Origin of the sequence: Actinomyces lilanjuaniae (assembly GCF_003606385.1) — a bacterium.
Lineage (GTDB): Bacteria > Actinomycetota > Actinomycetes > Actinomycetales > Actinomycetaceae > Actinomyces > Actinomyces lilanjuaniae.
In genome coordinates, this window is the sequence record NZ_CP032514.1 from 2645902 (window position 1) to 2761244 (window position 115343).

General features: G+C 70.0%; 96 protein-coding genes, 3 tRNA genes, 3 rRNA genes, 6 pseudogenes and 1 riboswitch (2 of these 109 only partly in view). Of the genes and pseudogenes, 43 read left to right on the forward strand and 65 right to left on the reverse strand.

Annotation, left to right across the window (positions count from 1 at the left end; translation table 11 throughout):
• From rrf to D5R93_RS11320, 5 genes are all read right to left on the reverse strand, one after another.
• Position 1 (reverse strand): 5S ribosomal RNA (gene rrf / locus D5R93_RS11300); it reaches 116 nt to the left of the window's first position.
• Between the two features lie 101 nt (positions 2-102).
• Positions 103-3283: ribosomal RNA gene (locus D5R93_RS11305) — 23S ribosomal RNA — on the reverse strand.
• A 147-nt stretch (positions 3284-3430) separates the two neighbouring features.
• Positions 3431-3718 (reverse strand): hypothetical protein, encoded by a 288-nt coding sequence (locus D5R93_RS11310; protein ID WP_120205318.1) that lies wholly within the window; start codon positions 3716-3718, stop codon positions 3431-3433.
• Between the two features lie 22 nt (positions 3719-3740).
• Positions 3741-5324 (reverse strand): 16S ribosomal RNA (locus D5R93_RS11315).
• The 16S, 23S and 5S rRNA genes sit together here, the layout of an rRNA operon.
• Positions 5325-5883: 559 nt before the next feature.
• A complete protein-coding gene (locus D5R93_RS11320; RefSeq protein WP_120205320.1) occupies positions 5884-6375 on the reverse strand; it encodes a DUF4342 domain-containing protein in 492 nt (163 codons plus the stop codon).
• Between the two features lie 371 nt (positions 6376-6746).
• Here D5R93_RS11320 and D5R93_RS11325 point away from each other — a divergent pair, with 371 nt between their 5' ends.
• From D5R93_RS11325 to D5R93_RS13645, 3 genes are all read left to right on the forward strand, one after another.
• Positions 6747-7475 carry an SDR family oxidoreductase gene (locus tag D5R93_RS11325; RefSeq protein ID WP_120205322.1) on the forward strand — a complete coding sequence of 243 codons (729 nt, stop codon included), beginning with the start codon at positions 6747-6749 and terminating at the stop codon, positions 7473-7475.
• Positions 7476-7660: 185 nt separating this feature from the next.
• Positions 7661-8749 carry an RbtT/DalT/CsbX family MFS transporter gene (locus D5R93_RS11330; RefSeq protein WP_205570051.1) on the forward strand — a complete coding sequence of 363 codons (1089 nt, stop codon included), beginning with the start codon at positions 7661-7663 and terminating at the stop codon, positions 8747-8749.
• Positions 8647-8949, forward strand: coding sequence for an MFS transporter (locus tag D5R93_RS13645; protein ID WP_243106755.1), 303 nt, complete (start codon positions 8647-8649; stop codon positions 8947-8949). The genes D5R93_RS11330 and D5R93_RS13645 overlap by 103 nt, the downstream gene beginning before the upstream one ends.
• A gap of 324 nt (positions 8950-9273) precedes the next feature.
• Here the strand turns inward: D5R93_RS13645 and D5R93_RS11335 are convergent.
• The 4 genes and pseudogenes from D5R93_RS11335 to D5R93_RS11350 all read right to left on the reverse strand — a co-directional run bounded on the left by D5R93_RS11335 (position 9274) and on the right by D5R93_RS11350 (position 13008).
• A tRNA-Ala gene (locus D5R93_RS11335) sits at positions 9274-9346 on the reverse strand.
• 119 nt (positions 9347-9465) lie between these two features.
• Positions 9466-10818: a hypothetical protein gene (locus D5R93_RS11340; protein WP_120205324.1), complete on the reverse strand. Its 1353-nt coding sequence runs from the start codon at positions 10816-10818 to the stop codon at positions 9466-9468.
• Between the two features lie 172 nt (positions 10819-10990).
• On the reverse strand, positions 10991-11659 hold the full coding sequence (locus D5R93_RS11345; protein WP_243106757.1) for a GNAT family N-acetyltransferase: 669 nt from the start codon (positions 11657-11659) through the stop codon (positions 10991-10993).
• A 138-nt stretch (positions 11660-11797) separates the two neighbouring features.
• Positions 11798-13008, reverse strand: a pseudogene (locus D5R93_RS11350) (molybdopterin molybdotransferase MoeA).
• 235 nt (positions 13009-13243) lie between these two features.
• On the opposite strand from D5R93_RS11350, the gene D5R93_RS11355 reads away from it, so the two are divergent.
• The 3 genes from D5R93_RS11355 to mscL all read left to right on the forward strand — a co-directional run bounded on the left by D5R93_RS11355 (position 13244) and on the right by mscL (position 15307).
• Positions 13244-13906, forward strand: a complete 663-nt coding sequence (locus tag D5R93_RS11355) for a 5-formyltetrahydrofolate cyclo-ligase (RefSeq protein WP_119837145.1) — start codon at positions 13244-13246, stop codon at positions 13904-13906.
• 171 nt (positions 13907-14077) lie between these two features.
• Positions 14078-14833, forward strand: a complete 756-nt coding sequence (locus D5R93_RS11360) for an SAF domain-containing protein (protein WP_119837144.1) — start codon at positions 14078-14080, stop codon at positions 14831-14833.
• 90 nt (positions 14834-14923) lie between these two features.
• Complete coding sequence (mscL, locus tag D5R93_RS11365; protein ID WP_119837143.1) at positions 14924-15307, forward strand: large conductance mechanosensitive channel protein MscL; 384 nt, start codon at positions 14924-14926, stop codon at positions 15305-15307.
• A gap of 239 nt (positions 15308-15546) precedes the next feature.
• Here the strand turns inward: mscL and D5R93_RS11370 are convergent, their stop codons facing one another.
• The 10 genes from D5R93_RS11370 to D5R93_RS11415 all read right to left on the reverse strand — a co-directional run bounded on the left by D5R93_RS11370 (position 15547) and on the right by D5R93_RS11415 (position 29281).
• Positions 15547-15780, reverse strand: coding sequence for a transcriptional regulator (locus D5R93_RS11370; protein WP_243106759.1), 234 nt, complete (start codon positions 15778-15780; stop codon positions 15547-15549).
• Positions 15781-15818: 38 nt separating this feature from the next.
• Entirely contained in the window at positions 15819-20291 is a 4473-nt protein-coding gene (locus tag D5R93_RS11375; protein ID WP_120205329.1) for a DEAD/DEAH box helicase family protein, read from the reverse strand.
• Positions 20292-20518: 227 nt separating this feature from the next.
• A tRNA-Arg gene (locus tag D5R93_RS11380) sits at positions 20519-20591 on the reverse strand.
• 144 nt (positions 20592-20735) lie between these two features.
• Positions 20736-21668: a universal stress protein gene (locus tag D5R93_RS11385; protein WP_119837140.1), complete on the reverse strand. Its 933-nt coding sequence runs from the start codon at positions 21666-21668 to the stop codon at positions 20736-20738.
• Between the two features lie 206 nt (positions 21669-21874).
• The gene (locus D5R93_RS11390) at positions 21875-22738 is read right to left on the reverse strand and encodes a C40 family peptidase (protein WP_120205332.1); all 864 of its coding nucleotides are present in this window, start codon (positions 22736-22738) and stop codon (positions 21875-21877) included.
• A gap of 4 nt (positions 22739-22742) precedes the next feature.
• Positions 22743-22903, reverse strand: a riboswitch (cyclic di-AMP (ydaO/yuaA leader).
• Between the two features lie 354 nt (positions 22904-23257).
• Entirely contained in the window at positions 23258-23929 is a 672-nt protein-coding gene (locus D5R93_RS11395) for a metal-dependent transcriptional regulator (RefSeq protein ID WP_119837138.1), read from the reverse strand.
• A 223-nt stretch (positions 23930-24152) separates the two neighbouring features.
• Positions 24153-25631 carry an NCS2 family permease gene (locus D5R93_RS11400; RefSeq protein ID WP_243106761.1) on the reverse strand — a complete coding sequence of 493 codons (1479 nt, stop codon included), beginning with the start codon at positions 25629-25631 and terminating at the stop codon, positions 24153-24155.
• Positions 25632-25787: 156 nt separating this feature from the next.
• A complete protein-coding gene (locus D5R93_RS11405) occupies positions 25788-26321 on the reverse strand; it encodes a hypothetical protein (RefSeq protein ID WP_120205336.1) in 534 nt (177 codons plus the stop codon).
• A gap of 35 nt (positions 26322-26356) precedes the next feature.
• Positions 26357-26833: a DUF3027 domain-containing protein gene (locus tag D5R93_RS11410; protein WP_243106763.1), complete on the reverse strand. Its 477-nt coding sequence runs from the start codon at positions 26831-26833 to the stop codon at positions 26357-26359.
• 63 nt (positions 26834-26896) lie between these two features.
• On the reverse strand, positions 26897-29281 hold the full coding sequence (locus tag D5R93_RS11415; RefSeq protein ID WP_243106764.1) for a helicase-associated domain-containing protein: 2385 nt from the start codon (positions 29279-29281) through the stop codon (positions 26897-26899).
• A gap of 123 nt (positions 29282-29404) precedes the next feature.
• Here D5R93_RS11415 and D5R93_RS11420 point away from each other — a divergent pair, with 123 nt between their 5' ends.
• Positions 29405-31081 carry a DNA repair helicase XPB gene (locus tag D5R93_RS11420; RefSeq protein WP_119837137.1) on the forward strand — a complete coding sequence of 559 codons (1677 nt, stop codon included), beginning with the start codon at positions 29405-29407 and terminating at the stop codon, positions 31079-31081.
• 29 nt (positions 31082-31110) lie between these two features.
• Here the strand turns inward: D5R93_RS11420 and D5R93_RS11425 are convergent, their stop codons facing one another.
• On the reverse strand, positions 31111-32193 hold the full coding sequence (locus D5R93_RS11425) for a type 1 glutamine amidotransferase (RefSeq protein WP_120206061.1): 1083 nt from the start codon (positions 32191-32193) through the stop codon (positions 31111-31113).
• A 116-nt stretch (positions 32194-32309) separates the two neighbouring features.
• Between D5R93_RS11425 and D5R93_RS11430 the strand changes: the two genes are divergently transcribed.
• From D5R93_RS11430 to D5R93_RS11460, 7 genes are all read left to right on the forward strand, one after another.
• Entirely contained in the window at positions 32310-34439 is a 2130-nt protein-coding gene (locus D5R93_RS11430) for a TPM domain-containing protein (RefSeq protein WP_120205339.1), read from the forward strand.
• Positions 34440-34609: 170 nt separating this feature from the next.
• Positions 34610-35452, forward strand: coding sequence for a PspA/IM30 family protein (locus D5R93_RS11435; RefSeq protein WP_119837134.1), 843 nt, complete (start codon positions 34610-34612; stop codon positions 35450-35452).
• 192 nt (positions 35453-35644) lie between these two features.
• On the forward strand, positions 35645-36235 hold the full coding sequence (locus D5R93_RS11440) for an NYN domain-containing protein (RefSeq protein ID WP_119837133.1): 591 nt from the start codon (positions 35645-35647) through the stop codon (positions 36233-36235).
• A gap of 134 nt (positions 36236-36369) precedes the next feature.
• On the forward strand, positions 36370-37107 hold the full coding sequence (locus D5R93_RS11445) for a response regulator transcription factor (protein WP_119837132.1): 738 nt from the start codon (positions 36370-36372) through the stop codon (positions 37105-37107).
• The gene (locus D5R93_RS11450; RefSeq protein WP_120205342.1) at positions 37107-38693 is read left to right on the forward strand and encodes a sensor histidine kinase; all 1587 of its coding nucleotides are present in this window, start codon (positions 37107-37109) and stop codon (positions 38691-38693) included. The genes D5R93_RS11445 and D5R93_RS11450 overlap by 1 nt, the downstream gene beginning before the upstream one ends.
• Positions 38694-38911: 218 nt before the next feature.
• The gene (locus D5R93_RS11455) at positions 38912-40363 is read left to right on the forward strand and encodes an HD domain-containing protein (protein ID WP_205570052.1); all 1452 of its coding nucleotides are present in this window, start codon (positions 38912-38914) and stop codon (positions 40361-40363) included.
• Between the two features lie 120 nt (positions 40364-40483).
• Positions 40484-40777, forward strand: coding sequence for a WXG100 family type VII secretion target (locus D5R93_RS11460; RefSeq protein WP_120205344.1), 294 nt, complete (start codon positions 40484-40486; stop codon positions 40775-40777).
• Between the two features lie 147 nt (positions 40778-40924).
• On the opposite strand, the gene groL is transcribed toward D5R93_RS11460, so the two are convergent.
• The 3 genes from groL to D5R93_RS11475 all read right to left on the reverse strand — a co-directional run bounded on the left by groL (position 40925) and on the right by D5R93_RS11475 (position 44857).
• Positions 40925-42550 carry a chaperonin GroEL gene (gene groL, locus D5R93_RS11465; protein ID WP_119837129.1) on the reverse strand — a complete coding sequence of 542 codons (1626 nt, stop codon included), beginning with the start codon at positions 42548-42550 and terminating at the stop codon, positions 40925-40927.
• Between the two features lie 322 nt (positions 42551-42872).
• Positions 42873-44228 carry a glycoside hydrolase family 15 gene (locus D5R93_RS11470; protein ID WP_162933947.1) on the reverse strand — a complete coding sequence of 452 codons (1356 nt, stop codon included), beginning with the start codon at positions 44226-44228 and terminating at the stop codon, positions 42873-42875.
• The gene (locus tag D5R93_RS11475) at positions 44225-44857 is read right to left on the reverse strand and encodes a LytR C-terminal domain-containing protein (RefSeq protein ID WP_120205346.1); all 633 of its coding nucleotides are present in this window, start codon (positions 44855-44857) and stop codon (positions 44225-44227) included. The genes D5R93_RS11470 and D5R93_RS11475 overlap by 4 nt, the downstream gene beginning before the upstream one ends.
• Positions 44858-44961: 104 nt before the next feature.
• On the opposite strand from D5R93_RS11475, the pseudogene D5R93_RS11480 reads away from it, so the two are divergent.
• From D5R93_RS11480 to D5R93_RS11530, 13 genes and pseudogenes are all read left to right on the forward strand, one after another.
• Positions 44962-45638, forward strand: a pseudogene (locus D5R93_RS11480) (uracil-DNA glycosylase).
• 192 nt (positions 45639-45830) lie between these two features.
• The gene (locus D5R93_RS11485; RefSeq protein ID WP_162933948.1) at positions 45831-46115 is read left to right on the forward strand and encodes a hypothetical protein; all 285 of its coding nucleotides are present in this window, start codon (positions 45831-45833) and stop codon (positions 46113-46115) included.
• Complete coding sequence (locus D5R93_RS11490) at positions 46115-47188, forward strand: hypothetical protein (protein WP_243106765.1); 1074 nt, start codon at positions 46115-46117, stop codon at positions 47186-47188. Before D5R93_RS11485 ends, D5R93_RS11490 begins: the two co-directional genes overlap by 1 nt.
• Positions 47189-47201: 13 nt before the next feature.
• On the forward strand, positions 47202-47702 hold the full coding sequence (locus tag D5R93_RS13385; RefSeq protein ID WP_162933949.1) for a hypothetical protein: 501 nt from the start codon (positions 47202-47204) through the stop codon (positions 47700-47702).
• A complete protein-coding gene (locus D5R93_RS13390; protein ID WP_162933950.1) occupies positions 47699-48142 on the forward strand; it encodes a hypothetical protein in 444 nt (147 codons plus the stop codon). The genes D5R93_RS13385 and D5R93_RS13390 overlap by 4 nt, the downstream gene beginning before the upstream one ends.
• Entirely contained in the window at positions 48139-48675 is a 537-nt protein-coding gene (locus D5R93_RS11495) for a hypothetical protein (protein ID WP_162933951.1), read from the forward strand. The genes D5R93_RS13390 and D5R93_RS11495 overlap by 4 nt, the downstream gene beginning before the upstream one ends.
• Positions 48675-49475, forward strand: coding sequence for a hypothetical protein (locus tag D5R93_RS11500; RefSeq protein ID WP_120205357.1), 801 nt, complete (start codon positions 48675-48677; stop codon positions 49473-49475). Before D5R93_RS11495 ends, D5R93_RS11500 begins: the two co-directional genes overlap by 1 nt.
• A gap of 144 nt (positions 49476-49619) precedes the next feature.
• Positions 49620-50648, forward strand: coding sequence for a PTS sugar transporter subunit IIAB (locus D5R93_RS11505; RefSeq protein WP_205570053.1), 1029 nt, complete (start codon positions 49620-49622; stop codon positions 50646-50648).
• Between the two features lie 107 nt (positions 50649-50755).
• Positions 50756-52048 (forward strand): annotated as a pseudogene (locus D5R93_RS14320) (PTS ascorbate transporter subunit IIC); the annotation flags it as partial.
• A gap of 300 nt (positions 52049-52348) precedes the next feature.
• Positions 52349-52963: a 2-C-methyl-D-erythritol 2,4-cyclodiphosphate synthase gene (gene ispF / locus D5R93_RS14325; RefSeq protein ID WP_119837118.1), complete on the forward strand. Its 615-nt coding sequence runs from the start codon at positions 52349-52351 to the stop codon at positions 52961-52963.
• Positions 52964-53033: 70 nt separating this feature from the next.
• Positions 53034-54611 carry a cysteine--tRNA ligase gene (gene cysS, locus D5R93_RS11520; protein ID WP_120205361.1) on the forward strand — a complete coding sequence of 526 codons (1578 nt, stop codon included), beginning with the start codon at positions 53034-53036 and terminating at the stop codon, positions 54609-54611.
• A gap of 38 nt (positions 54612-54649) precedes the next feature.
• Positions 54650-55657 (forward strand): 23S rRNA (guanosine(2251)-2'-O)-methyltransferase RlmB, encoded by a 1008-nt coding sequence (rlmB, locus tag D5R93_RS11525; RefSeq protein WP_120205363.1) that lies wholly within the window; start codon positions 54650-54652, stop codon positions 55655-55657.
• Positions 55658-55737: 80 nt separating this feature from the next.
• A complete protein-coding gene (locus D5R93_RS11530; RefSeq protein ID WP_120205366.1) occupies positions 55738-56979 on the forward strand; it encodes a hypothetical protein in 1242 nt (413 codons plus the stop codon).
• Positions 56980-57030: 51 nt separating this feature from the next.
• Here D5R93_RS11530 and D5R93_RS11535 read toward each other — a convergent pair whose 3' ends face one another.
• A complete protein-coding gene (locus D5R93_RS11535) occupies positions 57031-58398 on the reverse strand; it encodes a DUF4032 domain-containing protein (RefSeq protein WP_119837114.1) in 1368 nt (455 codons plus the stop codon).
• Between the two features lie 232 nt (positions 58399-58630).
• A complete protein-coding gene (locus tag D5R93_RS11540) occupies positions 58631-59758 on the reverse strand; it encodes an ABC transporter ATP-binding protein (RefSeq protein WP_119837113.1) in 1128 nt (375 codons plus the stop codon).
• Positions 59759-59993: 235 nt separating this feature from the next.
• Here D5R93_RS11540 and D5R93_RS11545 point away from each other — a divergent pair, with 235 nt between their 5' ends.
• The 3 genes from D5R93_RS11545 to D5R93_RS11555 all read left to right on the forward strand — a co-directional run bounded on the left by D5R93_RS11545 (position 59994) and on the right by D5R93_RS11555 (position 63482).
• Positions 59994-61106: a serine/threonine-protein kinase gene (locus D5R93_RS11545; protein WP_120205368.1), complete on the forward strand. Its 1113-nt coding sequence runs from the start codon at positions 59994-59996 to the stop codon at positions 61104-61106.
• Between the two features lie 222 nt (positions 61107-61328).
• The gene (locus D5R93_RS13395) at positions 61329-62210 is read left to right on the forward strand and encodes a hypothetical protein (protein ID WP_162933952.1); all 882 of its coding nucleotides are present in this window, start codon (positions 61329-61331) and stop codon (positions 62208-62210) included.
• A gap of 357 nt (positions 62211-62567) precedes the next feature.
• Positions 62568-63482 carry a DsbA family protein gene (locus D5R93_RS11555; protein ID WP_243106766.1) on the forward strand — a complete coding sequence of 305 codons (915 nt, stop codon included), beginning with the start codon at positions 62568-62570 and terminating at the stop codon, positions 63480-63482.
• On the opposite strand, the gene D5R93_RS11560 is transcribed toward D5R93_RS11555, so the two are convergent.
• Positions 63479-64138, reverse strand: coding sequence for an HAD family hydrolase (locus tag D5R93_RS11560; RefSeq protein WP_279221435.1), 660 nt, complete (start codon positions 64136-64138; stop codon positions 63479-63481). The two genes, D5R93_RS11555 and D5R93_RS11560, sit on opposite strands and share 4 nt — an antisense overlap.
• 46 nt (positions 64139-64184) lie before the next feature.
• A complete protein-coding gene (locus D5R93_RS14600) occupies positions 64185-64310 on the reverse strand; it encodes a hypothetical protein (protein WP_259390824.1) in 126 nt (41 codons plus the stop codon).
• Between D5R93_RS14600 and D5R93_RS11565 the strand changes: the two genes are divergently transcribed.
• The 4 genes from D5R93_RS11565 (at position 64309) to D5R93_RS11580 (ending at position 70320) form a co-directional block, all read left to right on the forward strand.
• Positions 64309-64614 (forward strand): PspC domain-containing protein, encoded by a 306-nt coding sequence (locus D5R93_RS11565; protein ID WP_119837110.1) that lies wholly within the window; start codon positions 64309-64311, stop codon positions 64612-64614. The genes D5R93_RS14600 and D5R93_RS11565 overlap by 2 nt on opposite strands.
• Before the next feature lie 146 nt (positions 64615-64760).
• Positions 64761-66878 carry an alpha/beta hydrolase gene (locus D5R93_RS11570; protein ID WP_162933953.1) on the forward strand — a complete coding sequence of 706 codons (2118 nt, stop codon included), beginning with the start codon at positions 64761-64763 and terminating at the stop codon, positions 66876-66878.
• 230 nt (positions 66879-67108) lie between these two features.
• Positions 67109-69367 (forward strand): NAD(+) synthase, encoded by a 2259-nt coding sequence (locus D5R93_RS11575; protein WP_120205375.1) that lies wholly within the window; start codon positions 67109-67111, stop codon positions 69365-69367.
• Positions 69368-69546: 179 nt separating this feature from the next.
• Complete coding sequence (locus D5R93_RS11580; protein ID WP_119837107.1) at positions 69547-70320, forward strand: HAD family hydrolase; 774 nt, start codon at positions 69547-69549, stop codon at positions 70318-70320.
• A gap of 98 nt (positions 70321-70418) precedes the next feature.
• Here D5R93_RS11580 and D5R93_RS11585 read toward each other — a convergent pair whose 3' ends face one another.
• Positions 70419-70865, reverse strand: coding sequence for a GNAT family N-acetyltransferase (locus tag D5R93_RS11585; RefSeq protein WP_119837106.1), 447 nt, complete (start codon positions 70863-70865; stop codon positions 70419-70421).
• A gap of 155 nt (positions 70866-71020) precedes the next feature.
• Between D5R93_RS11585 and D5R93_RS11590 the strand changes: the two genes are divergently transcribed.
• On the forward strand, positions 71021-72475 hold the full coding sequence (locus D5R93_RS11590) for a PAS domain-containing protein (protein ID WP_120205377.1): 1455 nt from the start codon (positions 71021-71023) through the stop codon (positions 72473-72475).
• Here the strand turns inward: D5R93_RS11590 and D5R93_RS11595 are convergent.
• The 4 genes from D5R93_RS11595 to D5R93_RS11610 all read right to left on the reverse strand — a co-directional run bounded on the left by D5R93_RS11595 (position 72406) and on the right by D5R93_RS11610 (position 75254).
• Positions 72406-73794 (reverse strand): methyltransferase domain-containing protein, encoded by a 1389-nt coding sequence (locus D5R93_RS11595; RefSeq protein ID WP_120205380.1) that lies wholly within the window; start codon positions 73792-73794, stop codon positions 72406-72408. The two genes, D5R93_RS11590 and D5R93_RS11595, sit on opposite strands and share 70 nt — an antisense overlap.
• A 7-nt stretch (positions 73795-73801) precedes the next feature.
• On the reverse strand, positions 73802-74080 hold the full coding sequence (locus D5R93_RS11600) for a HigA family addiction module antitoxin (RefSeq protein WP_120205382.1): 279 nt from the start codon (positions 74078-74080) through the stop codon (positions 73802-73804).
• 165 nt (positions 74081-74245) lie between these two features.
• A tRNA-Thr gene (locus D5R93_RS11605) sits at positions 74246-74318 on the reverse strand.
• A 255-nt stretch (positions 74319-74573) separates the two neighbouring features.
• Positions 74574-75254: a TetR/AcrR family transcriptional regulator gene (locus D5R93_RS11610; protein WP_119837102.1), complete on the reverse strand. Its 681-nt coding sequence runs from the start codon at positions 75252-75254 to the stop codon at positions 74574-74576.
• A 157-nt stretch (positions 75255-75411) separates the two neighbouring features.
• Between D5R93_RS11610 and D5R93_RS11615 the strand changes: the two genes are divergently transcribed.
• Positions 75412-76257, forward strand: coding sequence for a hypothetical protein (locus tag D5R93_RS11615; RefSeq protein WP_120205385.1), 846 nt, complete (start codon positions 75412-75414; stop codon positions 76255-76257).
• Entirely contained in the window at positions 76251-77345 is a 1095-nt protein-coding gene (locus tag D5R93_RS14605; protein WP_279221358.1) for a hypothetical protein, read from the forward strand. The genes D5R93_RS11615 and D5R93_RS14605 overlap by 7 nt, the downstream gene beginning before the upstream one ends.
• A gap of 244 nt (positions 77346-77589) precedes the next feature.
• On the opposite strand, the gene D5R93_RS11625 is transcribed toward D5R93_RS14605, so the two are convergent.
• The 25 genes and pseudogenes from D5R93_RS11625 to D5R93_RS11730 form a co-directional block, all read right to left on the reverse strand.
• A complete protein-coding gene (locus tag D5R93_RS11625; RefSeq protein WP_162933954.1) occupies positions 77590-78426 on the reverse strand; it encodes a DUF6571 family protein in 837 nt (278 codons plus the stop codon).
• Positions 78309-79016, reverse strand: a complete 708-nt coding sequence (locus tag D5R93_RS13400) for a DUF6571 family protein (RefSeq protein ID WP_162933955.1) — start codon at positions 79014-79016, stop codon at positions 78309-78311. The genes D5R93_RS11625 and D5R93_RS13400 overlap by 118 nt, the downstream gene beginning before the upstream one ends.
• A 38-nt stretch (positions 79017-79054) precedes the next feature.
• Positions 79055-80767: a DUF6571 family protein gene (locus D5R93_RS11630; RefSeq protein WP_120205390.1), complete on the reverse strand. Its 1713-nt coding sequence runs from the start codon at positions 80765-80767 to the stop codon at positions 79055-79057.
• A gap of 84 nt (positions 80768-80851) precedes the next feature.
• The gene (locus D5R93_RS13405; RefSeq protein WP_162933956.1) at positions 80852-81250 is read right to left on the reverse strand and encodes a hypothetical protein; all 399 of its coding nucleotides are present in this window, start codon (positions 81248-81250) and stop codon (positions 80852-80854) included.
• A 55-nt stretch (positions 81251-81305) separates the two neighbouring features.
• On the reverse strand, positions 81306-81716 hold the full coding sequence (locus tag D5R93_RS11640; protein ID WP_120205395.1) for a hypothetical protein: 411 nt from the start codon (positions 81714-81716) through the stop codon (positions 81306-81308).
• Positions 81717-81851: 135 nt separating this feature from the next.
• Positions 81852-81998 carry a hypothetical protein gene (locus D5R93_RS13410; RefSeq protein WP_162933957.1) on the reverse strand — a complete coding sequence of 49 codons (147 nt, stop codon included), beginning with the start codon at positions 81996-81998 and terminating at the stop codon, positions 81852-81854.
• Between the two features lie 72 nt (positions 81999-82070).
• Complete coding sequence (locus D5R93_RS14610; protein ID WP_120205397.1) at positions 82071-82889, reverse strand: hypothetical protein; 819 nt, start codon at positions 82887-82889, stop codon at positions 82071-82073.
• The gene (locus D5R93_RS11650) at positions 82886-83560 is read right to left on the reverse strand and encodes a hypothetical protein (protein WP_120205400.1); all 675 of its coding nucleotides are present in this window, start codon (positions 83558-83560) and stop codon (positions 82886-82888) included. Before D5R93_RS11650 ends, D5R93_RS14610 begins: the two co-directional genes overlap by 4 nt.
• Positions 83561-84559: a DUF6571 family protein gene (locus D5R93_RS11655; protein ID WP_120205402.1), complete on the reverse strand. Its 999-nt coding sequence runs from the start codon at positions 84557-84559 to the stop codon at positions 83561-83563.
• Positions 84560-84579: 20 nt separating this feature from the next.
• Positions 84580-84717 (reverse strand): annotated as a pseudogene (locus tag D5R93_RS15060) (hypothetical protein); the annotation flags it as partial.
• Between the two features lie 167 nt (positions 84718-84884).
• Positions 84885-85055, reverse strand: a complete 171-nt coding sequence (locus tag D5R93_RS11660) for a hypothetical protein (RefSeq protein WP_162933958.1) — start codon at positions 85053-85055, stop codon at positions 84885-84887.
• A 1-nt stretch (position 85056) separates the two neighbouring features.
• Positions 85057-85704 (reverse strand): DUF6571 family protein, encoded by a 648-nt coding sequence (locus D5R93_RS11665; RefSeq protein ID WP_120205407.1) that lies wholly within the window; start codon positions 85702-85704, stop codon positions 85057-85059.
• A 63-nt stretch (positions 85705-85767) separates the two neighbouring features.
• Entirely contained in the window at positions 85768-86049 is a 282-nt protein-coding gene (locus D5R93_RS11670; RefSeq protein ID WP_120205410.1) for a hypothetical protein, read from the reverse strand.
• A gap of 307 nt (positions 86050-86356) precedes the next feature.
• On the reverse strand, positions 86357-87904 hold the full coding sequence (locus D5R93_RS13650) for an FtsK/SpoIIIE domain-containing protein (protein ID WP_205570055.1): 1548 nt from the start codon (positions 87902-87904) through the stop codon (positions 86357-86359).
• Between the two features lie 101 nt (positions 87905-88005).
• Positions 88006-90969, reverse strand: a complete 2964-nt coding sequence (locus D5R93_RS13655) for an FtsK/SpoIIIE domain-containing protein (protein WP_205570056.1) — start codon at positions 90967-90969, stop codon at positions 88006-88008.
• A 13-nt stretch (positions 90970-90982) separates the two neighbouring features.
• Positions 90983-93079: a hypothetical protein gene (locus D5R93_RS11680; RefSeq protein WP_162933959.1), complete on the reverse strand. Its 2097-nt coding sequence runs from the start codon at positions 93077-93079 to the stop codon at positions 90983-90985.
• A gap of 673 nt (positions 93080-93752) precedes the next feature.
• Complete coding sequence (locus D5R93_RS11685) at positions 93753-94235, reverse strand: pilus assembly protein TadG-related protein (RefSeq protein ID WP_243106767.1); 483 nt, start codon at positions 94233-94235, stop codon at positions 93753-93755.
• A 40-nt stretch (positions 94236-94275) separates the two neighbouring features.
• On the reverse strand, positions 94276-94707 hold the full coding sequence (locus D5R93_RS11690) for a TadE/TadG family type IV pilus assembly protein (RefSeq protein WP_243106768.1): 432 nt from the start codon (positions 94705-94707) through the stop codon (positions 94276-94278).
• Complete coding sequence (locus D5R93_RS11695) at positions 94704-95141, reverse strand: TadE family protein (protein ID WP_243107090.1); 438 nt, start codon at positions 95139-95141, stop codon at positions 94704-94706. The genes D5R93_RS11690 and D5R93_RS11695 overlap by 4 nt, the downstream gene beginning before the upstream one ends.
• Before the next feature lie 58 nt (positions 95142-95199).
• Complete coding sequence (locus tag D5R93_RS11700; RefSeq protein WP_119835569.1) at positions 95200-95418, reverse strand: hypothetical protein; 219 nt, start codon at positions 95416-95418, stop codon at positions 95200-95202.
• Positions 95419-95515: 97 nt separating this feature from the next.
• Complete coding sequence (locus tag D5R93_RS11705; RefSeq protein WP_243106770.1) at positions 95516-96397, reverse strand: type II secretion system F family protein; 882 nt, start codon at positions 96395-96397, stop codon at positions 95516-95518.
• Complete coding sequence (locus D5R93_RS11710; protein ID WP_243106771.1) at positions 96318-97319, reverse strand: type II secretion system F family protein; 1002 nt, start codon at positions 97317-97319, stop codon at positions 96318-96320. Before D5R93_RS11710 ends, D5R93_RS11705 begins: the two co-directional genes overlap by 80 nt.
• Complete coding sequence (locus tag D5R93_RS11715; protein ID WP_243106773.1) at positions 97316-98728, reverse strand: TadA family conjugal transfer-associated ATPase; 1413 nt, start codon at positions 98726-98728, stop codon at positions 97316-97318. The genes D5R93_RS11710 and D5R93_RS11715 overlap by 4 nt, the downstream gene beginning before the upstream one ends.
• Positions 98725-99636, reverse strand: a complete 912-nt coding sequence (locus tag D5R93_RS13415; protein ID WP_147392839.1) for a hypothetical protein — start codon at positions 99634-99636, stop codon at positions 98725-98727. The genes D5R93_RS11715 and D5R93_RS13415 overlap by 4 nt, the downstream gene beginning before the upstream one ends.
• Positions 99636-100346: an SAF domain-containing protein gene (locus D5R93_RS11730; RefSeq protein ID WP_119835564.1), complete on the reverse strand. Its 711-nt coding sequence runs from the start codon at positions 100344-100346 to the stop codon at positions 99636-99638. The genes D5R93_RS13415 and D5R93_RS11730 overlap by 1 nt, the downstream gene beginning before the upstream one ends.
• A 238-nt stretch (positions 100347-100584) precedes the next feature.
• On the opposite strand from D5R93_RS11730, the gene D5R93_RS11735 reads away from it, so the two are divergent.
• From D5R93_RS11735 to D5R93_RS14340, 3 genes are all read left to right on the forward strand, one after another.
• A complete protein-coding gene (locus D5R93_RS11735; RefSeq protein ID WP_243106775.1) occupies positions 100585-101001 on the forward strand; it encodes a hypothetical protein in 417 nt (138 codons plus the stop codon).
• 560 nt (positions 101002-101561) lie between these two features.
• Entirely contained in the window at positions 101562-101849 is a 288-nt protein-coding gene (locus tag D5R93_RS11740) for a helix-turn-helix domain-containing protein (protein WP_119835562.1), read from the forward strand.
• The gene (locus D5R93_RS14340; protein ID WP_243106776.1) at positions 101846-102007 is read left to right on the forward strand and encodes a hypothetical protein; all 162 of its coding nucleotides are present in this window, start codon (positions 101846-101848) and stop codon (positions 102005-102007) included. The genes D5R93_RS11740 and D5R93_RS14340 overlap by 4 nt, the downstream gene beginning before the upstream one ends.
• A 453-nt stretch (positions 102008-102460) precedes the next feature.
• Here D5R93_RS14340 and clpB read toward each other — a convergent pair whose 3' ends face one another.
• Positions 102461-105148 carry an ATP-dependent chaperone ClpB gene (gene clpB, locus D5R93_RS11750; protein WP_119835561.1) on the reverse strand — a complete coding sequence of 896 codons (2688 nt, stop codon included), beginning with the start codon at positions 105146-105148 and terminating at the stop codon, positions 102461-102463.
• Between the two features lie 205 nt (positions 105149-105353).
• Here clpB and D5R93_RS11755 point away from each other — a divergent pair, with 205 nt between their 5' ends.
• Complete coding sequence (locus D5R93_RS11755) at positions 105354-106082, forward strand: hypothetical protein (protein ID WP_119835560.1); 729 nt, start codon at positions 105354-105356, stop codon at positions 106080-106082.
• Between the two features lie 15 nt (positions 106083-106097).
• Here the strand turns inward: D5R93_RS11755 and D5R93_RS11760 are convergent, their stop codons facing one another.
• The 7 genes and pseudogenes from D5R93_RS11760 to dnaK form a co-directional block, all read right to left on the reverse strand.
• On the reverse strand, positions 106098-107648 hold the full coding sequence (locus tag D5R93_RS11760) for a DUF418 domain-containing protein (RefSeq protein ID WP_120206073.1): 1551 nt from the start codon (positions 107646-107648) through the stop codon (positions 106098-106100).
• 74 nt (positions 107649-107722) lie between these two features.
• Positions 107723-108043: a DUF4282 domain-containing protein gene (locus tag D5R93_RS11765; RefSeq protein WP_120205417.1), complete on the reverse strand. Its 321-nt coding sequence runs from the start codon at positions 108041-108043 to the stop codon at positions 107723-107725.
• Position 108044: 1 nt separating this feature from the next.
• Complete coding sequence (locus D5R93_RS13420; protein WP_162933960.1) at positions 108045-108368, reverse strand: hypothetical protein; 324 nt, start codon at positions 108366-108368, stop codon at positions 108045-108047.
• Between the two features lie 134 nt (positions 108369-108502).
• Positions 108503-108963: pseudogene (locus D5R93_RS15065) on the reverse strand (heat shock protein transcriptional repressor HspR).
• Positions 108960-109987, reverse strand: a pseudogene (locus D5R93_RS11775) (DnaJ C-terminal domain-containing protein). The pseudogenes D5R93_RS15065 and D5R93_RS11775 overlap by 4 nt, the downstream one beginning before the upstream one ends.
• Positions 109988-110127: 140 nt before the next feature.
• Complete coding sequence (gene grpE, locus D5R93_RS11780) at positions 110128-110769, reverse strand: nucleotide exchange factor GrpE (RefSeq protein WP_120205420.1); 642 nt, start codon at positions 110767-110769, stop codon at positions 110128-110130.
• Positions 110766-112640, reverse strand: a complete 1875-nt coding sequence (dnaK, locus tag D5R93_RS11785) for a molecular chaperone DnaK (protein ID WP_119835555.1) — start codon at positions 112638-112640, stop codon at positions 110766-110768. Before dnaK ends, grpE begins: the two co-directional genes overlap by 4 nt.
• A gap of 454 nt (positions 112641-113094) precedes the next feature.
• Here dnaK and D5R93_RS11790 point away from each other — a divergent pair, with 454 nt between their 5' ends.
• The gene (locus tag D5R93_RS11790) at positions 113095-114144 is read left to right on the forward strand and encodes a phosphodiester glycosidase family protein (protein WP_120205422.1); all 1050 of its coding nucleotides are present in this window, start codon (positions 113095-113097) and stop codon (positions 114142-114144) included.
• Between the two features lies 1 nt (position 114145).
• Positions 114146-115343, forward strand: the 5' portion of a protein-coding gene (locus D5R93_RS11795; protein ID WP_243106778.1) for a bifunctional glycosyltransferase family 2/GtrA family protein. The gene runs 86 nt beyond the window's last position; the window shows 1198 of its 1284 coding nt (coding positions 1-1198); it begins with the start codon at positions 114146-114148; its stop codon lies beyond the right edge, outside the window.

Here is a 115343-nt window from a genome sequence, read left to right on the forward strand (position 1 = left end):
GACGTGGCCGGGGACCCGCGCACAAAGGTGGCGGTGGTGGTGGGGTGGTCGTGGACCGTACAGCGGGCGCGGCCGGCAGCCGTGGCAGGGCTGGCGGCGGGTGCGTGCTTGTGTCGGCCTGTTAGTACCGGTCGGCTCGCAACAGGTTGCCCTGCTTCCACCTCCGGCCTATCCACCCAGTGGTCTGCTGGGGGCCTTCCCACCCCCTAGGAGGGGTGGCGGAGACCTCGTCTTGAGGCTGGTTTCCCGCTTAGATGCCTTCAGCGGTTACCCGTCCCGAACGTGGCCAACCAGCCGTGCCCCTGGCGGGACAACTGGCACACCAGAGGTTCGTCCGTCCCGGTCCTCTCGTACTAGGGACAGGCCCTCTCAGGTCTCCTGCGCGCGCAGAGGATAGGGACCGAACTGTCTCACGACGTTCTAAACCCAGCTCGCGTACCGCTTTAATGGGCGAACAGCCCAACCCTTGGGACCTGCTCCAGCCCCAGGATGCGACGAGCCGACATCGAGGTGCCAAACCATGCCGTCGATATGGACTCTTGGGCAGGATCAGCCTGTTATCCCCGGGGTACCTTTTATCCGTTGAGCGACGACCCACCCGCACGGGATCGCCGGATCACTAGCTCCTACTTTCGTACCTGCCCGACCCGTCGGTCTCGCAGTCAGGCCCCTTGTGCGCTTGCACTCGACACCTGGTTGCCGACCAGGCTGAGGGGACCCTTGAGCGCCTCCGTTACTCTTTAGGAGGCAACCGCCCCAGTTAAACTACCCACCAGGCACTGTCCCTGGCCCGGGTCACGGACCGAGGTTCAGGCGCACGCCACGGCCAGGGTGGTATCCCAACAGCGACTCGCCACCGCGCTGGCGCGCGGGGTCACGGTCTCCCACCTATCCTGCACAGGCCGGGGCGGGCGCCAATACCAAGCTGCAGTAAAGGTCCCGGGGTCTTTCCGTCCTTCTGCGCGAAACGAGCATCTTTACTCGTAGTGCAATTTCGCCGAGCTCATGGTCGAGACAGCGGAGAAGTCGTTACGCCATTCGTGCAGGTCGGAACTTACCCGACAAGGAATTTCGCTACCTTAGGATGGTTATAGTTACCACCGCCGTTTACTGGGGCTTGGACTCGCCCTTCACCCCCAAAAAAGAGGGGGCTGAGGGCTCCTCTTGACCTTCCAGCACCGGGCAGGCGTCAGTCCGTATACCTCGCCTTGCGGCTTCGCACGGACCTGTGTTTTTAGTAAACAGTCGCTTCTCCCTGGTCTCTGCGGCCCTCACCCCTAGCCCGCGACGGGGCCTCAGGGCCCGGGCCCCCTTCTCCCGAGGTTACGGGGGCACTTTGCCGAGTTCCTTGACCATGAATCACTCGTGCGCCTAGGCATGCTCTGCCCGACCACCTGTGTCGGTATAGGGTACGGGCGGCCGGCACCATCGCGTCGAGGCTTTTCTCGGCACCCCAGGATCACCCTGCTTCCCCCGCCCGCAGGCAGGGTCACCATCACGCCTCACCCCGCCCCCCCACCCACCACGGGCAGGAGGACCGCCCCCCGGATTTGCCTGGGGGACAGGCTGCGCGCTTGGACGGGCCAAGCCATCAGGCCCGCGGAGGCTACCACTGTGCGTCACCCCTGTTAACACGCTTGCCTACCAGCACGGAGGGTCCCCGCCCCCGGGCGCCCCCACGGCCACAGGCCGCCGGGACACCACCAGGAGGGCAGGTCAGCACCCGCGCGTCAGCACGGTCGGTACCAGGCCGGTACGGGAGTATCAACCCGTCGTCCATCGACTACGCCTGTCGGCCTCGCCTTAGGCCCCGACTCACCCAGGGCGGACTAGCCTGGCCCTGGAACCCTTGGTCATTCGGCGCTAGGGCTTCCCACCCTAGTATCGCTACTCATGCCTGCATCCTCGCTCCCGCACCGTCCACCCCTGGGTCACCCCGAGGCTTCACCCCGTGCGGGACGCTCCCCTACCACCCGCCGCCCCTGACCACCCCGCCCACCAGGACAGGACAGTAGGGACCACGCGACGGGCCCGCGGCTTCGGCGGCGCGCTTGAGCCCCGCTACATTGTCGGCGCACGACCACTTGACCAGTGAGCTGTTACGCACTCCTTCGAGGATGGCTGCTTCTAAGCCAACCTCCTGGTTGTCTGCGCGGCCGCACATCCTTTCCCACTTAGCGCGCGCTTAGGGGCCTTAGCCGGCGGTCTGGGCTGTTTCCCTCTCGACCACGGAGCTTATCCCCGCGGTCTCACTGCCGCGCTCCACCCCGACGGCATTCGGAGTTTGGCTGACCTCAGTAACCCTGTGGGGCCCATCAGCCACCCAGTAGCTCTACCTCCGCCGGGAACCACGCGACGCTGCACCAAAATGCATTTCGGGGAGAACCAGCTATCACGGAGTCTGATTGGCCTTTCACCCCTACCCACAGCTCATCCCCCGGTTTTCAACCCAGGTGGGTGCGGTCCTCCACGCGCTCTTACACGCGCCTCAACCTGGCCATGGGTAGATCACCCCGCTTCGGGTCCACGACGCGCCACTCAACCGCCCCTGACAGGACTCGCTCTCGCTACGGCTGCCCCCACGGGTTAACCTCGCGACGCGCCACTGACTCGCAGGCTCATTCTTCAAAAGGCACGCCACCACCCCCCACCCCGCGGGCAGGAGGCTCTGACGGCTTGCAGGCGCCCGGTTTCAGGTACTGTTTCACTCCCCTCCCGGGTACTTTTCACCATTCCCTCACGGTACTGGTCCGCTATCGGTCACCAGGAGGTATTCAGGCAGCCAAGCGGTCTTGGCAGACTCGCACAGGACTCCACGGACCCCGTGCTACCACGGGAACCCGGCCCACGCGCGCCCGGCCGGCTTAGCCTACGGGGGTCTCACCCTCTACGCCTCCCCTTCCCAGAGGACTCGGCTACCAGCACGAGCACAACGCGGCCCTCCGGCAGAAGAGCCACGGCCAGGCCCCACAACCCCGCACGCGCAGCCCCTGCCGGGTCAACGCACGCGCACGGTTTGGCCCTCCTCCGCTTTCGCTCGCCACTACTCACGGAATATCCTCTCCTGCGGGTACTGAGATGTTTCACTTCCCCGCGTCACCCCCCACGCACAGGCACACGCCCACGCACGGGTGGCACGACACAGCTCGTGCCAGGTCACCCCATTCGGAGACCCCCGGATCACAGCCCGCCAGCCGGCTCCCCGAGGATTATCGCAGGCCACCACGTCCTTCATCGGCCCCTGGTGCCAAGGCATCCACCGAGCGCCCACACAAACAAGCACACACAACACACCACACAACACGCACGCCGCAGGCACACGCCCACGCGCGCGCCCACGACGGCTGCACCACGACAGGCCACCACACCCCCACCACCACCACGGCAGCAGGACGGCACGGCAGCCCGACGCTCGCGCCCGCTATACAGTTCACAACCACCCGCCCACGCCCCGGCCACCACGCGCACGCACGCGCACCAGCCAGGACCAGGCCACCAGGACGCACAGGCCCCAGAACCCGACAGCGTGCCCGCCACCGCCCCCCGGACCAGCCCCCCGACCACGAGGAGCCACCCAGGACACGACCCGGCGAACCAGCACCACCCACCACCCCCAGGCAGCAGGCACGGCACCAGCAGTCCCCCCACGCCCCACCACGACCAGGCACCCACCAGCCCCCGGGCCACCACGACCCAGGACCACGGGCACGACAGGCACCCCGCCACAGCAGTCTCCCTAGAAAGGAGGTGATCCAGCCGCACCTTCCGGTACGGCTACCTTGTTACGACTTCGTCCCAATCACCAGCCCCGCCTTCGACCGCTCCCCGTAGGGCCACGGGCTTCGGGCGTCACCGGCTTTCATGACGTGACGGGCGGTGTGTACAAGGCCCGAGAACGTATTCACCGCAGCAGTGCTGATCTGCGATTACTAGCGACTCCGGCTTCACGGTGTCGAGTTGCAGACACCGATCCGAACTGAGACCGGCTTTAAGGGATTCGCTCCGCCTCGCGGCACCGCAGCCCTCTGTACCGGCCATTGTAGCATGCGTGAAGCCCAGGACATAAGGGGCATGATGATTTGACGTCGTCCCCACCCTCCTCCGAGTTGACCCCGGCAGTCTCCCGAGAGTCCCCACCACCACGTGCTGGCAACACGGGACAGGGGTTGCGCTCGTTGCGGGACTTAACCCAACATCTCACGACACGAGCTGACGACAACCATGCACCACCTGTGAGGGCACCCCCACCCCCCCGCAAACACGAGAGGACAGGAGAAGACCACGTCTCCGCGGCCCGCGCCCACATGTCAAGCCCTGGTAAGGTTCTTCGCGTTGCATCGAATTAATCCGCATGCTCCGCCGCTTGTGCGGGCCCCCGTCAATTCCTTTGAGTTTTAGCCTTGCGGCCGTACTCCCCAGGCGGGGCACTTAATGCGTTAGCTGCGGCGCGGGAGCCCCGGAAAAGGCCCCCCACACCTAGTGCCCAACGTTTACGGCGCGGACTACCAGGGTATCTAATCCTGTTCGCTCCCCACGCTTTCGCTCCTCAGCGTCAGTAACGGCCCAGAGACCCGCCTTCGCCACCGGTGTTCCTCCTGATATCTGCGCATTCCACCGCTACACCAGGAGTTCCGGCCTCCCCTACCGCACTCAAGCCGGCCCGTACCCACCGCACTCCCCGGTTGAGCCGGGACATTTCACGGCAGGCGCGACCAGCCGCCTACAAGCCCTTTACGCCCAGTAACTCCGGACAACGCTAGCGCCCTACGTATTACCGCGGCTGCTGGCACGTAGTTAGCCGGCGCTTCTTACCCAGCTACCGTCAGCCCCGCCACCACGGGCAGGACCTTCTCCGCTGGCGAAAGAGGTTCACGACCCGAAGGCCTCCGTCCCTCACGCGGCGTCGCTGCATCAGGCTTCCGCCCATTGTGCAATATCCCCCACTGCTGCCTCCCGCAGGAGTCTGGGCCGTGTCTCAGTCCCAGTGTGGCCGCCCACCCTCTCAGGCCGGCTACCCGTCACCGCCTTGGTAGGCCATCACCCCACCAACAAGCTGATAGGCCGCGAGCCCATCCCCCACCAGACCCACCCAAGGCAGGCCCTATCCCGCACCAGCCATGCGACCAGCACGAGCACACCCCGTATTAGCCCCACTTTCATGAGGTTATCCAGGAGAGGAGGGCAGGTTGCTCACGTGTTACTCACCCGTTCGCCACTCATCCACCCAGCCCACCACAACAGCGGACCAGGCATCACCGTACGACTTGCATGTGTTAGGCACGCCGCCAGCGTTCGTCCTGAGCCAGGATCAAACTCTCCAAAAAAAACAAGAACCACACGACGACCGCCCACAAACCAGCAGGCAGCCCCCGCACAAAAAAACCAGACAGAACCACCCCACCACACGCACACCCGACCAGCCGCACGCACACACGCACGACCACAACCAGGCACACCCACAGCAGGACAGCCCCACCCAGACAGGCATAAAAGAACAAGACACACTATCGAGATCTCAAACCACACACCCACAACCAGCCACACCACCACAACAACAGCAGCAGCACAACCAGCAAGAGCAACCCGACATCTCCACCAGAACTACTACAAGCACTTCAGAAGGAAGCAGCCCGAGTAGTTAACCCGGCTTGTTATCGAGCTTGGTACGCCTCCGTTCCGGGTCTTGCCCTTTCCGGCGACGGACGAGTACTTAACCACCTTCAGAACTTCAGGTCAACTTCGTGACGAGTGACCCTCGACACTCGCTCGCGTGGGCACTGGGGCTACCGGGCTGGCGCCGTCCCAGCACCCACTTCCGGCTAGAGGCACCTGGACTGGTCCGCCCCTCGTCTCAGCCGCCCTCGCTCGCCCGTCTCAGCCAGCTCAGCCAGTCGTGTCCCCCGTCTGGGGCGTCTCCTCGGCACTCGCGCCCCTGGGTGGGAGGGAGAGGCGGGGTGGTGGAGCCGTATCAGCATCGGCTGGTGGCGTGTTCCTTCTCTCCTCCCCAGTCGGCCCGGGATCAGCAGCCCCCGTCGCGGAACCGGGACTAGTACGCTCCACCTCCAGAGTCACCCTGGTGACCATGGCGGCAACGACGCCGACAGCGGCGAGCACCGGCGCGGCCACAACCGTGACGCCTCCGGCTATCACGCCTGCCGTCATCGGGATGCTGAACAGCTCACGCCCCGATGAGTCCCGCAGGACCACGCGGCGGACGCTCCCGTCGGCCATAAGCCGCCTGACGGTGGAGACAAGCTGGTCCCCAGCCACGTCGATCCACTCCAGGACCGTGTGGGAACCACTCGGCTGGCTAGTGGTACCAGACTGCTGGCCGGGCTCACCTGCCCCGGGCTTAGGTGTCTTCTGTGTCGTCATGCGACCCAGTCTGCTGGCTAACCCCCGTCCCCGACTACCGGGGACCACCCTGACTCGTCCCTAGTTGTGGCGCTACCCACCCCGACACACGCGAGGGAACAGGCCAGGCACCAGGTACCGAGATCAACACAGGCCGCACCGCTGCACCCGCCAGCCCCGGGTGCCAGGATATTCCCTGTCACCTTCCAACGCCCCAGCCCCGACACTGCCAGGCTCAGACCGCTTCATGCTCTGGGGACCAGGGCCGTGACACCAGGACCAAGTGGTGCCAGCATAGTGGTGGCGCCCAGGGCACGCCGACAATCGTACAGACCCGGTGGGGCCTAGGGCACCTACCCATCACAGCGACGTGACATCTGGAGGACCACACCATGCACGACTTCGGCGGACGAACAGTTCTGATCACCGGCGCAAGCGGAGGCATCGGGGGCGCAACCGCACGCATGCTGGCGGCCCAGGGCGCTCAGGTGCTGGCCTGTGGACGCGACGAGAACGCCCTGGCTGCTCTCGCCGCCCAGACCGGCGCCACCACCTTACGCTTCGACGTCACCAAGGAGGACGAGGTCCGTGACGCCATTGAGGGACGGGACCTTGACGGCGTAGTCAACTGCGCCGGCTGGGGAGGCGCCATCGAGACGCCCCAGGAGGCTGACGTCGAGGTCTTCGACAAGGTCATGGCGATCAACGCCCGCAGCACGCTGCTGGTTACCAAGCACGCCTCGCGGCAGATGATCCGTCACGGCCGGGGCGGCTCCATCGTTAACGTATCCAGCCAGGCCAGCCTCGTGGGACTCACGGGACACATCGCCTACGGGTCCTCCAAGGCGGCGATGGACAACATGACCCGGGTCAGCGCGCTGGAGCTGGGCCGCTACAACATCCGTGTCAACAGCGTCAACCCTACCGTCGTGATGACCCCTATGTCCGCCTGGTACTGGGGGCGGCCCGAGATCGAGGGCCCTTTCCTCGAGCAGATGCCGCTAGGACGATGGGCCACCGAGGACGACGTCGCCGGCCCCGTCGTCTTCCTCCTCAGCGACCAGGCGGCCATGATCACCGGGGTCTGCCTGCCCGTCGACGGAGGCTACACCAACAGGTGAGCACTCTGCCCTGATGCGGTGGTGTCGACCGACAGACGTCGGCCGGCACCACCCGTCACGCCAACAGCCAGCCGAGGTCAGCAAAGTACCAGCCTGTGCCATGCAGGGCTCTAGGACGTCACCCAGGCCGTGGACATACTCATGCCACCGACGGAGCGGCCGTCGACGACACAACGAGGTGACCCATGGATATCGGAATGCCCCGCAAGCTGGCCTTCGGCTTCCTCGCCATAGCCGTCTTCATGACAGGGGACGGATTTGAGCTGACCTTCCTGTCCCCCTACCTGGTTGACCAGGGGTTCACGTCGCCCCAGGCAAGCCTGGTCTTTACCTGCTACGGCTTCATGGCGGCGCTGGCCGGCTGGTCCTCAGGGGTCCTGGCCGAGATGTTCGGCGCCAAGCGCGTCATGATGATCGGCGGCACGTCGTGGCTGGCGCTGCACCTGGTGTTCGTGGGCATAGCCCTGCCACTGGGGTCCTACCCCCTGATCCTGTCGGTCTACGCGATCCGAGGCCTGTCCTACCCGCTGTTCATCTACTCCTTCGTGGTGCTTATCGCCCAGACCGTGGACACATCCAGACTCGCCTCAGCCATGGGGTGGTTCTGGACCTCTTACTCCATCGGTATCGGCGTGCTCGGGGCCTACCTGCCCAGCTGGATCGTGCCCGTCGTCGGGGAGTACCGCACCCTGTGGATCTCACTGGCCTGGGCGAGCGTAGGCACCGTCATCTGCCTCGCGCTGGTACCCACCTCCCCGCGGAACGCGAGCGCAGACCTGGACCGGGGCGCCAAGATACGCGAACTGGCACGCGGCGCCACGATCCTGGCCGAGAACCGGGAGATTGCCCTGGCGGCAGTGGTAAGGATCATCTGCAACCTCACGCTCTACGGGTTTCCCGTCATCATGCCGCTCTACCTGGCCACCGACGAGGACGGCGGAGGCGAGTGGATCACACAGCAGCAGTGGATGCGTGTCTGGGCGCTGATGTTCCTGGTGACCGTCTTTGGGAACGTGTTCTGGGGGATTATCGGCGACCGCTTTGGGTGGATGAGACAGATGCGCTGGTACGGATGCTGGTTCTGCGCCGCAGGTACCCTGGCCTTCTACTACATCCCCAGCTCTTTGGTGGCAACCTCTGGCTCCTGTACGCCGCCGCCACGCTGTTGGGAATGGGCTTTACCGCTTTCGTTCCCATGGGCGCGATCTTCCCCGCTATCGCCCCGGAGCACCGTGGCGCGGCGATATCGGCACACAATCTGGCCTCAGGCCTGACCACCTTCTTCGGTCCTGCCATCGCCACTGCGCTGCTGCCCTTCGTCGGCTTCGGCGGAGTGTGCTGGGCCTACGCTCTGCTCTACCTGCTGGGCTCGCTCATCACGGTGTTCATCCGCCCGCCCCAGCCGGGCTTCACCCCCGAGGGACGTCGGCTGCCCGTGTCCCGCGAGGCCGCGAGCGCACCAACCGCCGCGTAAGCCCTATCCCGCGCCCTCCTGGACACGCGGCCCCGCGGACCGCCACTGGTGGGTGGGCAGCAGCACGTCGGCTGCTGCCCACCCACCGGGCGCTGGAGGTGCGCCAGCCTAGCCGCCCGTTCCAGGGATGCCTGCTACCAGCCCAGCCGACCTTATCCGTCAACGGCACCGTCGAGGACCCAGGACACTGAGCATGGAGCTCCTCCGTGCCGAGGGCCTCGGGCAGGTACCCAGCAGGACGCCACGGTCTTTCCCAGCCCAGGCGGGGCGACAGGCAACGCCAGGCCTAGCCCCGACGGCACAATCTGATCTCACTAGTCTCTGTGGAGCTAGGGGGACTCGAACCCCCGACCTTCTCATTGCGAACGAGACGCGCTACCAACTGCGCCATAGCCCCAAGTGCCCCATGATGGTAGCACCACTGCCGCACCCGACACCAACGCCACCTGTGGTGAGACCGCCCACCTAGTTGGACCTAGCTGGCTGGCCCTTCCTAAACTACCTGACTCACCGCCGCTACTCGCCTGCGGCACGGCGGCGCTCCAGGACTGCGTCCAGGTCGATCGGCTGGAAGTCCCGCTCCTCAAAGTCCGGCGCGGTAAAAGTCCTGACCCGGTGTGGACGTGCTGGCACTGGGACGGAGACGCCCGGCTCCACCACCGGCTCCTCGTAGGCACGTCGAGGAGCCCGAGCCGCAAGCGTGTAGGTGGGGGCAGGAACATGGACCGGGCGCCAGCCCTGGGGCGGAGTCGCTGTCGGGAGCTCAGCACGCCCTTTCCTCGCGCCTCCCCGGCTCGGCTCGTCCCGGCTCGCAGGCTGATCCGCGCCAGCCGTCGGGGGGTCGCCCGCAGTGACGACCCTACCCACCGAGCCCTCGTCCTTCACCTGACCCACGGCCTCGACGTCGCCACCGCCACCGGCCTCAGGCGGTGCAGCAAGGCTCTCCTGCGGCGTCTGCGGCGGTCTTGCCCGGGGAGTCTCCACGCCGGGTCGACGAGTCGCGTCGTCGGCGTCTGCTGTCGCCGCACCCCACGCAGGTTCCGGGGAGACCGCTGCCGCACCGACCTCCTCGTCAGCCGCCTCGCTCCGGAGCGAGGCAGACGAGCTCTCAGCCTGAGGTGATGTCCTCGACTGCGTCCGCACCTGGAACGACTCCTGGACGAACTTGGGGGCGACATGGACCGAAGGCTGGTCCTGCTCGGACAAAACGGCGTCGTCAAAGTCCGGTGCCGGGACGCGCGGCTGGGACTCAGGCTGCTGCTGTGTGCGCAAGGAGCGCTTGCTGGCCACGACCGGCACTGTGGGACGGCGTCCGGTCAGTCCTGTCAGCTCGCGCTCCAGCTCAGCGATCCGGTGCCGCTCGCGCCGATCGGCCTGCGCAGAGGCCACCGCCGCCCTCCGTCCCGCCACCATGGAGACCCCCATAAGCGCCGTCGGCACCAGGGCAGGCCACCAGGGCAGCACCGTCAGCGCCCCGACGACCCATGCCCCCAGGGAGACCCCCAGCAGGACACAGGCGACGACACCACGGTGGGCCGCCGCCGCCCGACGACGCTCCCGGGCCTGGGCGTGAGCCTTCCGGGCGCGCCCGAGCTCCCGCTCTGTGCGCAGGGCTCTCACGTTCCTTACCGCCGGCCTGTTCATCCCCTTGACCTCCGGTCGCCGTCGAAAGAGTTCCGCGTGCCCGCTACGCCCGCACGCACTGTCCGCAGCCGCCGTGGCTCCCGTGTCCAGGACCCGCAGCTCGGCGGAGTAGCGGTCCTGGATGTTGGACTGGCCGGTCATCTCACGACGCCGCACCAGGAACGGGAAAAGGTACACAGCGAGAACTGCGACGAGGGCAGCGAACGCCCAGACCTCAACTCCCACATCTCAACCGTATGTGCATCAACGCGCCCATCAACGGAGGAACACTCCGTGTCGTCGGTAAGTCGTCGGTAAGTCGTCGGTAAGTCGCCGACCGCTCAGCGACAGGACATCCGGAATGTCCCACACTCACGCATGATCTTTTAACTCATAAACCACCCTTGCATCGAAAACCTCATGAGTCACAGGCGCCTCGCGTCTGCGCCCGCGCCTCCAGCCGAGCCACCATCCCTGCGCCACCAAGCTCCTCGGAAAGAACCGCAAAGGACACGTGGTCGGCCCAGTCCCCGTCTATATGCATAAAGGCACGACGCAGCCCCTCCTCACGCAGTCCCAGCGCACGGCACAGCGCAATACTGCGCCGGTTTCCCGGACGCACGTTGACCTCGACACGGTGCAGGCCTACCTGCGGTCCCAGCAGGTGATCCACGGCCATAGCGACGGCAAGACGCATCACTCCCCGCCCCTCGTAGGCAGAGGCGACCCAGTAGCCCACCTGGGCACTGCGCACAGACCCCCACTGGATCGGGTCGGCGCTTACCTGCCCCGCCAGCATCCCGTCCACCTCCAGGACGAAGGGCATAGCCTGTCCCTGCCGGGCGCGCCGTGCCTGCTGCCGCACATAGTCAGCGAACGTGGGCAGGTCCTGACGCGCCTGGGAAGGACATGTCGCCTCCCAGGGTGCCAGCCGCCCCGCCTCGGACAGGCGCAGCCGGAGCCACTCCTCCTCGTCGCCAGGCCGCAGCTCACGCAGGCACACTACGCCCGCGTCCCGTACCAGGCCCCGGGCAGTGACATCGTCCTGGCACAGGCGTACAGGCCACAGGTAACGAGAAGAGGCCACCGATCTGCGCCAGGGCAGGGCAGCCGCCCACGACCACCACCCCGCCCGGAGGTCCTCCGGACTGTGGCCCGGCTGCCTGCGTGTGAGAACCGGTCTACGCATAACCCTGACCATAGTCGGGCTGTACGTCCGGCCCTGTCAGGCGTCCAGAAGAAGACAGTGCAGGGTGTCCCCGACGACAACGGTGTGCGTGTCCTCCGGGACCACAGCGATCGCGTTCGCCCTGGCCAGCCCGCAGAGCCGCGTGGCCCCAGGCTGTGCCGTCGGCTCAGCACGGTAGCCGCGCGAGGGGGAGCCGACCAGGTGAACCGGGACGAACTCCCGCATCCCCGCCGGGGAGTGCCAGCCCGACGACACTGCGGCGGGAAGGGATCTACGGTACAGGCTGGCGTACCCGGCGACCTGGCGCACGACCGGACGAACAAAGGCCTCGAAGGCGATGAGTGCGCTGACCGGGTCCCGGGCAGGCAGAAGACCGGAGTGCCCTCGACCGTCCCGAACCCCAGCTGCCTTCCCGGCACCATGGCCACCGAGTCGAAGCGGACGGTCCCAAGTGGCGCCAGGACCTCCTTGACGCAGTCACTCTGGCCCGCCGAGAGCCCGCCGGTGGTCACGATGAGGTCGGCCCGCACCAGCTGGTCCTCCAGGGTCTCTCGCACCGCACTCAGGTCATCGGGCACTGCCGCCACCCTGAAGGCCTGCCCGCCGGCCTCGGTCACGGCAGAGGCCAGGGCGGCGCCGTTGGCGTCACAGACCGCCTCGATCTCACGGACACGCGTCGGCTCAACCAGCTCGTCCCCGACCGGGACCACAACGACACGGGGGACGGGACGGACCCGCACCCGGCTCAGTCCCAGGCCGGCAAGAAGAGCAACCTGCCTGGCGCTGACCCTGGTGCCCTGGGTCAGCACCGTCGTCCCAGCCCCGACATCCTCGGCACGGTGGCGCACACCATGCCCCCCAGGCACGGCGCCGTAGACCGCGACACGGTCCGCACCACGGTCAGTCTGTGTCCACGGCACTACGGCATCGGCCCCTACAGGCATGACCGTCCCGGAGTCAACCAGGACCGCGCAGCCCGGCACCAGCCGACCAGAGCGCCCCTCCCCGGCCCGCACGGCGTCCACCACCCTGAGGGTGACGGGCTCCGCGAGGGAAGCGCCTGCCAGGTCGGCAGAGGCAACAGCGTAGCCGTCGGCTCCCGCCAGGTCGGCCGCAGGCAGGTCGGCCCCAGCCACGACGTCCTGGGCCAGCACGCACGTCACGGCGTCAGGAAGGGCGACATCCAGCGGCGCAGCCGCCTGGACGGTCTCAAGGCACGCGGCCAGGTGCTCGGCGACTGTTCTCATGACCCCAGGCTACCGCCCAGCCGCAGGAACCTCCCCGCAGCCCTCACCGGCAGCACCAGCACAAGCGGGGGCGAACCAGCAACCTGGGCGCAGTCAGGAGACGGCAGAGGCGCGCAGAGAAAGAAAAGCTGTGGAGGACCCGTAGAGGCCCACAGACCACGGGCACGCGTGCCTCGCCCGCCCTCCGTACGCACTGGGTATGTACCTCGGTAAGGGAACCTGAGACAATGACGTCATGAGCGATGGCGCCCGCACCCTCCCTGACACCGGAGCCCTTACGACTGACGACGCCAAGGAGCGGCTGCGCGAGGTTCTCCGGGAGCGCCGCTCCTCCTTCCACCGTCATCCCACCCACGGTCACGGCCCCGGGTGCGAGGCACTCACCGTCCACGCCCTCCAGGCCGTGGACGGCGCCCAGTGCGTAGCCGTCTTTGTCTCCGTGGGAGCCGAGCCCTGCACCCGGCTCCTGCTGGAGCGGCTGAGTGAGCAGGGGGTTGAGGTGCTGCTGCCCGTCCTGGGTCCACGCCTGGCCCGCTGCTGGGGCCGCTTCCGCGGCAACCACGACCTGGCCGAGCGCTCACCGGGACGCCCACCCGAACCTGGCGGGCAGACGCTGCCCGCACAGGCAGTAGCACAGGCGGAGGCGCTCATCGTCCCGGCCCTGGCGGTAGACAGCTCAGGGCACCGGCTGGGCCAGGGGGGCGGCTGGTACGACCGCATGCTGCCCCTACGCCGTGACGGCGCCCCTGCCTTCGCCGTCGTCCACCCCGACGAGCTGTTCACTGACCGCCTCCCGGTCGAGCCGCACGACCAGCGTGTTGACGCCGTCATCTGTGAGGAGCAGTGGTTCTTGCTGGAGGGGTCGCAGTTCTCCTCCAGCGGACCGCCCCCGGGCTGACTCCGTCCCGGTGTCCCCGCGCGCGTCGACCATATCGCCCCGGCACCCTGCCCGCCCGGGGCTCCCCGCTCAGGCAGGGCCAGGGCACCACAGACCAGGCTCGGTCCACCTCGTCAACAAGGACTACTGTCCTCAGACAGCTCACGATGAGGGGACAGGCACCATAGCCGCATGATCGCAGGTCGTCGCACACGTCAAGCCAGGTCCTCCTCCCCGCGCTCGCCACGGCCACAGCCCCGTACCCGAGCGCGGCGCCCCTCCCTCCTGCTGTGGCGGCACCGGCACCTGGTCGTAGCCGCCTGCCTGGCGGCCGCGGCGGTGGCGACGCTGAACGTGCTGCGCCCCGACCCGCCCTCGACCCAGGAGGTGCTGGTGGCCGCCAGGCAAGTCAGCGCCGGCACGGTCGTCACCAAGGACGACGTGGTCCGACGCAGCGTCCCCGCACAGGGGCTACCTGAGTCCGGCCTGGCCGGGGAGGAGGTGGTTGGCCAGCGCTCAGCCATCACCCTGGAGCCTGGGACCGTTCTTACGACCTCCATGACGAGCGCGGCCCTGACCCAGGGGCTCGATCCTGACCAGCGAGTCGTTCAGGTACCGGTCGGTGTCGGGGCAGAGCTGGCGGAGCCAGGGGCGCAGGTAGACGTCATCGACGCACGTGGCGATGCCACCAGCAGCACACAGGCTGCTGAGAATCCCTCCGAGGACGCCCCCTCCGTCCTGTCCAGCCCGGTACCCCTCCAGGGGGCAGAGTCAACCGTGCTGACGCGCAGGGCGCGAGTCCTCATGACCCAGCCGGGTGACGACAGCACCCCCTGGGGACCAGGGACGAAAGTCACACTTGTCACCATTGCTGTTTCCTCAGGTGACGCTACCCTGGTTGCCGCTGCGGCCACCACTGGAGCGCTCGGTATTGTCCTGAGTCCGTGAGCCGCTGTGGCCGCTTGTGGAGCGCGCCTGTTCCGTTCCCCCGATGGCGCACGATGGCTGAGATGCCAGCGCCGCTATGAAAGGACCAACATGATCAAGGGCTTCAGGGACTTTATCGCCCAGGGCAACGTCCTCGACCTCGCCGTCGCCGTCATCATCGGCGCTGCCTTCGCCCCTATCGTCGAGGCCGTCACCAACGTCATCATGGGCATTATCGGTGCCCTGGTGGGTCAGCCGAACTTCGACTCCGTCGGTGAGTTCTCCATCAACGGCTCTGACATGATCCAGCCCGGCACGATCGTCACCCAGCTCGTCAACTTCCTCCTGGTCGCCGCAGCCGTCTACTTCTGCATCGTCATGCCCATGAACAGGCTTAACGAGCGCCGCAGGAAGGCGGCCGAGGAGGCTGCCGAGCCGACCGACGTCGAGCTGCTCACCGAGATCCGCGACCTGCTCTCCCAGCAGCGGGGCTGACTCCCAGCCCTGTGGCAACCGGGACAGGTCGCCACAGACTTCTCAGCCGCAGGACCCTGGCCAGGACACTCACCACGTGCTCCGGCCAGGGTCCTGCGCACTGGGATGGACCGTGACAGGAGCAGGACGAGCCAGGAAGACGAGGCTGTGCAGGACGAGGCTGTGCAGTCAGTGCTCTCCTGCCCTGGGCAGCTCTGCACCCGACCCGCCCCAGCACCTGCCCAGCACCTGGTGGGGTGCTACCAGTGGGGTGGGACGTCACGCAGCAGACGGGCGTCGTTAGTGTTGTCACAGTCTGGGCTGACGACGCTATCAGCCCTGTCAGCACCACCACTGCCACAGGTGCTGCCGGGAGCACTCTCGCCGCGGGTAGCCACGCTTCTCAAGGCCTCAGCGGTGGAGTCAGCCTGCGCCAGGTCCTCAGGCACCTCGCCATGGGCCACACGGTCCCGGTCCCCGGGAGACAGGACCACGACCCTCCGGTGCCTCCGAGGGCTGCCTGAGGGGGCACTCACCGCGCCCGCCGCACCGCGTTGGTCAGGACAGCATCGATACCGGAACCGCGCCGACGCAGTGCCAGGGCGGCCCTAAGCTCCTCGATCTCCTCCTCCTCCCCGCGAGTCACGCCGTCGGAGCGGATCCAGGCCACCAGGTCGTCCAGCTGGTCGTCAGAGTAGGCCTGCAGCGGCAGTCCCTGGGCGATAGGCGGACGCTGAACGCGGTTGTCCCACGGCACCGCTGTGGGGTCGCTAGGCTCCGGCGCAGGAGCCGGAGGCGTCGCGCCCGGGGCGCGACCCGCAGCCACGGGCGCCTCCGGGGTCGCCGGGACAGGCGCGCCAGGCAGAGAGCCCCGGGAGGCCGCACCAGCAGAGCCCGAGGCTGCAGGCAGGGTCGGCTCCACGTCGTCAAGATGGTCGGGCAGGGTCTCCCCCGCAGGCACTGCCCGAGCCTCCTGGCGTGCCACCAGCTCGGCCAGTACCAGCTCCTCGACCCGGTCCGCCTCTGCCTCCGGGTCCACAAAGACCCCGACCGAGTAGGCAATGTGGACGCGCCAGCCCCGCTGCTCCAGCCGTTCCACCCGGTGCCGGTCACGGCGGCGCAGGCTCGGCTCGGCCACGTAGTCGGTGTCGTCGGTGAGTACCGCGACCAGGAGCTCGTCGGGGTAGTCCGGGTGACCGATCGCCAGGGGATACGCACGCCCCCTCCACCCCGTAGCGGGGACCACGGACAGCCCCTTGCGCCACAGGTGCTCTGCCAGGTCCACTAGGAGGCGGTCCGGAACCCTGCCGGCAGAACCGCCGGGGACCGCCGCTGCCTCAGCGCGTGCCAGCACCTCACGCAGCAGCTGCGCTCCTGCGGACCGCAGACGCTCAGGATCGATATCGTCGGCCGCTAGACACGAGACGACCTGAGTACGCCCCCGCGAGGCGCACAGAGCCTCTACCAGGCCAACCATCCCGTCGTGGTCGGAGATCGCCCCAAAGCTGTGGATAGTGCGGCCGTGAGGGGTCTTGGCGTAGCCGACGGTCACGATAACGTGGTCACGGCGCAGGGCACGAGCCCCGGAGAGGTCCACCACGACAAAGGGCTCGTCAGCACCGGGGGAGAAGAAGCGCTCCAGGGCCGGGGAACCCGCCACCGCCTGGGCCACCGCTGAGCGCACCGCGTCAGCGTGCAGGGTGTTGAGAGCGACGACGCCCAGGGACTCCTCAGGGCGAGTCAGAGCCCGGTCGATCACCAGGTCGACGACGCGGTCCACCTCCGCCGACACCGTCTCCACCGCGGTCTGCCCGGGAGCGGGCATGCCCCTGCCGTCCACGAGGTCAAGGCTGAGGGTCCCCTCCCCCGGTGGGGAGGGGATCGCGTCCACCGCACCCTGGTAGCCGTGGGAGGACAGGAAGGCGGCGATCCCGGCGTCCAGGGTGTTACGGAATGTGGGTAGGGTCACTGAGGGGAGCAGAGGGCCGAGCTCGCCAGCCATACCGCTGGAGGAGCGGCGCGGGTCCCCGACGACCAGGACCTGCTCAGCACGCACAAAGGTGGGCAGGACCTGGGACACCGGAAGGTGCCCGCTCGCGTCCATGACCACCAGGTCCACCACAGCCATCGGGTCCAGGACCTGCGGCACCAGCGTCGGCGGGATGATCCACACCGGCTTGGCCAACAGGGCTACCGGGTGAGCCGCCAGGATCTCACGCAGGGGCACGCCGTCGTCGCGGGCGAGCGCGATGTAGAGCGCCCGGGCGTCATCTTTGTCCGCCTCTACCGCAGCCCGCACCCGCCGTGCGTAGGCCTGGGCCACCGGCCCGGGCAGGGACTGCGACTGCGCGGCATCCAGGTCACGCAGCCGGGAGGACAGCTCTGCCAGCGCCCGAGCGTCCAGTCCACCTATGTCGGGGTCCTCACGCAGGATATAGGCCAGAACAGAGGCCCACCAGCAGTAGGTCAGCTCGCTGTCCAGCCGGTCCTCCTCGACCCCGCGCTGCGCCAGATCCTCGACGAAGGGTCCCAGGCCCAGCTTCTCCAGCTCAGCCCGGATGCGGTTGACCTCGGGAAGTCTCTGCGCCGTCAGGTCGTCGGCAGCCAGGGCGTTGACGTAGTCGACAAGCTCGTCCAGGGGGTAGTCGACCAGGACCGAGGTGTCCTGGGTACGCGCCAGGATCGGCTGGACCTCCTCCACGGCACGATGAGCCCTGGCTGCTGCGCGGGTCATCTCGTCCAGGCCGTGGGGCAGGCGCGGCCAGCCACCGTCAGGGTCGTAGCGACGCCAGGCCTCCCGACAGCGCTGGACCTTGACCAGCTCACCGTGGAGGTCGTTGACGACCCTCCCCGGCCTGACAAGGTCCTTGGCCTGCCTGGTAAAGCGACGGCGTCGGGCGCCGTCCATGGTGACGTGATGCTCCTCCCGCCACCGGCGTGTCGCCGTCGCCGCCACCATGTCCGCGGCAGAACGCTCAAAGACCTCCGGCACAAAGACGTCGAGAGACTCGCGCACGCCGTCCAGGACTCCGAGCTGGTCCATCCACTCCGACAGGGTCCCCGCCCGGGCCAGACCGGTTGACTGCGCTGTCTGCTCAACATGACGCTGCACGCCCGGCAGCAGCTCTCCCAGGGCGCGCAGGTGGACCAGCGCGTCAGTGGCCTCGTCCATGTCGCTGACGGCAATCCCGTTCCAGGCACTGGTGGCTACCTCGGGGGTGAAGACACCCAACGCGTGACCGCGGTGAAGAAGGCCTCGCGCGCGCTCCAGCCCCTCCTCGTCCAGGCGCTCCAGGAGGTCGGGACTGACACGCACCCGGGTGGTGGCCCGGGAGGAGCGACGGCCTGTCAGCTCTGCCAGCGTCTGCAGTGCCTCGAAGGCGGAGACCCCCCAGGGCTGGCGCGAGCGGTGAAGCGCCCCGACATAGCGGTCCAGCCGGGAGCGCACCTGCTGGAGGTGCTCGCGCATCTCAATGATGCCACCCACATCCAGCGCGGGAGGCTGGACCCCCAGCGCCTCCCGGATCGCCTCGCAGGCGTGCTGGCGCCAGGCCGGGTCCTCCGTGAGGTCGATGACCATAGACCCGGCCCCGGCCTCACGCATCGCAGCCGCTACCGCGTGGCCGTCAGCACCGGTCGCAGGGACGTGGACAACCGTGCGCCCCATCGCAGCGGCATCGGCAAACACGGCTGCCAGGGTGCCCGGGACGTCAGAGCCCGGCGGGGCCTCGACAAGAAGGTTCGCCCCTGTACCCACAGCCTCGACGACCGCCAGCTGCGCCGGGTCAAGGTCTCCCACGCCGCGCTCCGCCTCAGGGGCACGGTCTGTCAGGTCGAGATCAGGAAGGTCAACCTCCAAAGCGGTGCGGGCACCCTCGTCACCCGCGAGTGCCGCGACCAGGGCCGAGGTCCGCGAGCGCTCGACGACAGCGTCGAAGTCCTCTACCAGGGCCTGTCCCGGGTGGACGAAGGCACCCACGACAAGCCGCTCGTGGAACTCGAAGCCAGGAAGGTACTGGCGTCCCACGGCACCGATGCGTGCCAGGGCTGAGCGGGGGGTGAAGCCCTCCTCCGACAGGGCGGCCTGGGCGATCGCCTCCACGTCGGTGGCACAGTGGTAGCGGCGCAGCGCCCTGATAAGGACCGGGTTGACCTCGATACTCGGCTCCAGGGCCAGCGTGGCGTCCGCGGTGGCGCTGGCCAGGCGCACCGGGCGCAGGAGCACCGGGGCGTTGACCGTACGGACCCGGGGACCGTCCGAGTCCTCGGGGAACATGAAGCCAGCGGCCGCCATCGCGGCCTGCGCCGCCTGCTCCGCGGCGATACGCGCTACCTGCGGGATCTGGACGGTACGGTCCTCCTCGATCCCATGGCCAGCCCCGGCCGCCGCTGCCCTCTCGTCAGCATTCAGGCCGCCGCCCTGCGCGAGAGAGCCGCTGGCACCAGCGGGCCCGCCGTCATTGTCCGGGGTGCCCGAGGCCGAGACAGTCTCGTTCCACGTCGCGACGCCGATGGCCAGGTAGACCGGCGCCACCCCGAACCTCCGGGCCAGGAGCTCCGTCCGGGAGGCAACCTCGCGCAGCGACTGGCGGGCGTCTCCTAGGGCAGCACGCTCGCGGATCAGGCTGGACAGCTGGGTGGTGCGTCCGGCGTAGAGCTGGGCCAGCCCCGAGGGGTGCGCTGCCGTGAGGTCAACGACACCGTCGACAACAGCGATGTCATCCAGGCTGGCCACACCCCCAAGATCCACCAGCTCGCTGCGCCAGGCCTCGAGAGCCGCCTCGATACGCTCGCGCCGCTGCCCGTCCTTCTCCGTGAGTGGGGGCTCGGGAACCGGGCGGGCCAGCTCGGGCAGGGCGTCGGGAACGTCCGGCTCCGCCACCGGGGGCGCGGAGGGAGCAGGCGGGGGTGCCCACCGGTGCGGCGCCCCCGCAGCCTCGCGTTCTTTCGCCCAGGAGGCGGCTTTACGCCGCTTGCGGCCGAAGGAGAACAACGAAGGTGTCATAGCGCCCAAGATAACGGGCCACCGCAGCGAGATCGTGGAGACTCGTCGGCGCGGGGGCGGCTGTCTTCCTGCACAGCCGCCCCATCCATGACACCGGCACAGGAGGGCGTGAGACCCCCTGACCCAGCGGAGCCCCTGCCGCCGGGCGGGTCCGAGGCAGCCCGAAACGGTATGGCACCCAACGGTCTTTCCAGACCGACGTGCAGAGCCACTCCGCGCAGTCTCCGTGCCCTCGGCGCGATTCGAACGCGCGACACCCGCTTTAGGAGAGCGGTGCTCTATCCCCTGAGCTACGAGGGCGTGCGCGCTAGCCTACCAGGAGCCAGGCCTAGTACGCAGCCGACAAGTGTGAGCCGCTGCCACGGCGGCGTCCCAGGAACGGCCGGGGCTCCGCCCGGCAGGAGCCCCAGCAGGAGCTCTGGGCAGTCCCGGGACACGACCGGCTCAGGCTCGTCCCCACGGCGTCGAGGTCCGCGACGGGATCTCGTCCCTGCTGCGCGAGGGAACCACCATGACGGGGCAGGAGGCGTGCGACAGCACGGCCTGGCTCGTCGAGCCCAGAAGCAGGCCGGAGAAGCCGCCGCGCCCTCGGGACCCCACCACGACCAGGTCCACAGCAGTGGAGAACTCCGCCATGAGCTCAGCCGGGTTGCCGTCCAGCGCGTGTCGGCGCACAACCACCTCGGAGCTCCCTTCCAGCGCCTCAGCAACCGCTCGGTCCAGCCCGGAACGGACATCGGCGAGGACCTGCTCCCGGTCAACGGCTGCAGGCAGCCAGGCCAGCGCGCCAGCGCCAGACGCCATAGGGACGGCAGCAATCGCCGTCAGCTCCGCTCCCCACGCCTCGGCCTCAGCTACCGCCCAGTGCAAGGCCTTGCGCGCCGAGGACGAGCCGTCAACTCCGACGACGATCCGCCGCACGGGAGTGTAGTCAGCCCCCTGGGTGCGCTGGGGCACGACGACGGTCGGGCAGTGCCCGTGAGCCGGCAGCGCCGAGGAGACGGTCCCCAGGAGCCGGTCCGCGAACCCTCCGCCCCCACGGGTTCCTACCACCGACAGCGTAGCCTCGTCGGAGAGGTCGACCAGGACTCCTGCCGGGTCACCAGTCTCCAGGGAAGAGGTCACCGTCACCCCTGTTCCCTGCGCCCTCGCGATGGCCTCGTCAACTACCGCCTGGGCGCCGGAGCGGATAGCCGAGTCGTCAAGCGCGGCATAACCGCCGTCAAGCGACGCTGTCGTAAAGGACGGCAGGGAGTAGGCACACAGGACGTGAACTCGCCACCCCTGGCGTGATGCCCTCGCCACCGCCCAGTCCACGGCGGTCAACGACTGCGGCGAGCCGTCAACTCCGACAAGAACAACACTGTCTCCAGCCATGGGTCCGTTCCCTTCCTCCGGGCAGGTCTGCGTCCTCAGCCATTTTGCCCTGAAACAACCTGTGGTGGTCAGCACACGCGCCGACACGGATCGTTTCCTGAAGGAGAACGCACCAGTCTCCCGGGGAGATCGGAGACACCGCTCGGGGGCGAGCACCGGTCTTTGCGGTGCCCGCCCCCGAAAGGCAGTGAACAATGTGCTGGGAGTCAGCCCAGGCGAATGTAGGTGGGAGAGCCCCAGATCTGGCGGTAGACCACACCGGTCCCTGGGTTGGCAGCCTCGATCAGCATGCCGTCACCAGCGTAGATAGCGACGTGGCCGGGCCAGTAGAGCAGGTCACCAGGCTGGGCCTCCGCGGCAGAGACCGCGTAACCCGAGGCCCCCTGAGCACCAGAGGTGCGGGGCAGGGAGATCCCCACCTGGGAGTAGACGTAGGAGGTGAAGCCAGAGCAGTCGAAGCCGGAGGGGCTGGAGCCACCCCACACGTAGGGGGTGCCCACGTACTGCATCGCGATAGCGACGACCGAGGAGGTGGAGGCAGCGCTCGGAGCGACGTCCGTGGTCGTGGTGGTGGTCTCAGTCGCGGGAGCGGAGACGCTCTCGGCAGTGGTCTCCTCGACCTGCTCCTGGGTAGCGACCGCCTCCTCGGTAACGACCTCCTCCTGCGGCTCGGTAACGGCCTCGGCCTCAGTGGCGACGGCGTCGGTGGCCTGCGTGGCCTCGCCGACCTCAGGCTCGGGCTCCTCCACGACGGGAGCAACAGCCTGCACCTGGGTCGTGGCGTCCGTGGCCCACTGCACGTTGTCCGCGACAGTGACGGCGGCGTTGGTGGCGACGGCCTCGCGCGCAGAGGCAGCCAGAGCGCCGACACCGGAGGCCTCAAGGGAGCCCGCAGAGGAGCCGACCTCGGTAGCGGTGCCAGCAGCGGTGGCGCCAGAGGCGATCATGGTCAGCGCGAGTCCGGAGGTGGCTGCGACAGCAAGGCCGCGACGAGCAGTGGGAGCAAAGTCGTCCAGCGGGGTCAGGGCGCGGGTGGCCTTGCGATGACGTGCTGTGGTTCGTGAGGACATGTAGTGCTTTCTCCTGGATAGCCGACGAGGTGAGCTGTCGGGTTCGGACTGGAGACGCCCGGCCCGCAGGGCCTCCTGCGGGCTTCACCCCAAGGCCGACCGGGCGCCGCCCGGACAACCATGATTGGTTCCCCCGTTCCTGCCACGTTGTTGCTTCACTGACCTCGGACCGAGCGGCAGGACTAAGCCTCGTTCCGAGGTGTCACCAGGGGACCTTGTCAGGGGGTCGTCCCGGCGACGTCGAGAACGCTACATGACTTAGAGCCACGCCGTCACGGGAGGGTCACACACATTGGTGTGAACCCAAGCACGTGTCGACCACCGAAACTCCTTTCTCTGGGGCTTTTCGGGCAGTAACGCCCTTTTCGCCGCCGTAGCCTCCGCAGAAAGACGGCTCAGACCGAAGCAGGGTGAGAAAGACCGCACCTGCGGCCGGCTCCGGACAGCCGACCGCAGGCGTCGTGCAACAGGTAACGGGACAGCCTGAGTATCAGTACCGTCGGTAGTCCTCGGTGGCGCTCAGCGCTCCAGGAACAGGTGACGGGCGACGTCGTCAGGCAGGACGACAGGATCACCTGTCGGCCCGGTGATACGCACCCCACCTGCCGTGCGGCGCAGCCCCACCCGCGCCCCCACGACGAGGGCCGCGTCCTCCACGAGGGCCATGAGCTCGCCGTCGGCCTGGATAGGCTCTCCGACACGACGTATGACGGCAGACACCGTCTCGCTGCCTGCGGCACGGTGCGCGCCGATCTCGTCCTGCGCGGGGGCGGGGTGGCCGACCCCGCTCGGAGGGACGTGGTTGCCGAAGGGATCAGTTCTCACCTCGCCGAGGATCTGGGCCAGGCGCTCCTCGACCTGCTCGCTCATGACGTGCTCCCACCGGCAGGCCTCCTCGTGGACGAGCCTGCGGTCCAGTCCCACCACGTCCAGAAGCAGTCTTTCAGCAAGGCGGTGCTTTCGCATAACTTCCGTGGCTCGTCGGCGCCCCTCGTCGGTCAGCTCCAGGGACCGGTCCTGGGCAACTTTAATCAGGCCGTCACGCTCCATCCGGGCAACCGTCTGGGACACGGTCGGCCCCGAGTGGCCCAGCCGCTCCACGATGCGCGCCCGCAGCGGAGGAACGCCATCCTCCTCCAGCTCGTAGACGGTCTTGAGGTACATCTCGGTGGTGTCGATGAGATCGCTCATGAGCCTGGTCCTCCTGCCTGGCACGGGGTGAAATACAACAGCACGGCTCCCGGTCGAGGTCCGGGGAGGGGCCTCTGTCGGTCATGCGTCCTCTCACAGAATATGCACTGGCAGTCTCGGTTCCATCAGGCAGGCGCCCGCTCTGCCGGCTCACCTGTCCCACGGGGCCGGGCCGACGGGCAGCGCGCGCAGCCGACGCCGCCCTCAGCCGACCCCAGCCCGGCTAGTCCAGCCCCAGTATCGATCTGATCGGAGCCAAGGTGAAGTAGATCATGAAGAGCGCGCAAGCCACCCACATGAGCGGATGGACCTGCCTGGCCCGCCTTGTGGCGAGCTGGACCACTAGGTAGGTGATGAAGCCCGCACCGATACCGTTGGTGATGGAGTAGGAGAAGGGCATCATGATGATGGTGACAAAGGCGGGAAGCGCAGTCTGGGCGGACCGCCAGTCGATGTCAGTCACCTGCGTCATCATGAGGAACCCCACGATGACTAGTGCCGGGGTCGCCGCCTCGTAGGGAACCATGGAGACCACCGGGGCGAGGAACATGCTCAGCAGGAACATGCAGCCGGTAACGACCGCCGCCAGGCCGGTGCGCGCGCCTTCGCCCACGCCCGCCGCCGACTCCACGTAGGAGGTGTTGGAGGAGACCCCACCCACACCCCCGGCAACAGCAGCCAGGGAGTCCACCACGAGGATCTCGCGAGTCCGGGGCGGGTTGCCCTGCTCGTCCAGGAGCCCGCCCTCGGCCCCGATAGCCACCATCGTGCCCATGGTGTCGAAGAAGTCGGCAAGCATGAGGGAGAAGACCAGCAGGACCACCGAGACGACCCCGACCTTCTCCAGGCTGCCCAGCAGGCTGAACTCGCCCAGCGTGGCCAGGCTGGGCACCTGCACGGGGGACCCTGACAGGGTGGGGACCGACAACGACCAGCCAGTGAGGTTGACCGGGCCGCTGTCCGGGTCGTCGTTGTACGCCCCCAGGTGGAGGACGCCCTCAATGAGGGCGGCCGCGACCGTGGAGGAGATGATGCCGATTAGCAGGGCACCCCTGACCCTGCGCACGTGGAGGGCAGCCATGAGGAAGAGGCCCAGGAGGAAGACCAGGACCGGCCACCCCTGGAGGGAGCCTCCCAGCCCCAGCTCCAAAGGGGTGCCCCCGGGGCGCACCACCTTGGCGTCCACCAGTCCGATCAGAGCGATAAACAGGCCGATCCCCACTGAGATGGCGGTCTTGACATGGGCGGGCACCGCCCTGAACACCGCTTCGCGGAAGCCGGTGAGGACCAGGACAAGGATGATGACGCCCTCGATGACCACCAGGCCCATGGCGTCGGCGTAGGTCATCCCGTCCGTACCGACCAGCGTGTAGGCAATCATCGCGTTGATCCCCAGACCAGCGGCCAGAGCCATCGGGTAGTTGGCAACCACCCCCATGCAGATTGACATGAGCCCGGCCACCAGCGCGGTACCGGCAGCGATCTGCTGGGTGGTGCCCAGGGGCGGGACGCCCTCGTGCTCCGTGGAGAGGATAAGAGGGTTGAGAACCAGGATATAACTCATCGTGAAGAAGGTCACGATACCGCCGCGGACCTCCCGAGCCAGGGTCGACCCGCGATCGGTGACATGGAAGAAGCGGTCCAGGACGGGCAGGGCTGATGACGGTGTCGTCGAAGACTTCAGGGATGGTGTCGTGCTCACGTAGCCGGATTCTCCCACGTCCTCGCACCTAGGACGAACGCCGCGGGGAGTGCGCGAAGTGCTCACCGGAATCACGGTGGACCAGGACACCTGCCCCGTGCCTGCGCCCCTGCCCACCGCGACCTGCCCGGCACGACCCAGCGGCCGGGAGCGGTCTCAGTGCCTGGGCAGGACTGCCTCCAGGTCCTCCAGGGTCCAGGGTGCGGCAGGAGGGGCGTCACTGTCCCGCCCCGGCGCCTCCTGTCCCGCATCGTCCCCGCGAGCCGCAGGAGCCGCTAGGTCGGAAGCCAGGTCCATCACCGCGGCACGGGCTGAGGCCGCGCGGTCCTCCTCGGCGGGCTCCACCGGCTCCTCAGCCTCCCCAGGCTTCTCGGCTACGTCACCAACCGCAGCCGGGCCTGCCGGAGGTGGGGACTGGTCCCCACCAGCATGCTCCGCACGACGGCCCTCACCGCCGTCGCGCACCTCCTCACCGTCCTCACCGTCGGGATCGGCAGCCTTCCGGGACCTCGGCTGCCAGGACGCTGGCACACTGGCAGCCTCCTCCCCGAGCACCGCTCGTAGTGCCCCTGTCAGGGGCGCAAAGAAGCCGTAGGCAGAGCAGGCCGTCATCCCGCCCGCGTCCCGGGAGCCAGAGGCGCCGGGGGCACCCAGGGCACGGCCGTACCATCGCAGGGCGGCACGGGCCACACCCTCGACGCCGCGGACCCGTCGGCTCCTTGGCCTCAGCGCCTCCAGCGCCAGGGCACCTCCCCAGAGCCCGCCCCCTCGGCCGACCAGTCGGTATCACTGTCCGTCGACCCAGGCGCGCGACCTGCAGCCGCGAGGTCCTCGGGACGGAGCCGGTCAGCCCACGGGACCCAGGCCGGGGCGAGAAGCGCCTCCTCCCCGGGCAGCAGCCCCACCTCACAGACCGTCGCTGTACGGCTGCGCGGCGGACGGCTGAGCGTCACCGCCCAGCGCCAGCCCCGGTACCCGGGCATGGCACAGTCAAACAGGTGGGTGACCAGACGCTCGGCGTCGTAGGAGGCAGCGACGTGGTCCCCCACAGCATCGGCCGCAGCCACCTCCGCCAGCGCGCGACGGGCCAGGTCAACCGCCGCAGCAGAGCTCAGGGGCTTGTCCCTGGCCGCCTGCGCCTGCACTGACGCCACAGGAAGCGCCCCCGGGCGCGGAATCGTGTCAGGTACGGTCTCGGTCACGCCGTCCAGTGTAGAGGCAGCGGCACGGCGCGGGCCGCCACTCGCGCTAGGTACCTGTCCCCCTCACTCCTGCCCCACCGACACGATCCGGTGGACGGCCGCCGTCAGCTCGGTCTCCCGGTCGAGGTCACGCAGACGCACCCTCCCCGGCTCCACCGCAACTACACGTGCCCGCCGCTCCTGCACCGAGCCGTCAGCGCCCGCCAGCCTCAGCCGCAGCACCGCCCGCGAGGACCGCGCCTCGCGCAGGAGGCCCAGGACATGGCCCGGGTCAGCGGCCGATGCCGATGCGTCACCGGTACGCGCTCTGCGGCGCTGCTCCTCCTGCCCCGCCCGGAGCCTGCCCACCGCGGCGGCGAGGTCCCTGTCACCCGGCCCCCGACGCCGTACGGCCTGCTGGGAGTAGTCGCGACCCGGTCGAGCCGGGTCCACCGCCGCAGTCGGCCGCTCAGCGTCCAGCGCTGTCAGGACAAGGCGTCCGGAGCCGTCCTCCAGGGCGGGAGCCACGCCTGCCTCGCGCAGGGCTCGAAGGACGCGGGCGGAGGGGGAGGAGGAGGCCAGGACCCCGGGAGCCAGCTCGTCAAGACCGAGGTCTGCCAGCCGGGGGTCGCTCACTAGCCCCGCCGCCACCGCGGGGTCGGCCACCCTCAGGACGCTGGACACGGGGCGCACCCGCACCGCGCCGTGGTGGCGGGCAGCGTCACGGACCATCGCCTCCAGGGCGCTGGGCACCGGGACAGGGCTGAAGTCCTCCAGGGCGGACAGCAGCTGCGGGGCAGTGGCGCCGGCGTCAAGGGCGCCCTGTACCGACTCGGGGGTGAACCGCACGGTCAGCGCCCCGCCGCGCGACTCCGTCCGGCTGGCCAGCTCCAGGAGGTGAGCCAACCGTGGTTCCGGACGCCCCGGGACCACCGCCGTCAGGTCCGACTGGAGCAGAAGGGTGCTCACGGCGTCGGGGAGGTCCTGGGCCAGGGCCTCCTCCAGCACGGTCAGGAGCCCCGCAGCCTTCTGGGCGGACCGGTCCCCCGCCACCAGCCAGCGCCCGAGGGCACGCCCGCTGCGGGACAAGGCGCCGGCCCCTGTCAGTCCCAGCATCTCCATCTCCGCCAGGACCGCGCTCACGGCCTCAGCCGACACCGCCCACCGGGGCCGGCTGAAGTCCAGGACGGCACGCACCAGGTCGGCAGAGGGCGCCGCCCCCTCCGGCAGGTCGAGCAGGACCCCCAGGACCCGCCGACGCAGCCGACGCGCCCAGCCCGCCTCCAAGTCAGTGCCCAGGACCGGCCTGGGCGCCCCGCCCCCGTCCCGGGTGCCCACCAGCCACGGTGTGCGCGCGCTGTCCACCCAGCCCGCGGCCAACGGCGCCCAGCGCGCAGCAGCCGGGTCCTCCTGCCAGCTGGAGGCCACGCGTGAGGGGAGCCACGACGTTCCGGTCTCGTCCAGCCCCAGCAGGTCCGCGCTGGCGGCAACCTCAATAACAGTGGCGGCCTGCGCCGCGTCCAGCTCCAGGGACTGCGCGGTACGGCCTAGGGCACGCACCCCTACCCCACCGCTACGCAGGACCGGCGCCGGATCGCGCTGCCACTGCCGCAGCAGCAGGCCGACGAGGCGGACCATCTCCTCCGCACGAAAAGAGGACTCCGAGGCGACGGCACCCGCCTCGACCACCGTCAGGGCGTCCAGGTCCGGGGAGCGGGGCGCCTCACGGGCCAGCCGCCCCCCGCGCAGGGCCAGCCCCACTTCACGGGGCAGGACCAGCCGGGTCCCCCCTCGGGGATCGTGCCCACGCTCCAGCCACCCCCGTACCAGGAGGGGGTCGGCCGCCGGGATCTCACCCCCGGCGCCCAGGACCCCCGACGCAGGCCCCCAGGCCAGGGCCGCCAGGAGGGAGACACTGTCCCGGGGCAGCACCACGGCCGCCTCACCACCCACCGGCTCCCTGGGCGCCTGCCCCGGCAGCGTCGTACCTACGGGGACCTCACCGCCGTCAGCCGCGTACCTGTCAAGCACCTCCAGGGGCGGCGGCAGGACGTCAGGAAGCGTGGCAGCCGGGGGTCCCAGCCCGAAGGGAGTGGGACCCACTGCCTCAACCAGGCCTGTCACCGGCCTGCCCCCGACGACGAGCCCCAGGCGCTCTAGGCGCCGCAGCGCAGTGCTAGCCTCATCGGGCACCAGGCCCAGGGCCTGGCCAGGGTCGCCGACAACCTCCCGGGCACCCGGATCCGCCAGTACCACGACAGCCTCCGCCAGGGCCAGGGTGGGCGCGTCCAGACCTGTCAGGGCCGCCTCCACGCTAGGGCGGGCGGCGGCGCGGGCCGCCAGCGCGCTGAAGGAGGTCGAGGGCGGGGAGACCAGGTCCGGCCGCGCCCGCAGGAACGAGGCCACCTCGCGGTCAGGCAGGGCAGCCAGGTAGGCAGCGAGGTCCTGGTGGGAGGCGTCGGGGCTCACCTGTCCCAGCTTACGCCACTGCGGACGCCGAGACAGCCAGCGGCACCGGCCCCGCCCCCGTCCCGGTAACGCTGCGCGGGCAGCCAGGTGGACAGCCGGGGCTGTGCTGGGATACTTCCGTACATGCCCGCCTCCGAGGGACCCCTCATCGTCCAGTCCGACAAGACCGTACTGCTGGAGACGTCGCACCCTGACGCCCCGCAGGCCCGTCAAGCCGTCGCTCCCTTTGCCGAGCTCGAACGCGCCCCTGAGCACGTGCACACCTACCGGATCACCCCCCTGGCACTGTGGAACGCCCGCGCGGCCGGGCTGGACGCCGAGACGGTGGTACACGCGCTCGTCACCTACTCACGCTTTCCCGTGCCCCACTCCCTGCTCAGCGAGCTCGCGGAGACCATGGGCCGCTACGGGCGCCTCCAGCTGCTCACGGACCCGGCACACGGCCTGGTCCTGCACGCCCTGGACGTCCCCGTGCTCGAGGAAGTGCTGCGCTCCCGGCGCACAGCGGGCATGCTGGGTCAGCGCCTAGGGAAGGAGGACGTCGTCGTCCACCCCTCGGAACGGGGCCACCTCAAGCAGGTACTCATCCGGCTGGGCTGGCCTGCCGAGGACCTGGCAGGCTACGTAGACGGCGAGGCCCACCCCGTCAGCCTGCGCGAGTCCAGCCAGGAGGAGGTGGACGCCCGGGTACCGGGGGCCTTCCGTCTGCGCCCCTACCAGAAGGAGGCGGTCGAGGCCTTCTGGGCAGGCGGCTCGGGCGTGGTGGTCCTACCCTGCGGAGCGGGCAAGACGCTCGTGGGGGCGGCGACCATGGCCCGCAGCTCGACGACGGCCCTCGTCCTGGTGACCAACGCGGTCTCAGCACGCCAGTGGAAGGAGGAGCTAGTCCGCTTCACCTCCCTGGAGGAGGACGAGATCGGGGAGTACTCGGGGGCACGCAAGCAGGTCCGGCCGGTGACCGTGGCGACCTACCAGGTGCTGACCACCCGCCGTAAGGGCGTCTACCCGCACCTGAACCTGCTGGACTCCCATGACTGGGGCCTGGTCGTCTACGACGAGGTGCATCTGCTCCCCGCACCGGTCTTCCGCATGACAGCGGACCTCCAGGCCCGGCGCAGGCTCGGGCTGACCGCCACCCTGGTCCGCGAGGACGGGCGGGAGGAGGAGGTGTTCAGCCTCATTGGCCCCAAGCGCTACGACGCCCCGTGGAAGGACCTGGAGACCCAGGGCTGGATCGCCCCGGCCGTGTGCACCGAGGTACGTCTGGCCCTCACCGCCGGGGAGCGCATGGCCTACGCCACCGCCGAGCCACGGGACCGTTACCGCCTGGCCTCCTGCGCCCCGGCCAAGATAGAGGTCGTGGAGAGGCTGCTGGACCGCCACCCCGGGGAGCAGGCGCTGGTGATCGGCCAGTACGTGGACCAGCTCCGCGAGCTGGCCGATCACCTAGGGGCGCCCCTCGTCACCGGGGACACCACGGTGCGCCAGCGCCAGCGCCTCTACAACGCCTTCCGCGCCGGGGAGGTGGAGCGGCTCGTGGTGTCCAAGGTGGCCAACTTCTCCATCGACCTGCCCGGCGCCAGCGTGGCCGTCCAGGTCTCGGGAACCTTCGGCTCGCGGCAGGAGGAGGCCCAGAGGCTGGGGCGGATCGTGCGCCCCAAGGAGGACGGGCGCCAGGCGCACTTCTACACCGTGGTCACCCGGGACACGGCGGACCAGGAGACCGCAGCCCACCGGCAGCGCTTCCTGGCTGAGCAGGGCTACGCCTACGAGGTCGTGGACGCCGAGGATCTCCTGTAGTCCCCTGCTGGCCCCTCCGGCCTTTCTGACTACAGGTTCCCCCGCCGGTGCGGACCCGCCCGTGGCGGCGAGCCGCACCGCACGACCCCCGGCACCGCACGACGACCCCGCTCCCACCCCTCGGCTGCCTCCGTGCTCCCCCTGACCTCACCGGCCGGGGCACTCCCCCGGGCCTGCCCCACCAGGGAGACGGCCAGCGCCCGGCCAAAGGCCCGGATGACAGGATCCGCTTCCTGCGCCTGGCGCTGGGCGCGCTCCCCGGCAGCCACCGCCCACCGGGGCATGTCATCCTGGTCCATCGTGCTCGCCCCCGCAACGCCCTGGCTGCGCAGCAGGCTGCGCGCCTGCCAGTAGCCGACCCGCTGGGGCGAGGACTCCGGGTGGTGCTGGAGAGCCAGGAGCCCTCCGACCCGCCACGCCTGGAGGGGGCACTGAGCCGAGGAGGCCAGGAGGACCGCGTCGTCGGGGAGCCTCACGACGGCGTCGTCGTGAGAGACGATGGCGGGCAGGCACCTGTCATGCCACGCGGGCAGGCCCAGGTCGGCAGCCTGGCGCGCGGCAGCCTCGGCAGCCGGGCCGAGCAGCGGGTCCTCCCGTGCCGCCCGGGTCAGGTGGAGGTCCACGACACCGCCCTCCCTGCCGTGCGGGGAGGGCACCGCCGTCTGGCCTCCCAGGGCCTCGGCGGCCACCTGGGCGCCCAGGCAGACGGCCACTGTGGGCAGGCCCTCGTGGACAGCGTGCCGCAGGAGGCGACGCAGGTCCGCAAGCCACGGGCAGGTGTCGTCGTCGTGGGCGCTCATGGCCCCGCCCAGGACGACCAGGACGTCGTCGACCTGCTCCACAGCAGGCACCTCCTGCCCGCGCCACAGCCTGACCGTGCGCAGCCCGACCCCCTCGGCGCGCAGCCACTCCCCCAGCCGCCCCAGCGGGGCACGCTCCTCGGGCTGGATCACGGTGACCGTCAGGCAGGCCGACGAGGGAGGCGGGGTCGTGTGCGGGGAAGCCACGGAGGCTGCGCTGCCACCCGGGACCTGGGAGGAGCCGGAGCCCTCCGGACGCCGGGGCTGGAACCCTCCCGTGTCCAGGAGGTGCGTGCTCGTCGTCTCGTGCATGCCGGTCATGCTAGCCACCACCCTGCCGGTGGCACGGCCCGACCGCGCCTGCCGCCTTGGGCGAAACCGAGTGAGACGGCTTGCCCTGCACCCGCGTGGCAGCAAGCATGGCCCCGATGCCGCACACACTTCCATCCCCCGCCCGAGCCCTCACCCTGCTGACCGCCTGCGGCCTCCTCCTGGCGGGGGGCCTGGCTGTGCCCGCCAGCGCCCTGACCGCCCCCGCAGCCGACCTGGCGGGTACACGAGCCGCGCTGTCTGCACTGCCTGCACTGCCCGGGCTGCCCGCCTACGACACGGGCTACCCACTCTCCTCCGACGCCTCAGGCTCCCCAACGATCCTGACCAGCCACGTCACCGACGAGCTGGGGATCCTGGACCGCTCAGCCGCCGAGGACGTGGTCGCCCGCATGGCCTCCGACTACGGGGTCGGGCTGTGGGTGCTGACCGTCTCCGACTCCGGCAGGAGCGCGGCGGACCTCGCCAGCGCAGTCCTGGAGGAGTCCGGGCTGGGCGAGGATGCAGCCGTCCTGGTCGTCAACATCCCCAGCGACAACCCGTCAGCGCGCACCTACAGCTTCCAGACGACGGCAGCCACCTCCCGGATCTCCGACTCCCAGCTCGACCGTATCGACGATGCACTCCGACAGGCCCTGAGCAAGCAGCGCTACGACGCCGCCGTCGCCTCCATTCCGGAGAGCATGAGTGCATCCGGCTCGGTCAGCCCGGCCGTCGTGTCCCTGGGCGTGGGGGCACTCGCGGTGGGCGGTGGCGCCGCAGCCTGGGCTGCCGTGCGCAGGAGACGCAGGAGCCCGGGCGCGGCGAGCGCCACGAGCGCGGGGACCAGGGGCGAGGGGCAGCCTGACGCCCTGTCGCTTGAGGAGCTGCGGGTCCGGGCCGGCAGCGCCCTGGTAGACGCCGACGACACCGTACGCTCTGCGGCCGAGGAGCTGTCCTACGCCCAGGCGCAGTTCGGGCTGTCCGCGACAGACGCCTTTACCGCTGCCCTGGACCGGGCGCGTGAGCACGTGGCCCGGTCCTTCGAGCTGCGCCAGCGCCTTGACGACGAGATCCCCGAGACCGAGGCGCAGCAGCGCCAGATGAGCACCGAGATCCTCGGGCGCTGTGAGGCCGCGGTGGAGGAGATCCGCGTCCAGGCGGAGGCCTTCAGCCAGCGCCGGGGGATCGAGGCAAGCCTGCCGACCTCTATCGCGGAGACCACGCAGAGGGCCGACGAGACCGAGCAGTCCATCACTGTGGCCGAGAGCCTGCTGGTGACTCTGCACGCCGCCTACCCACAGCCCTCCCTCTCCAGCGTCTCCCAGGCTCCGGAGCAGGCCCGCAGGCTCCTGGCGGCTGGCCGCACCGCCCTGGAGCAGGCCCGTAGCAGCGTCGAGCAGGGGCAGAATGTGGCAGCCGTCGAGCAGGTGCGCATTGCCCAGGGGGCCATCGCCCAGGCGGGCGACCTGGCAGCACAGGTGACTACAGCGCGGGAACGTCTCCAGGGAGCGGGCAAGGCCCTGGAGGCGGCTATCGCCTCAATCTCCTCTGACCTGGTGGACGCGCAGCGGCTTGCCGACGCGGTACCCGAGGCGACCCTGCGCCCCCTGGTGGACGACGCGCAGGCAGCGGTCGAGGAGGGGCGGGCCGCCAGCGGGCCCACCCCGTCAGCAGACCCGCTGGCGGCACTCGACCACCTGGAACGGGCAGAGGCCGCCATCGACGCCGCCCTGGCGTCGGCACGGGAGCAGGAGGAGAACATCTCACGCGCACGGGCCTCGGTCGGCTCCCGCCTGAGTCGGCTGGGCTCCCAGGTGGAGGCAGTGACCGCCTACATCACCACCCACCGGGGCGTGGTGGGTGCCTCGGCGCGCACCGCCCTGAGCGAGGCCTCCAGGCACGCCAGCGCCGCCTCAGCGGTACAGGAGGCAGACCCGGTGGCAGCCCTGGCCGAGGTTGCCGCCGGTGAGCCTCTTGTCGCCCAGGCCCAGGCACTGGCGGAGGCTGACGTGAGGGGTGGCAGCGGTCCCAGCGGCTCGTTCGGCGGGCCTGGCGCTGACGCCCTGGGCGCCCTGGTCCTAGGCGGCATCCTGTTCGGCGGAGGCTCAGGACCCCGCAGGTACGGGGGGTGGGGCGCACCCGGTCCCCGCCCCGGCGCAGGCTTCGGCGGGGGCGGAGGCTTTCGAGGTCGCGGCGGAGGCTTCGGCGGGGGCAGCGGCTCCCGTGGCCGGGGCGGCGGCTTCTGATCCGTCTACCCGCGGCACCCCACACAGCTGGACGCCACCACGCCACCATCATGCCCTGAGCGATCAGGGCGCCGTACCACCCACCTGGTGCACCGACGACCTGGAAGCATCAGCCCCACCACCGTGCTGCGGACCTGTGCCGCCGCGCACCGACAGAAGGACTTGCACCCATGGCTGAGAAGCAGTCGATCCTGGGACGTGTCGCCCAGTTGACCCGTGCCAACATCAATGCGCTCCTGGACCGAGCCGAGGACCCGGAGAAGATGCTCAACCAGCTCGTACGCGACTACTCCACCTCGATCGCCGAGGCACGTGAGGCCGTCGCGCAGACCGTGGGCAACTTGCGCCTGGCGGAGAAGGACCACGAGGCCGACCTGGCCGAGGCCCGGGACTGGGGCGGCAAGGCCCTGGCCGCCTCACGCAAGGCGGACCAGCTGCGCGCCGCAGGGGACGCCGCCGGGGCCGACAAGTGGGACTCCCTGGCCAAGGTCGCCCTGACTAAGCAGATCAACGCCGAGAACGAGGCCAAGGCGGCTGAGCCTCTCATCGCCTCGCAGCGCCAGGTCGTCGACCAGCTCAAGAACGGGCTGCAGCAGATGGAGCTGAGGCTCAGCGAGCTCCAGTCCCGGCGGGACCAGCTGCTCGCCCGGCAGAAGACCGCCGAGGCCCAGGTCAAGGTCCACGGGGCGATCCAGTCGATCAACGTCCTGGACCCCACCAGCGAGCTGGCCCGTTACGAGGACCAGGTGCGCCGGGTCGAGGCCCAGGCGGCAGGGCAGGCGGAGCTGGCCGGGTCCTCTCTGGAGTCCCAGTTCGCCGAGCTGGAGGCCTCGGGTACCAGCATGGAGGCGGAGGCCCGCTTGGCCGCCCTCAAGACCGGCCAGGGCACGGCGCTCCCCTCCGCTACTACATCCCCCGCGCAGATCACAGAGGGTGACGAGGCCCGGCTCGACGCCGCCTTCCAGGAGCTCAAGGCGCAGACCCGCCCGGGCGAGGACGACTCCTCCTACTGACTACCTACTGACTACCTACTGACCACGCTGAGCTCCTGGCGGGGCTGCACCCACCTCAGCTGCAGCGCCGACGACACAAACCGGGACAAAGTAGGAGCGGGCTGGCAGAACCACTGCGGCAGAGGGCGGGCACCGGCTGCGTTGACACCGTGTTGACACCGCATTCCTGGAACGCACCACTACCATGACCCCATGACCGTCTCTACCTATCTTTTCGTTGACGGGGAGAACCTCGACGCCACCTTGGGAATGAGTGTCCTGGGACGTCGACCCGACCCGGACGAGCGCCCTCGGTGGGACCGTGTGCTCGCCTACTGCGACCACCTGTCGAGCACCGAGGGCGAGGAGGGCGCCCGCGCCCTGTTCTTCCTTAACGCCACCTCAGGCCACATGCCTATGGGCTTTATCCAGGCCCTGCTGGCCATGGACTACCGCCCGGTACCGCTGGCAGGATCGGGCCTGCCCGAGGAGAAGGTCGTCGACATCGGTATCCAGCGGACCCTGGACGCCCTGGCCGCACAGGTCGAGGCGGGCCAGGACATCCAGGTCCTCCTCGGCTCCCACGACGGCGACTACATCCCCCAGGTCGAGAGGCTCCTGGACGCCGGAGCCCGCGTCGGGGTCCTGTGCTTCCGGGAGTTCCTCAACGCCCACCTCGCGGCACTGGAGGCCCGGGGCCTGACTATCCACGACCTGGAGAGCGACGTGGACGCCTTCACCATCGCCCTGCCGCGGGTACGTATCATCCCCCTGGCCGACTTCGACCCCGTGAAGTTCCTCTGACCCTGCCGGGCACCGCCGTGCGGCGTCCCCAGCCGCTCGGCGGCCTCCCCGGCCCATTCGCAGCCCCCTCCGGTGCAGCACTCACACTGATAACATTCAGTAGTCACCCAGGACCGAGGGGGAAGGTGTTGCTCATGGAGCGTTCCCAGCAGTCTCGCACCGAAGCTCATCTGCTCGTCGTCGACGACGAGCCGAATATCCGTGACCTACTTGCCTCATCGCTACGTTTCGCCGGCTTTGAGGTCTCCGTGGCCGGCGACGGCAACGGTGCGCTGAAGAATGTGGAGAAGGGCGATCCGGACCTGGTCGTCCTGGACGTCATGCTCCCCGACATGGACGGCTTCACGGTCGCTCGCCGCCTGCGCGAGCGCGACGTCACGACCCCGATCCTGTTCCTCACTGCCCGCGACGACATGGCGGACAAGGTGCAAGGGCTGACCGTCGGCGGGGACGACTACGTGACCAAGCCCTTCGGCCTGGAGGAGGTCATCGCCCGCATACGCGCCATCCTCAGGCGCACGCACGCCACCGAGAACGAGGACGACGGAGTGGTCCACGTCGCGGACCTGGTCCTGGACGAGGACGCGCACGAGGTCCACCGCTCCGGCGTCGAGGTCGACCTCTCCCCCACCGAGTTCAAGCTGCTGCGCTACCTCATGCTCAACGCCGGTCGCGTGGTATCCAAGGCTCAGATCCTCGACCACGTCTGGGAGTACGACTGGAACGGCGACGCGGCCATTGTCGAGTCCTACATCTCCTACCTGCGCCGCAAGGTGGACCAGATCACAGGCCGGGACGGTCAGCCCGTGGTCCCCCTCATCCAGACTCGTCGCGGCGTGGGCTACATGCTGCGTGAGCCCAAGAGCGAGTAATGGGGGCGCGCACACGCGCCTGGACCTCACGGCCGGTCAGCAAGCAGCACCGCCCCGTCAAACGCGGTCGGTGGCACCCGATCACGGCCATCCAGCGGCCGGTCCAGGCGCAGCCCCTGAGGACTCGGCTCGCTGTCATGATCACCGTCCTGCTCGCTCTGGGCCTGGTGATCATCTCCTTCGTGGTCAGCCTCGTGCTGCGCGACCAGATGCTGGGACAGATCGACGACCAGCTCCGCAGTACGGCTGAGGTCTTCGGCAACCAGGCGATCAGGGGCCCCGGCGTCGAGAGCCTGCCCTCCACCTACTACGTCGAGACGAAGCGCGAGAACGGCCAGGACGACGGTCCGTGGATCGACCCCAGGACGGCAGCCGACTACGGCACCCCCCGGCTCGGGGACGCCCTGGACTTTGAGACGACCCTCGCCCACGAGGGTCGTCCGCAGCTGGTCACCGTGGAGTCGGAGCAGCCCGCCCGCCAGTGGCGGGTCATCATCATGCTGCTGAGCGACGACAACACCGGGGAGTACGTCGGCGTAGCCGCCATCGCGCTCCCCCTCAAGGACGTCACCAGTACCCTGGAGCGCACCAACCTGGTGGTGCTCTTCTCCGACATCATCATCATCTTCCTGGGCACTCTGACCGCGACCTACCTGGTACGCCGCTCCTTCCGCTCGCTGCGCCAGATCGAGGGCGTGGCGGGACGGATCGCCCAGGGGGACCTCTCCGCCCGCATCCTGGTGACTGAGCCTCCCACGACGGAGGTGGGCTCCCTGCAGCGGGCGCTCAACACGATGCTCTCCCAGAACGAGCACGCCTTCTCCGTGCAGGTCGTGGCCCAGGAGCGCATGACACGCTTCATCTCCGACGCCTCCCACGAGCTGCGCACCCCGCTGGCCGCCATTCGAGGCTACGGAGAACTCTATCGAATGGGCGGTGTCTCGCCAGAAAAGACGAGCGAGGTCATGGGGCGTATCGAGGACGAGTCCAACCGCATGGGACGGTTGGTGGACGACCTCCTCCAGCTGGCACGCATGGACGAGGGTCGGCAGATGGACATGACCGAGGTGGACCTCACCGGGCTGGCCAGTGCCGCCCTGTCCGACATGGCCGTCCTCGCCCCCAACCGGGACTGTGCTCTCGTCCCGCTTGACCCTGAGGCGGAGGCGGCGGGCAAGGACGCCCCCTCGGTGACGGTGGTGGGAGACAAGGACCGACTGAGCCAGGTGCTGACCAACCTCCTGGGCAACGTGGTACGCCATACTCCCGACGGGACACCGGTGGAGATCGCGGTGGGGACAGGCCCCGCTTCCAGGGTCGGCACCGACACCACAGACCACCAGGTGGCCGTCGTCGAGGTCCGTGACCACGGGGGCGGGGTCCCTCCCGACGAGGCGGAGAAGGTCTTCCAGCGCTTCTACCGCTCCGACTCCTCACGCAACCGTGAGACAGGGGGCTCCGGCCTGGGGCTGTCAATTGTGCTGGGCATCGTGGAGCGCCACCGCGGCACCGTACAGATGCTCCAGACGCCCGGGGGCGGAGCGACGGTCCACATCGAGCTGCCGCTACCTGCTGCCGCCACCTGACAGCGCTCCGGGGCGCACGCAGCCTCCGGCTCCGGCAGGAGGACAGGCTGCCCGGCTAGCCGCTCCGGTCACCTCGGCCGCACAAGAGGCAGCACGAAGCAGGTTCTTGGAGGGTAGGCACAAGGACGTGGCGGGAGAGACACGTTCTTTCTTCGACTTCCTTCAGCGGGTAGTCCTACGATGGCAGCCATCCTTTACCCGATCCTGGAGACAGACCGATGGGCGTCACCGACGCGCCGCAGTGGCTTCTTCCCGCCTTCGTCCGCAGCCTGCGGGCGCTAGGCGCCACGGCTTCCGCCGAGCAGGTCCGCTCCCGAGGCGAGCACCTCATTGAGCAGTGGTCCACCCCGGACCGCCGCTTTCACAACCTCCGCCACCTCATCGACATGCTGGCACGCGTCGACGAGCTGGCCGACGAGTCCCACAGCCCTGATGTCATGCGGGTCGCCACCTGGTACCACGGCTGCGTGTTCTCCACCGGCGCGGGGGAGCCCAGGCAGCACAACGGAGGCGAGAACGAGGAAGCCTCCGCCGAGGTGGCTGTCCGCGACCTGAGCGACCTCGGCGTCCCGGAGGCGACGACAGCCCGCGTCGGGGACCTGATCCGCAACCTCACGGGGCACAGGCTGGACACCGACGACATGGACGCGGCAGCTCTGGCGGACGCGGACCTGGGTGCGCTCGCGGTGGACCCGCAGACCTACAAGGAGTACCTGAGGCTGCTGCGCGAGGAGTACGCCCACGTCCCCCTGGCCAGCTACCTTGAGACCCGCCTGGTGATCGTGGGTAGGCTCCTGGAACGTGAGAAGCTCTTCCACTCACCCCTAGGCGAGCACTGGGAGCGACCCGCCCGGCAGAACCTCAAGGCAGAGAGGCAGCGGCTGACGGAGAAGCTCGCCAGACTCACTCCAGACGAGGCAGGGCAGCACACCGAGTGCTGTCCCTGGCAGGCAGAGCCTGCGTCACGCCGCGTGCCCCGGTCCTCTGACTGCTCCTCCTCCAGCCTGGCCGAGGAGCCCGACGACCCCCGCCCGTCTCATGACCGCAGCGCTGCCCTAGCCGGTGCTAGTACCCCGACAGACGAGAGCGTCGCGGTACAGCCGCCCTCCCCGCCCCTGGGCGCCGGGGACACGAGCACCGTCGCGGAAGCGGAATCAGTCACCCCGCATCCTTCCTTGACTCCCCTGTGGCGACCTCCTCCGCGACAGCGGCGTCTGCCTCCTCCCCCGGACACCTGCCACCGGGGTTCCCCGCCCTGTTCCCCCGGCAGCAGACGGGAGACCGGTCCGGCCGACAGCCAGGAGCGCGGAGGAGGACCCGGCGCTGAGCACCTCCATGGAGTCCTGCGCCGAGGACCTCGACCTTCTCCTGGCAGCCCCGCGCTCCCGCCACTTTGGACAGGCCGGGCCCACCGCGGGCCGGGGCGCCCAGGCAGAGGCGGCCCGTCTCCGCCTCACCGAGAGGCTCAGAGAGAAGGCACAGGAGGCCAGGCAGCTGCGCGAGGCACGCACCGGCGATCCTGCAACCGGCTCGGGCAGAGCGGCGGCGACAGGGAGCAGGAACACAGTCCTGGAGGAGCCCGGCCCCCTCCACGCGGACTAGCGGACACGACCCACGGCGCAGACCAGCCGACCGCTGGCTGCTCCGTTACCTCCCGGCACCACAGGTGAGCAGGACGCAAGGGCTGTCCACAGGGACGGCTAGCCTCTGGAACGGCAGTGCGTCCCGGTCCCTAGGCTGGAGGCCACGCCGCAAGGCACTACCTACCAGACTGACGAAAGGGCCCTGTCATGCCTGCCTTCTCTGTTGACACCAGCGTCATTGCTGATACCGCCGCGCGGGCACGCAGCCGTATCGCCACCATCCAGACCGAGGTTGACGGGATGCAGGCCGACATCGGCGCGCTGGAGAACGTGTGGGCCGGGTCCGCCTCAGCCTCAATGGCCGTGTGCGCGCAGGAGTGGCGACTCACCCAGCTCCAGGTCCAGACCACTCTGGAGAGTATCAGCCTGGCCCTGGACCAGGCCGCGACCTCCTATGACGACGCCGAATCAGCCAACATCGGACGGTTCGGGCACGCCTAAGAGCGCTCTGGCTGGCAGGGGTGCGCCTGCCACCGTACAAGTGGTGGGCCGCCCCTTCCATACGGAGGGGCGGCCCACCACATGCTTGGTGACCAGGCCAAGTCGGCTCAGCGGCTCACTGGCCCGGCCCAGGCTGCTGGCAACAGATCAGTACATGCCGCCCATCTCGTCACCGCCACCGTTGGCCGGAGCAGCCGGGGGCTCCGGCTTGTCCGCCACAACGGCCTCAGTGGTGAGGAACAGGCCGGCGATGGAGGCCGCGTTCTGCAGCGCGGAGCGGGTCACCTTCACCGGGTCAGCAATACCGGCCTCCAGCAGGTTGATGTACTCGCCGGTCGCGGCGTTGAGCCCCTCACCGGTGGGCAGGCCGCGCACGCGGTCCACCACGACGCCGCCCTCAAAGCCGGCGTTGACAGCAATCTGCTTGAGCGGGGCCTCCACAGCCACCTTGACGATCGCCGCACCAGTGGCCTCGTCGTTGCTCAGGTCCAGGGACTCCAGGGCCTGGGCTGCAGACTGGAGAAGGGCCACACCACCACCGGCGACGATTCCCTCCTCGACCGCGGCCTTGGCGTTGCGCACGGCGTCCTCGATGCGGTGCTTGCGCTCCTTGAGCTCTACCTCGGTGGCGGCACCAGACTTCAGCACGGCCACGCCGCCCGCCAGCTTGGCCAGGCGCTCAGAGAGCTTCTCACGGTCGTAGTCGGAGTCGGAGTTCTCGATCTCCATGCGGATCTGGGAGGTACGGGCGTCAATCGCGTCCTTGTCCCCGGCACCGTCCACGATGGTGGTCTCGTCCTTGGTGACGACCACCTTGCGGGCCTGGCCCAGGTCCTCCAGGGTGGCGTTCTCCAGCTTCAGGCCGACCGTCTCGGAGATGACGGTGCCGCCGGTGAGGATCGCCATGTCCTGCAGCATCGCCTTGCGGCGGTCCCCGAAGCCGGGGGCCTTGACCGCTACGGACTTGAAGGTGCCGCGGATGCGGTTGACCACCAGGGTGGCCAGGGCCTCGGCCTCGACGTCCTCAGCGATGATCGCCAGCGGCTTGCCGGCCTGCATGACCTTCTCCAGGAGGGGAAGCAGGTCCTTGACGTTGGAGATCTTGGACTCCACCAGCAGGACGTAGGCGTCCTCCAGGACGGCCTCCTGACGGTCGGCGTCGGTGACGAAGTAGGGCGAGATGTAGCCGCGGTCGAACCGCATGCCCTCGGTGACCTCAAGCTCCAGGCCGAAGGTGTTGGACTCCTCGACGGTCACGACGCCCTCGTGGCCCACCTTCTCCAGGGCCTCGGCGATCAGCTCGCCGATCTGCTCGTCAGCAGCGGAGATGGAGGCGGTAGCGGCGATCTCCTCCTGGGTCTCGACGTCCTTGGCGTCAGCCAGCAGGCGCTCGACAACGACCTCCACGGCCTTGTCGATGCCGCGACGCAGGGCGATCGGGTTGGCGCCGGCGGCCACGTTACGCAGACCCTCGCGCACCAGGGCCTGAGCCAGGACGGTGGCGGTGGTAGTGCCGTCACCGGCGACGTCGTCGGTCTTCTTGGCGACCTCCTTGACCAGCTCGGCACCGATCTTCTCGTAGGCGTCCTCCAGCTCGATCTCCTTGGCGATGGTCACGCCGTCGTTGGTGATCGTGGGAGCGCCCCACTTCTTGTCGAGGACCACGTTGCGGCCCTTGGGGCCGAGAGTGACCTTGACGGTGTCAGCCAGGGTGTTCAGGCCGCGCTCCATGCCGCGGCGGGCCTCCTCGTCGAAGGCGATGATCTTGGACATTAGGTCTCCTCCACTGCGTGGTGGGTGTGGCCGGCCCGCGCCCGCGACGGACGGACCAGTCCCAGGCGTTCACGTCACGCCCGGCACCGACCCTCACGGCCCAGCCATGTGCGTTGTCACTCGAAGGCTCCGAGTGCTAACCGCAATGCTGGCACTCTCGGGTCTTGAGTGCAAGACACTCAGATCTGACGTCTCCAGGAATCCTCCGACGGCGAAGCGGCCCCGCCATCTCATTCTCCCCCGGCCTGGGACTGCCCAGGGGCTGGCCCGCCCAGGCGCACCCAGCCCCTGGGCCACCTGCCCCGTGGGATACCAGCCCCGCTCACGCCCCAGCAGCCAGCACCACCAACGCCGAGGTCCAGGCCAGGGGAGCAGGCCCCGCCGGGGAGCCGTCAGCCAGGACCTTCTCCGGAAGCGCCCCCACCCGGGTGCGGTGGGACTCCAGCCACCCAAGAAGCCGCGGCCCCTCCTCCATGCCCAGCACGACACCTGACCACGCCAGCAGGGCCGTCTGCGGGGTCCAGGACACACCGTCCCTGCGCCACGACGACCCGGGAGCCACGCCCCCGGCAGGCCGCGACATCCGCGCTACGGCATCCTGCCTCACCCCGCGCGCACCGGCCAGCTCCGTGGTGAAGGGCGGCAGGACAAAGACGACTGCCGCGTCGACGTCGTCCTGGCGCACGTGCCTGCCCCATCCAGGGGCAAAGCCGCGTTCCACCGCCTGGCGCACCGTGGCGACCCGCTCCTCCAGCCTCTCCGGGTCGGCCCCCAGGTCCGCTCCCGCCCGGGCGAGCCCCAGCGCAGCCTCCAGGCCCAGCAGTACCGGCGCGGCCGTGCCCAGGGTCAGGACGGACTCGGGCACCTCCCAGTAGTCCGGGCTGGCCGCGGGGAGGTGGGAGGCGGTGTCCGTAAGCCACAGGAGCCGGGATGTCGTACGGGCCAGGCAGTGCCCCAGAGCCGTCTCCAGGTCGGCCACGGAGACGCCGTCAGCCAGCATGCGCCCCACGGCCCACATGAGCCAGCCCACGCCATCGGTCTGGCGGGGACGCTGGTCAGGTGGCCTCCCGCTGAGGGTGTAGCGCGCCTCCAAGGCTCCCGTCTCGTCCTGCCAGGAGGCCAGGCGCCCCAGTACGCCGAGGGCCTCCTGGTACAGGCCGACACTGCTGAGGGCCGCTGCGCAGAAGGAGGCGTCCCGGGGCCACACGTAGCGCCAGCCTCCCACCGGCGCGGCGGCCACGGCACCGACGGGGAAGTCCAGCACGCCGCCTGCCTCGCCGTCGTCCACGAGCGTCGGGCCGGTCAGGGCCAGGAGGTCGTCGAGCGCCTCCCGGGCCAGCGACCCCCACCTCCCGTGCGGCAACCGCGCCCCCTGCTGCCGCAGGGCCGCGCGCTGCGCCAGCTCGTCACGCTGCTGCGGGTCCATACCCCAGGGAGCCGGGTCAGCCGGGAGCCGGGTCCCCGGCAGGTAGTCCACGCTCTCCCCGGGGGCCAGCACCTGGAGGGCGCCGTGCGCCCCGACGACCACACCCTCACTCAAGGCCTCGGGAGCAGGCCTCAGCGCGGCGTGCAGCCGGGGGACGCCCCACACCCCGGCGGCCAGCGACACGGCCCCGGCAGACACGGCCCCAGCAGCAGCAAGGACATCGCGGCGGCGGGGGCGTGCCGCCAGGGTCACTCCTGAAAGTCCTCGCGCAAGATGATGACGATGGGGTTGGACGAGGCGCTGGCGGCGTCCTCGACGACGTTGTCGATACCGAGCTGCTCACCTACGGCCTCTGCCGTGTCACGGTCCTCGGGGCTGGCGTAGTAGACAGTCGTGTCGGCAGGCTCAGACCCCTGGTAGATGCCTTCCGGAACCGTGACCGACACGAAGCCGACGTTGGTGAGGCGGTCACCACTGCGCCCCGCCAGGCCGCTGGTCGTCGTCCCGTTGTAGACAGTGACTCCCAGCGTGTAGTCCACCGAGGCGTCGGTGGGGGCCTGCGTGGGATCGTCCGTGGCCTCCTGTGAGGCACCGGGGTCCTGGGTCTCCTGGTCAGCCTCGTCGCTGCTTGGGGCCTGGTCGTCTCCGGCGTCGGCCGGGCCCGAGGCCACTGCGGCACCACCTGTAGAGTCCCCGTCCTCGCTGCGCTGCCCGAGCAGAGTCACCACGCCCCAGGCCAGGGCCGGGACGACGATGATAACGGCAAGCAGGGGCACCCAGCCCCGCCAGCGAGGTGCCTGCGCCCGGTGCACCCCGACGGGGACGGGGGCGTCGTCCTCACTGACGTCGAACTCGTCCTCCGGGTAGTTGTACTCGCTCACACTCCCAAGATACCGACCCTGACTCCGATCGTGGGGACCAACAAGCCCCGTCCCGACGTCCAGCCCTGGTCGCGTGCGGGCACTGTCCTGGCTAGGCTTCAGGGGTGAGTTCCGCCAAGCCTCTGTCCGAGCTCGTTGACGCCTCGTGGGCACGCGCCCTGGCCCCGGTGGAGCCCACGGTTCACCAGATCGGGGCCAGGCTGCGCGAGGAGGTCGCCTCAGGACACGGCTACCTGCCCGCCGGCACCGACGTCCTGCGCGCCTTCACCTACCCCATGGAGCAGGTCAAGGTCCTCATCGTGGGCCAGGACCCCTACCCGACCCCGGGGCACCCGGTAGGCCTGAGCTTCTCCGTGGCCCCCGGGGTACGGCCCCCGCGCAGCCTGGAGAACATCTTCCGCGAGCTGGTCTCCGACCTGAGCGTGCCCCAGCCGAGCTCGGGGACCTGACCCCGTGGTGCGAGCAAGGGGTCATGCTTCTCAACCGGGTCCTGACCGTGCGTCCGGGCGCCCCGGCCTCGCACAAGGGCTGGGGCTGGGAGACTGTCACCCAGCGGGCTATCGAGGCCCTGGTGGAGCGCGGCGGCCCGCTGGTGGCGATCCTGTGGGGGCGCCCGGCCCAGTCCCTGACCCCCATGCTGGGGGACACCCCCGTCATCGCCTCACCCCACCCCTCGCCGCTGTCCGCCTCGCGAGGGTTCTTCGGCTCACGCCCCTTCAGCCGGGCCAACGAGATCCTGGTGTCCCTGGGGGCGCAGCCCGTGGACTGGCGCCTGCCCTGAGCTGGAAGGAGCGGGGTCGGGCGGGGCAACCCCGCAGTGCCGCTAGTGCCACTAGTGCCGCTGCCACGGCGGCACGCCTTGGCGACAAGCCTCACGTGATGATAGCGTGACGCTGGTTGCGGAAGCATATAGACCCAGATTAGAGTCAGCTGTCGCAGGCACGTTCAGACGGTGCGAAAGGCCGTGGTCCCTATGGCGGACCTGTCTATCAGTCCAGACACGCTCAGCAGCGCGGCGAGCAAGGCCGACGCCGCGTCAGAGGAGCTGAGCGGCGCAGACTTCCCGGAGGTCTCCGGCCTGGACCGCTCAACCGGCCTGGTCAGCCAGGCGGTCAGCGCGCTGTCCTCACGGACCACGAGCACGGCCACGGGCCTGACCAACATCGCGTCGAGCCTGCGCCGGGCAGGGGCCGACTTCGTCGAGGTCGACGAGGTCAGCGCCCAGGGCGCGCGGCAGCTCGAGGGAGGGCCGTACTGATGTCGCTGGACGTCACAGTCCTCGTCCTCCCGGAGACGGCCTTCACCCTCGCGTCGAGCCTGAGCACGGCAGCGACCACGGTCGGCGACGCCGAGGCCACCGTGACGTCGGCCCGCAGCCTGATCCAGTCGGAGAACACCGGTCTGACCGCGACAGCGGCGGAGACCAGTCTGGGCACGCAGAGCACCACGATCAACACGCTCAGCTCGGAGACCTCCTCGCTGTCCACGGCGGTGAACGCCTTCGCCCAGACCATGTCCTCAATCAAGACTCGGCTGAACGACGCCCGGGCGCGGGCCTCGGAGGCCGGGCTGGTGGTCTCAGGCGACCTGATCCTGGAGCCGGAGGCCTCGGACCCGGACTACGAGGAGAAGCAGAAGACCTACAGCGAGCTGGATGAGGACCTCTCTGTCATCAGGCAGGACGAGTCCACCGCCCACGACGACCTGCAGGCGGCCTGCCAGGAGGTCTCGGGGGTCGAGCCGGAAGGCCCTGGCGGGGCGGCCGGGGCGGCCGCGACGGCGAACACCGCCTACGGCTGGGCCAGTCGCGGTGTCACGGTGGCCCGCTGGGCGGAGGTGCACCGCCGGGGGACGTTCGCGCCCGCGACTTCCCCCACGGGCCTTCTGTCCACGCTCTGGCAGAAGACCAAGCTGGAGAACTGGGTCTCCAAGGCAGCGCACCAGAAGCCCGCCGTGCCCGGCAACTGGAGGACGCAGCCCTACTGGAGGCTGGGCACCACCGCCATGAAGTGGTTCGGGAGGGCCTCCGGCGCGGTCAGCGGTGGCCTTGGCGGCCTCGAGCAGTACCAGAAGGACTCCGCCAACCCCAGCATGGGTGAGGGAGAGAAGATTGCCCGGGCAGGGACCCAGGCCGTCGCGCAGGGGGTCGGGGGATACTATGGCGCCATGGCTGGCGCCCAGACCGGAGCCATGATTGGCGCCCTGGGCGGGCCGCTCGGCATTGCCGCTGGAACTGTTATTGGCGGAGCCATTGGCGGATTCGCTGGATCCAAGGCCGGCAAAACGTTTGCCAACGCCGTCAATAAGGGAATTAGCAAGTTGTTCCACTAGCAAAGGACAGCACATGAGCGATACAGCATGGATCGCCTTGGCAGTCGTTCTGGCAGTATCTACACTGGCGTTCTGGGCGCTGGCCATGTTCACCGACACCAGGGCGGGCAAACTCTACGCCGCATTTGGCGCACACACAAAAAATCGCCTGGCATTTCTTCTTGTGGGCTCCATATCGTTCATCATCGGCGGCACTGCCATATTGACTGAACCACTGTTCCCCGAGGCGGAGACCTTCAGATTCATCAGTTGTGGGATCACCTTAATTCTGCTTGTTGTCGGCTGCATCATCGACATCTTCCCGATCCCCCTGCCCCGGTGGATGTACCCCCAGTGGCACGCCGAGCGCCGCCTGGAACGCCGCCGCGCCGCCCTGGCCGCAGCCAGCAGCAGCACCACCAGCAGCGCCAATAAGGACCCACAGCCACCAGCAACCATTCCAGCACCCCCTCAGCAGGCGGGCTCAGCACAGGAGCCACCAAGCCGCTCTCCCGGCGAAGGACAAACCCCATGAGCGAGAACACCCTGGTCGGAATCGGGTGCCTTGGCTTCCTGGGCACACCAACCCTGGTGTTCTGGGCGCTGGCCATGTTCACCGACACCCAGGCGGGCCGGTTCTACGACTCCCTGTCCGACGTCAGGAACGGCACCGCCTTCTGCCTGCCCGTTATAGGCCTGGCCTTCACCATCATTGGTATAGTCATGCTGTCTGAGCCGCTGTTCCCCGGTGCGGAGAACGCCCGGATCGCCGCCTCAGTATTCGCAGGACTCCTCCTGATCCTCGGACTCGTCTTCCGGTTCCCGATCCCCCTGCCCCGGTGGATGTACCCCCAGTGGCACGCCGCACGCCGCCTGGAACGCCGCCGTGCCGCCCTGGCCGCAGCCAGCACCACCACCAGCAGCGCCAACAGGACCCCCGCCTCGACCAGCAGCCCTCCTGAGGAGCCCCGATGACCGAGCCAACCCTCTACGGACCGCTCACCACCACGTTCCGCGGACACCTCACCGCTGTGACGGCCCCCTCCAGCTGGCAGGTCGTGGACGCCGACTTCCCCGACCTGGGTGTGGCCCCGGTCAACGCCAGCAACGAGGATGGGATCGACCTGGTGTGCACCGCCTCAGAGCCTTCCGCCCCAGGGTTCGTGGACAGCTGCGTCATCACCACCGTCCGCCTGCCCGAGGACATGCCGGAGGAGGAGTGGTTCCGCACGAGCACCGCCCAGGTCATGGAGACCATCGCGGGCGTGCGGATGATCGACCTCCTCGGCTGGCGGTCGCGCAGCGGCTCGGCGGGCCTGCTGCGCCTGGGCGTCTACATCGACACCAGCGACCACTCCCTGACCTTCTACCAGTGCAGCTGGGTCGAGACGCACAGGTACGGCAGGCTGCGACGCGGCGTCACCGCGACCTTCACCTGCCCCACCAGCACCAGCCCGGTCACCGTCCCCTTCTTCTCCACCATGTCTGAGACCCTGGAGGTGCACTGATGGCGCGGCTCAGGACGGACACGCCCAACCCTGTGGCGATCCTCTCCGACCAGGAGTGGCTGACGGTCGAGGCGCTCTGCCAGGGCGACCCCATCCCTGAGGACCGTCTCGCCCGGAGGCTGCGCAAGGCCGGGATCATCGACGACGTGGGCCTCACCCAGGCCGCCGCCCCCGCCTTCCAGGGGCGGGCCACCGCGAGCCGCTACCTGGAGGTGGTCCGCCTGGGTCCGCGCGAGGGGGTGCGCCAGGTCCTGGCCTGGATCGGCCCCTCCCGGACAACCATGATGAAGAGCCTGACAGACGGCCTGCACGTCTACGGGCTGGACGCCTGCGAGGTCCCCTCCGCCTTCGCCGAGTTCCTCGACTTCCACCCACGCCCCCTCGTCGAGGCGGAGCCCGTGGTGGTGCCCGCGCCCGAGGCCACTGGGCTGCTGAGCGAGGGCGGGGACCTCTCTCCCCTGGCCAGCATCTTCACCAGGGTCGGCAAGCGGCTGCGATCGGGCTCGCACCCAGGGGCTGCCGGTGAGACCACGCCGCTGATCGAGGGCCTGGTCAACCAGACGTGGTCGATCTCCATCATCACGGCCAGCGTGCGGGTCCCAGGCGTCCTGGACTGGCAGGTGGACTCCAGTCTCCACACGTTCTCCGTCCCCGAGTGCCTCTACGAGTTCTACCCCCGCTCGCTGGCTCAGGCTGCCGGGCGCAGCCCAGGCAGCGGGGGCGACCCCGACGACCTCATCATGGATCCCACCACCGCCATGATCGCCTGGCTGCGCGCCGTCCCCTGGTTCTTTGCCTGACCCGGCGCCCGCAGCGGGCACCGTGACGACATCCCCGGCGGGAGCGAGCGGCCACCCTCGCCCCCGCCCCACGGCCTGTGACCCGCTTCCACATACCAACGGCTCCACACCCCGACGACATCCGCCGTGTGCTGTAGACTATTTGTGCCGACAGGCTTCGTCTTCCAGGGCCTTACCGCCTCCCCAGCAGCCCTGGGAGCCCCAGGAGCCGCCGTGGGCACTCACGCGACCAAGGAGGGTACCGTGCCCGAGCCCCGCGACCAGCCTGACCCCCGTCCCGACCCCACCGACGCGCCCAGCCTGCCCACCCTGGTCGACACCCGCTCCGTCCGTCTGCACGCCACCGCCTCCGACTGGCGCGAGGCTATCCGGGAAGCCGGTGACGCCCTGGTCGCGGCCGGGGCCTGCGCCTCCTCCTACACCGAGGCCATGATCCGCTCCGTGGAGGAGCACGGCCCCTACATCGTGCTGTCACCCGGCCTGGCACTGCCTCACGCGCGCCCCGACAACTCTGTGACCCGCACCGCCCTGTCCTACGTGCGCCTGACGTCCCCAGTCGCCTTCGGCCACGAGACCAACGACCCCGTCCGCGTCGTCATGGCCCTGGCCGCCGCTGACGGCACCGCGCACCTGAGGGCGCTGGCGGACCTGGCTACTGTCCTGGCCGATCCGCAGCGCCGCCACCGGCTGGACAACGCCAGCACCCCCGCGGAGGTCCTCGACGCCCTGCGGCCACCGCAGGCCCGCCCGCCCGCTGGCAGGAGCACCGAGGCCGCCGGGGGCACGGACAGTCCCGAGGGCGCCGACGGCGAGGGGGACCCGGGAACCGCCGAGGGCACCGCAGACGCAAGCAGCAGCACAGGCAGCACTGAGACCACCGTCGCCTCCACGGGACTGGTTCTCACCGTGTGCGGCAACGGCCTGGGCACCAGCCTGTTCCTGAAGAACACCCTGGAGCAGGTGCTCGACACCTGGGGCTGGCTGCCCTACCTGCGGGTCGAGGCCACTGACACGATCTCTGCCAGGGGCAGGGCCAAGGATGCCGACCTGCTCCTGACCTCCGGGGCCATCGCCCAGGCCCTGGGCGACCCCGGAACACCGGTCGAGGTCATCGAGGACTTCACCTCCCTCACCGAGGTCGACGCCGCGCTGCGCCGCACCTACGCCGTGTGATCCGGCCCGCCGACCGGGCTGCCGCCCGTCCCGCCATCCACCGGATCATCCACTGAGCCATGCACCCAGCCCATCCACCGAGCCACTGACACGACCGGGAGGCTACCGTGTCACTCCTTGCCACTATCGCCCAGTTCGTCGTCAACGAGATCCTCAGCGTCCCAGCCTTCCTCATCGGCTTCATCACCGCCGTCGGCCTGATCGCCCTGCGCCGAGGCGTCGGCACGGTGCTGGGAGGCGCCACCAAGGCCGTGCTCGGCTTCCTGCTGGTCAGCGCCGGGGCGGGCCTGGTCACCGCCTCGCTGGAGCCCCTGGGGACCATGATCCAGGGCAGCCTGGGGACCCGGGGCGTCGTCCCCACCAACGAGGCGATCGCGGGCATTGCCCAGGAGCAGTACGGCACCCAGGTCTCCTGGCTGATGATCCTCGGCTTCGTGGTAGCCCTGCTCCTGGCTCGCCTGACCCCGCTGCACTACGTCTTCCTCACCGGCCACCACATCCTGTTCATGGCCACCCTCATCACCATCGTCATGGCCTCTGCGGGCATGTCGGGGCCGGTCGTCGTTGCCCTGGGAGCCCTGCTCCTGGGAGTCCTCATGGTGTCCCTGCCCGCCCTGGCGCACCCGTGGACCAGGCGGGTCACCGGGGACGACTCCATCGCCATCGGCCACTTCGGCACCCTGGGCTACATCGCGGCAGGAGCCGTGGGGCGGCTGGCCGACCCCCGGGGGCGCTCCCGCTCCACCGAGGACCTCAAGGTGCCGGAGTCCCTGCGCTTCCTGCGGGACTCCATGGTGTCCACCGCCCTGTCCATGGTGGTCATGTACCTGGTCCTGGCCGTGACCTACCTGGTACGGCGTGGTAGCGACACCGCCTTCACTGCCTTCGCGGACGGGGCCACAGACGTCGGCAACTACCTCATGCAGGCGGTGACCCAGGGCCTCCAGTTCGGTGTCGCCGTCGCCGTCATCCTGTTCGGGGTCCGCACGATCCTGGGCGAGCTCGTCCCCGCCTTCCAGGGGATCGCGCAGGCCGTGGTCCCCGGGGCCATCCCGGCGCTGGACGCCCCGATCGTGTTCCCCTACGCCCAAAACGCCGTCCTCATCGGGTTCATCTCCTCCTTCGCCGGGGGGCTGGTCGGACTGCTGGTCCTGGGGACCTGGCTGGGACCCGCCCTCGGCCTGGCACTCATCCTGCCCGGGCTCGTCCCCCACTTCTTCACCGGGGGCGCGGCGGGCGTCTACGGCAACGCCACCGGCGGACGCCGGGGAGCGATAGCAGGCGGGTTCGTCAACGGCCTGCTGGTGACCTTCCTCCCCGCGCTGCTGCTGCGGGTCCTGGGAACGCTGGAGACGGCTACCACCACCTTCGGTGACACCGACTTCGGCTGGTTCGGCCTGCTCATCGGGTACGGCGCCCGGGCTGGCGCCACAGCGGGAAGCCTGGTGCTCGCCCTGGTGGCCGCAGGCCTCCTGACGGCAGCCGTCGTGGTGCAGCGTCGGGTGGTGGAGCCCGGCTGGGACCCTGCCCCGGCCCGCCCCCGGCCAGACGGGCAGGCCGGGGACTCCCCGGGCACGACCAGCGCCGCCCCCGTGTCGGCCCAACGCTACCCGCGCGTAAGACCCCGGCTGGCGCCCCGGTCCCTCCCCCACCGCGTCCGCCTCAGGACAGCACCGGAGCCGCTCAGGCACACTAGCCCCATGCCCGGTACCTCACTTCCTGAGCCACTGCCCGACGCCGCGCAGCCCGCGGCCCCGCCCCTGCGTCGCACGCCCCGGCACGCGACCGGCCCCGCCACTATCGACCTCGACCAGGTCGTCCACTACCTGCCCCGGACCGGGATCGGCACCGACGTGCACGCCTTCGCCGCCCCCGGCTCGGCCACCCCGCTGCACCTGGCCTGCCTGGAGTGGCCCGGGCAGACCGGGCTGGAGGGCCACTCCGACGGCGACGTCGTCGCGCACGCCTGCTGCGACGCCCTCCTGTCCGCTACCGGGCTGGGGGACCTGGGCAGTGTCTTCGGCACCAACGAGCCGAGGTGGCAGGGGGCCTCGGGGGCAGTCCTCCTGGCCGAGACCGCCCAGCGGGTGCGCCAGGCCGGCTTCGAGATCGGCAACGTCGCCGTCCAGCTGGTCGGGCAGCGCCCCCGGGTGACCGACCGCGCCGCTGAGGCGGCAGCAGCACTGTCAACAGCTGCCTCGGCACGCGTCACCTTCAGCGCCACCACGACCGACCACCTGGGATTCCTGGGACGAGAGGAGGGGCTGGCAGCGGTGGCTACCGCGCTGGTCTACCCGGCCCGCCCCGTCTCCTGACTCCGACCTAGCGGGCACCTCCTGCCCACCGGCTCTTCCAGCCCGGTCATCGCCCCGGTAGGGTGGGGCCGTGACTGCCGCGACTGCCGTACCTGCCGGCTCCCCCGCCCCTCAGCCGACCCTGCGCCTGTACGACTCCGCAGCGCGGACGGTCGTTCCCCTGGCCCCCACCGTGACCCCGGGGGTGGTAGCGATATACCTGTGTGGTGCCACGGTCCAGGGCAGCCCGCACATCGGGCACATGCGCTCAGCCATTGCCTTCGATGTGCTGCGCCGTTGGCTGGAGCGCCAGGGCCAGACGGTCGTCCTCATCCGCAACGTCACCGACATCGACGACAAGATCCTCGCCCGCTCCGCCGCAGCCGTCCCCCCCGTCGCCTGGTGGGCGTGGGCACAGCGCCACGAGCGCGAGTTCGACGCCGCCTACCGGGCCCTCGGCGTCGCCCCTCCGACCTACGAGCCCCGCGCCACCGGCCACCTCCCGGAGATGATCAGCCTGGTCACCCGCCTGCTGGAGCGCGGTCATGCCTATACGGGGGAGGCTGGCAACGTCTACTTCTCCGTCGCCTCTCTGCCCGGGTACGGCTCACTGACCAACCAGCGCCCCGAGGACCTGACCTCCACGGAGGACCCGCAGCAGGAGGACCAGGAGGACACCGAGGCAGACAAACGTGACCCACGGGACTTCGCCCTGTGGAAGGCGGCCAGGCCCGGCGAGCCGCAGGACGCTGCCTGGGACGCCCCGTGGGGACGCGGGCGTCCCGGGTGGCACCTGGAGTGCTCGGCCATGTCGCACCGCTACCTGGGCGAGGAGTTCGACATCCACGGGGGCGGGATCGACCTGCGCTTCCCGCACCACGAGAACGAGCAGGCCCAGTCCCACGGCGCCGGATGGGGCTTCGCCCGCCACTGGGTCCACAACGCCTGGGTCACGATCAAGGGCGCCAAGATGAGCAAGTCGCTGGGCAACTCCCTGACCGTGGCCGAGCTCCTCAGGTCGCACGACCCGGTCGTCCTGCGTCTGGCCATGGGGACCGTCCACCACCGCTCCACCGTGGAGTTCTCCGAGGAGACCCTGAGCGAGGCCGCCTCCCTGTGGGAGCGCCTGACCGGTGCCCTGACCCGGGCTCAGGAGGTCTGCGGGGACCTGGAGAGCACCGACCAGGCCGGGCTGAGGCGGCTGGCGCTGCCTGAGGCCTTCGCTGCCGCCATGGACGACGACCTCAACCTGGCGGGCGCCATGGCCCAGGTGCACGCCTGCCTCAAGAGGCTCAACACGGCCCTGACCCAGATGGGCCACGGCAGGGCGGGCGACGCCGCCAGCACGGGGGCAGCCGACGACGTGCCCACCGGGGTCACGACCGTGCGCCAGATCGCCCTGGAGCTGCGCGCTATGCTTGACGTTCTGGGGCTGGACCCCTTCAGCGATCCGTGGCGCTCCTGCCTGGCAGGGGCCACAGGTGCGACAAGCGGGTCCGACGCGGCCGCGCACGCCCTGGACCACCTGGTGACCGACCTCCTTGACCAGCGTGCCCAGGCCCGGGCCGCCAAGGACTGGGCCCGGGCGGACGCCCTGCGTGACGCCCTGTCGCAGGCAGGGGTCGTGGTCGAGGACTCACCCGCCGGCGCCCGCTGGCACCTGTCCTGACCAGGACCAGGAACGACGAGCTAAGGAGGTAGCCAGCGATGCCCGGAAACGATCGTCGGCACGGCGCCCTGCGCCGACGCGGCAGGAAGGGACCTACCAAGGGCTCCGGCGGAAACCGCCGCCGCGGCCTGGAGGGCAGGGGACCCACGCCAAAGGCGGAGGACCGTGTTGGCCACCCCAAGGCGCGGGCCAGGCAGCGTGCCCAGGCCCAGCAGGAGCGTCCTAGCCGCGCCGAGCAGTACCATCGCACCCGGGAACGCCTCCGGGTCTCCCGCAGCAGTGAGATCGTCTTCGGTCGCAATGCCGTGGCAGAGGCCGCCTACGCCTCCGTGCCCTTCTCCCAGGTCTTCATGGCCGCCCCGGCCGAGGACGACGAGCGCCTCCAGGCGGTGGTACGGCGTGCCGCCCTGGCCGCTGTCCCCGTCGTGGAGGCCAGCAAAGCGGACCTGGAGGCCCTGACAGGAGGTGCCGCCCACCAGGGCGTGGCCGTGGAGGTGCCCCCCTACCAATACGTGGGCGCGGCAGACCTGCTGGAGGATGCCCGCAGCCGGGGCCGCACCCCTCTGCTCGTGGCCCTGGACCAGGTCACCGACCCCCACAACCTGGGAGCCGTCCTGCGCAGTGCCGGCGCCTTCAGCGCCGACGGGGTCATCGTCCCGGCCCGCCGCAGTGTCGGCGTTACCGCAGCCGCGTGGAAGGTCTCTGCTGGCGCGGCAGCACGGGTGCGCGTCGCTCGTGAGACCAACATGGTGCGCTGCCTGGAGCGCCTCCAGAGGCAGGGGTGCTTTGTGGTAGGGCTCGATCCCCGCGCGACGACGCGCGTAGAGGACATGGGCCTGGCCGACTCCCCCCTGGTCGTCGTGACCGGCTCGGAGGGCAGAGGCCTGTCCCGCCTGGTGCGTGAGACCTGTGACCTTCTGGTCTCAGTGCCTATCACCGGCTCCGTGGACTCCCTCAACGCCGCAGTCGCCACCGGCATCAGCCTCTACGAGGTCGACCGCCTCCGCCGCCAGGCACAAGGCGCAGCCGACACTGGCACCCGCTAGGACTCACCGGCGCTCCCCCTCGCAGACACCCGGGCCCCGTTTGCTGACACAATGGGCCCAGCCCACCACAGGAGGTCCCCATGGCCCAAGCCGTGTCTCAGCGCTGGAACCGTACCGACGGGGTGATCGTCGCCCCGGGCACGGCCCCGGAGGCTGTTGCTGCCGCCTTTGCCGCCCGCAGCGTCGTCGCCCGTCTTGAGTGGTTCCCCACCACCGCCCACCTGCTCAGCCTCACCCTGATGACCGACATGGACGGACGTGTTGCTGTCACCCCTGCCTCCCGCGGGGGCGTCGTCCCCGGCCCGGGGGTCGGCGAGCTGGTGGAGTCACTGGCACGCGAGCTCACGGCTGACGTCGCCGTCGGCCCGGCCTCCTTCAACGCCCTGCCGGGCGACCTCACACTGCCCCCGTCCACCACCCACGGGGCCGCCAGCGCACGCACTGTCGTGGTCTCCCCCATGAGCGCCTACATGGTTCCCCTGCAGGCCACGCTCCTGGAACGGCCTCTGGCGGTCGCCTCCGCCCCCGACCTGGACCGCCGTATCGTCATGTACTCCGGGGAGGGCAACGACCTGGGGGCCTTCGGGTGGGACGAGGAGTCCCTCCCGGCCCTCGTCCTGACCTCTGACTCGGAGGACATGTCGGTACGTGCCGTGACCACCGGGGACCCGGATGAGGACGCTGTCTTCTCCTGGGGCATGAGCTCGCTGCACGTGTGGGGTGCCGTCGAGGAGCCGGGCCCCGCCCTGCGCGCCCTGGCCGACGAGGTGCTCGCCGACCGCAAGGACGCCTCCGACATCGCTGCCGCCGTGCCGGGTGCGGACCTGGAGGCCGCGGCGACCGCTGTGCTTCGGCCAGGTGCCGAGGGCTTCCAGGCGATGATCGAGGCGCTGGGCCTGCCCGACTGGGTGCTCAAGGTGCTGACGGGCAGCCTGGCCCCGGTCGAGGTTCCTGGCATCGTCGTCCACGAGCCCCGGGGCCTGTCCAACGCCGTGGGCCGCAGCGTCGGTCTGTTCCTGGAGGACCCCTCCTCCCCCGGCTCCGCCTTCTGGCACTCCTATGTCCGTACGGTCACCGACATGCCCTGGGCCGTCAGGGCGGTCACCCTCCTGGAGGCAGGCCTCGGCGGGGCGCTCATGGGCGCCGCAGCACGGAGGCACCGCAGCGGAGGTGGCCTGCCGGGAGGACTCATGTCCGTGGGCACGTTCCTCATCGTCGACGCCGTCACCGAGGTCTCGCTAGCCTCGTGGACCCGCCATCGCGAGCTTCGCCGCCGGGCAGACCGGGAGACCGCCCTGGTCGCCGAGGAGCTCGGGGCCTGAGCCTTCCCTCCTTGGGACTTCCCTCCGTGGGACCCAGCCCCAGGAGGGGCCTCACTCCCCCTTGAACCTCATTCCTGCGGTAAAGCCGAAGGGATTGGCCTCGTAGTCAGCGAGCGTCTGCTCGTCAAGGGCAGCAAACTCTGCGTCCTGCGGCTCAGCCTCCTCCTCCGGGATGGACACCGCCTCGATCTCCTGGGTGTCCGGTGTGGCAAGAAAGGCCCGCTCGTCACGGTGCTGGGGCAGGACTGTCGCCACGTAGTCGGCGGTGGCGTCCTCCATGGACACGTCGCCCTGACGCTGCTCCGACATGTACCAGCGGTGCTCCAGGATCTCGTGGAAGATCTCCGCAGGCTCCAGCTTGCGACGCAGCTCCAGCGGGACGGCCATGATGGTCGGTTCAAAGACGTCGGCGAGCCAGGCGTGGGCGACCAGCTCGATGGGGTCGTCCTTGCGGCCGCGGATCGCCCGGTAGGCCTCCAGGTCGTTGAGCATGCGCTGACCCTGACGCTCCTGGACGTCCAGGCCGGTCAGGCGCATGACCTGCCGGTGGTAGTGGCCCGCGTCGACAACCTTAGGCTGGATGGACATGTAGGTGCCGCCCGCGTCCGTGGTCATGGTGAGCTCGGCGACGTCGTAGCCCATCTCGTTGAGCCTCTCGATGCGGTTGCGCACCCGCCATCGCTCCCGTGAGGAGAAGGACTCCTCAGCCGTGAGGAGGTCCCACAGCTCGCTGTAGCGGGCCACGATCCGGTCCCCTACCGCGATGGTGTCCACGCTGGGCTCCAGCAGCGCGCCCGCCTGGAGGTCCATAAGCTCACCGATGATGTTGGTCCGGGCGATGTCGATGTCGTAGAGGCGCTTGCCCTCCGTGATCCCGTCGGGGTGGAGCTCTCCGGTCTCCGCGTCCACCAGGTAGGCCGCGAAGGCTCCGGCGTCACGCCGGAACAGGGTGTTGGACAGCGACACGTCGCCCCAGTAGAAGCCAAGGAGGTGCAGCCGCACCAGCAGGACCGTGAGGGCATCGATGAGACGGGTAGCGGTCTCAGGGCGCATGTACTGGCTGAACAGGCCACGGTAGGGCAGGGAGTAGGACAGGTGCTCGGTGATGAGCGCGGAGTTCAGTCGGCTGCCGCGGAGGTCCGTGCGTCCTGAGATCACTGCCGTGGGCTGGACACAGGGCGCGCCCAGGCGTACCAGGTCCCGCAGCAGCGTGTACTCCCGGTGGGCGACCGACTCGCCGATCTCCTTGACGGCGATCACCCGCTCAGAGAGGTTGACGAAGCGCACAACGTGCCGCGACAAGCCACGGGGCAGCGCCGCGAGGACCTCTGTCGGCCACCGATCTAGCGGCGTCTCCCACGGGAGGTCCAGCAGCGCAGGATCAATGGTCACCGCGGCAATCTTCATGGACTGGGGCATGGCTCATCCTCTCAGGTCAGCAGATCGACGGTGCGTGCCCCGGGCCTCGCCCCGTAGGGACAGGACGGGCAGCGACGGTCGGGAGGACGGTCGGGAGGAGCGGGGAAGACGGTACCGGAGCGCGGCACCAGGTACCGGCACGGCGAGTCCCGCCCCTGTCTGCTACCGGGGCGGGACTCGCCGTAAGGAGGCTACGAGCAGGCGCAGCCGGACGCGGCACCAGAATGCGACATCAGGAGGGAAGTCGCTTGCCGGTGGCGGAAGAGAAGATGTGCTCCTTACCCGGACGGATGCGCACGTAGACAGTCTCCCCGGGCTCGGGGGCCGTCCTGGGAGGCACCCGCACGATGATCTGGCTGGAGTCCTCACCGGAGCCGAGCTTGGCCTCAGAGTCCTCAGCCCCGACGAGCTCACCGTAGATGTAGGCGTCCGAGCCGAGCTCCTCCACAAAGGACAGCCGTACCGGGATGGAGTGCTCGTCAGAGGAGGAGACGACGTCCAGCGACTCCGGGCGGAAGCCGATGGTCACCTTACCGCCGTCCTCAGGGCTGAGGGCGTCCAGGGTCGCCCGGGAGAGGCGGATCCTGGCCTCCCCGATAGTGGCGGTGTCACCCTCGACAGTGAACTGGCCCAGGTTCATCGCCGGGGAGCCGATAAAGCCCGCGACGAACTCGTTGGCGGGGTTGTCGTACATCTCACGGGGGGTGCCCACCTGCTGGAGCACGCCGTCCTTGAGGACGGCGATGCGGTCCCCCATTGTGAGGGCCTCGGTCTGGTCGTGGGTGACGTAGACCGTGGTGACACCCAGCGAGCGCTGGAGGGAGGCGATCTGGGTGCGAGTCTGCACGCGCAGCTTGGCGTCCAGGTTGGACAGGGGCTCATCCATGAGGAAGACCTTCGGCTTGCGCACGATAGCCCGCCCCATGGCCACGCGCTGGCGCTGGCCGCCGGACAGGGCCTTGGGCTTGCGGTCCAGGTAGTCGGTCAGGCCCAGGATCTTGGCCGCCTCCCGCACGCGGCTGTCGATCTCCTCCTTGGGAGTGCCTGCGATCTTCAGGGCGAACCCCATGTTGTCGTGGACCGACATGTGCGGGTACAGGGCGTAGTTCTGGAAGACCATGGCGATATCACGGTCCTTGGGCTGGACGTCGGTGACGTCGCGGTCGCCGATGAGGATACGGCCGGAGTTGACGTCCTCCAGGCCCGCGAGCATCCGCAGCGAGGTAGACTTTCCACAGCCTGAGGGGCCGACCAGGACGAGGAACTCCCCGTCAGCGATCTCGAGGTTGAGAGCGTCGACACTGGGGCGGTCGTTACCCGGGTAGACGCGTGTCGCGTTCTCAAAAGTCACAGTTGCCATGTGCGCTTTCCCTTCACTGGCAGGTACGTGCCAGACGATCCGTGGTGAAAGGTGCCGATGCGTGTCCGCATTGACACGGTCCGCTGGGAGGACGGTCTCCCTGCGGCAGGGACATGCTTTCACACTCCCAGCCCGTTGACCAGCCCTGGTTCCACGAGTCTCGCAGCCGATCTCACGAGTCCCGCACCGGGCCTGACTGCTCCCACCCCCGTAACGCTGCCGGTACTGTGGAGACATGACCTACGATCCCGGGGTGCCGACCAGCGGGGCACCGCCCCTGCGCGGCCTGCACGCAGGCAGCGACGTCGGCGGCTACCGGCTCCTGCGCCGCCTGGGCGCCGGCGGCATGGGCGTGGTGTGGGAGGCAGCCGACGCCGACGGTCGGCGTGTCGCCATGAAGATCCTCCACCCCCAGATCGCCGCCGACCCGGTGGCCCGGCGCCGCCTGGAGCGTGAGGCCCGGGTCCTGGCACGTGTCAGGGGGGAGCGCGTGGCCCGCGTCCTCGACGTCGAGACCGGTGGCGGCCCCGGGGAGGGCCTGGACGTCACCTTCGTCATCACCGAGCTCGTCGACGGTCCCACCCTCCAGCACGAGGTAGACCACGAGGGGGCCTACGACCTGGGCCGGGACGCCCACGACCTGGCGGACCTCGCCCACGGGCTCGTGGAGGCGCTGAGGGCCGTCCACGCAGCCGGGGTCATCCACCGCGACCTCAAGCCCTCCAACGTCATGCTCGGCGCCCAGGGGCCTGTCCTCATCGACTTCGGCATCGCCCAGGTCGCTGACGACAGCCGCCTCACGCAGACGGGTCAGGTCACCGGCACCCCGGGCTTCATCCCTCCGGAGATGCTCGACGGCGGGGCGCCCTCCCCGCAGGTGGACTGGTACGCCTGCGCGGGGGTGCTCCTGTTCGCGGTCACGGGCCAGCCCCCCTTCGGCTCCGGTCCCTGGCAGGCGGTCTTTCGCCGGGTCTACGCCGGGACGCCGGAGCTGGGAGGGCTGGAGGAGGTCTGCCCCGCCCTGGCGCAGGCCTTCACCGCCGCCCTGGCCCCCGAGGCCGACCAGCGCCTGAGCCCTGACGACCTCCTGGCCGTCCTTGACGAGGTCGCCGAGGGAGGCGGCGGCGAGGAGGCCCTCGCCGCCGCCCTGACAGGAACGGGACTCGCCGCTGTAGCGGGGGCGGCAGGGGCTGCCAGCGGCGTGGGCAGTGCTCCGAGGGGCACTGAGGTCACCGCCAGCACCCCTATCGAGGCCGCTGCCGGGGATACCTCCGCATACGGCTCCACCTACGGCCCCGGCGCGGTCGATCCTGGTGCCCCGGCGACCGTCGTGGCAGCCGCCCCGTGACCGGTTCCACGGACCGGGCCCCAGGAGCAGGAGACCGTGCAGGTCTTGCAGGTCTTGCAGGTGCTGTCGCTGACGGCACCACCGTACCTGCCCCCGCCCCGCTGGACGCAGCGGAACCCTCCGCGCCTCCTGCTGTGTCACCAGACACCAGGGCGCCTACCGCCCCACCGCCCTACGCCCCCAGGCCCCCAGGCCTACGACGGCTACCCGGCACCGGGAGCTGTGGGTGAGGCCAGCCTCCCCCTCCCGGCGGCGCCTCCTGCCACGGTCCCGCCTCCGGCGCCACCAGCACCGGGGGAGCCGTGGCCAGGCTCCAGCCACCCCCGTCCCCCGGCCGCCCCGACGACGCCTGCCGCCCTGTCAACGGGATCCGCCTACCCCTACCAGCCGACATCTGTCCAGCCCCCGGTGCTGTCAGGGCCGCCTCCCACCGCCGCGCAACCGCCGCAGGCCCTCTACCCCCAGGCCTCCTACGACACGCCTGCTCCTGCACCTCTACCTGCCTGGGCGCAGGAGCCCAGACGGCACCCGGGTAGCGTGGCCGCCATCCTGGTCCTGCTGACCGTAGCGGGGCGCTTCTCAGCAGGGTGGACGGTCCTCGCTGTCACGCTGCTGACCCTCGCGGCGGGGACGGTGGGACGCGCCCAGGACAGCCTGCGCTGGACCAGGCTGGCTAACCGGGCGGTCACCCCGGGCGACCGCTCACGCATGTGGCTGGCCACGCCGTGGTATCTGCTGCGTTCCCTGGTGGCCACGGCCTTCGCTGCGGTATCGGTCCTCATGGTGACCGCACCGCTGCCCTACGTCGCGTTGCGTGCACCTGAGCTCTGGGAGGGTCCGCTGTCCTTCCTCGACCCGGGCGGCAGGCTCCCGTTCATGCTGGCCCTGTGGGTCGCCGTGTACGCCCTGGTACTGTGGCTCATTCCCTGGGGCGCCCCGGCCCGTCGTGGAGGGGCCCACCTGATCGAGGCCGTGGCCCCCACGACGCGGGCCAGGTGGGTCCTGGTAGCGGTGGTGCTGGTGCTGAGCCTGCTGCTCTACACCCTCCAGGAGTCCGGCCACGTGACCCAGGAGCTCCTGGAGCCGCTGCTCACCGTCTACTGAGGTGTGCTGCGGCCGCTGAACGAGCCACCTGGGAGCAGGGTTGCGGGGCAGGGAAGAGACAGTCCGGAAAGACGGTCGGGAAAGACAGCTCGGCCGGGGCACGACTCCGGGCACCAGGCCGGGTCGGCCCAGATCACAGCACTGTCCCCCTACCGCGAACGACGGCGCTGCCGCCCAGCGCCTAGGTGACAATACCTGCACCGTCGGGACAGGCGCGCACGCCCTGCCCCATACTGGGACGCAGTCCTGTACCAGCCTTCCTGCCCGACCGTCCGGGTGCAGTCCTCCGGTCGGCCCGGCGCCCTCACTTCCCAGCCCGTTATCCACATCCGCACCGCACGTACAGAGGAGCTCCAGGTGGCCTCGAACCAGCCCCGTCCGACCAAGGCCCAGCGCCGAGAGGAGGCTCGCGCCAGGGCCAAGGCCCTGAGAGAGCAGGAGGCCCGCAGGCAGAGGCGCGCCACGATCGCCCGGCGCTCCCTCCTCGGTGCCGCCGTCGTGGGGGTGGCGGGAGTCTCGAGCTACATGGTCTACAACCACCTCCAGAACAGTGGTGGCACCGGCGCCGCACAGTTCCCGACCGCAGGAGCCATCGCCACCACCCGGGCCGACCGCAGCGGGGTGCCCGAGCCGGTGCTGTCCAACGGCTCGTGGACCTACGGCCCCAGCAGCGGGCTGGACACCATCAGCAGCCAGGCACCGGTCCTCGACGTCTACTTTGACTACTCCTGCCACTTCTGCGCCTCCTTCGAGACGACCCACGCCTCAGAGATCTCCACGCTGCTGTCGCAGGGCAAGATCACCCTGGTGCTGCACCCCTCCAAGATCCTCGGTCAGGAGTGGACCGACCAGGTGATGAACGCCATGGGCGTGGTCCTGAACGAGGCTCCGGACCAGTCCATGGCCTTCCATACCGCCGTGATGGAGCTCTTCAGCCGGATCTACGAGGCCCAGGACACCTCCATGATGACCACCGAGAACCTGGTGGCCGCAGCCACCTCGGCTCAGGTGCCCACCGAGGTCTCGTCCCGGTTCGAGAAGGCCGTCAACGACAACACCTACGAGGAGTGGACGAGTCTCGCCCAGGAGGCGGCCTCCGCGGTCGGGGTCACCGCCACGCCCACCGTCTACCTCGACGGCGAGCGACTCGACCTGAGCCAGATCAGCGGGGAGACCGCTATCACCGAGCTGGTGGAGGCCATCGAGGCCTCAGTGTCGCCTGCCGCCAGCGAGGGGGCCACGTCGGAGGCGTCCCCCGCCGCAGAGGGCTAGGGGCGCAGTAGGAGGTCGAGTGTGACGGAGGCCAGGTCGGGGACCGCGACCAGCCCGGGGTCAGCCGGAAAGTGCTTGCTGCTGCCGACCTGGACCACGCGGATGCCGTTGCCCCGCGCTGAGGCGGCGCCGGTGGGTGAGTCCTCGACGACGACGCACTCGTGCGGCGTCACGCCCAGGCGCTCCACGGCGGTGGCGTAGGGAAGGGGGTCCGGCTTGGCCCCCACACCGTCGTCACCGCAGACCAGGGTGGCGAAGACCGCGGCGCCAGAGACGCCGCCAAGCTCGGCGGCCACCCGCTCCACGATCACGCGCGGGGAGGCGGAGACGATCGCCTGGACGAGACCCGCCCGTGCTACGGCCGAGGTGATCTCCCGCGCGCCCGGCAGCAGGGGCGGTCGCGCGGCCACCCTGGCCTCGACGTCGCGGGCCATCGCCTCGTAGACCTCCAGGGCGGCGGGGTCCTGGGGACTGGCCGCGGCGCCGGTGGCGGCGATGATCCCCCGGGCGACGGGGATGGAGGTCCCCGCCAGTGCGGAGACCAGCTGCGGGGTCACCGTGCCGCCCCGGGCGGTGCAGTGCCTCGTGAAGGCCTCGTCCCAGAAGGGCTGGGAGTCGATGAGGGTGCCGTCCATGTCCCACAGGACGGCACGCACAGCGGGAGCCCGGTCAGGGGCTGCGGGCTCAGAAGGTGTGGCGGGCTCAGAAGGTGTGGACGAGGTCACCTTCCTCAGGGTACCGGTTGGGGCGGCTGTCCGGGCGGGCCAGGGAGGGCTCGGGGGACTCCCCGATACCGGACGAGCCGGGAGCAGTAGAGGATGGGACCATGACACAGCAACGCCCCTCGCAGCAGCCTCCGCCCCGTCCCGACTCCTCCGGCACCGGCGGCTGGTGGACCAGGTTGCGAACCACCCTGCCAGCCCGCTCCCGTACCCACCGCATTCTGGGTGGTGTCTGCGGCGGCCTGGCCCGGGCGTGGGGTACCCGCCCCCGGGTGGTGCGTGTGGGCGTCCTGCTCCTGGGCATCCTGCCGGGACCGATGTGGGCGGTCTACGTGCTGGCCTGGGTGGTGATGCCGCTGGAGGGGACGGTCACCCCGGGGCCAGACCACGGTGCACAGGCACGGTGGTAGCCCGCACCAGCCCCAGGGACTGTCCCGGACTCATCCCGAAGAAGGAGATCGGGTGGTCCCCGCGGCGGAGGGGACGGGCGGGGAACAGGTCGGAGTTCGTTCCCCGTGAGGATGGCAGACCGTCCCCGCACTCGTACGGTGGGACCGTGAAGATCACGACGAGGACACGGCGTAACGTGTCGGACGCAGTGCAGGCAGGCGAAGGAGCCGGAAGGCCGCCCGGCCCGGGAGCAGAGGCCTTCGGGCACAGCTCTGCCGGGAGACGCGGCAGGCGCGGGCACCGCCCCGGGGCAGGTGCCCTGTCCGTCCTGGCCTCGGTAGCGCTGGCTGCGGGCCTGGTGGCCTCCGGGGTCCCCGGTGCCGCCGCCGTCCAGGCGGCCGGGAGCTCAGGCTCGGTGGACTCCTCCGGCTCAGTGGACTCCTCCACGGACTCCTCAGCCTCCTCGACGGGTGGCTCAGACGGCAGCGGGGGCGCCGGTGACTCCGGCAGCACAGACAGCGCGAGCTCCGCTGACTCCGCTCCGAGCGAGGAGGTTCCCGAGGGCCTGGAGGACTTTTACGGCCGTCAGATCGCCTGGGGCCCCTGTGAGGACTCTCAGCAGGAGCAGCAGGCCGCCCAGGGCCACGACGATGCGGGGCAGGAGGCGCAGCAGGCCGCCCGCGAGTGCGCCACCGTCCACGTGCCCCTGGACTACGACGACCCCTCCGGGCAGACCATCGACCTGGCGCTCAAGCGGCTCCCCGCCTCCGGACAGTCCCAGGGCAGCCTGTTCACCAACCCCGGCGGGCCCGGCGACAGCGGGGTGGAGCTGATCGACGCTGCTGAGGGCTACTTCTCCGAGGACCTGCGCCAGGCCTACGACATCGTGGGCTTCGACCCCCGCGGCGTAGGGCAGTCCACGCCTCTGGAGTGCATGAGCCGGGAGGAGGCGCTGGAGGAGGTCTCCGACGAGTCCACGCTGGAGGAGGCGGGCGGGACAGACGCCCTGGAGGGTGAGGGCCAGGAGCCTTCCCCCGACGTCTCCCTGGTGGAGCAGGCGGTCCAGGAGGGGGCGAGTCTGGCGGCGGCCTGCCTGGAGCACTCTCCGGTCCCCGAGATCATCGACCACATGGACACCCAGTCCGTGGCCCGGGACATGGACATCCTGCGCGCGCAGTCTGGTGAGGAGGAGCTGGCCTACCTGGGCTTCTCCTACGGGACCTTCCTGGGTGCCATCTACGCCGACCTGTTCCCCGGCAACGTGGGGCGCGTGGTCCTGGACGGCGCCATGGACCCCTCCCTGAGCATGGCGGACATCCAGTACTCCGACGCCGTCTCCTTCCAGGCCTCCCTGACCAGCTTTGTCTCCTACTGGCAGCAGCGCGGCGACAGCCCGCTGACCGGCACGGCAGAGGAGGGCACCGCCCAGCTGACCGAGTTTGTCCAGGGGCTGAAGGACGATCCGGTGCCCGACCCTGAGGGAGGCCGGCCCCTGGACGACGCCATCCTCGCCAACCTCCTCGGGCAGCTCATGTACGACGACGCCTACTGGGCCGAGCTGGCCACAGCCCTGGGACCGCTCCTCACCGACCGGGACGCGCAGCCCCTGGCAGAGTGGCTCACCAGCATGAATGAGTCCATCTCGCCCGAGGGGGACCCCGACGGGCAGGGTCCGCAGGACAGCGAGCCCTCGCCTGAGGAGCTGGAGGCAGCGGCTGCCGCACGAGCCAACGCCCCTGCCATCACCGCCATCAACTGCCTGGACAACCCCGTCCAGGGCGACCTGGAGCAGTGGGAGGCCCAGTTCGAGCAGCGGGCAGAGATCTCACCCCTCTTTGGTGCGAACGAGCGGGCGTGGAGCGACGCCTTCTGCTCCGGCTGGGGCCGCCAGGCCGTGCGGGAGCCGGCTGAGACCAGGGCCGAGGGCGCCGCACCCATCCTGGTGGTGGGCACCACGCAGGACCCGGCCACGCCCTACCAGTGGGCGCAGTCCCTGGCCGACCAGCTGGAGTCGGGCCACCTGCTGACCGCCGAGGGCAACAAGCACTGCGCCTACAGACAGGGCTCGACGGACTGCGTGGACGCGGCTGTCGACGCCTACCTCCTGAGGGGTGAGCTCCCGCAGGAGGGGACCACCTGCGCCCTGCCCGGCCCCGGAGAGGACACCGGGGACGCGGGGGACGCTGTGGGACCGGCCCTGCAGGAGGTCCTGGACGGAGGCCGTCAGACCCCGGACCAGGCCGCGGCTGCGGCAGCCCTGACCAGCAGGACAGGAAGGAGGTGAGCAGGCAGGAACCCACCCTGATGCTTCTCATCCATCCGTGAGCGTGGCGGCCACCTTTGTTGCTTCCGGTGGCCGCCACGCCGCGTACCGGGCAGAACAGCCCCTGCCTCACTCCCTGCACCTTCCCCTGCCGCCTCCCGACGTCGCTGCTCCCGGCAGGCCCCTGCGTCCCGCTCCGCCCACCCAGACCCGTCCCGAGCCTGTCACAGGTTCGTGGCAGGATCGGGACCATGCAGCAGCCCGATCCGCAGTCCCGCCCCGCCGAGCAGGCTCGTCCCCGCCGTATCGAGTTCCACTCCGCCTATGACCAGGGGTTCGCGCGCGTGGCAGCGGTCACCCTGCCCGTCGTGCCCGCGGACCCCGCAGCCAACGCCGCCGCCGTCATCGAGCAGGCTCGGCAGCTGTCCGGGCAGGGCGTGTGCCTGGCGGCCTTCCCCGAGCTCGGCCTCAGCGGCTACGCCATTGACGACCTCCTCCTCCAGGACGTCGTGGAGGAGGAGGTGCTCGCAGCCATTGAGGCGGTGCGTGCCGCCAGCCAGGACCTCCTGCCCGCCCTGGTGGTGGGCGCGCCCCTGCGCGCCCACGGCACGCTCTACAACTGCGCCGTAGTCATCCAGGGCGGCTGCGTGCGCGGGGTTGTCCCCAAGTCCTACCTGCCCACCTACCGCGAGCTCTACGAGAGGCGCCACTTCACCCCCGGAGACACCATCAGCGCCCGGACCTCCCACCTGCACCTGCCCGGCGTAAGCCCGGGGCCGCACCAGGAGCGGCCGGGAGCCGGGGCAGGGGGCCAGGCGGAGGAGCACGGCGAGGACCACACGGCCCGGCTTCCCGGCGTGCTCGTGCCCTTCGGCCCCGACCTCCTCTTCGACGTGCGTGACGTGGAAGGCCTGGTCTTCCACGTCGAGGTCTGCGAGGACACCTGGGTGCCGGTCCCGCCCTCGTCGCTGGCGGCGCTGGCGGGAGCCACCGTCCTGGTCAGTATCGCCAGCTCCCCGGTCACCGTGGGGCGCTCGCGGGAGCGCCGCGCGCTGGTGTGCTCCTCCTCCGCCCGTAACCTGGCCGCCTGCGTCTACGCAGCCGCCGGGCAGGGGGAGTCCTCCACAGACCTGGCCTGGGACGGCCAGACTCTCGTCTGTGAGGCCGGTGCGCTCCTGGGGGAGGGTGAGCGCTTCCCGGACGGCCCGCGCGCCACGGTCGCCGACGTCGATATCGAGGGGCTGCGCGCCCAGCGGCTGCGGCAGGGGACCTTCCGGGACAACGCCGTGACCTTCTCCCAGGCGGTGCCCGGCGGCGGGCAGGGCGTCCAGGCCGCACCCGTGGGGGACCCGTCACGCTTCACCACCGTGGTCATCGGCGAGGAGGACCTGGCCGCCCCGCGTACGGACATCGGCCTGAGGCGGGTCGTGGACCGCTTCCCCTTCGTCCCCTCCGACCCTGACCGCCTCGCCCAGGACTGCCAGGAGGCCTACTCCATCCAGGTCGCCGCCCTGGAACAGCGGCTGCGGGCGATCGGGTCCCCACGCCTGGTGGTTGGCGTCTCCGGGGGGCTGGACTCCACCCACACCCTCATCGTGGCCGCCCGGGCCATGGACCGGCTGAGGCGCCCCCGCTCCGACATCCTGGCCTTCACTATGCCCGGCTTCGGCACCACCCCGGGCACCCGCAGCAACGCCGAGGCCCTGGCGCTCGGTCTGGGGTGCCACTTCGAGGAGCTGGACATCCGGCCCACCGCCACCCGGATGCTGGCGGAGATCGGCCACCCCTACGCCAGCGGTGACAGGTCCCCCCGGGCCTACGACGTCACCTTCGAGAACGTCCAGGCAGGCCTGCGCACCGACTTCCTGTTCCGCATCGCCGGGGAGCGCGGCGGCATCGTTCTAGGCACGGGGGACCTCTCCGAGCTGGCCCTGGGGTGGTGCACCTTCGGGGTGGGCGACCACATGGCCCACTACGGGGTCAACGCGGGCGTGCCCAAGACCCTCATCCAGCATCTCGTCCGCTGGGTGGCCGCTGAGGGCCTCTTCGGCGAGGACGTCAGCCAGGTGCTGGCCTCCGTCCTGTCCACGGAGATCAGCCCCGAGCTGGTCCCGGCGACCCAGGCGGACCCGGTCCAGTCCACCCAGGCCCGGATCGGTCCCTACGCCCTCCAGGACTTCACCCTGTGGCACGTGCTGAGCCACGGCTCACGCCCCTCGCGGATCGCCTTCCTGGCGGAGAAGGCCTGGGCCCACGCCGAGGAGGGCAGGTGGCCCCCGGGACTACCGGAGGCGGAGAAGACCTCCTACCGCCTGCCTGAGATCCGCCAGTGGCTGGAGGTGTTCTACCGCCGCTTCTTCTCCAGCCAGTTCAAGCGCTCCACCCTGCCCAACGGCCCCAAGGTCGTGGCAGGCGGGTCACTGTCGCCCCGGGGGGACTGGCGCATGCCCTCGGACGTGGCCGCTACTGCGTGGCTGGCAGAGCTGGAGCGCAACGTCCCGCAGGAGTGACGCCCTGGCTCGCTCCCGGGGCTCCTGCGGCCCGCAGGAGGGCGGCAGGCGAGGGCCAGAAGCGGTGACCCGTCCCGCAGCGACCTGTGCCTGGACAGCACGCGCCCCTGCGGTGGCTGACAGGAGGAGACTGGCTGAGAATAGAACCAGCAGGGCTGAGACTACGCTAGGGAGCCGCAGTGACCAGACTTCTCGTGACCGACCTGGACGCCACGATCGTCTTTGACCGCCAGGTGGGGGCCGCCGACCGCGCCGCCATGGAGCGCTGGCGGCAGGCAGGCAACCTGCTGGTCGTGGACACCGGCAAGTCCGTCGTCGCCACCCGGGACGTCCTGGAGCCCTGCGGGGTCGACTTTGACTACGGCGTCGTCTTCACCGGGGCTGTCCTGGTGGACGGCGGCTACCAGGTGCTCTCCGCGCGCTTCATCCCCGACGGCGTGGCCCACGAGGTCGTCTCCACGTTCATGGAGTGGCCGGGGGTCACAGTCTTCGCCACCACCATCAAGGCCGACCACATCCTGGCCCAGGGCGGGGGGACCTCCTCCGTCCTGCCCGTCTACAGCCCAATGACCCTCCAGGAGATGGCCGCCCACCAGTTCATCGGGGTGCCGATGCGCGTGCCCGACGACGCCCGGCGTGAGGCCGTCAGGACTGAGGTCGCCCGACGCTGGGGCGGGATCCTGGAGTGCCACCGCAACCAGGACTTCCTGGACCTCGTCCCGGCCGGCTCCTCCAAGGGCAGCGGGCTCAGGCAGCTCCTGTCCGGCCCCCTGGCTGGCCAGGAGCTGGAGGTGTGGACCGTCGGGGACTCCTGGAACGACCTCGACATGCACGCGCAGGCCGACCACGCCGTCGCCCTGCCCTGGTCGCCCCCGGAGGTAGTACGAGCCTGCGAGCGCACCGCCACCTCCATGGCCGAGCTCATCGACTCCCTCCTGGAGGGAGAGTCCTAGCCACTCGTCGTAGCCACTCGTAGCCACTCATCGGCCCCTTGCGGCGCAGGAGCCGTAGCCGCCGCCCAGCAGCCGCGCCGCCGGGTAGCCGAGCACCCTCAGTCCCGGGCGTAGCGGTAGACGTTGGTCTCCCGCAGCGAGAACCCCGCACGGCGGTAGAGGCGGTTGGCCGCCTCACGGGTGGGACGGGAGGTGAGGTCCACGGTGCGCGCACCCAGCCCGGCGGCGTGCTCGACAGCAGCCTCCACCAGGGCCTGCCCGGCTCCCTGGCCCCGGGCGTCGGCATCGACGACGACGTCCTCGACCCAGGCGCGCAGCCCGGTAGGGATGGTGAAGGTGGCCAGGGTCAGCATCCCCAGGATGGGCGCAGGCTCCTGCTCCTGGGTGTCGGGGCGGAAGACGAAGAGGTAGACACCCTCCTGGGCCACCAGGGCCTCGCACTGCTCGGCTGTCAGTGCCGGGGCGCTGCGGGACAGCTGGGGGATGAGCCTCTCCATGGCCTCGACGACCTCCGGGCCGGAGGCGGTGACGAGCTCGACGGACATGTTTTCCTCCTGGGTGGGCAGGCAACGTGACGTGGTGAGCCTACATCCTGCCGTGTCTACCCTGTCTGCACTGTCGTGCCTGCTGGTCCTCAGCAGGATAGCCTAGGCGGTGTCCCGGACGCCGCCGGGCCTGGCTGCTACCCGGAAGGCTGCTCATGGTCGAGTACCCATCGTCGCGCGACTCCTGTGACCCCCCTGGTGACCCCTCTGGCGTCGAGCACCTCTTCGGCGCCGACGAGCTCTTCTTCTCCACCACGGACTCCCGGGGCCGTATCCGCCGGGCAAACGCTATCTTCATGAGACTGTCAGGCTACCCGCGCGGCAGCCTGGTGGGACAGCCCCACAGCATCGTGCGCCACGCTGACATGCCTGCAGGCCTGTTCCGCTCCGTGTGGGACAGTATCGAGGCTGGCTACGCCGCCACCGCCTACATCACCAACCGCTCCTGCGACGGTGGCCGCTACCGGGTGCTGGCCACGATCGTCCCCTCTGGGGACGGGTACCTGTCGGTGCGGACCCTGCCGATGCTCACGGGGCTGCGTGACCGTATGGAGGAGGTCTACGAGCGGGTCCGTGAGGTCGAGTCCGCCTCGGCCGCGGCAGGCTCGACGCGTCGCCAGGTCGCGGCGGCGGGCAACTCGGCTCTTCTGGCCGAGCTGCGTGGGCTTGGCTATGCCGACGCCGTCAGCTTCACCCGGCAGGTCCTGCCCGAGGAGGTCGCTGCGCTAGTGGCCAGCGGCGTGGGTATCCCCGACCGGCCCGGTGCCACGGGGCCGGTCGGCCGGGTCCTGACGGCCATGAACGCGGTGGAGGAGGAGACCTCCGGCCTGGTAGGTGTCCTTGAGGAGGGCAGGAGTCTGGTGGAGGTACTGGGACGCAGGGCTGACCAGATCGACCGGCTCTCTCAGCGCCTAGGGGAGCTGCGCCAGGCCCTGCGCCGCCTGGGGGAGGAGTCCCAGGAGCAGGCCAGTGCGCCCCAGCCAGCCCAGGGCGGCCAGACCTGGCGCGAGGTGGACGCCCTGGTCCTGGAGTGCGCCGAGCAGCTGCGTCCGCTGCACGGTCAGGTTGAGGAGCTGCGTGGCGACATCGACTCGGTGCGCTTCGCCATCGCGCTCATGCGCCTGCACAATCTGGCTGCCGGCTTCTTCGCCCTCCAGCTCCTGGAGGGCGACGACGAGCTGGGCGCCAACGACGCCGTGGGCTCCCTGGTCGAGCTGTGCACCGCCCTGGAGGCCGGGGCGGCGTCGCTGACGCGGCGGCTCGACCTCCTGTCCGCCCGCAGCGACCTGGTAGCCGAGGAGCTTGAGGCGGTGGCCGGCTCGCTCGCTGCGACCACAGCACCCCTGGCAGAGCTGCTGCGGGCAGCAGGTAGCACCATCGGGCCGGACGGGAGCGGGACCGCTGCCCCAGGAGGGTATGACGGGGACAACGAGGACGACGGGGACGCTGTGGCTGCCGTGCGCGCCCTGGCAGGTGACGGGTTCCCTCAGGCGCGCGACCTCGCGGACCTGGCGGGCCGGGTACGCGACCTGGACCTGCCCTACCAGGAGGAGCGAGTCGATGCCCGTCTGGAGGAGGTTCGTGCCGCCCTGGCCGAGCTGGGGGCCTGAGCCCGGATGCTGGGAGCCTGGGCTGGGCTGGGGCATGAGCCCGGGCTAGCCTGAGTCCGAGCCAGCTCGACCAGCACCTCGGCGTGGTCAGTGTGGGGGAACATGTCGAACAGGCGGGCGCGCCGCACGCGCAGGGACGGCATCTGCCCCAGGTCGGCTGCCAGGCTCGCCGGGCTGCAGGAGGAGTAGAGCACACGGGGCACGCCGCAGGCCTCAATGCGCCGGGCCAGGTCGGGGCCGAGGCCGCGCCGGGGAGGGTTGACCACCAGCAGGTGCGAGCCCTCGCCTTCGGCGGCGGGTCCCTCCAGCAGGTCCAGGGCGCGGGCGTCACCGGAGTCAAACCGCACCGTGCCCGGGTCCAGCCGCATGAGCCTGGCCGAGTCGCGCGCCCCGCTGACGGCCGCCTCGGAGACCTCCACCCCCTGGACCCGGCGCCCAGGCCCGGCCAGCGCCAGGGCAAACCCGCCGACCCCGCAGAACAGGTCCTGGACACGGGCTGGGGGCTGCCCGGCTGCCCCGCCCGGCCCGATGTCCTCGGCCCAGTCGCGCGCCGTGGCGTACAGGGTCTGGGCCACAGCGGTGTTGGTCTGGAAGAAGGAGCGCGGGGGCAGATGGAGCAGCAGCTCGTGGGGGCGGGCCTGGCCGCCCGGCGCGTCGCTGCCCGACGGGCGGGCCTGAGCCGCCGTGGCTCCCGGTGGTGGCAGCCGCAGGCGCATGAGAAGGCGGTCCTCCTCAGTCAGCACTATCTCGTCAGGCCCCTCAATGACCGCCTGGTGCACCGGCTGGATGTTGACGCTGGCCACCGCCAGCTGGGGCAGCCGACGGCGCAGGTCCGGCAGGGCGTCACGCAGGTCGCTGACGTGGCGGGAGGATCGCAGGACAAAGCGGACCATAAGGTCCTCGTCGGGCGAGGCCGTCACCAGGACGTGCTTGAGCTCCCCGCGGCGCCCGGGGACATCGTAGGGGGCGATCCCCGTGCCAGTCACCAGATCCGCCAGGACGGGCAGGGCGTCGCGGACGGCGGGCACGTGCAGGGGGCAGGACCTCAAGTCGGTGCCGCGGCCGACGGCGTCGAGGATTCCCAGGGTGGGGTGGCGCGAGGTCCCGGCCACCACCATCTTGGCCTTGTTGCGGAAGTGGGTGGGGCTGCTGGGGCAGGGTGGCTGCCACGCGCCAGCGGGAACGTAGTCCTTCAGCAGAGCGGCCACCCGGGCCTGCTTGGCCTCCAGCTGGTCTCCCGGTGGCGTGTCCAGATGGGGGCAGGAGCCGCACCGGCCCTCGTCGTGGAGCACGCACAGTGACGGCTGGTGTCTCACCATAATTTCCTCAGCGTCCTTCTGGGTGTCCCCCCGGCCTCGCAGCGAGCCAGCGCTCCCGGTAGCCGGTCTCGTGGAGGTTCCAGATACGAGCAGGCACACCGGTGACCTCCTCAAGCCGCAGCGCCATCTCGCGGCTGAGCGGGACCTCCCCGTGAAGAATCCTGCTCACGTGCCTGCGGCTCACACCGAGCCTGCGGGAGAGCTCGGCGGCGCTGACCCCCTGGTCCTCCATCCACTCCTCGACAAAGTCGCCGGTAGGCACGACGTAGTTGGGACGCTGAGTCAAGACTGTTCTCCTCGGGGACGACGAGCCCTCGGCTGGCGCTGAGCCGAGCAGGTCACACTAGATAGCGATCCAGATAGCGGATCTAAGCGTACGTACCAGGTATTCGCAACTACGCCCCGGGTGGGTGGGACTGCTGTTCCTCGTTGGGGCGGCTGGGTCCCACAGAGCCGCTTGTCGGACTCGAACCGACGACCTGCTGTTTACAAGACAGCTGCTCTACCAGCTGAGCTAAAGCGGCGGGCGCCTGGTGGCGCAGGACAGTCTGTCACAGGCTGCCCCGCAGGGGAAGCGGCGCTCCGTGAGCCGCCGGGATGCTCCCCCAGCCCTCGGGGTCCAGGGGTGGGCCGTGGGTCCCAGAACACATCGGGTGCACGCTGCCTCCTCAAGGCCAGCGCCCCTGGTTCTGGATTCTGCTTGCTGGGGCTTGGTGGGCGGTACACCGCCGACGTACCGGCGCCAGGACCTAGCGTCTTCTCTCAGGGCGACCGTTTCCTCAGCGCGCCCACCGCGCCCGCAGAGAGTTCGCGTACAGGCGCAGCTCGTCCACCACCGTGGTCTCCAGCACGTCGGTGGCCGCGCTGCCCGGCGTCGTCGAGCACAGCCACTGGAGCTGGAGGCCGTCGGACAGGGCGACGAGCGTGCGCGCCACCAGCCGGGAGGGCATCTGCGGGTCCACGGTGCCAGCCTGCTTGCCCGCCTCGAAGCAGGCCTCAAAGAGCCCCACGGCGCTGCCCAGGTGGGCGGCCATCCAGGCGTGGGCCGGGTGGCTGGCGTCCAGGACCGACACCGAGGTCGCCGTGTAGATCGCGGCCAGCTCGCGGGACTGAGCGCTGCGGTGCAGGAGGTCGATGTAGCGCTCCAGCTGGTGCCAGGGGTCGGCCGACCCCTCGGCCTGGGCCAGGAAGTCAGCAACGTCGCGCTGGTCCCGGCGCTCCAGGACCCTGGTGAACAGCTCCTCCTTGGAGGAGAAGTGGTGGAGGACACCCGCCTTGGAGATGTCGGCAGCCGCGGCGACATCGGCCAGGGAGGTGCCCGCGTAGCCGCGGGAGCCGAACAGCGTGACGGCCTCGGTGAGGATGCGCTCGCGCTTGTCCTCGCTGCCGGCCTTGGGCCTGCCGGGACCGCGCCTGCGTGAGGGACCCGCCTCGCCAGGAGGGGTGTCTGGGCTGCTCATACCTGCATCATGGCACTGCTGGCCCTGGTGCGGCACCTCCGACCCCGCTTACCTTTGTGACAGTGTTCCCGTGACAGGAACGTGATCCTGGTATAGGTTTGGTCCTGGTCCCGGCGCAGACGCCGGTCCTCGCACTGCCAGCCCGAGGGAGGCCCAGATGCCCGCCGAGCCCCGCGACGCCCGTGAAGCCGTTGTCCGTGACGCCGTTGCCCCAGACGCCCGCCCCGCCCCTGCCAGCGGCGGCACCTGCGCTGGCAGCGCCCGTCGGGGCCTAGCGGCCGTGGTGGCGGCGGTGCTCCTGGCCTCAGGGGGCGTGGTGGCCTGCTCCTCCGGCCAGGACCCCGACATCCCCGCCCTGGAGGAGGCCGCCTCCGCGACGCCCGGGGCCTCCCAGGAGACCACCGCTGAGAGCGGGGCCGCAGCCGAGGACGCGGCCACTGCGTCAGCTGGCAGCGAGGACGGGACGGAAGACGCGGACGGCACCCAGGCCCCGGAGCAGGCCTCTGCCCAGGCCAGCCCGCCCGATCCCAGCGAGGTCACCGCGCAGTCCCTGTCCGACCCCGCCACCGGCTACACGATGGTCTCCGTGCCAGACGGCCTGGACCAGGCCCAGGCGGAGGTGCTGCTGGCCTTCGTGGCCTATGACCGCGCCACCTGGGAGGCTCTTCGCGACATGGACGGCCTGGAGGAGGTCGAGGCCACCACCACCGGCAGCGCCCTGGAGTCCTACACCGAGTCCTACAACGGGTACGCCGAGGCCGACCAGCACCTTGACGGCACCTTCTCAATGACTGTGGAGTCGGTGGAACTGATCTCAGACTATCGCATGGCCATGGTGGGAGCCTGCGGGGACTACCGAGAAGTAACACGTCTGTCCTCCTCAGGAGAGGACCAGACCCCGGACGAGTTCAACCAAGTCTACAGCGTGAACTACACGCTGACCTACAGCATCGAGGGGTGGAAGGTCTCGTCCCGGTCAGAGTCGGGGGTGAACTGGTGCTGACCCCACATCCCAGAAAGGGCTCTGACCACCTGAGCAGACCTGGGCGGGGCCGGCGTGGCCACAGCCGGGCGGCCCGGTGGGGGCAGCGTCGGCTGGCGACCCTCCTCCTAGCCGTCGTACTGGCAGTCACGGGCCTGCCCGCCGTCACCACCGCAGCAGACCAGCCGTCGGGTGAGGGGAGCGGGGCGCCCGGCTCAGCGGCAGCCAGCCAGTCCTCCGACGGTGGCGCGCAGGTCACGGTGTCGGTGTCCTATACCCAGGCCCAGGCGGGCTCCGAGGGCACCGGGGGTAGCCCGGTCACAACATCCACCCAGGTGGAGACCACCGTGCTGCCCGTGTGCTGGTTCGAGGAGGGAAATACCGGCCAGGAGACTGCCGAGTTCCTGGAGAGGATCGCTACCAGGGATGACGCTGCCAGCATCGTCATGGACTACCGCAACTGGGAGGACCACGCCGAGGACGCCCAGGGCCACTGGTATCTCCCCACCTGTGAGAGGAACAGGTGGGAGGGTGACGACGACCAGGACTTCATCGACCTCGTCACCTCCTTCATGGAGGACAACCCCCCGGTCTACGTGGAGGCCGAGGAGGCGCCTCCCGAGCCCCCGGTGGACGGGGCCACCCTGGCTGCCGCAGCCTGGGACGCGGTGGACATACCCGTGCCAGAGGTAGGCCACAACCCCTCCCTGGGAGAGGGAGGCGCGACCCTGGTGGGCTGGTACACCTGGGTGTGGGCCGCCGGGGACACACCCACCCAGGTCACCGCCACCGCCACCGCCGGACCAGTGACCGCCACCGTCACCGCCACCGCCACCGGCCTGGACCTGTCCGCCCCCGACGCCCAGGTGGACTGCCACGGCTTCGGCACACCCTGGAACCAGGGCGCCGAGGGCACCGACTGCACCGTGGTGTTCACCCGCAGCTCGGCCCACCTGGGCGGGACCACGCCCCTGACCACCTCCGTCCGCTACGAGGTCTCCTATACCGCCACCGACGGCGCCGCCGACACCCTGGACACCGTGACTACCACCAGCACCCACGACATCCCTGTCGCCGAGGTCCAGACCCTCACCACCAACCCCGACTAGAAACCCGGAAACACCACCGCCTGCGCTACCGGGGGTCCCGGCCCCGGGGGGCGTCAGGAAGCAGCTGCGGAGGAATCCGACGGACTGACACCCGGGGAGGCCGACCCCGGGCCAGCAGGATCGACGACGCAGTCACATTCTCACCCTCTGACCCACCACGACGCACCACACCAGCGGCACGCGCCAGACCCCTCTGCACACCACCACGACCGCGCACGAGAACAGCCCCCCTAGCCCTTAGCCCTTAGTCCTTGTTGATGGTGATGTCACCGGGGTCACCGCCCGGCTCGCCGTCAGCCCCCAGCACCAGCTCGGAGGCGATACTCCTCCCCTCGTATACAGCATTTGACAAGTTGTCAAGAATATCGTCCTCGTCGAGGTCAGCGACATCATCGGAGTGACCCCACTCACGCACCGCCGAGACCACGTCGTCACTGGGAGCAGCAGGCAGGTCAACCACCGGCCCCTGGCCCGAGCCCGGCTCGTGGTACCACGGGTACGGCTCATCGTTCGCCGGGTCCACGAAGTTCTCCGGGGCCAGGGCCTCCTGCGGCACCAGCCCGCCGTTGGCCGCCTCCGCGTAGGCGTAGGCCTCCAGCAGGCTCCGACTACCAGCAGTCGGTCCTTCCAGGTCCGCCACGGTGGCCCCGGGCAGGCCACCCACACGCACCGGCCCACCCAGGACGGCACCCTCCTGCACCACCAGGGGCGCAGCCACCTCCGCACCGGCACCACCACTGCGGCCACCCACCACCGTGGTAAACACAGCCCGCCCCAGGTACTGCACCCCCCAGAACTCCTCCATCTCCTCCTCACCCGCACCACCAGCCTCCAGCTCCGCCCCACGCACCGACCCCACAGCCCCCAGGAACGACCGGACCGCACCCACCCGGTAGTACACCCCCTCCAGACCCTCAGCACTGCCACCACGCGCCGCCTGGCTGGCCAAACCAGACGCCACCGTCACCACCGCGTCACGGTCCTCCACCACCCGGTACACCACAGACGCCACCACACCCTGCTGCTCACCCACACCACCGTCCAGCCCCAGCGCCTCACCAGCACCCCGCCCCAGGGCCACACCCACCACCTCCGGCGCACAGTTGGCCACCACCACAGCCACCTGGCGCCTGACCTCCCCGAGAACCGACCCACAGGAACCCCACCAAACAGCCCCATCACCCGACCAGACACCCACAAGGCACGCGCCCGCACCACCGGGTCCGCGTCACCACGCAACGACGACACCACAGCCCCCACCCCAGCCAGAGCCTCCAGACCCTCAGACCCCCACCCCCGCGACGACAGCCCATCCCACCGCTCCACAGCAGCACCCGACGCAACCCACACACCACCGCCCGCACCAGCCTCCCCGTCAGCACCAGCCGAAGCACCCCCCGTCGCAGCCGACGCAGCCGACGTGGCCTCCTCAGCCCCAGCCGAAGCACCCGCCCCCGCCTCCTGGGCAGGCCCCTCCGGAGCCAGGTAGTCCAGCGCCACCACCGGGTCACCCACCAGCCCCTCCAGCACACCAGACAGAGGATCATGCACCCGAACCCACCACCACCCACCAGCACCCACACCACCACCAGCCAGCACCACCACCAGCACCACCACAACCAACCCACCACGACGCACCACACCAGCAGCACGCGCCAGACCCCTCTGCACACCACCACGACCACACACGAGAACAGCCCCCCTAGCCCTTAGCCCTTGTCGATCCTGACACCGGGGTCACCGCCCGCACCGTCCTCGGCCAGCACCAACTCGGACGCATTGTCGGCTCCCTTGCTTGCTCTGGTTCTGACAGTACCCAGGACGTCGTCGTGGTCTTGCCTGGCCACCTCGCTGGAGGTAGCCCACTCACGCACCGCCGAGACCACGTCGTCACTGGGAGCAGCAGGCAGGTCAACCACCGGGCCACCCCCCGAGCCCGGCTCCCGGTACCACGGGTACGGCTCACCAGTCGCCGGGTCCACGAAGTGCTCCGGGGCCAGAACACCCTCCGGCAGGAACCCCCCGTTCGCCGCCTCCGCACAGGCATACGCCTCCCACAGGCTACGACTACCAGCAGCGGGGTTGTCCAGCACCTCCACCGTCTCCGGAGCCAGGGCCTTCACCACCACCGGCCTGGCCAGGGTGGTCCCCAGGCTCCACACCAAGGGCGCAGCAGGCCCCGAGGTCACCGCGCCCACCCCCGCACCAGCCACCGTGGTAAACACCGACACCGCCGTACCCGCCGCCTCCCGCGCCCCAGCCGCATCAGAGGCAGCCTGGGCCTCCAGGTCCGCGACACGCTCCGACCCCACAGCCTCCAAGTAGGCCTGCGCCGCCGCAGCAGCCTCGTACTTGTTGTACAGCTCCTCGGGGGTGGAGGCCTCCACGCCCAGGGCCTGGTTGGCCATGGCCGCCGCCATGGTCACAGCCGCGTCCTCGTTGTCAACCACCCGGTACATCAGACTGGTCACCACGCTCTTCGCCTCAGCAGAACCACCCTCAAGCCCCAGCCCCGCAGGACTCTGATCGTTGGCGACCTGGACGGCCTCCTGGGCACTGTTGGCCACCAGCAGGGAGAGGTTCTCCTTCATCACCTCGGTGTAGTCCTCCAGGGACACCTCGTTGACCGCCATCTCCATGGACCGCGCCGTGGCCCACGTCGCCGCCCCCGCCGTGGCGGCATCGGCACCACCACGAAGAGAGGAGGCCGCCGCCTGCGCCGCAGTCAGACCATCCAGACCCACCTCCGGGTCCCACTCACGCGACCCCAGCAGCTCCCACCGCTCCTGAGACCCCTCCCCAGGCACCCACCGCCCCTTGTCATCGGGCTCCCCGTCAGGCACCAGGTAGCCCAGCGCCGCCTGCGGGTTGGACCCCATCGCCGACAGCACCCCGTACAACGGGTCCAGCGAGCCCCCCGTGTACAGCCCCTCATACCCCTTGTGCTGACTCACCTCAGCAGGCACCGCACCGTCGTAGTCGTCACCCTCCAGCCGACCCGCCAGGTCCACCAGGAAGTCCGTCCCGTAGACCGCCCCCTCAGCGGCCAGCAGCGCGTTGAGCCCTGACATGCGCCCCTGCTGACCCTCCTGGTGCACCCCGGAGTATACGGCCGCAGCCATGTCAACCACCTCCCCCTGCTCACGGACCTCCACACCCGGCTGGGTCGAGGCAGCCAGCACGTGCCCCAGCACCCCCACGCCCTGGGCGGCCGCCTCACGGTCCACCACGGCGTTGGCCATGTTCTGCGTCCCGCCACCAGCTCCCTCGTAGACGGTGTGGTAGGACTCCACACGGCCAGGCAGCCCCAGGAACCCCTCCACACCGAAGGTGCTCACGAAGGACGCCCCGTAGGTAGGCACGTCCTGGTGCTTGGCCATCTCCGCCAGGACCTGCTCCACAGTGCGCCCGTCCTCAGCCACCCCTCACGACTGGACAGCGCCTGGTTCAGGGCGGTGGCGTCACCGCGCCCACCCACCACCGACAACGAGTTGTAGGCCACCACGTTAGCCACCGTGTCCTCCACCCCTCAGGCAGGTAGTAGCACACCCACCCCCAGGACCAGCCATCGTGACCCCCTGGGAGTTCATGTCCACAGCCTCCTGCCGACGAGTACGCAGCTCCTCAGCCACCCCCTGCAGGTGGACCACCGCCGCACCCCACCCAGCACCCGCACCCACAGAAACAGGCCCACCGGCACCCGCGCCGCCAACAACCGCGCCGACCCACGCCCCGCCCCCACCAGGCAGCGTCTTCCACTCCACCGACCCCACCACAGGCTCACCCACACGGTTCACGTTACGCGCCGCCACCTGCAACCGCTCCGTGTCAGCCATCGCCGCCCACGACTCCAGCCCCACCACATAGGACAGCAGCCGCTCAGGATCCAGACTCACAAAAACCACGACCGCACCCCCGCTCTAGCCCGACAGCTACCCACCACAGCTACTCGTCCCACTTCTACTCGTCCCACTTCGTGTCAGCCTCGTCGCTACCCTCAGGCACCTGGTCCTCCTCCTGGTTGATCGCGGACTGCACGTCAGTCTGGACCTCCTCCACCCTGTCACGCACAGCCTGGACACCAGTGTCAATAGACCCAGCAAACTCAACAGCCTTGGGCGAGTCCCACGCCCCGGCCAGACCACCAGCCACGTCACTGACACCAGCAGGCGCCGCCACCGCCGTCGCAGCCACCGAAGCAGTAAGACCGACATCGCCACCAACACCCGACGCCGCCAGCACCACCCGGACCTTCAGCCGCTCCATCGCCGACTTCCTCCTGTTCTCCACCATCTCAGGACTCTCAGAGCCCTCAGACTCCCCGGAGCCCTCGCCGCCCTGGGCGGCCTCGTCCTCCTCAGCCAAGACCACCAGCCCCTCTCCACTCCGACCCTACTAGGGTAGACCAGGGTGGCCGACCACAGGACGCCTCCCCGGAGGACGGCCACAACCTCAGGCTAAGTAACGCTCGGACAGTCACGTGGATTACGCTACCATCACAGGCGGTCACTCCGGAAGAACACCCGCAGGAAACACGGCAGTCACCCGGCCCGCACCACCACTCACGACATCCCCGTCGCCGAGGTCCAGACCCTCACCACCAACCCCGACTGAGACCCACCACCAGCGGTCGACAGCAGCGCCCTCACCCACACGCCACCCTCCCGCCCCAGCACGCCAGGGGTCAGACCACCCGGCTGCCGGGGAAGTCTCCGCCCGCGCGCGTCAGGGACTGGCCGAGGACGAGGCCGACGGGGAGGCCGACCCTGGGCCAGCAGGAAGGCTCCCGCTGCGGGCAGGACCGGAGGCGACCTGGGGCAGGCGCGCCAGGGCACCAGCCAGCACGGTACGGAACCCGAGCTCGTAGTCGTCCTCTCCCGGGCCGGGCCCCCAGCCGCACCCCTCCCAGCAGCTCAGCCGGGCCAGGGCGGTGTGCCCGTCAGGGTAGCGCCAGGCCACCAGCGCGCTCACCCGTCCTAAGTTCCAGGCCCACCCCTGGCCCTCCACGCCCTCCAACTCCAGCTCCTCCACACGCGCGTTCAGGTAGACCTGCGGGATGTCGTCGAACTCCACCGTGTCGCTGCCCGCCCGCACCACCCTGGTGGAGGCGGAGTAGTCCAGGCTCAGCCGCCCCAACGGGTCCTGGTCAGACTCCAGCCGGCACGAGTAGGAGTAGCCCTGCCCGCCACCGGGCAGCACCCCCTGCGGCTGGTGGCTGTAGGAGACGGAGTAGACCCGCATCTCCAGCACCCGCTCCAGCTCCCGGGCGGAGAACACCTCGCACAGCGTCTCCTGCGCCAACGGGGAAGGCCCCACCGACGCGGTAGCCGTCGGCTGGGCCGAGCCGTCCAGCCGACCTGCCCGCCAGGCCAGGACCAGCCCCTCCGCCAGCAGACCCACCACCAGCAGCACGAGCACCACCAGGGCCACCCCGTGCTGGCGCAGCCACGGCACGGACCGGCCCGCACCCTGACCAGCAGCCCCCGCCCGGCGCGCGCCCTGCACGCCCGTCTTCTCCTGGCCACCCGTGCCCTGGTCGCTCACAGCTCCCCCTTCAGGTCCTCGAACCTCTTCCCCGTGCCCGGCACGGGCTCCCCCTGGCACACCCACGGCGTCATCGAGGCCGCCAGGTTGACCAGGTTGGCCCGCCTGTCCCCCCGCATCCCGTGACCCGGGTGCACCGAGGCCACCACGTAGCGGTCCCCGCACACGAACACCGCCGACCCACCAGGCCCAGTAGTGCCATCGTAGTCATCCAGAGCCACCTCCCCCTCACCGTCCACACCCGCCACAGCAAACGGCTCACCCTCCTGCCCCGACTGCCAGGCCGAGGCCTGATTGACCGGGATTTCACCAGAGCGCATCCGCCCGAAGGAAGCTATCACCACCGGGCTGACACTGCGTCCTTCTGCCGCGTAGGCATTGCAGTTGACATACCGGATTCCCCAGTCGTCCTGGTAGCGCACCGACTGCTCAAAGGTCACCGGCTCCTCAAGTACCGCCTCGAACGAGGAGGTGGGCACGCCCACGCACCCGAACTCCGCCTCCTCCACCGACACGCTCGCAGGCGCCACCGCCCCAGCATCCCCGCCATCATCACCACCGCCCCAGGGCAGCACCGAGCACGCCCCCACCACCACGACCAGCAGAACCACCACGCCAGTACGGGTGAGACGACCCCACACACCACCACGATCACGCACCACGACCACCACTCACCGCCCCCTCGGTACAGGAGGGTTCCCGCTGCCGGGACACGCTTTGTTATGTCCCTGGCGGTACTCATCGGCAACTCTGTCAGTAATGTCGGACAACCCAGGCCTGCCGTCGGAGGGCAGGACCCCGCCGATATCGGCCAGGGCCTGGTACTGCTCGTCACTGAGCACCGAGAGGTCCTCCTCCTGAGCGTCAGTGACAGCCTTGATAAGGACGTTGCCAGACGGGGCCAGCACCGAGCTCACGTCGTCATCGGTTCCGCGCGGAACCTGTGCCAGCTCCTCGTCGGTGTAGAGCCCGCTGCTCAGCAGAGTCAGCGTCGTGACGACCTCGCTGAAGGCCTCCCCCTCCACGTAGTTCTCCTGGTTCCTGCTCCTGGCCTCCGCCTCCTGGCCCGCCAGGGCGCTGCTGGCCGAGCCGCTGGCCGCACCTATCACCTGGGACTTGGTAAAGCCGGCCGCAGCATCAATGAGCCCGCCAGCCCCCGGGGCCACGGGGATGAGGCTAGCCAGGGCGGCAGCCGTGTCGACATAGGCCTGCACACGCTCGTCAGCGTCGGCGCCGACCTGCTCGCTGGTCCTGGCCACCGCACCCCGGAAGAAGCCGTTGGTCCGACCCTGCTCCTGGAGGATCTCCGCAAGGGCGTCGTAGTCCTGGCTCCCGTTCTTGATGTCCTCGACCACCACAGCGACACGCTCGTTGTTGAAGGCGGTCAACGAGGCCTGCAGATCAACAGCCGCGTCGCTGTCCTGCCCCACCTGACCCAGCAGGTTCGACAACGCAAGGTCCGACAGCAGGGGCTGCTCAGGAAGATCAGCAGACCACGCCGCCTCTTTAGATGCCGACTCTGTGTACGCGGGATTATTACCTACCTTAGCCGAATCACTGACGCCGTCAGGATATCGCGCCAGGGTCTGGCCCACCAGCGCCCTGCCCATGTCTGACAGGACCAGCGCCTCACCGCTCTCACCCACACCGTTGAGCACCCCCGAGACCACGGCAGCAGTATCCTTGCCGTTTATACTGTCATCGCCCCATTGACAGCGGGACTGGTAGCCGACACGGCGTCGGCGATTCTCAGCCAGTCATCGGTCCACTGGTTGTCCCCGATGACGTCATAGCCCATCAGTTGACCGATACGGTCAGCCGTGTTCTTGCTGTCTACCGAGCCCCCGAATCAACCGGCGCCAGCCAGTGGGCGGCGGCCTGGGGGCTGTGGCTCATGGCCTCCACGACCCCTGGAGGGAGTTGAGCGAGCCGCCCTCCAGGCAGGGACCAACCACCTGCCTGGCATACGTGCCCACAGGAGTCTGGGCACCACGCTCAGAGGCGTAGACGTCCAGCGCCCCTGGTCCACCCGCTCCATCCTGGCCCCAGCGCGCTCAGGAACTCGGCACCAAACACCACCTCCTGCCCACCCAGCAGCTCGTTGACCACGGTGACCCTGCCATAGTCCCCCTCACCGTCCACACAGTCCCCGATCTCCTCAGCCACCTCACGCGCCCTGTCCTCCCCCACGCCGGGAGGCGCTGGCCAGGGCACGCCCCAGCAGACCAGCCAGCTCCGCACCCGCACCCGGGCGCTCCTCCACCTGCCCGTAGGCGCTGTCACGAGTCACGTAGTCCTCAGCCTCCAGCGGCAGACCCGTCAGCCCCTCACCACCCACCTGGTCAACCAGCGCCTGGGCGTAGGCAGGATCCCCCTCCACACCCGCCCTGACCGAGGCCAGCACCTCCTCGTAGGACCGCCCACTACCAGGCACCCCACCACCCACCAGCTCCTCCAGCTCACGACCATCAACCACACCCTGGCCCCAGTCGGCCAGCTGCCGGACCGACTCGATGGTCACGTCGTCAGGAATCGTGCACGTGATGACACCCTCGGCGTCCATGGCAGCGACCCCGTTCTCATTGAGCTCGACAATCGTGTCCTTGACCCCGCGGACATCCTCGGCACACACCCGCAGGTTGTTCGCGGCGTTGGACGCACTGAGAGGGAAGAAGTCGATCCCCTCATAGGGGTCGCCCAGCTCCTCCGACCTCTGGTCGATGCTCCTGCGCGCGTCGTCGCAGCTGTCAGCCACCGAGAACAGCTTGTCAATCTGGACCTGAAGCTTCTCAGGATCAAGAAAAATAGTAGCCACCTGCCCGTCTCCTTCTTCACACCATGTCCATGACAGACCAGGACCTGCCGACACGGCAAACCCTTACGACAGGCCGTCAATAGCCGCCTGAATGTCATCAGCCAGGCCCGTGAACACCTCAGCCAGGCCCTGGACCCCCTCCCTGACCGCATCAGCCTTGTCATCAGCCAGTGGACCGCTCCAGGTGTCATCAGCGTTAATCTTGCGCGCCCGGTAGTCCCCCGGGGAGGTGCTCGGCCCCCCGACGCTCTCAACGAACCCCAGGTACACGTTCTTAGACTCCACAGTCTCCTTCAAGGCCTCCAGGTCCTCCTTCCGGTCCTCATCACTCTCAGACACAGCCACCCGCCCTCCTTCGGATGTCGCACAGGATCACACAGACTATCAGTCACGTAACATATCACGTCAAGGTCACTGTCACACCCCCTCACCCCCAGCCCCGCCACGCCAGTCCGACCCAGCAGTCCCACGCGCCTCCTGCTGCACCCTAGGCACCTGAACCCAGGACCAGCCCGCAGCAGAGGCAAAGACCGCCCGCCCCCTGGGGCAGGACCACCCACCGAGCGGGGCAGCCGGACCGACAGCACGTTCCCGTCCTCAGCAGCCCGAGGCGCCAGAACCAGCCCGGTGCGGGTCCTCTTGACCGCTGCCATCAGCCCGCCAAACATCCCCTGGGCCTCATCCACCCGCATCCCACTAGCAACCCGCCAGCCGTGTCACGGCTGGCGCGCATATGACGCATCATTGCCTGGCACAGTGCGTGGTCATTGCCCAGGACGTCGTAGTCATCAACCACCACCAGGGTAGGCGCGTCGCTCCCGCCCACCAGCCTGTCCAGGTCCTCGGCCCTCGCCTCTGGCCCCAGCACACCGACCACACCCCGGTGGCCTTCAAGCGCAGCCAGCGGCGAGCGCCGAGGCAGCACCAGCACCACCGGTACTCCCGTGCTCAGCGCTCCCTGGACAGCGAACAACAGCGCCGTAGACCTCCCTGAACGGCGTGGTCCGGCCACCAGGACCGCGTTGCCCGCATCAACCATGTCCACCTGAACCAGCTCCAGAGTGTCCCCACCCACCGCCAGCGGAACAAGTCCTCGGGCCAGCGCTGGCCCCAGCCGGCGCGCCTCGACAGCGCTGATCGTCACCGGCAGGTCGTCCACCCCACCGGGGCGCCGGTGCCGCGGCACCTCGCCCCAGTGGTCCGCCGCCCACCTGGCAGCATCGTGCACGGCAGCAGCCTGGGCCGCCCCCGAGCCGTCCGCCTCCAGCAGGGCCACCTGGACCTCCCGGGGCGCCTGCTCCCCGGCGCGGAACCCTCGCCCCGGCGGCATGACCCGGGGAACGTCACGAGCCCTCATCCCCACCGCCTCAAAGTCCTCCGGCCCGGGCATGCGCAGCAGGAGACGGTCCTCCAGGGCCATCCCGAACCGGCCTCGCAGCACCCGCCGGTCACCGGTGACCACCACCCGCAGCCCCACAGCAGCACCCTCACGCATCAGCGCCTCCACCTGGTCCAGGAACGCTCCCCCGTCGGTGGTCTCGTAGACGGCGGTGAAGGAGTCCCACCGGTCGATGAGCAGCACCAGGTAGGGCAGGCGCTCACCCTCGGGCGCCACCACCCGCTGCTCCGCCAGGGAGGCCAGCCCCCGGCTCGCCAGGTACTGCTGACGACGCGCCACCTCACCGGACAGCAGCGCCAGCAGGCGCCGGATACGGTCGGACTCACCCCGGGTCACCACCGCCCCGCAGTGGGGCAGGGACAGGCACGGCAGCAGTGCCCCCGCACCGGCGTCGATACCGTAGAGGTGCACCTCGGCCGCCGAGGCGCTGCGCGCGATCCCCACGGCCACCAGGCGCAGCAGCGCCGAGCGCCCAGACCTGGGGGCACCCGCCACGCCCAGGTGGCCCCCACGCGTGTAGTCCCAGGTCATGGGCCGCTGGTCCTGCTCCCCGGGCACGTCCTCCCGCCCCAGCACCACCGGCGGCAGGAACCCCTCCCCGCGCGGGTCCGGGGCCGCCTCCTGGGCACTGTCCTGGCCTGCCCGCCCCTGCGGGGCTGCGCCTCCTGGGCGCCTCGCCCCGCCCGCCTTCGGGCGCCCCGGGCCTGCTGATCGCAGGGTCCAGCCGCCTCCTCCAGGGTCAGCACCTCCGGCAGGGGTGGCAGCCAGGGGCTGTGGGCGCGGGCCTGCCCAGGGACTCATAGGCCTCTCCCACCGCGGTCACCAGGGTGGCCAGGTCGGTGGGCACGCTGGCGTCCTCCTCCACCACCGGTGCCACCTCGGGGTGGACAGCTCGGCCAGCGTCAGGGGCAGGGCGCGCAGGCCCGCACGCGGCCCCGCCCCGGCCGGGCGGCCCCCACCCGGGAGGACTGGAACGCCCGCAGGCTGGCGTGCCCCAGGCGCGCCCAGGCCCGCCCCGGGATGCTGGGCGGGACACGGGCGGCGACAGAGGTCTCCACCACGTCCTGGGAGTCGTTCTCGTCAGTGACCCGCAGCGCGATACGCAGGTTCGTGTTCGACTTGATCTCAGCGGAGACCACCCCGGCAGGCCGCTGGGTGGCCAGCACCAGGTGCACCCCCAGGGATCGCCCCCGCCGGGCGACGTCCACCAGCCCCTCCACGAACTCCGGCAGCTCGGCCACCAGGGCCGCGAACTCGTCGATGATGATCATCAGGCGCGGCATGGGCTCGTCGTCCGGCCCCGCAGCGGCCACGTAGTCCTCGATGTCCTTGGCGCCGGCCCCCGCCAGCTGGTGCTCTCGCCGCCGCAGCTCGGCCCCCAGGGACTCCAGCGCCCGCGAGGTGAGGTGCCCGTCCAGGTCGGTGACCATGCCCACGGTGTGCGGCAGGCGGGCGCAGTCCTTGAACGCCGCCCCACCCTTGTAGTCCACCAGCACAAAGGTCATCGCCTCAGGCGTGTTACCCACGCACAGGGAGGCGATGAGGGTCTGCAGCAGCTCGGACTTGCCCGAGCCGGTGGTCCCAGCCACCAGGGCGTGGGGGCCGTGGGCACTTACGTCCACGCTGAACAGTCCCTCAGCGTCCTCACCGATGACGGCCCGGGTGGTGCGCCCCACCTGGCGCCACCTCTCCAGCACCGCCTGGGCGTCAGGCTCCGGCAGGTCCAGCACGTCCAGCAGGCGCGAGGAGGAGGGCACTGCACCCTCGGCTCCCTGGGCGGAGACGTCGTTGACCGGGGCCAGGCAGCGGGCCAGCCGCTCGCACCAGCCGGGCGGGACCAGGTCGACCAGGACCTGCTCCACCTGGTCGCGGCCCGTGAGGGACACGGAGGCGCCCGTCGCGCCCGCCTCCACCACTGCCCGGCACTCCTCGGGCAGCCAGGTGCGGTCGGTGTCCACGCACACCACGTGCACACCTACCGACGGGCCAGCGCGCAGCACGTGGACCATGCCGGGACGCTGGCGCAGCGCGTGCGCCCCGTCCAGCACCACCAGCACCTGCTCTGTCGGCACGACCCCTGTCCCGGCAGCCTCCCCCTGCTCACGGCGCGCGTCCACCAGGTCAACCAGCTCGCCCACCCGCCGGGCCACCGACTCCTCGTCCACGCCCACCCGTACCCGCGCGCCCACGCCCTCGGCACCGCGCAGGTGGGGCAGCCACCGTGCCCACTCCCACCGGGACCGGGCCACCTCCCCCTCCTCCAGGTCCATGAGGAGCACCATCTCCAGCTCGGCAGGAGAGTGCAGGGCCGCCGCCTGGGCGGTCAGCCAAGCAGCCAGCCGGTGGCGGTGCGCCCCGCACACCCCCACCACGCCCGTGCGGGCCACCGGCACCGTCACCGGCACGTCCGGGGCCGTCCACCGTAGCTCCTCCTCGTGCTGGGCACGGTCGGGGTCCTGGAGCACCACGTCACTGGGCAGGTCTGCCGTGCCCACGCGCAGCTCCAGCCAGTCCGGGTCGGTGGGCCGCCTCTCCCACAGGGTGGAGCGCGGCCCCGTGGCACGCAGCAGGACCTCAGCGGGGTCGGGGGAGTCGCAGCGGCGCAGGCGGCGCTCCTCGCTCAGCGCCCTGAAGGCGGCCTCCTCCACCTCGCCGCGCTGCTGCTCGTAGCGGCGCAGGTTCTCCCGGTAGGTCCGCCTGGAGCTCGACCTGCCCTGGATGCGGTTGGCGATCATCATCACCGGGGAGAGCACCATGAACAGCAGCGAGTAAACCCGCCCCGTGACCAGGTACATGCCCGCCCCCATGACCATGGGCGAGACCATCATCGAGAAGGGGAAGGGCTGCCTGCGCGGCCGCTGGGGCGGACGCGGCAGGGCGAACTCCGTCCTGCGCCCGGGCCGGGCCAGCCGAGGCGGCCGGTTGAAGTCCAGCGTGGTGGCCTCCGGCGTCGGGCTGGTCACCGCGTCCGCCTCCGGAATCGCTCCCACGGTCAGCAGGGTCCGCCCCACCCGCAGCACCGCCCCCTCCCTCCAGGAGACCTCCCGGGTGACCGGGCGGCGGTCCAGCTCGACAAGGTGGCGCGGGGCGTCGGGATCCACCTCCTCACGCCCCCAGAGCACGGGGTCCCCCTCCTTCTGCCTCCTGCGCCTGCGGCCCCGGCGCCTGATACTGCCGCCGTCCTTGCCCTGGTTCACCTCATCGCGGGACTCCAGCACCAGAGGGCCGGGCAGGCGACGCTGCCGCAGGGCAGGCACCGGGGCCATGCGCTCGGCCACCTCCGGGTCCACTGCCAGCACCACCTCACCACCGGCCCGCACCGACACGGTGGCCACCCTCGCCCCCGGCTCCAGTCCCTCGACCGGCCCCGGGCAGTCCTCCCCCTCCGGGCTCCCCGGCCCCGGAAGCTCCAGGGCGATGTCGCAGCCGTCCCCGCCCAGGGTGTAGGTGCCCAGCCCCAGCCGGTGGACGGCACCGGCCCCGTACCCCGACACCACCCGCAGCTCGACCACGCCCGCAGGCTCACCCAGCTCGGCGTCCTCCTGCACCGCATCCCCCAGCCCCAGGACCATCCCGTCGTGGACCGGCCCGCCAGCCAGCAGGTCGCCGGGGTCCAGGCGGGCCGTACCCGCCCACAGCCCCACGGCGGAACCCTCCTGACTGCGGGCCTGCCCGGCTGAGACCACCAGCCGCAGCGCCGCCCCGTCAGCCGCCCCGCTAGCAGCCGCTACGGCGTCATCGGGCACGCTTGTGTCCAGCGCCGCAGCCAGGTCCGCCACGGTGGAGTCGCCCTGGGCGGTCACCACCAGGTCCCGGATCACCGGCTCACGCGCCTGCGGGCGCACCACACTGACAAGCAGCTGCACGTCCTGCCTCCTCTCACGCAGGCACCCGGCGCACGCCCCGGCCCGGGGCCAGGTCCTCTACGAGCGCGGCCGTGGCCGGGTCCACCAGCGCCAGGTCGTCAGCGCCCGAGACGTCCAGGAGCGCGCCCACCTGGCGCTCCAGCTCCTCCGTCCCCCTCCGGGCAGCCAGGCGCAGCCGGTCACGCCACAGGACCTGGCTGAGGTCCACCACCTGCAGCCCGCAGTCCACGGCAGCGGCGGCGGCGTCAGGGTCGGTGTCCCCGACCAGCTCGACCAGGCGGTGGGCGGCGTCCACCACCAGGGTCTCTACCTGCCGGGCCACCCGCACCCGGGCCAGCCAGCTGTAGCGTCCCCCAGGCACGTCCTGCCCCACCGGTCCGTGCACCAGCCGCAGCGCCTCCCCCAGCAGGGAGGCCTCGCGCCCGGGAGGACTGGAGCGTGAGGAGTTCAGCAGGGAGCGCAGCACGTCCCAGTCGGTCACGACGCCCGGCCCCATGACAAGGCGTCCCTGCGCGTCCTGGCGCAGGTGCGGCACCCCCTGGGCGTCATGGCCCAGCCACTGCCTCAGCCGGCCCACGGTCGCCTCGACGACGTCACCGGTCACCCCCAGCGGCCACAGCATCGCCCCCAGTACGTCAGGACGAACCCCCTGCGGGTGCAGGGCCACGCACACTGCCGCCTCTGTCAGCAGGCTGCGCCGCCGCCGCTCCACCGGACCCGCTGCCTCCACCAGGGTGCGGCCCAGCACGTGGACGCGCACAGGGGCGGCCCGCAGGGCGGCCGCGTCCACCGGGGGCCGGGGCGGGTCGGGGACGGGTGGGCGCGTGCCGTCCACAGGGGCGGGCGCCACAAGCTCAGCCAGCCCGGACACCTCCTCCGTCGTGGCTCGCGTCACCGTCACCACCAGGCCCAGCGGCTCGATCCGGGCGCTGCCAGAGGCATCGACCTCGATCCGCCAGCGCGACCCTGATCCGGTGCCGGTGCGCACCAGCGCGGTTCGGCCCCCGGGGGGCAGTGGCGGCAGCTCCTCCCCGCCACCCACCAGCATGACCGCGTTGACGGCCCCTGGCCTCGGCCCGCTGAGCACAGTGTCACCACCAGGAGCCCGAGCGCCGCGCACCAGCTCCTCCGGGGAACGCAACCTGCCCGCCAGCATGCCGTGCAGGGCGGGCGCGAGCCCCACCCCGGCCACCACCACCCGGGCGGACCAAGGGTTGGTGCACAGCTCAAGAGCCAGGGCACCCACCACCTCGGCAGCCATGGTGGGGTCTCCGGTCACGCAGACGTCGCCGTCAGCGGAGGCCAGGTCGATGAGGACGTCGGCCCCCTGCGCGTCCCGCCCGATAGTGACCAGCCCGGGCACCAGGGGCGGGGCCGCGCCCGGGTCGGGCTCCTGGCCCGCAGGCAGTACCCAGGTCAGGCCCTGGTCGTGGACCTGCCAGGGAGCGGGCGCCTGCGGCAGGGGCCGGGGCAGGCGCAGGAGACAGGCCTCGTCGCTGAGGACCACGGCGTAGGGGCGCGGCACGGGGGACAGCCCACCCAGGCCCCGCAGCACCGCGTCCAGGCGGCGGACCCGGTCCGCGTCCGCCCCCACCCGCAGGAGCCTCTCCAACTCGGCCGCGTCCTGACCGACCTCCCCGGCCAGCCCCAGCCGCCGCCTGCGCGCCAGCAAGCCCACCAGGGCGGCCGCCAGCAGGCCACCCACAGCAGGCACCCGGGCAGGGGTGATGTCGCCCAGGCCCTGCCGTGCGCCAGCCCCCTGGTCCTGGGCGGGGTCGTTCTGCCCAGGCGAGGCCGGCTGGCTCGGCTCCTGCGCAGGCTCCTCCACGGGCACCGCCACCACACGGTCCACCGTCTGCGCGGACTCCGGCATGACCAGCAGCCACCCGGGCTGGATCAGCCGGGCCAGCTCCAGGTAACGGCCGTCAGGCTGCTGCCGCCCGGCGTTGAGGTCGTAGACCTGGTTGTAGGCACGCCCCTCCCCCAGGGTGCGCTCGGCAATGTCCCAGAGGTTGTCGTGGTAGCGCCCCTGCGGCGGCTGGACCACGTAGACCCGCTGGCCCACAAGCTGGGCACCGGTCGCCGGGTCCAGCTCGATGTCGCCCAGCATGTAGCGCACGCCCTCCTGGGGCTGGCCCGCCTCACCGCCCCGACCTGGCGCGCCAGCCCCGGGCGGGGCCTCCTGCGCACCAGGCGCCGGCCCCCGGCTCCCTCCCCGACTGCCTCGGCCCCAGCCTGGCCGCCTCCACCGGCACCGGCCTGCTCCCCCGGGCCCACGGGGGCGGCCGGAGCGGCCTGGGTCCCCGCCACGGCGGGGAGGGAGGGCTGCGGGGCAGCCGCCACCGCAGGGCCGACCACCGAGCTCAGGGAGCTCAGCAGCAGGGTAGAGACCACCAGGCGGCGCACCACCGCCTGCGTCGCACCGGACAGCGGCACGTGTGCCGGCACCCCCCGGCCCCGCAGGGCGGAGACCGCCTCGACCACCGTGCACACGCTGAACTGCAGCCATGCCAGCCACAGCACCCACACCACCAGGTCCAGCAGCGTCTGCGCGGAGACCACCCGGGTCAGCACAGAGGTGTCGAGTCCCTGGGGCAGCGGGGGCAGGCCGGTGGCGATCAGCAGGAGGACGGGGGCCCCCACCACCACTGCCACCAGGACGACAGCAGACAGCAGGGAGCGCCACACCGGGGAGCGGTAGCGCGCCTCGGGCACCCGGAAGCGCTGCGGCCCCTGGAGGTGCCGGGACCGGTCACGGGTGTGCTGGCGGGTGCCCCAGGTGCTCACAGGTCGTCCTCCTCATAGATTCCTGTCGCGGTACGTGCCTCACCGGTGGAGGTGATGTGGACCGAGCGCAGCCCCACCAGGCGCAGCATGGTGGTGGGCACGTCACGCTCCACCGTCACCGACACCGTGCTGGCGCCCACCGTGACCTCCGAGCCTCCCGACAGCCCGACACCAGCCAGGTAGGAGCGCGCTGCCAGGCCAGCCGCCTGAGTGTCCAGGACGACCGCATCCCCCTGGCGCACACCGCCGTCGGCCAGCTGCTGGGCACCAGACCTGGCGGCCTGCTCCGCCTGGTCAGTCAGCGTGGCGCGCGCGTTGAGCACGCGACCGCCCTCGATGCACAGTCCGGCCAGGAGGAGCAGCACGGCAGCGATGACGACGACGAAGACGGACAGGGAGCCGCGCTGGCGGTGCAGGAGGCCGCGTGCGCCCGCCCGCGCTGTCCTTGTCACTACTGCCACTACTGTCACCACTGTCACTGCTGTCGCCCTTTCGTCCTTGTCGCCAGGCTGACTACGCTCATCGGGTTCCTCTCCACGTGTCCACCGGTGCCGTGGACTCCGCCGTGACAGTGGTGGTCCCGGGCAGCATCACCAGCCCCAGGTCGGACAGGCGTACCCGGCAGCCCACCCCGACCGTGACCGTGCCCCCGCGCCCGAAGTCCGCGTCGATGACCCAGGACGAGCAGTGTGCGCGAGCGGTGTCTGCGGCGGCCAGGCTCCTGGCGGCCGCAGCGCGGGCCTGCCCGACAGAGCGCTCCATGGAGGCGGCTCGGGCGGCGTCCCGGGAGGCCGCCTGGACCATGCCCTCGGCCGAGACCATCCTGCCCCCGGCCACGACCAGCAGCACCATCACCATGAGGACCGGGACCAGGACGACCATCTCCACCGACAGCGTCCCGCGCTGCCCGTGAAGGCGAGCACTCCCGGCAGGTAGCCGTGATCTCCTCACAGGTCCTCCCGGAAGGTCTCGCGCTGCGCGGTGACCGAGGCGTGGACGCGCGGGACGAGGCCGGCCAGGATCGTCATGGCCTCACCCTCGACGTGGACCACGACCTCCTGGCCGGTTACGCTCACGTGCACGTCCACGTCAGTGAGCGCCCTGCCGCCGACCTGCTGGGCGTAGCGGCGGCCGTCCTCGCGCGCGGAGGAGGTCTCGCCACCGTTGCGCACCTCGCGGGCAACCTCGCGAGCCGTCATCATCGCCACCTCGTTGCCGTACCAACTCAGCGCCACCTGGACAGTCAGCAGGATGATGAGCATGAGCAGCGGGAAGAAGACCAGCAGCTCGACGCTGGAGGCCCCCTCCTGCTCCCTGAGCCGTCTCACCAGCCCACGCGCACGGCGCCGTGACGCCACGTCCGCCATCTCACCGCCTCCCCACATCGTCACGCCTCCAGGCTCTCCTGCACCTGTCCCGGCTCGTCCCGTCACGTGCCCGCAGTCAGGGGATAGAGGGGACCTGCAGGTCGCTGGAGGCGTTGTCGACCATGGCGTAGACCGCTCGCCCTACCACGGCGGCCAGCACGATGAGGAACCCGGTGATGATGACCCACTCGACGGTGGACACGCCCCTGTCGTCGGACAGGCGCCGGGCGGCCTGGCTGAGACGGTCGCGCAGGCCTTGCGCGACCACCTGGAGCGTGCACAGCAGCTGGAGCATGGTTGCCCTCTCTTTCTGTGTTGTTTTTCTGGTCTGTCTTCTTCTGTGCTGTCCTTCTGGACTGCCTCTTTCCGGAGTGCTCCAGGCACTGGCGGTGTCACAGGCTGCTGCCCATAATTCCCCTCAGCGCCGGGTAGACGAGGAACACGATGAAGCCCATCGCGATGACGAGCTGGGCCACAAGCATGGACTCCGAGCCCTCCCCCGCCCTGCTCTCAGCGTCGGCCAGGTCCCTGCGACGCATGCTGGAGGCCCTGGCCGCCAGCGACTCGCGAACCTTGGCCCCGTCCTCCGCCACCAGGGCCAGGGCGGCAGAGAGGTCGCGCAGCTCATCGATACGCAGCTGGGTGCCCAGCTGCCCCAGGGCTGCCCAGGGGGTGTCCCCACGCAGCCGGGCCACCGCCAGGGCGTCGCGGATACGCACCATCGCCGGGTCATCGCACAGGGCTGAGGCGGCGTCCAGGGCCTCAGGCACGCCGCGCCCCGCCGACAGGGACATGGAGACCAGGTCCAGGTAGGAGCCCACCACATGGCGGAAGTCCCTGCGTGCCTCCGTAGCCTGGCCACGCAGGCGCAACGTGGGCAGCGCCAGGCCCGCCAGGCCGAGCGCCAGGCTGACAATCACGGGGACAGACCAGCCTAGCGGCACCCCCATCAGCTGCATGAGGCCGACGACCAGGATCGGGGCGACAAAGCCTCCCAGGCCCACCAGCACGGAGGTCGCCAGGTGGCGCTCCAAGGACCGCCCCACCACGGCCAGGTCCGCGTTGAGGGAGAACAGGTCGGTGCCCAGCCGCCGGGCTACGGCAGCGGCACGGATACCCAGCACGTCCGCCCACTCGGGCAGGGCGTCCTCTCCGGGGTCGAGGCGACGCACGTCGCGGCGCAGCCGCTCCTGGTCACGCCGTGTGTCCAGCTCGGCCAGCCCAGCGGCCGGCTGGACGGCAGGGGGCAGCAGGATCAGGAGCAGGAGCAGCACGCCCGCCCCGCTGAGTGCCCCGCCCAGGAGTATCCAGGTGATCACGCCCGCTCACCCCGCCCTGGCCAGCAGTCACGGTCAGGAACCTCCGGGGCAGCCGGACCCCTGACAGGCGGCGCATCCACAGCATCCCGACGGCGAACAGGCCCACCACCACCAGGAGCACCAGCTGACCCTGGGCGCTCTCATACGGGGCCACAAAGCTCCGGTTGAACAGGGCCAGCCCCAGCATCACCACCACGGAGAAGATGATGACGATCTGCGCGGAGCGCCGGGTCCCAGAGCGTGAGGCCGACACGCGCTGACGCATGTCCAGCTCGGCGCGGGCGGTGTCCGCCAGGGCGCCCAGTAGTTGGCGCAGCCCCGGCCCGCGCAGGCGGGCGTTCATGATGAGGGCGGAGACAATAAGGTCAGCGGTGGGGTCGTCGAGGTCGTCTGCGAGCTGGCGCAGCGCCGTGGGCAGGGGGACGCGCACCCGCATGCGGTCGGCCAGCAGCGCCAGGTCCTGGCGGATGACCGGGGCGGCGGCGTGGACCGTGGCAGGGATGGCCTGCTCCAGGCCCACCGCGCCCGCGATGGTGTCCCGCAGCGACTCAGCCCACGTGGCCAGGGCCTCGATCCGGGCGGCTGCCAGCCTCTCCTGCCTGGCCCCACCGAACAGCAGCGGCCACACGGCCACGAGGCAGGCGGCTGCAGCCGCCAGCACGATCCAGCGTGTCAGGGCCAGGACGCCCACCCCGACCCCGGCGGCCAGGAGGACACGGCGGGACAGCCCGGCCAGTCCTGCCGACGACGCCGTGACGCTGCCCGCTCGGGCAGGGAGCAGGTCAGCGCCCAGCAGGTAGCCCATCAGGAGGAACAGGCCTCCCCCGATCAGCGCCCCGCACAGGACCGCGACACCCACCACCGTCTCACTGCTCATACCGTCTCCTGCGCGTAGGGAGCGGCCGGGTCGTACCCGGCCGCCATCAGGTCGCCCGCACAGGCGACAGGTGCGGCTGGCTGGGCGGTCCCGGTGCCGTCGTCGGCGAAGACTTCGCTGGAGAGCACCCGCCCGTCCACGCCGTTGACCTCCCGCACGGAGGCCACGTAGCGGCGTAGGCCCCCGCCCTGGGAGAACCGGTTCTCGCGGGTGAGGAAGATGACGAAGTCCACCGCCCCGGCGATGAGCAGGTTGGTGGCCTCCTGCGGCAGGTGCTCAGCGGACTGGATGGCGTAGGTGGCGATCCGGTTGAAGACCTCCGAGGAGGAGTTGGCGTGGATGGTGGACAGGGAGCCGTCGTTACCCTGGCTCATGGCGTTGAGCATGGTGACAATCTCGTCGCCCAGCACCTCGCCGACGATGACCCGGGAGGGGTTCATGCGCAAGGAGCGGCGTACCAGGTCCGCCATCGAGATGGCGCCGGAGCCCTCGGAGTTGGGCAGCCGCTCCTCAAAGGCGACCACGTTGGGGTGGAGGTCGGCGAACTCTCCCAGGCCCAGCTCCAGCGCCCGCTCCACGGTGACCAGACGCTCACCGGGCGGGATCTCGTTGGCCAGGGCCCGCAGGAAGGTGGTCTTGCCCGCGTTGGTGGCCCCTGCGATCATGATGTTCTTGCGGGCACGCACCGCGGCCGAGCAGAAGGCAGCCAGGCGCGGGGTCAGCGTCCCCAGCCCCACCAGCTCGTCCAGGCCCACCCGGTCCAGGCGGGAGCGCCGCACCGAGACTGCGGGCCGGGAGCAGACTTCCATCACCGCCGACAGCCGGGAGCCGTCGGGCAGGCGCAGGTCCAGCTGGGGGTTGGCGGAGTCGAAGGGTCGCGAAGCCAGGCCGGAGTATGAGCCGAGCACCTGGATCAGCTCGACGAGTTCCTCGTCGGAGTCAGCCACCGGCTCACCCCGCTGCTCCCGGCCGTCCGCGTACTGGATGAAGACGTTGTCGCAGCCGTTGATGTCGATGTTCTCCACCTGCGGGTCCTCCAACAGGGGCTGGAGGCGGCCCACGCCGAACAGCGCGGCGTGGATGCCCTGGGAGACCTGCTCCTCCTCCTGGGCAGTCATCGGGGTGCGCCCGGCGGCGATCTCAGTGCGGGCGTGCTCCTCTAGAACCCGCCCGATCAGCGCCCGGGCGAACTGCCTCTCGTCCTCCGCAGTCATGGGGGCGACGCCGGAGGCGGCGTCGTCACGGCGCTGCTGGGCCAGCAGGTCAGCGACCTCCTCGCGCATGTCACGCACCAGGGCCTGGTCCGTCACGGTCCCCGCGACGCCTGCCGGCGCCACGCCCGCGGCACCAGTCTTGTCGAAGGTGCCGACACCTCCCACAGCCGTGTCCCTGACGCCTCGGGGGCTCATGCGCGGGCTCCGGTCGTCGTCGCTCCCGCTGTGGAGGCTGGGGACGTGGGGAAGGCCGGAGATGTCGGGGTGAACACGGATGTCGGGGCGGACACGGAGGACGCGGAGGCCAGGGAGGACACGGAGTCGGCCAGCGCCCGCGCCGAGCGCACCAGCAGGGTCCGACCCAGGGGGCGCTGGCGGCGCCCCGCCAGGACGTCCGCAGCAGAGGAGTCCTCGGCCAGGACGCCCAGCACGGGGACGTCCAGGCCGCTGGCCTGAAGCAGGCGGGCCAGGTCCGCGCCCTCGTGGCGAGACCTCCACGGCGCGATCAGCACCACGCCCAGGGTGGTCGGCCCGGAGCGGCGGTCAGCCTCCTCCCGGAGCCAGGACAGGCGCTCACGCAGGTGGCCGTAGTGCTCCACCCCGGGCCGGGCCACCAGGACTGTCAGGTCGGCTGACAGGGCCACCCCCAGGCTGGGCACGCCCGGGCCGATCCTGCCGACGTCAGCGATCACGTCCCGACCACCTCCGGGGCCTGCCCCACTCTGGCTGCCCTGCCCGGTGCTGACCGCCCCGGCGCTCTCGCTGCTGTGGAGGCAGGCGGCCAGGGCCGACCACCCGGTGCCGATAGCGGCAGCCTGGTCCGGCCGTGTCAGCCCGACCAGGACCTCCAGACCCCCGTCCAGGACCGTCAGGTGCTCGTGGACCGGCACGTCCGGGTCGTGCCGGAGGGCGGCGGCCAGGGAGACGACCCCGCGGTCCCCGTCAGGAGGCAGCCCCTCACGGGTCCTAGCCCGGTAGGCGAGGTCGGAGCCCACAGGGTCCAGCTCGGCCAGCAGCACCTGACGCGGCCACACGGCGGCCAGCGCGTGCGCACTGGTGGACACCCCTGGTGACCCCTTGGCTGAGCCCATCGCGACCAGCATCAGTCCTCCCCGACAGGACGGCCCGGCGCGGTAACGACGACAGCGATGTCCCCGGCGGCAGCGGAGGCGGACAGCTCAACCGCGTCGTCGGCGTCCACGATGAGGGACACGACGGCCCCGGAGGTCCACTCCCCATCCGCCCCCGAGGACGGCACCGCATCCAGCACCTGCACGCCGGAGACGGCCACGTCACGACCGTTGACGTCAACGACGTCGGCGACGTCGCCGGGGCTCAGGCCAGTGGCCGGGAAGCGACCCGCTTCCAGGGAGACACCGACAACCTGCTTGCCCTCCCCAGGGAGGGGACCGTCAGCCACCTGGGAGGTGTCCAGCAGCTGCCCCTGGCTGACCTCCACCCGCGCCGTCTGGCCGATGACCTGCTCCGCCTGGTCAACGGGAACAAGGTTGCTCAGGTCGGAGGCGACCAGGGTGGTAGCCAGATCGTCCTTGGTGATGACCTGGCCGGCCTCAATGGTGCCTGCGGCAGCCAGCACCTCCGTGCGCTGGCCCATACGCAGGGCCAGGAGCCCGGCCAGCAGCGCACCTCCAAGGATGAGCAGCACGGCCAGCGCCGCCAGCGCCGGGCGCCGCTCGCGCGGGGCGGTGGGCAGGCGCGCCGCCCCGGCGCCCTGGCCAGCATGCACGGCCCCCGCACCCCGCCAGTCGCGCGCGAATCGACGCCGTCCTCGTCCGTCCTGGGGATGTGCCATGGGGAAGAACCTCTCGGTCGCCGCATAAGAACTGACAGCACCGTAACTCAGACGTGATTTTCGTGGAACAGACACAGATGTGACGATAAATATACTTTTGTCTCAGCCCATAGACTTGTCAGGCGTTGTCGCTCTGTGACATGGTGCCCGTGGTAACACGACCGCAGCTCGCCTTGGGCGAGCCGAGGCCCGTTACACCTCGCGCCCCGGTGGCGCCTGGCGGCGAGGTCGGGCAAGGGTGACGGCATCGTTGGCGACACTGGCAACGACGTTCGCCACCACCGGCCAGCCAGTACCAGCGCAGGGGCGCCTAGCCACAGACCGAGCAGCAATCACCGATGAGGAGCTTCTTGACATGTCTTTGCAGGCAGATCTCGACACGCTGGCAGCGCTCTACGACACCCTGAGCAACAACGTCCAGCTGTGCCACGACATCCAGACCACCACAGACTCCTCCCTGGCCTCCGCAGTGTGGGAGAGCCCCAACGCGGAGGCCTTCCGGGCTGCCTGGGAAGAGTTCAGGCCCAAGCTCATGGCCTTTGAGGACGCCCTGGCGGCGGGCGCCACGGACGTCGCCAACAACCACAACAACAACGCCGCAGCCAACGGCGTGACAGACGCCCGTCAGCTGGCACCAGTCGCACCCGTCGCCTGAGCCGTCCAGCACGGGGTCTCACCACGGGGGCAGGCTAGACGGACCGGGTGCGCTCCGGCCCAGGATGGGGTCCCGCCGCAGGCGGGGACAGGACCGGGCGCTGACGCTCCCGCCGCCCACCCCAGCCCAGCCTGAGCCGCCGGGGTCAAAACGGGTGGCGTCCGACCCTATTTAGAAGTAGACCTATTTAATGCTGCGTGGGTGAGTTAGGAAATCTCATGGGCATCGCGATAATTTCCCCCTTTGAAAATATGCATCATTGTTTTGTCTTATTATCATTTCGACTATAAGGTTGCCGCTTCGCGGCTCCGCGCGAGGACCGTTGCCGCGCCAGCACTGACCGACCACCCCAGGGCACCACGTGGACCCCCAGCGGGGTCACCGTCGTCCTCGCCACCGGGTACGACCCCCGGCACCCGAAGATGTGCAACCTCGTCTCCGCACCAGCAGACAGCCCCAGCCGAGGCACCGCCCTCCTATGGCGAGAATCCCCGCCACAACGCCACGGTCAGACTGCTATGCTCGTCATTGGAGAAGCGATAGCGCACAAGGAGAAGACCATGGTCGGCTACCGGATCGACCGACAGCTGAGCGAACTCGGTGAGCACGTGCGGGGCTGGCGCATGGTCCTGGGGCTCACCGCTCAGCAGGTGTCGGAGCGCGCCGGCACCACGCGGGACACCTTGCGCAAGATCGAGACCGGGGACCCCTCGGTCAGCTTTGGCAAGGTCGCGCAGGTGCTGCGCGCCCTGGGGGTGCTTGACCAGGCCGTCGATGCGCTCGACCCGCTCAGCAGCGACATTGGCCGCCTGAGGGCGGGGAGCCTGACAAAGAGGCGGGCACGGTGACCACCATCGAGGTGCTCGCCGAGGAGGCCGGACGTACCCGGCTAGTTGGCCAGGCACACGTGACCCGCACCCGTGGCCGGGTCTCCACGACGTTTCTCTACCACCCCACCTACCTCGCCGACGGCGGCACGCTATCGACCCGTCGCTTCCGCTGGTAGCGGGCTCCCAGTACCACAACGGGCTCGTACCAGCCTTCGCTGACAGCGCCCCGGACCGGTGGGGCCGCAACCTCATTGAGAAGGCAGAGCGTACTCACGCCCGCGAGGTAGGGAAGGACCCCCAGGAGACTCGACGACCTCGACTTTCTCCTGGAGGTCAGTGACGACACGCGCCACGGCGCGCTCTGCTTTCGCTATCCCGGCCACAAGGACTTTCTCGGCAGGCCCTCACGCGTCCCACACCTCATCTCACTGCCGCAGCTGCTGGCGGCCTGTGACGACGTGGCCTCAGGTGACGACTCGTCAGCCGCCGTCAAGCAGCTCCTGGACACGGGGACCACGGGGCTGGGCGGCGCCGCCCGGCCAAAGGCGTCCGTGCGGCTGGAGGACGTCGCCAGCGCCGCACGGGCCTGCGCCATCCCGCCACCGGCATCCACCCACGTCGCCCCCGGCTCACAGCGCCGAGCCGGCGGAAGGCGCTGAGGGGGCCGAGCGCGCGGCCTCCCCCTCAGCCCGCAGGCTCAGTCCCGTCTCCCCCGGGAGCCGGTCCACCACCACGTCCTGGCCGTCAAGGACCTCACCGGCGAGGATCATACGGGCCAGGCGGTCCCCGATCTCACGCTGGACCAGACGGCGTAGCGGCCGCGCCCCGTAGGCCGGGTCGTAGCCTTCATCCGCCAGCCACGCCCGGGCGGCCTCGGTCACCCGCAGCGACAGGCGTCGGCTAGCCAGGCGCTCGCTCATGCGCTCCAGCTGGATGTCGACGATGCCCGCCAGCTCCTCCCGGGTCAGAGAGTCAAAGACGATCGTGTCGTCCAGCCGGTTGAGGAACTCCGGCTTGAAAGAGGCCTGCACCACGCTCATGACCTCGTTGCGCTTCTCCTGGGGAGACAGGATCGGGTCGATGAGGAACTGCGACCCCAGGTTCGAGGTGAGCACCAGGATGACGTTGCGGAAGTCCACCGTGCGCCCCTGGCCATCCGTCAGCCGCCCGTCGTCAAGGACCTGCAGGAGAATGTCGAAGACCTCCGAGTGGGCCTTCTCCACCTCGTCAAGCAGGACCACCGAGTAGGGGCGACGGCGCACGGCCTCGGTGAGCTGGCCGCCCTCCTCATAGCCCACGTACCCGGGGGGAGCACCCACCAGACGTGCCACGGAGTGCTTCTCAGAGTACTCCGACATGTCGATACGCACGACGGCGCGCTCGTCGTCGAAGAGGAACTCCGCCAAGGCCTTGGCCAGCTCGGTCTTGCCCACACCCGTGGGCCCCAGGAAGAGGAAGGAGCCGGTGGGGCGGTCGGGGTCGGACACGCCTGCCCTCGAACGCCGCACGGCGTCGGCCACCGCGGACACGGCGGCGTGCTGACCGATGAGGCGCCGCCCGATGACCTCCTCCATGGTGAGGAGCTTCTCCGTCTCCCCTTGAAGGAGACGCCCCACGGGGATGCCGGTCCAGGAGGCCACGACCTCGGCGATCTCGCCGGCCCCCACCTTCTCGGCGATCATCGGCTCGCTGGAGCCCGCCTGCTGCTGGGCGTCGTCGGCCTCGGCCTCCCGGATCTGGCGCTCCAGCCCTGGCATCTCGCCGTAGCGCAGACGACCCGCCTCTTCAAAGCGGCCCTCGCGCTCGGCCAGGTCCGCCCTGGTGCGCATCTCGTCCAGGGCAGCACGGAGCTCACCGACCTTGTTGTGCCCGGCCTTCTCTGCCTCCCAGCGTGCGTTGAGGGCAGTGAGCTGCTCGGTGGCGTCGGCCAGCTCGGCGCGCAGGCGCTCCAGGCGCTCCACAGCAGCCGGGTCCGCGTCGTCCTGGCCCACGGACTCGTCCAGGTAGGACTCCTCCATCCGCATCCGGTCTACCCGGCGGCGCAGCTCGTCAAGCTCGACGGGGCTGGAGTCCAGCTCCATGCGCAGGCGCGAGGCGGCCTCGTCTACCAGGTCAATGGCCTTGTCGGGCAGCTGGCGACCGGTGATGTAGCGGTCGGACAAGGTGGCTGCGGCCACGAGCGCCCCGTCGGAGACGGTTACCTGGTGATGGGCCTCGTACTTGGGGGCGATACCGCGCAGGATGGCGACGGTGTCCTCCACGCTGGGCTCACCGACAAAGACCTGCTGGAAGCGACGCTCCAGGGCGGGGTCCTTCTCGATGCGCTCACGGTACTCGTCCAGGGTGGTGGCACCCACCATCCGCAGCTCGCCGCGGGCCAGCATGGGCTTAAGCATGTTGCCCGCGTCCATGGCACTCTCGGAGCCTGCCCCCGCGCCCACCACGGTGTGCAGCTCGTCGATGAAGGTGATGACCTCGCCGTCAGAGTCCTTGATCTCCTTGAGCACCGCCTTGAGGCGCTCCTCGAACTCGCCGCGGTACCTGGCCCCGGCCACCATCCCGGACAGGTCCAGGGCGATGAGTCGCTTACCGGTAAGCGACTCGGGCACGTCCCCGGCGACGATGCGCTGGGCCAGCCCCTCGACGACGGCGGTCTTACCCACGCCGGGCTCGCCGATGAGGACGGGGTTGTTCTTGGTGCGTCGGCTCAGGACCTGGACCACGCGGCGGATCTCGGTGTCACGGCCGATGACGGGGTCCAGGCGGCCTTCCCGGGCCGCCTCAGTCAGGTCAGTCCCGTACTTCTCCAGGGTCTTGTAGGTGCCCTCCGGGTTGGCTGAGGTGACTCGTGAGTCCCCGCGCACCTGGGGCAGTGCCTCGCGCAGCGCCTGCGGGGTGGCCCCGGCGTCACGAAGCACCTTGGCGGTGGTCCCCGAGGTGCCGGGTGTCACCGTGCCTGCGGCGATGCCGATAAGAAGGTGCTCGGTAGAGACGTAGTCGTCCCCGAGGTCGCGCGCCTCGGTGCTGGCGGCGTCAAGGGCTGCCAGCAGGGCGCGGGAGGGATGGGGCTGGGCCACCGAGCTGCCGGAGGAGGCGGGCAGCTGGCTGAGGATGCGCCGGGTGGTGGCACCCACGCCCTGTCGCACGGCCGGGTCCGTGACGACAGCCTCCAGGAGCGCCGCCGCGACGCCGCCCTCCTGGGTGAGGAGCTCGATGAGCAGGTGGGCGGGCTCGATCTGGGGGTTACCCGCCGCCGCGGCAGCCTGCATGGCGCCCGCGATCGCCTCCTGGGACTTGGTGGTGTAGCTGGTGTCCATGGGGACCTCCTTGAGGACGTGTGGTGAAGATGTGTTGGTCCCGGCCTCGCGACCGGGAGAGCTCTGACCACCCCAACCCAATCAGAGTTGAGTCTATTCCGCTCAACCCTTGATTTCGATGTGGGACGCGTCCGCCTCAGCCGCGAAGCGGTCCCTCGCAAGATCACGTAGTGTTAACGAAACCCGACACACAGGAGGAATTCCCATGCGAGCACGTATCCGTACGGCATTGGCGGTCGGCGCCGTCAGCACCGCCCTGGCCCTGGCAGGCTGCGCCGGCAACAGCTCCGACGAGGAGACCACCGCAGCCGACGAGGAGACGACTGCGGCGCAGACCGAGGAGAGCACGGGCACCGAGGAGACCGCTGAGGGCTCCGAGGACTCTGCGGCGAGCGCGGACTCCACAGAGGACGCCGAGAGCCCCGAGGCAGTCATCCCCGAGGGCTACCAGGAGGTGGAGGCGCCCACGGCGGGAATCTCCCTGGCCGTGCCAGAGGGCTGGGAGGACGCCAAGGCCTACTCTGACGAGCAGCTTCAGGCCATCGCAGAGGCCCAGGGCAGCGACCTCGACACCTACCAGCAGATGCTCGCCGAGTTGGATCTTGCCTACCGGGCCGCTGAGCCGGACGAGAACGGCTTCGTGGAGAACGTCAACGTCGAGTCAGGGGTGTACTCCAACACTGAGACCCCCACCGAGGAGGAGGTCACCAGCTTCCTCGCACAGCAGGGCGCTGAGCTGGCCCAGTACGGGACCGTGGAGACACCTAACGGGGAGGCCGCCACCGGCGCCTACTCGATCCCGGACAACCCCGCCCAGGGCGAGGTCCTTATCGCCCCGACCAGCGACGGCGGCTACGCCGTCATCACCGTCACTACCTCAAGCGCTGAGCGCACCGAGGAGCTGGTCCAGGACATCGCTGGCAGCATCGGCTGACGCCTGCCCTGGCTCTCAGCTGACGCCCCGGCCCGGCACCATCTCGACGTCGGCGGCCACCAGGGAGGCATGCAGCACCAGCTGAGTTTGAGACACGCAGTTGGGGGTGGGGCACGGTGCACCGTGCCCCACCCCAACTGCTGTACCCGCTGTCTGCACCCCCGCTGCCCGGGGTCTGTCTGACGGCTGCTGCCCCGCACCGCCGCCCGGCGGTGCGGGGCAGCACTCACGCCCCACAGCCCGAGGAGGCCACTCCTCCTGCCCGGGTGCCGGGACAGCGGCCCGGGGCCGCTCGCTGCGAGCCACGGCGGTGCGCAGGGCGACCTCGAAGGGGCCAGGACGTCCCGCGCGCTCCAGCAGCATGCAGATCACCACGGTGACCAGCCACACGGCGACAGCGATCAGACCTGCGGCAGCGGCGCCCACCTCAAGGCTGGTGCCCAGCACCGCGGGCACCACCACGAAGACGAGAAGGAAGAGGATCGTCTGGCTCAGGTAGGCCGTCATAGAGCGTCGCCCCACGGCCGAGGCCATGCGCCGCAAACCGTGCAGGCTCCCGTCAGGAGTGGGACCGCCCGCGTAGAGCGCCAAGAGGGCCAGCCAGCCCGCGGCACCGGCCAGGCCGCTCACGTAGGTCGCGGCCTCGTCCAGGAGGAAGGGCTGCGCCCACCCCGCAGCAACCAGCCCTGAGTGCAGTGCGCCCAGGATGCCGATCCCCATACCGCCAGCGGCCACGGCCGCGAGCCTGCTGCGGTGGCGCTCCGGGTGGGAGAGCAGGTCGGTGTCAGCCAGACGGGCACCGATAAAGGCCGCCGGGACCGCCATGGAGAAGAAGACGGAAGACACGGTGCCACCAGCCCACACCAGGATATTGATGATAAACCAGGGGATGCTCGCCAGGACGTCGGTGCCAGCCTGGGCCTCGGCGCTGTCCATGTCCACGCCCAGCTGCTCGAGCCCACCCGTCATGATCCAGCCCGAGTAGAGCATAATCAACGAGCACAGAACCGTGACAACCAGACCAACCACGAGCGCGCCCCTCCAGCGCTTGCGGGCCAGCCAGTCGGCGAAGATGACGGCGATGAGCCCGTAGGTGGCAATGATGTCACCAAAGAAGAAGATCCCGTGGACGGCACCGAACAGGATCATCCACCACCCGCGGCGGCGCACAAGACGACGCGCGTCAACCCTTGCCTGCTCCTGGGCCCACACAGCCTGTGCAGGCGTGGCCAGGTCAGGCTGGCCCCCAGTGACGGAGTCCAGATAGGTACGAGTACCGGAGGTGACCCGACGGTTGACCATGGTGACCAGGCCAAACCCGAAGAGCATGGCAAACAGCGGGTAGGAGCGGTGGTCGACCACCAGTGCCCGGACAAGGACCCACACGGAGTCCGCCGAGGACATCTGCCCGCCCTGGAGGCCCTGGGTACTGGGGTCCGGCTGACCAAAGACAGCCTCCGCCCAGATGGGGACATTGGCGACCGCGATAAGCAGCAGCATAACCCCGCGAGCCACGTCGGGCGCCGGATAGCGCACACCAGGCGTGAAGGATGTCGTTACTCTCATGCTCATCACCCTAGTGCGACCTCACCGGACACAGGTCCTCCTGCAGAAGGATGAGGTGCCCGGCGTGGTCCTCCCTAGGACTGAGGCCCGCGCAGCCAGCGAGTGTTGTTCTCCGTACGGATCACGGCGACGATGAACTCCAGGACCATGCGCGCGCCGAGGATGTGCAGGAAGGCGGGGATGAGCCCCAGGACCAGCGCCAGGAGGAAGGCCCCCGGGTTGAAGGCCGCGTGCGAGGCCGCGTAGGAGCCGTAGCCGTGGTAGCCGCCGTGAGAGCCTCCGCCAGAGGAGCCGATGGCGACCGCGCAGATGAGCCACGTGGCGACCACCATGACGATCCACAGGATGTAGACCACCCTGGCCCAGGTAAGGGTGACGTACCTGGTGAAGCTCATGTCAAACAGTGAGGCGAAGAAGCCTCCCGACCGTGCAACCGGGGCACCGTAGCCGGGTAGGCCTGGCCGGACTGACCTGGCTGCTGCCCGGGAGCAGCGGCAGGCGTGGCGTAAGGGGCGGAAGGGCCAGAAGCCTGCGGGGCACCGTAGGTGCCCGCCCCTGGACACCAGGCTCCGGCTGCTGCGGGGGCTGAGAGCCGGGGGCCTGCGGGGCGCTGCTCGCACCTGGCACGCCCTGGGCACCGACGTCCGGTTGCTGGTCGTGAGACGGGTTGCTGTCAGGCTGGTTGTCGTGGGGCTGGTCCGGGTTCGTCGGCTGAGTCATGACCAGAGGTCTCCTTGTTCCTGGCGATGTTCCTAGTGACGTTCTTGACGGGGTTCTTCGAAATGTCCTTAACGACAGGGACCTCCACCTTACACGTCACTGTGGTCATGAAGCATTCCGCTCAGAGCCTTAGCTCAATACTGCTCACAGGGGTTGACGGCCCTCGGCGCCGCCGCCTCGGGGAGTCGAGCCTCTGCGGTCCCGGGGCCACGAGGCACGACCTGGACCTCTCCGTCAGCCGCGGCGGCAAAGATCCGCTGCACGGCGGCCTCCCGCGCCCGGTACTGGGCGTTGTCCGCTTCCAGCGCCTCGACACGGGCCTCCAGCTCCAGGATGCGCCGGATCCCTCCAGGTTGACCCCCTCCTGGCTGAGCGCCTGGATACGTCGCAGCCGCTCGACGTCACGGTGGGAGTAGCGTCGTCCCCTGCCCCGGGTACGCGCCGGGCTGACCAGTCCGAGGCGGTCGTACTGGCGCAGCGTCTGGGGGTGCATCCCCGCCAGGTCCGCAGCCACCGAGACCACGTAGACGGCCCGCTCCTGCGCGTCGCGGGCGAGGAAGCCGAGCCCCTGACCAGCACGGCGCCGGGCCGTCACCGAGAGGCCTCCTCCATGAGCGTGGCCCGTGGGTCCGTGTCTCCCATTGCCTCGTCAAAGGCCTCCAGCGCCTTGCGTGCCGCCCGTGACAACTTCTTGGGGACCGCCACCTGGACAGTCACCAGCAGGTCCCCGGTCCTGCGCTCCGTGACCACTCCCTTACCTCTCAGGCGCAGCACGGTGCCCGAGGAGGTACCCGGCTTGATCCGGACCTTGGAGGTTCCCCCTCCAGGAGCGGGACCTCCACGGTGGCCCCCAGCGCCGCCTCCGACAGGGTCACTGGCAAGTCCATCCGGAGGTTGGCGCTGTCAGTCGGGTCGATGGAATAGACAGGGTGGCGCTCCACCGTGATGGTCACCACCATGTCGCCATTCTCCCCGCCGCCCGGACCGGGACGCCCCTTGCCCCGCAGCCGGATCTTCTTGCCTGTCCGGACTCCGGCAGGGATACGGACGGTCATGGTGCGTCCGTCAGCGGTTAGCTCCACGGTGGTACCCGCCACCGCGTCACGCAGGCTCAAGGTGGCAGAGGTCAGGACGTCAGGCCCCTTGGTCGGCGATGGCCGGGAGCCGAAGCCCCCAAAGCCAAAGGAGCCGGGGCGCCCGCCCGAGCGCGTGGGGCTGGGAGCACCGCCGAACATGCGCAGCAGGTCGTCCAGGTCAGGCTGGCCCGCACCACCGGTCTCAAACCGGACGTTGCCGCCCTGGGCACCGAACATGGAGGACAGGATGTCCTCAAAGCCCCCCGCGCTGGCCCCGCCCGCGCCGGAGGTGAAGCGAGCGCCACCTCCCGCCATCGAGCGGATCGCGTCGTACTGCTGGCGCTCCTTGGGATCGGACAGCACCGCGTAGGCCTCTCCGACCTCCTTGAACTTCTCCGCAGCGACGGCGTCATCCGGGTTGCGGTCCGGGTGGTACTTCTTGGCAAGGGTCCGGTATGCCTTCTTGATCTGGGCGGAGTCGGCGTCCTTGCTCACGCCGAGGACCGCGTAGAAGTCCTTGGTCATCCAGTCCTGGCTGGCCATCGTCTCACCGCCTCCTCGTCCAGGTGAGTAGCTGGTATAAGTGTCTGGGGGCAGGCCCGCCCCGCTCGGCCTGGGGGCTGCGCGCGCTGAGGCGGCAGCCCCCAGGCCGGTGACGTGCAACCACCGGGGTGGCACCCAGGTCAGGCCGGGTTGGCGACCTGCACACGTGCCGCCCGTACCACGCGCTCCCCAAGGCGGTAGCCGGGCTGGAGCACCAGGACGATCGTGGGCTCGGTGACCTCCTCGGACTCCGTGGCCATGAGCGCCTCGTGGATGGTGGGGTCAAAGGGCTCGCCCTCGGCCCCGAACCGCTCCAGGGAGAACTTGTCCCTCAGGACCGCCTCCAGCTTGGTGGCCGTGGTCTCGAAGGTCCCAGTCAGGTCTCCGTGCTGGCGAGCCAGCTCGACCTCGTCCAGGACCGGGATCAGCGCCTCCACGACCCCGGCCGCACCCGCCTGGCGGTGCCCGGCCGCGGCCTCGCGGGAGCGCCGCACAAAGCCCTGGTACTCCTGCTGGAGGTTGTAGAGGTCCGCACGCGCCCGGGCCAGGTCCTCGGCCGCCTGAGCAGCCTCGGCCCGAGCCTGGCTCAGGGGTCGGGGTTCTCCTCCCCTGCGGCACGTCCCCCTCCCCGGCACCTGGCGCCGCAGGCGCCTCCCCGGGAGCAGCCCCGTCCTGGAGACAGTCACGGACCTCCTCGGGACCTCCTCGAAAGCGGACTCCACCGCCGCCTCCAGCTCGGGGTCGACCCCCTCGCCCTCAGGCACAGGACCGGCGGCACTCACTTGGAGTCCTCGTCGTCCACGATCTCCGCGTCCACGATGTCCTCGTCGTCTCCGGAGGTGCCTGCGGAGGCTCCCGCAGAGGCGGCCTCGCCCTCGCTGCCGGCGGCCTGGGCAGCGGCGTCAGCCGCGTAGAGCGCCTCCCCGACCTTCTGGGCGACAGTGTTCAGCTTCTCCTGAGCCGCCTTGACGGGCTCGATGTCCTCACCCTCCAGGGCCTTCTTCAGGTCCTCGACAGCACCGGAGACCTCGGAGCTGACGTCGTCGGGCAGCTTGTCCTTGTTGTCCTTGAGGAGCTTGTCGATGGAGTAGGCCTGCTGCTCAGCGGCGTTGCGGGTCTCGGCGTCCTCGCGCCGCTTCTTGTCCTCCTCGGCGTGGGCCTCAGCCTCCTTGACCATACGGTCGATGTCCTCCTTGGGCAGGGCCGAGCCTCCGGAGATGGTCATCGACTGCTCCTTGCCGGTACCACGGTCCTTGGCGGAGACGTGGACAATACCGTTGGCGTCGATGTCGAAGGAGACCTCGATCTGGGGGATGCCCCGGGGCGCCGGGGCGATGCCGGTCAGCTCGAAGGTGCCCAGCGGCTTGTTGTCACGGGCAAACTCACGCTCACCCTGGTAGACCTGGATGAGGACGGAGGGCTGGTTGTCCTCGGCGGTGGAGAACACCTCGCTGCGCTTGGTGGGGATGGCCGTGTTGCGCTCGATGAGCTTGGTCATGACCCCGCCCTTGGTCTCGATGCCCAGGCTGAGCGGCGTGACGTCGATCAGGAGCACGTCCTTGCGGTCGCCCTGGATGACACCGGCCTGCAGGGAGGCGCCCACGGCGACGACCTCGTCAGGGTTGACGCCCTTGTTGGGCTCCTTGCCGCCGGTCAGCTCGCGCACCACCTCGGTGACCGCGGGCATACGGGTCGAGCCTCCGACCAGGACCACGTGGTCGATCTCGGACAGGGAGACCCCGGCGTCCTTGATGACGTTGTGGAAAGGAACCTTGGTGCGCTCGATGAGGTCCGCAGTCATCTCCTCGAAGCGGGAGCGGGAGAGCCTCTCGTCCAGGTGGACAGGACCAGCCTCGCTCATGGACAGGTACTGCAGGTTGATGTCCGTGGAGGTCGCCGAGGACAGCTCCTTCTTGGCCTGCTCGGCCGCGTCACGCAGGCGCTGCATGGCGATCTTGTCCTTGGACAGGTCCACGCCGCTCTTGGACTTCACCTGGCTGACCAGCCAGTCGACAATGCGGGCGTCCCAGTCGTCACCGCCCAGGCGGTTGTCGCCGTTGGTGGCACGCACCTGGATGGTGGAGAAGCCGTCCTCGTCCTTGCCGACCTCCAGCAGGGAGACGTCGAAGGTTCCCCCACCCAGGTCGAAGACGAGGATGAGCTCGTCCTCCTTGCCCTTGTCCAGCCCGTAGGCCAGGGCAGCGGCAGTCGGCTCGTTGACGATACGGTCCACAGTCAGCCCGGCGATGGTCCCGGCCTCCTTGGTGGCCTGGCGCTCGGCGTCGTTGAAGTAGGCCGGAACAGTGATGACGGCGTTGGTTACGGACTCCCCCAGGTAGGACTCCGCGTCAGCCTTGAGCTTGGCCAGGATACGGGCGCTGATCTCCTGGGCGGTGTACTTCTTGTCGTCGATGGTGACGGACCAGTCCGTGCCCATGTGACGCTTGACCGAGGAGATGGTCCGGTCCACGTTGGTGACGGCCTGACGCTTGGCGACCTCACCGACCAGCACCTCGCCAGACTTGGAGAAGGCGACGACCGACGGAGTGGTGCGGCCGCCCTCAGCGTTAGGGATGATGGTGGGCTCGCCACCCTCCAGGATGGCAATCGCAGAGTTTGTGGTTCCCAGGTCGATACCGACAGCGCGTGCCATACGGGCTCTCCTTACTGTTCTTGTCGCGCCCTGGCCGGTACACGGCCCGTGGAGCCCAGTGGCTTCGCAGGACCGTGCAGCTGGTGCGCGGGGCGCTGAGGTCGGGTGAAGTTGTCAGCACGGGCCACCATGTCTGACGCAGAGCGTCAGCAGGTTGAGCCTCATGCGCTCATGATTGTTGTTGAGCATGGTCTTGTCAACATCATCTCTGAGTCTGCCCGACTCAACTCTAGGGCCGGGTGTTCTATTCCGCCTCGCAGAGCATGACGCCTCTCACTCCCGCAACCCCCGCACCTGGTTCTCCCCATCGCCTCGCTCGCGACCTCCTTCCCCGTCCTCCCCAACCTTCCCGGCCTCCCCGGCTCCGTCAGGATCTGCTACGGCCTCCTCCCCTCACAGCAGACGCACACGGTGAACCTACGGGCGGCACACACCTGAGCGTCAGGGTTGCGCCATGCACAACAGCCCGCACGGCCCCGACCCGGACACGCCCGACAGCGCTCCAGCCACCCCGCCAGAAGACACGCCGCAGGCAGCTCGGACCATCATCCGGGCACCCCGGAGGCACGCACGTCGCCGTTTCCTGCTGGGAGGTGCCGCCGCCCTGGGCCTGGTCGCCACAGGGGCCAGCACCTGGGCTCTCAACCGCTTTGTCATCGATCACGTCGAAGTGGACGACGTCTCCGCCTACGAGGCGCGCAACAGCTCGGTCACCTCCTCCGGAGCCTCTGTGAACGCCGAGTCCGTCAGCGTGACCGAGACCGGCTACTCCTCCTCCGCCACCAGCATTGAGACCCACCAGGTCACTACCGGGTCCGGGGCGCAGGCGGTCACCTACTACGTCGCCGACGTCAGCCTGTCCCACGCCACTACCCTGCGCAGCGCCTTCGCCAAGAACTCCTACGGCACCAACATCACCGCCAGGCCCAGCGAGATCGCTTCTCAGCACAACGCCGTCCTGGCGGTCAACGGAGACTACTACGGCTTCCGCACCGACGGGATCCTCATCCGCAACGGCACCGTCTACCGTGACAGCGGCGCGCGTGACGGCATGGTCTTCTACACCGACGGCCGCGCCGAGGTCTATGACGAGACCAGTACCGACGCCCAGACGCTCCTGGCCGCGGGGGCGTGGAACACGCTGTCCTTCGGTCCCGCCCTGGTCAAGGACGCCGCGGTCCTGCCGGGTATCGACTCCGTCGAGGTGGACACCAACGTCGGCAACCACTCCATCCAGGGCGAGCAGCCCCGCACGGCAGTGGGGTGGGTAGGGACCAACCACCTCGTGCTCGTCGTGGTGGACGGCAGGGACCGAGGCTACTCCCGCGGAGTCACCATGACCGAACTCGCCCAGATCATGGTGGACCTGGGGTGCCAGGCCGCCTACAACCTCGACGGAGGAGGCTCGTCCACCCTGTACCTCAACGGCTCGGTCCTCAACCGGCCCTCCAACGGAGGGGAGAGAGCCACCTCGGACATCCTCTACATCGCCAACGGCTCATGACATGGCTGCGACAACCATGACGACAACCACGACGACAACCACGCCGGCCCTGGTCCCCACGTCCCCGTGTACCACCCCACGTACCAGCCCCCAGCAGGCGGCGGCAGGTCTGCCTGCGGCCTCCCCCCAGCCGGGCCAACACCCCCGCCTCCAGGACCCACAGCGGGACCCGCGCCCGGAGGGAGAGCAGACCCCGGTAGCCACTCTGGTAGTCCTGATCCCCGCCTACCGTCCGGACCGCCGCCTCCCCGACCTGGTGCGTCAGGTGCTCCACAGGTGCTCCGGCTGCGCGGTCCTCGTCGTGGACGACGGGTCCGGCCCCGACTACGCCGAGGTCTTTGCCACCGTCCGGTCCCATGGCGCCCACGTCGTCACCCTGGCGCGTAACCGGGGCAAGGGCGAGGCCCTGCGCAGCGGACTGGCACGAGCCTGCGACCTGTGTCCCCAGGCGGACGTCGTGTGCGCCGACGCCGACGGCCAGCACAAGCCAGAGGACATTGCCGACGTGGCCTCGCGTGTACGCCACAGCAGGCACATGACCCTGGGGGTACGCCGGTTCCGTGGGCCGGTCCCCCTGCGCAGCCGGGTCGGCAACACCGTGACCTCCCTGCTGCTTCGTGCCGTTACCGGGTGGAGGCTGCACGACACCCAGACCGGCCTACGCGGCTACCCGGCAGGACAGCTGGCCTGGCTTCAGCAGGTCGGCGGCAACAGGTACGAGTACGAGCTGGCCTTGCTACTGCGAGCGCACAGGCTAGGCCTGGACGTGGAGCAGGTGGAGATCGCCACCGTCTACGAGCCGGGAAACACCTCCAGCCACTTCAGGCCGCTGCGTGACTCGTTCAGGGTCTACGCACCGCTTCTGGCCTTCACGGCCACGTCCCTGGCGGGGTTTTGTATCGACTGGCTAGTGGTCGTGGTGCTTCACGCGCTGACCGGTCGCCTCCTGGGACCGGTGGTAGCGGCGCGCCTGATCAGCGCTACCGCGAACTACCTCATGAACCGTCGGGTCTTCGGGGCCGGGCAGGCAACGACGAGAAGCACCGTGGCGCGCTACGCCGTCCTGGCCTGCAGCCTTGTCGCCGCCAGCTACCTGCTGCTGCTCGCCCTGACCGGGATCGGGATACCTCTGGGCCTGGCCAAGGTCCTTGCGGACAGCACTGTCTACGTCACCAGCTACCTGGCTCAGCGTCACCTGG

What these genes read in the sequence shown, in the direction of transcription:
- D5R93_RS11445 (WP_119837132.1), top strand. Translation starts at nt 36,370, where the DNA reads ATGGAGCGTTCCCAGCAGTCTCGCACCGAAGCTCATCTGCTCGTCGTC.
- D5R93_RS11610 (WP_119837102.1), bottom strand. Translation starts at nt 75,254, where the DNA reads ATGAGCAGCCCAGACACCCCTCCTGGCGAGGCGGGTCCCTCACGCAGG.
- ispF (WP_119837118.1), top strand. Translation starts at nt 52,349, where the DNA reads ATGCCCGGTACCTCACTTCCTGAGCCACTGCCCGACGCCGCGCAGCCC.
- D5R93_RS11740 (WP_119835562.1), top strand. Translation starts at nt 101,562, where the DNA reads ATGGTCGGCTACCGGATCGACCGACAGCTGAGCGAACTCGGTGAGCAC.
- D5R93_RS11730 (WP_119835564.1), bottom strand. Translation starts at nt 100,346, where the DNA reads ATGGCACATCCCCAGGACGGACGAGGACGGCGTCGATTCGCGCGCGAC.
- D5R93_RS11425 (WP_120206061.1), bottom strand. Translation starts at nt 32,193, where the DNA reads ATGCACGAGACGACGAGCACGCACCTCCTGGACACGGGAGGGTTCCAG.
- clpB (WP_119835561.1), bottom strand. Translation starts at nt 105,148, where the DNA reads ATGGACACCAGCTACACCACCAAGTCCCAGGAGGCGATCGCGGGCGCC.
- D5R93_RS11545 (WP_120205368.1), top strand. Translation starts at nt 59,994, where the DNA reads ATGACCTACGATCCCGGGGTGCCGACCAGCGGGGCACCGCCCCTGCGC.
- D5R93_RS11385 (WP_119837140.1), bottom strand. Translation starts at nt 21,668, where the DNA reads ATGGCTGGAGACAGTGTTGTTCTTGTCGGAGTTGACGGCTCGCCGCAG.
- D5R93_RS11535 (WP_119837114.1), bottom strand. Translation starts at nt 58,398, where the DNA reads ATGCCCCAGTCCATGAAGATTGCCGCGGTGACCATTGATCCTGCGCTG.
- D5R93_RS13390 (WP_162933950.1), top strand. Translation starts at nt 47,699, where the DNA reads ATGAGCGAGAACACCCTGGTCGGAATCGGGTGCCTTGGCTTCCTGGGC.
- D5R93_RS11790 (WP_120205422.1), top strand. Translation starts at nt 113,095, where the DNA reads ATGCACAACAGCCCGCACGGCCCCGACCCGGACACGCCCGACAGCGCT.
- rlmB (WP_120205363.1), top strand. Translation starts at nt 54,650, where the DNA reads ATGCCCGGAAACGATCGTCGGCACGGCGCCCTGCGCCGACGCGGCAGG.
- mscL (WP_119837143.1), top strand. Translation starts at nt 14,924, where the DNA reads ATGATCAAGGGCTTCAGGGACTTTATCGCCCAGGGCAACGTCCTCGAC.
- D5R93_RS11710 (WP_243106771.1), bottom strand. Translation starts at nt 97,319, where the DNA reads ATGAGCAGTGAGACGGTGGTGGGTGTCGCGGTCCTGTGCGGGGCGCTG.
- D5R93_RS11695 (WP_243107090.1), bottom strand. Translation starts at nt 95,141, where the DNA reads ATGTGGGGAGGCGGTGAGATGGCGGACGTGGCGTCACGGCGCCGTGCG.
- D5R93_RS11420 (WP_119837137.1), top strand. Translation starts at nt 29,405, where the DNA reads ATGCCCGCCTCCGAGGGACCCCTCATCGTCCAGTCCGACAAGACCGTA.
- D5R93_RS11495 (WP_162933951.1), top strand. Translation starts at nt 48,139, where the DNA reads ATGACCGAGCCAACCCTCTACGGACCGCTCACCACCACGTTCCGCGGA.
- D5R93_RS13645 (WP_243106755.1), top strand. Translation starts at nt 8,647, where the DNA reads ATGGGCTTTACCGCTTTCGTTCCCATGGGCGCGATCTTCCCCGCTATC.
- D5R93_RS14600 (WP_259390824.1), bottom strand. Translation starts at nt 64,310, where the DNA reads ATGGTCCCATCCTCTACTGCTCCCGGCTCGTCCGGTATCGGGGAGTCC.
- D5R93_RS11395 (WP_119837138.1), bottom strand. Translation starts at nt 23,929, where the DNA reads ATGAGCGATCTCATCGACACCACCGAGATGTACCTCAAGACCGTCTAC.
- D5R93_RS11330 (WP_205570051.1), top strand. Translation starts at nt 7,661, where the DNA reads ATGGATATCGGAATGCCCCGCAAGCTGGCCTTCGGCTTCCTCGCCATA.
- D5R93_RS11700 (WP_119835569.1), bottom strand. Translation starts at nt 95,418, where the DNA reads ATGCTCCAGCTGCTGTGCACGCTCCAGGTGGTCGCGCAAGGCCTGCGC.
- D5R93_RS11595 (WP_120205380.1), bottom strand. Translation starts at nt 73,794, where the DNA reads ATGGTGAGACACCAGCCGTCACTGTGCGTGCTCCACGACGAGGGCCGG.
- D5R93_RS11375 (WP_120205329.1), bottom strand. Translation starts at nt 20,291, where the DNA reads ATGACACCTTCGTTGTTCTCCTTCGGCCGCAAGCGGCGTAAAGCCGCC.
- D5R93_RS11765 (WP_120205417.1), bottom strand. Translation starts at nt 108,043, where the DNA reads ATGAGCTTCACCAGGTACGTCACCCTTACCTGGGCCAGGGTGGTCTAC.
- D5R93_RS11450 (WP_120205342.1), top strand. Translation starts at nt 37,107, where the DNA reads ATGGGGGCGCGCACACGCGCCTGGACCTCACGGCCGGTCAGCAAGCAG.
- D5R93_RS11390 (WP_120205332.1), bottom strand. Translation starts at nt 22,738, where the DNA reads ATGTCCTCACGAACCACAGCACGTCATCGCAAGGCCACCCGCGCCCTG.
- D5R93_RS13420 (WP_162933960.1), bottom strand. Translation starts at nt 108,368, where the DNA reads ATGACTCAGCCGACGAACCCGGACCAGCCCCACGACAACCAGCCTGAC.
- D5R93_RS11715 (WP_243106773.1), bottom strand. Translation starts at nt 98,728, where the DNA reads ATGAGCCCCCGAGGCGTCAGGGACACGGCTGTGGGAGGTGTCGGCACC.
- D5R93_RS11355 (WP_119837145.1), top strand. Translation starts at nt 13,244, where the DNA reads ATGAGCGATGGCGCCCGCACCCTCCCTGACACCGGAGCCCTTACGACT.
- D5R93_RS11530 (WP_120205366.1), top strand. Translation starts at nt 55,738, where the DNA reads ATGGCCCAAGCCGTGTCTCAGCGCTGGAACCGTACCGACGGGGTGATC.
- D5R93_RS11585 (WP_119837106.1), bottom strand. Translation starts at nt 70,865, where the DNA reads ATGTCCGTCGAGCTCGTCACCGCCTCCGGCCCGGAGGTCGTCGAGGCC.
- D5R93_RS11755 (WP_119835560.1), top strand. Translation starts at nt 105,354, where the DNA reads ATGCGAGCACGTATCCGTACGGCATTGGCGGTCGGCGCCGTCAGCACC.
- D5R93_RS11565 (WP_119837110.1), top strand. Translation starts at nt 64,309, where the DNA reads ATGACACAGCAACGCCCCTCGCAGCAGCCTCCGCCCCGTCCCGACTCC.
- D5R93_RS11760 (WP_120206073.1), bottom strand. Translation starts at nt 107,648, where the DNA reads ATGAGAGTAACGACATCCTTCACGCCTGGTGTGCGCTATCCGGCGCCC.
- D5R93_RS11615 (WP_120205385.1), top strand. Translation starts at nt 75,412, where the DNA reads ATGCCCGCCGAGCCCCGCGACGCCCGTGAAGCCGTTGTCCGTGACGCC.
- D5R93_RS11430 (WP_120205339.1), top strand. Translation starts at nt 32,310, where the DNA reads ATGCCGCACACACTTCCATCCCCCGCCCGAGCCCTCACCCTGCTGACC.
- dnaK (WP_119835555.1), bottom strand. Translation starts at nt 112,640, where the DNA reads ATGGCACGCGCTGTCGGTATCGACCTGGGAACCACAAACTCTGCGATT.
- D5R93_RS11360 (WP_119837144.1), top strand. Translation starts at nt 14,078, where the DNA reads ATGATCGCAGGTCGTCGCACACGTCAAGCCAGGTCCTCCTCCCCGCGC.
- D5R93_RS11435 (WP_119837134.1), top strand. Translation starts at nt 34,610, where the DNA reads ATGGCTGAGAAGCAGTCGATCCTGGGACGTGTCGCCCAGTTGACCCGT.
- D5R93_RS11485 (WP_162933948.1), top strand. Translation starts at nt 45,831, where the DNA reads ATGGCGGACCTGTCTATCAGTCCAGACACGCTCAGCAGCGCGGCGAGC.
- D5R93_RS13650 (WP_205570055.1), bottom strand. Translation starts at nt 87,904, where the DNA reads ATGAGTCCCTGGGCAGGCCCGCGCCCACAGCCCCTGGCTGCCACCCCT.
- D5R93_RS11575 (WP_120205375.1), top strand. Translation starts at nt 67,109, where the DNA reads ATGCAGCAGCCCGATCCGCAGTCCCGCCCCGCCGAGCAGGCTCGTCCC.
- D5R93_RS13415 (WP_147392839.1), bottom strand. Translation starts at nt 99,636, where the DNA reads ATGCTGGTCGCGATGGGCTCAGCCAAGGGGTCACCAGGGGTGTCCACC.
- D5R93_RS11490 (WP_243106765.1), top strand. Translation starts at nt 46,115, where the DNA reads ATGTCGCTGGACGTCACAGTCCTCGTCCTCCCGGAGACGGCCTTCACC.
- D5R93_RS13385 (WP_162933949.1), top strand. Translation starts at nt 47,202, where the DNA reads ATGAGCGATACAGCATGGATCGCCTTGGCAGTCGTTCTGGCAGTATCT.
- groL (WP_119837129.1), bottom strand. Translation starts at nt 42,550, where the DNA reads ATGTCCAAGATCATCGCCTTCGACGAGGAGGCCCGCCGCGGCATGGAG.
- D5R93_RS11680 (WP_162933959.1), bottom strand. Translation starts at nt 93,079, where the DNA reads ATGCTGGGCGACATCGAGCTGGACCCGGCGACCGGTGCCCAGCTTGTG.
- D5R93_RS11590 (WP_120205377.1), top strand. Translation starts at nt 71,021, where the DNA reads ATGGTCGAGTACCCATCGTCGCGCGACTCCTGTGACCCCCCTGGTGAC.
- D5R93_RS11440 (WP_119837133.1), top strand. Translation starts at nt 35,645, where the DNA reads ATGACCGTCTCTACCTATCTTTTCGTTGACGGGGAGAACCTCGACGCC.
- D5R93_RS11455 (WP_205570052.1), top strand. Translation starts at nt 38,912, where the DNA reads ATGGGCGTCACCGACGCGCCGCAGTGGCTTCTTCCCGCCTTCGTCCGC.
- D5R93_RS11320 (WP_120205320.1), bottom strand. Translation starts at nt 6,375, where the DNA reads ATGACGACACAGAAGACACCTAAGCCCGGGGCAGGTGAGCCCGGCCAG.
- D5R93_RS11500 (WP_120205357.1), top strand. Translation starts at nt 48,675, where the DNA reads ATGGCGCGGCTCAGGACGGACACGCCCAACCCTGTGGCGATCCTCTCC.
- D5R93_RS11325 (WP_120205322.1), top strand. Translation starts at nt 6,747, where the DNA reads ATGCACGACTTCGGCGGACGAACAGTTCTGATCACCGGCGCAAGCGGA.
- D5R93_RS11460 (WP_120205344.1), top strand. Translation starts at nt 40,484, where the DNA reads ATGCCTGCCTTCTCTGTTGACACCAGCGTCATTGCTGATACCGCCGCG.
- D5R93_RS11540 (WP_119837113.1), bottom strand. Translation starts at nt 59,758, where the DNA reads ATGGCAACTGTGACTTTTGAGAACGCGACACGCGTCTACCCGGGTAAC.